Annotated in this window: 79 protein-coding genes and 3 pseudogenes (2 of these 82 running past the window's edge); 70 read left to right on the forward strand and 12 right to left on the reverse strand. The window is 52.0% G+C overall.

Features of this window, described 5'->3' with window-relative positions:
- The 6 genes from H7F31_RS12170 to H7F31_RS34570 form a co-directional block, all read left to right on the forward strand.
- Positions 1–158, forward strand: the 3' end of a protein-coding gene (locus H7F31_RS12170; RefSeq protein WP_187104387.1) for a polysaccharide deacetylase family protein. The gene continues 748 nt to the left of window position 1, outside the view; only the last 158 of its 906 coding nucleotides appear in the window; its start codon lies off the left edge, out of view; it ends in the stop codon at positions 156–158.
- Between the two features lie 42 nt (positions 159–200).
- Positions 201–1,373 carry a M24 family metallopeptidase gene (locus H7F31_RS12175; RefSeq protein ID WP_187104388.1) on the forward strand — a complete coding sequence of 391 codons (1,173 nt, stop codon included), beginning with the start codon at positions 201–203 and terminating at the stop codon, positions 1,371–1,373.
- A 750-nt stretch (positions 1,374–2,123) separates the two neighbouring features.
- On the forward strand, positions 2,124–3,302 hold the full coding sequence (locus H7F31_RS12180; protein WP_261800395.1) for a bis-aminopropyl spermidine synthase family protein: 1,179 nt from the start codon (positions 2,124–2,126) through the stop codon (positions 3,300–3,302).
- 34 nt (positions 3,303–3,336) lie between these two features.
- Entirely contained in the window at positions 3,337–3,732 is a 396-nt protein-coding gene (gene speD / locus H7F31_RS12185; RefSeq protein WP_187104389.1) for an adenosylmethionine decarboxylase, read from the forward strand.
- A gap of 145 nt (positions 3,733–3,877) precedes the next feature.
- On the forward strand, positions 3,878–3,997 hold the full coding sequence (locus H7F31_RS12190) for a MerR family DNA-binding transcriptional regulator (protein WP_187104390.1): 120 nt from the start codon (positions 3,878–3,880) through the stop codon (positions 3,995–3,997).
- Positions 3,998–4,002: 5 nt separating this feature from the next.
- Positions 4,003–4,224, forward strand: a complete 222-nt coding sequence (locus tag H7F31_RS34570; protein WP_187105319.1) for a CPBP family glutamic-type intramembrane protease — start codon at positions 4,003–4,005, stop codon at positions 4,222–4,224.
- 113 nt (positions 4,225–4,337) lie between these two features.
- Here H7F31_RS34570 and H7F31_RS12200 read toward each other — a convergent pair whose 3' ends face one another.
- Positions 4,338–5,438 (reverse strand): SGNH/GDSL hydrolase family protein, encoded by a 1,101-nt coding sequence (locus tag H7F31_RS12200; protein WP_187104391.1) that lies wholly within the window; start codon positions 5,436–5,438, stop codon positions 4,338–4,340.
- A 577-nt stretch (positions 5,439–6,015) separates the two neighbouring features.
- On the opposite strand from H7F31_RS12200, the gene H7F31_RS12205 reads away from it, so the two are divergent.
- Positions 6,016–6,777 (forward strand): sugar phosphate isomerase/epimerase family protein, encoded by a 762-nt coding sequence (locus H7F31_RS12205; protein WP_187104392.1) that lies wholly within the window; start codon positions 6,016–6,018, stop codon positions 6,775–6,777.
- Positions 6,778–6,807: 30 nt separating this feature from the next.
- On the opposite strand, the gene H7F31_RS12210 is transcribed toward H7F31_RS12205, so the two are convergent.
- Positions 6,808–8,238 (reverse strand): extracellular solute-binding protein, encoded by a 1,431-nt coding sequence (locus H7F31_RS12210; RefSeq protein ID WP_187104393.1) that lies wholly within the window; start codon positions 8,236–8,238, stop codon positions 6,808–6,810.
- A 218-nt stretch (positions 8,239–8,456) separates the two neighbouring features.
- Between H7F31_RS12210 and H7F31_RS12215 the strand changes: the two genes are divergently transcribed.
- Together H7F31_RS12215 and H7F31_RS12220 are read left to right on the forward strand one after the other, a co-directional pair.
- Complete coding sequence (locus H7F31_RS12215) at positions 8,457–10,019, forward strand: sensor domain-containing diguanylate cyclase (RefSeq protein ID WP_187104394.1); 1,563 nt, start codon at positions 8,457–8,459, stop codon at positions 10,017–10,019.
- 93 nt (positions 10,020–10,112) lie between these two features.
- Positions 10,113–11,723: an S-layer homology domain-containing protein gene (locus tag H7F31_RS12220; protein WP_187104395.1), complete on the forward strand. Its 1,611-nt coding sequence runs from the start codon at positions 10,113–10,115 to the stop codon at positions 11,721–11,723.
- Between the two features lie 101 nt (positions 11,724–11,824).
- Here H7F31_RS12220 and H7F31_RS12225 read toward each other — a convergent pair whose 3' ends face one another.
- Complete coding sequence (locus H7F31_RS12225) at positions 11,825–13,015, reverse strand: coenzyme F420-0:L-glutamate ligase (protein ID WP_187104396.1); 1,191 nt, start codon at positions 13,013–13,015, stop codon at positions 11,825–11,827.
- 366 nt (positions 13,016–13,381) lie between these two features.
- Here H7F31_RS12225 and H7F31_RS12230 point away from each other — a divergent pair, with 366 nt between their 5' ends.
- From H7F31_RS12230 to H7F31_RS12240, 3 genes are read left to right on the forward strand one after another with little or no spacing between them, the layout of a single operon-like run.
- The gene (locus H7F31_RS12230; protein WP_187104397.1) at positions 13,382–14,386 is read left to right on the forward strand and encodes a Gfo/Idh/MocA family protein; all 1,005 of its coding nucleotides are present in this window, start codon (positions 13,382–13,384) and stop codon (positions 14,384–14,386) included.
- A gap of 46 nt (positions 14,387–14,432) precedes the next feature.
- Positions 14,433–15,746: an enolase-like domain-containing protein gene (locus tag H7F31_RS12235; protein ID WP_187104398.1), complete on the forward strand. Its 1,314-nt coding sequence runs from the start codon at positions 14,433–14,435 to the stop codon at positions 15,744–15,746.
- The gene (locus tag H7F31_RS12240; protein WP_187104399.1) at positions 15,743–16,672 is read left to right on the forward strand and encodes a Gfo/Idh/MocA family protein; all 930 of its coding nucleotides are present in this window, start codon (positions 15,743–15,745) and stop codon (positions 16,670–16,672) included. The genes H7F31_RS12235 and H7F31_RS12240 overlap by 4 nt, the downstream gene beginning before the upstream one ends.
- 122 nt (positions 16,673–16,794) lie before the next feature.
- Here the strand turns inward: H7F31_RS12240 and H7F31_RS12245 are convergent, their stop codons facing one another.
- Entirely contained in the window at positions 16,795–17,652 is an 858-nt protein-coding gene (locus H7F31_RS12245; RefSeq protein WP_187104400.1) for a helix-turn-helix domain-containing protein, read from the reverse strand.
- Positions 17,653–17,868: 216 nt separating this feature from the next.
- Here H7F31_RS12245 and H7F31_RS12250 point away from each other — a divergent pair, with 216 nt between their 5' ends.
- From H7F31_RS12250 to dgoD, 10 genes are all read left to right on the forward strand, one after another.
- Positions 17,869–18,828 (forward strand): DUF1861 family protein, encoded by a 960-nt coding sequence (locus tag H7F31_RS12250; protein WP_187104401.1) that lies wholly within the window; start codon positions 17,869–17,871, stop codon positions 18,826–18,828.
- Positions 18,829–18,918: 90 nt separating this feature from the next.
- Entirely contained in the window at positions 18,919–21,207 is a 2,289-nt protein-coding gene (locus H7F31_RS12255; RefSeq protein ID WP_187104402.1) for a helix-turn-helix domain-containing protein, read from the forward strand.
- Positions 21,208–21,394: 187 nt separating this feature from the next.
- A complete protein-coding gene (locus H7F31_RS12260) occupies positions 21,395–22,324 on the forward strand; it encodes an ABC transporter permease (protein ID WP_187104403.1) in 930 nt (309 codons plus the stop codon).
- Positions 22,325–22,354: 30 nt separating this feature from the next.
- Positions 22,355–23,239, forward strand: a complete 885-nt coding sequence (locus tag H7F31_RS12265) for a carbohydrate ABC transporter permease (RefSeq protein WP_187104404.1) — start codon at positions 22,355–22,357, stop codon at positions 23,237–23,239.
- 76 nt (positions 23,240–23,315) lie between these two features.
- A complete protein-coding gene (locus tag H7F31_RS12270; RefSeq protein WP_187104405.1) occupies positions 23,316–24,830 on the forward strand; it encodes an extracellular solute-binding protein in 1,515 nt (504 codons plus the stop codon).
- 115 nt (positions 24,831–24,945) lie between these two features.
- Positions 24,946–27,645, forward strand: coding sequence for a hypothetical protein (locus tag H7F31_RS12275; protein WP_187104406.1), 2,700 nt, complete (start codon positions 24,946–24,948; stop codon positions 27,643–27,645).
- A gap of 11 nt (positions 27,646–27,656) precedes the next feature.
- A complete protein-coding gene (locus H7F31_RS12280; RefSeq protein ID WP_187104407.1) occupies positions 27,657–30,152 on the forward strand; it encodes a glycoside hydrolase family 38 N-terminal domain-containing protein in 2,496 nt (831 codons plus the stop codon).
- A 214-nt stretch (positions 30,153–30,366) separates the two neighbouring features.
- Positions 30,367–35,052 carry an S-layer homology domain-containing protein gene (locus tag H7F31_RS12285; RefSeq protein WP_187104408.1) on the forward strand — a complete coding sequence of 1,562 codons (4,686 nt, stop codon included), beginning with the start codon at positions 30,367–30,369 and terminating at the stop codon, positions 35,050–35,052.
- Positions 35,053–35,229: 177 nt separating this feature from the next.
- Complete coding sequence (locus H7F31_RS12290; protein WP_187104409.1) at positions 35,230–35,901, forward strand: FadR/GntR family transcriptional regulator; 672 nt, start codon at positions 35,230–35,232, stop codon at positions 35,899–35,901.
- 5 nt (positions 35,902–35,906) lie between these two features.
- Positions 35,907–37,055, forward strand: coding sequence for a galactonate dehydratase (dgoD, locus tag H7F31_RS12295; protein ID WP_187104410.1), 1,149 nt, complete (start codon positions 35,907–35,909; stop codon positions 37,053–37,055).
- Between the two features lie 78 nt (positions 37,056–37,133).
- Here the strand turns inward: dgoD and H7F31_RS12300 are convergent, their stop codons facing one another.
- Together H7F31_RS12300 and H7F31_RS12305 are read right to left on the reverse strand one after the other, a co-directional pair.
- Positions 37,134–38,942 carry a sensor histidine kinase gene (locus H7F31_RS12300; RefSeq protein ID WP_187104411.1) on the reverse strand — a complete coding sequence of 603 codons (1,809 nt, stop codon included), beginning with the start codon at positions 38,940–38,942 and terminating at the stop codon, positions 37,134–37,136.
- Positions 38,939–40,558 carry a response regulator gene (locus H7F31_RS12305; protein ID WP_187104412.1) on the reverse strand — a complete coding sequence of 540 codons (1,620 nt, stop codon included), beginning with the start codon at positions 40,556–40,558 and terminating at the stop codon, positions 38,939–38,941. Before H7F31_RS12305 ends, H7F31_RS12300 begins: the two co-directional genes overlap by 4 nt.
- 175 nt (positions 40,559–40,733) lie before the next feature.
- Between H7F31_RS12305 and H7F31_RS12310 the strand changes: the two genes are divergently transcribed.
- From H7F31_RS12310 to H7F31_RS12410, 23 genes and pseudogenes are all read left to right on the forward strand, one after another.
- On the forward strand, positions 40,734–41,723 hold the full coding sequence (locus H7F31_RS12310) for an ABC transporter permease (RefSeq protein ID WP_261800396.1): 990 nt from the start codon (positions 40,734–40,736) through the stop codon (positions 41,721–41,723).
- A gap of 30 nt (positions 41,724–41,753) precedes the next feature.
- Positions 41,754–42,629, forward strand: a complete 876-nt coding sequence (locus tag H7F31_RS12315; protein ID WP_187104413.1) for a carbohydrate ABC transporter permease — start codon at positions 41,754–41,756, stop codon at positions 42,627–42,629.
- Between the two features lie 62 nt (positions 42,630–42,691).
- On the forward strand, positions 42,692–44,206 hold the full coding sequence (locus tag H7F31_RS12320; protein ID WP_187104414.1) for an extracellular solute-binding protein: 1,515 nt from the start codon (positions 42,692–42,694) through the stop codon (positions 44,204–44,206).
- A gap of 34 nt (positions 44,207–44,240) precedes the next feature.
- Entirely contained in the window at positions 44,241–45,752 is a 1,512-nt protein-coding gene (locus H7F31_RS12325; RefSeq protein WP_222622751.1) for an FAD-dependent oxidoreductase, read from the forward strand.
- Positions 45,753–47,282 carry an alpha-L-arabinofuranosidase C-terminal domain-containing protein gene (locus tag H7F31_RS12330; RefSeq protein WP_187104416.1) on the forward strand — a complete coding sequence of 510 codons (1,530 nt, stop codon included), beginning with the start codon at positions 45,753–45,755 and terminating at the stop codon, positions 47,280–47,282. It begins immediately after the preceding gene.
- A gap of 210 nt (positions 47,283–47,492) precedes the next feature.
- Positions 47,493–49,151, forward strand: a complete 1,659-nt coding sequence (locus H7F31_RS12335) for an AraC family transcriptional regulator (protein ID WP_261800397.1) — start codon at positions 47,493–47,495, stop codon at positions 49,149–49,151.
- Positions 49,152–49,276: 125 nt separating this feature from the next.
- Positions 49,277–50,272 (forward strand): ABC transporter substrate-binding protein, encoded by a 996-nt coding sequence (locus tag H7F31_RS12340; protein WP_187104417.1) that lies wholly within the window; start codon positions 49,277–49,279, stop codon positions 50,270–50,272.
- 1,306 nt (positions 50,273–51,578) lie between these two features.
- Positions 51,579–52,499: an ATP-binding cassette domain-containing protein gene (locus tag H7F31_RS12345; RefSeq protein ID WP_187104418.1), complete on the forward strand. Its 921-nt coding sequence runs from the start codon at positions 51,579–51,581 to the stop codon at positions 52,497–52,499.
- A pseudogene (locus H7F31_RS34170) lies at positions 52,492–52,878 on the forward strand (ABC transporter permease); the annotation flags it as partial. The gene H7F31_RS12345 and the pseudogene H7F31_RS34170, both read left to right, overlap by 8 nt.
- A 40-nt stretch (positions 52,879–52,918) precedes the next feature.
- Positions 52,919–53,128 (forward strand): annotated as a pseudogene (locus tag H7F31_RS12350) (sensor histidine kinase); the annotation flags it as partial.
- Positions 53,129–53,296: 168 nt separating this feature from the next.
- The gene (locus tag H7F31_RS12355; RefSeq protein ID WP_187104419.1) at positions 53,297–54,817 is read left to right on the forward strand and encodes a response regulator transcription factor; all 1,521 of its coding nucleotides are present in this window, start codon (positions 53,297–53,299) and stop codon (positions 54,815–54,817) included.
- A 44-nt stretch (positions 54,818–54,861) separates the two neighbouring features.
- Positions 54,862–56,670: a cache domain-containing sensor histidine kinase gene (locus tag H7F31_RS12360; RefSeq protein WP_187104420.1), complete on the forward strand. Its 1,809-nt coding sequence runs from the start codon at positions 54,862–54,864 to the stop codon at positions 56,668–56,670.
- Between the two features lie 168 nt (positions 56,671–56,838).
- On the forward strand, positions 56,839–57,759 hold the full coding sequence (locus H7F31_RS12365; RefSeq protein WP_187104421.1) for a dihydrodipicolinate synthase family protein: 921 nt from the start codon (positions 56,839–56,841) through the stop codon (positions 57,757–57,759).
- A 43-nt stretch (positions 57,760–57,802) separates the two neighbouring features.
- Positions 57,803–58,615 (forward strand): SDR family NAD(P)-dependent oxidoreductase, encoded by an 813-nt coding sequence (locus tag H7F31_RS12370; protein WP_187104422.1) that lies wholly within the window; start codon positions 57,803–57,805, stop codon positions 58,613–58,615.
- Positions 58,616–58,621: 6 nt separating this feature from the next.
- Positions 58,622–59,605: an aldose 1-epimerase gene (locus tag H7F31_RS12375; RefSeq protein WP_187104423.1), complete on the forward strand. Its 984-nt coding sequence runs from the start codon at positions 58,622–58,624 to the stop codon at positions 59,603–59,605.
- Between the two features lie 45 nt (positions 59,606–59,650).
- Complete coding sequence (locus H7F31_RS12380; RefSeq protein ID WP_187104424.1) at positions 59,651–60,835, forward strand: mandelate racemase/muconate lactonizing enzyme family protein; 1,185 nt, start codon at positions 59,651–59,653, stop codon at positions 60,833–60,835.
- A gap of 182 nt (positions 60,836–61,017) precedes the next feature.
- Entirely contained in the window at positions 61,018–61,986 is a 969-nt protein-coding gene (locus H7F31_RS12385; protein WP_261800398.1) for an ABC transporter permease, read from the forward strand.
- An 11-nt stretch (positions 61,987–61,997) separates the two neighbouring features.
- The gene (locus tag H7F31_RS12390; protein WP_187104425.1) at positions 61,998–62,873 is read left to right on the forward strand and encodes a carbohydrate ABC transporter permease; all 876 of its coding nucleotides are present in this window, start codon (positions 61,998–62,000) and stop codon (positions 62,871–62,873) included.
- A gap of 190 nt (positions 62,874–63,063) precedes the next feature.
- Complete coding sequence (locus H7F31_RS12395; RefSeq protein ID WP_187104426.1) at positions 63,064–64,647, forward strand: type 2 periplasmic-binding domain-containing protein; 1,584 nt, start codon at positions 63,064–63,066, stop codon at positions 64,645–64,647.
- Positions 64,648–64,737: 90 nt separating this feature from the next.
- Complete coding sequence (locus H7F31_RS12400) at positions 64,738–69,468, forward strand: glycoside hydrolase family 88 protein (protein ID WP_187104427.1); 4,731 nt, start codon at positions 64,738–64,740, stop codon at positions 69,466–69,468.
- A gap of 52 nt (positions 69,469–69,520) precedes the next feature.
- A complete protein-coding gene (locus H7F31_RS12405) occupies positions 69,521–74,254 on the forward strand; it encodes an OmpL47-type beta-barrel domain-containing protein (RefSeq protein ID WP_187104428.1) in 4,734 nt (1,577 codons plus the stop codon).
- 165 nt (positions 74,255–74,419) lie between these two features.
- A pseudogene (locus H7F31_RS34575) lies at positions 74,420–74,572 on the forward strand (hypothetical protein); the annotation flags it as partial.
- Positions 74,573–74,627: 55 nt separating this feature from the next.
- On the forward strand, positions 74,628–75,245 hold the full coding sequence (locus H7F31_RS12410; protein ID WP_261800503.1) for a polysaccharide lyase family 8 super-sandwich domain-containing protein: 618 nt from the start codon (positions 74,628–74,630) through the stop codon (positions 75,243–75,245).
- A 503-nt stretch (positions 75,246–75,748) separates the two neighbouring features.
- Here H7F31_RS12410 and H7F31_RS12415 read toward each other — a convergent pair.
- Positions 75,749–76,393, reverse strand: coding sequence for a nucleotidyltransferase domain-containing protein (locus tag H7F31_RS12415; protein WP_187105324.1), 645 nt, complete (start codon positions 76,391–76,393; stop codon positions 75,749–75,751).
- Positions 76,394–76,542: 149 nt separating this feature from the next.
- Here H7F31_RS12415 and H7F31_RS12420 point away from each other — a divergent pair, with 149 nt between their 5' ends.
- The gene (locus H7F31_RS12420; RefSeq protein ID WP_261800399.1) at positions 76,543–77,349 is read left to right on the forward strand and encodes a tyrosine-type recombinase/integrase; all 807 of its coding nucleotides are present in this window, start codon (positions 76,543–76,545) and stop codon (positions 77,347–77,349) included.
- Positions 77,350–77,671: 322 nt separating this feature from the next.
- Here the strand turns inward: H7F31_RS12420 and H7F31_RS12425 are convergent, their stop codons facing one another.
- Positions 77,672–78,997, reverse strand: coding sequence for a serpin family protein (locus H7F31_RS12425; RefSeq protein WP_187104431.1), 1,326 nt, complete (start codon positions 78,995–78,997; stop codon positions 77,672–77,674).
- A 279-nt stretch (positions 78,998–79,276) separates the two neighbouring features.
- Between H7F31_RS12425 and H7F31_RS12430 the strand changes: the two genes are divergently transcribed.
- The 8 genes from H7F31_RS12430 to H7F31_RS12465 all read left to right on the forward strand — a co-directional run bounded on the left by H7F31_RS12430 (position 79,277) and on the right by H7F31_RS12465 (position 93,971).
- Entirely contained in the window at positions 79,277–84,319 is a 5,043-nt protein-coding gene (locus H7F31_RS12430) for a DUF8202 domain-containing protein (protein ID WP_187104432.1), read from the forward strand.
- Positions 84,316–85,026, forward strand: a complete 711-nt coding sequence (locus tag H7F31_RS12435) for a metallophosphoesterase family protein (protein WP_187104433.1) — start codon at positions 84,316–84,318, stop codon at positions 85,024–85,026. Before H7F31_RS12430 ends, H7F31_RS12435 begins: the two co-directional genes overlap by 4 nt.
- A 157-nt stretch (positions 85,027–85,183) precedes the next feature.
- On the forward strand, positions 85,184–86,365 hold the full coding sequence (locus tag H7F31_RS12440; protein ID WP_187104434.1) for a polysaccharide lyase 6 family protein: 1,182 nt from the start codon (positions 85,184–85,186) through the stop codon (positions 86,363–86,365).
- A gap of 103 nt (positions 86,366–86,468) precedes the next feature.
- Positions 86,469–88,823 carry an AraC family transcriptional regulator gene (locus tag H7F31_RS12445; protein WP_187104435.1) on the forward strand — a complete coding sequence of 785 codons (2,355 nt, stop codon included), beginning with the start codon at positions 86,469–86,471 and terminating at the stop codon, positions 88,821–88,823.
- 379 nt (positions 88,824–89,202) lie between these two features.
- Positions 89,203–90,870: a type 2 periplasmic-binding domain-containing protein gene (locus tag H7F31_RS12450; RefSeq protein WP_261800400.1), complete on the forward strand. Its 1,668-nt coding sequence runs from the start codon at positions 89,203–89,205 to the stop codon at positions 90,868–90,870.
- Positions 90,871–90,975: 105 nt separating this feature from the next.
- The gene (locus H7F31_RS12455) at positions 90,976–91,929 is read left to right on the forward strand and encodes an ABC transporter permease (protein WP_087570037.1); all 954 of its coding nucleotides are present in this window, start codon (positions 90,976–90,978) and stop codon (positions 91,927–91,929) included.
- A gap of 12 nt (positions 91,930–91,941) precedes the next feature.
- Positions 91,942–92,817 carry a carbohydrate ABC transporter permease gene (locus tag H7F31_RS12460; protein ID WP_087570038.1) on the forward strand — a complete coding sequence of 292 codons (876 nt, stop codon included), beginning with the start codon at positions 91,942–91,944 and terminating at the stop codon, positions 92,815–92,817.
- Between the two features lie 23 nt (positions 92,818–92,840).
- On the forward strand, positions 92,841–93,971 hold the full coding sequence (locus H7F31_RS12465) for a glycoside hydrolase family 88 protein (protein ID WP_187104436.1): 1,131 nt from the start codon (positions 92,841–92,843) through the stop codon (positions 93,969–93,971).
- 251 nt (positions 93,972–94,222) lie between these two features.
- On the opposite strand, the gene H7F31_RS12470 is transcribed toward H7F31_RS12465, so the two are convergent.
- A complete protein-coding gene (locus tag H7F31_RS12470; protein ID WP_261800465.1) occupies positions 94,223–95,632 on the reverse strand; it encodes an IS1182 family transposase in 1,410 nt (469 codons plus the stop codon).
- A gap of 473 nt (positions 95,633–96,105) precedes the next feature.
- Here H7F31_RS12470 and H7F31_RS12475 point away from each other — a divergent pair, with 473 nt between their 5' ends.
- The 12 genes from H7F31_RS12475 to H7F31_RS12525 all read left to right on the forward strand — a co-directional run bounded on the left by H7F31_RS12475 (position 96,106) and on the right by H7F31_RS12525 (position 109,334).
- Complete coding sequence (locus tag H7F31_RS12475; RefSeq protein WP_187104437.1) at positions 96,106–98,400, forward strand: chondroitinase-B domain-containing protein; 2,295 nt, start codon at positions 96,106–96,108, stop codon at positions 98,398–98,400.
- A 269-nt stretch (positions 98,401–98,669) separates the two neighbouring features.
- On the forward strand, positions 98,670–98,798 hold the full coding sequence (locus tag H7F31_RS34175) for a hypothetical protein (RefSeq protein ID WP_261800401.1): 129 nt from the start codon (positions 98,670–98,672) through the stop codon (positions 98,796–98,798).
- A complete protein-coding gene (locus H7F31_RS12480) occupies positions 98,788–99,804 on the forward strand; it encodes a glycoside hydrolase family protein (RefSeq protein ID WP_261800402.1) in 1,017 nt (338 codons plus the stop codon). Before H7F31_RS34175 ends, H7F31_RS12480 begins: the two co-directional genes overlap by 11 nt.
- Before the next feature lie 21 nt (positions 99,805–99,825).
- The gene (locus H7F31_RS12485) at positions 99,826–100,830 is read left to right on the forward strand and encodes an aldo/keto reductase (RefSeq protein WP_187104438.1); all 1,005 of its coding nucleotides are present in this window, start codon (positions 99,826–99,828) and stop codon (positions 100,828–100,830) included.
- Between the two features lie 36 nt (positions 100,831–100,866).
- The gene (locus H7F31_RS12490; protein WP_187104439.1) at positions 100,867–101,244 is read left to right on the forward strand and encodes a cupin domain-containing protein; all 378 of its coding nucleotides are present in this window, start codon (positions 100,867–100,869) and stop codon (positions 101,242–101,244) included.
- Between the two features lie 149 nt (positions 101,245–101,393).
- A complete protein-coding gene (locus H7F31_RS12495; RefSeq protein WP_187104440.1) occupies positions 101,394–102,374 on the forward strand; it encodes a Gfo/Idh/MocA family protein in 981 nt (326 codons plus the stop codon).
- On the forward strand, positions 102,367–104,520 hold the full coding sequence (locus H7F31_RS12500; protein ID WP_187104441.1) for a TIM-barrel domain-containing protein: 2,154 nt from the start codon (positions 102,367–102,369) through the stop codon (positions 104,518–104,520). The genes H7F31_RS12495 and H7F31_RS12500 overlap by 8 nt, the downstream gene beginning before the upstream one ends.
- Before the next feature lie 91 nt (positions 104,521–104,611).
- Positions 104,612–105,388, forward strand: coding sequence for an AraC family transcriptional regulator (locus H7F31_RS12505; RefSeq protein ID WP_187104442.1), 777 nt, complete (start codon positions 104,612–104,614; stop codon positions 105,386–105,388).
- Between the two features lie 192 nt (positions 105,389–105,580).
- A complete protein-coding gene (locus tag H7F31_RS12510; protein WP_187104443.1) occupies positions 105,581–106,546 on the forward strand; it encodes a Gfo/Idh/MocA family protein in 966 nt (321 codons plus the stop codon).
- A 53-nt stretch (positions 106,547–106,599) separates the two neighbouring features.
- The gene (locus H7F31_RS12515) at positions 106,600–107,430 is read left to right on the forward strand and encodes a sugar phosphate isomerase/epimerase family protein (RefSeq protein ID WP_187104444.1); all 831 of its coding nucleotides are present in this window, start codon (positions 106,600–106,602) and stop codon (positions 107,428–107,430) included.
- A 135-nt stretch (positions 107,431–107,565) separates the two neighbouring features.
- Positions 107,566–108,294, forward strand: a complete 729-nt coding sequence (locus H7F31_RS12520; protein ID WP_187104445.1) for a ThuA domain-containing protein — start codon at positions 107,566–107,568, stop codon at positions 108,292–108,294.
- On the forward strand, positions 108,294–109,334 hold the full coding sequence (locus tag H7F31_RS12525) for a Gfo/Idh/MocA family protein (RefSeq protein ID WP_187104446.1): 1,041 nt from the start codon (positions 108,294–108,296) through the stop codon (positions 109,332–109,334). The genes H7F31_RS12520 and H7F31_RS12525 overlap by 1 nt, the downstream gene beginning before the upstream one ends.
- 45 nt (positions 109,335–109,379) lie before the next feature.
- On the opposite strand, the gene H7F31_RS12530 is transcribed toward H7F31_RS12525, so the two are convergent.
- A complete protein-coding gene (locus H7F31_RS12530) occupies positions 109,380–110,282 on the reverse strand; it encodes an AraC family transcriptional regulator (protein ID WP_187104447.1) in 903 nt (300 codons plus the stop codon).
- A gap of 263 nt (positions 110,283–110,545) precedes the next feature.
- On the opposite strand from H7F31_RS12530, the gene H7F31_RS12535 reads away from it, so the two are divergent.
- Positions 110,546–112,426, forward strand: a complete 1,881-nt coding sequence (locus tag H7F31_RS12535; protein WP_187104448.1) for an ADP-ribosylglycohydrolase family protein — start codon at positions 110,546–110,548, stop codon at positions 112,424–112,426.
- Positions 112,416–113,249, forward strand: coding sequence for an amidohydrolase family protein (locus H7F31_RS12540; protein WP_187104449.1), 834 nt, complete (start codon positions 112,416–112,418; stop codon positions 113,247–113,249). The genes H7F31_RS12535 and H7F31_RS12540 overlap by 11 nt, the downstream gene beginning before the upstream one ends.
- A gap of 262 nt (positions 113,250–113,511) precedes the next feature.
- Here the strand turns inward: H7F31_RS12540 and H7F31_RS12545 are convergent, their stop codons facing one another.
- Both H7F31_RS12545 and H7F31_RS12550 read right to left on the reverse strand, forming a co-directional pair.
- Entirely contained in the window at positions 113,512–114,204 is a 693-nt protein-coding gene (locus tag H7F31_RS12545; RefSeq protein ID WP_187104450.1) for a VanZ family protein, read from the reverse strand.
- Positions 114,201–114,530, reverse strand: coding sequence for a PadR family transcriptional regulator (locus H7F31_RS12550; RefSeq protein ID WP_187104451.1), 330 nt, complete (start codon positions 114,528–114,530; stop codon positions 114,201–114,203). The genes H7F31_RS12545 and H7F31_RS12550 overlap by 4 nt, the downstream gene beginning before the upstream one ends.
- A gap of 207 nt (positions 114,531–114,737) precedes the next feature.
- On the opposite strand from H7F31_RS12550, the gene H7F31_RS12555 reads away from it, so the two are divergent.
- A complete protein-coding gene (locus H7F31_RS12555) occupies positions 114,738–115,190 on the forward strand; it encodes a GNAT family N-acetyltransferase (RefSeq protein ID WP_187104452.1) in 453 nt (150 codons plus the stop codon).
- A gap of 85 nt (positions 115,191–115,275) precedes the next feature.
- Positions 115,276–115,343 carry the 5' end (the start) of a DUF6199 family natural product biosynthesis protein gene (locus H7F31_RS12560; RefSeq protein ID WP_187104453.1) on the forward strand. The gene runs 100 nt beyond the window's last position, so the window shows 68 of its 168 coding nt (coding positions 1–68); it begins with the start codon at positions 115,276–115,278; its stop codon lies off the right edge, out of view.

Consider the following 115,343-nt stretch of genomic DNA (forward strand, 5'->3'; position numbering starts at 1 on the left):
AAGCAACCGTTACGCCGGATCGCTTCCTGACACTTGGTTGCGGGGATAAAGCGATGAAGGAGTTTTCGCTGCTGATCGACCGGCTGAAGGATATGGGCTCGACTTTCCATCGCGCGGATGATTTCGCCAGACTGTGGAACAAGGGTGAAATCCGTTAAAAGCGCACTCAATGAAAAAATAGGATAAGGGAGAGGATTACAATGTCAACGAGGATCTGTATTCCGGACTACGAGTATAAGGAAAGAATTCAACGGGCGGCAAAGCTGGTGCAGCAAAAAGGATTGGACGCGCTTCTTGTCAACTCCAACGAAGCGGACTATGCGAACGCGCGGTATTTTAGCGGCTTCTGGCCGTTGTTCGAGCGGGCTGGCGTCGTTATTACGGCTGCGGGAGACGCCGCGCTCCTCGTTGGACCGGAGAGCACCGTCTATGCTTCGGACTTCGGCAAAATCGATAAAATCTTCACGCTCATGGAATACCGTGAGTCGGCCAACCCTGCGTATCCCGAGCTTAGGCCCAACACGTATCGGGACGTCTTCAAGGCGCTCGGCTTAACGGGCGACAAGCTGAAAATCGGCGTCGCCAGCCTGCTAGACACGACGGTCGTTATGATGGAAGGGCTTAAGAACAACTACCCAGAGGCGGAAATCGTCGGTGCGGACGACATTATGGTCTCTCTGCGCCGGATCAAATCTGTCAACGAGTTGGCGTGTATGCGCGAAGGTTACCGTATTGCCGAGCTTGCGACGGAAGAAGTGATCCGGACGATCCGCCCGGGCGTTACGGAATCACAGATGGTTGGCGTCGCCCAGCGCGTTATTTACGAACATGGCGCCGAATACGAAGGTCTACCGATGTATATATTCAGCGAAAAGTCGACGAGCCATGCGATTTCCCGTTCTTCGCACCGCGTCATTAACGCGGGAGACATCGTGCAATTGAACTTATCCGCAAAAGTCGACGGCTATTCGGCCGCGGTCGGACTGCCGATCAGCCTTGGCAAATTGACTTCGGAGCGCCGCGATGTTATCGAATTTGGCCTCCGTGCGCACGAATGGACGCAAGCTCAGCTCAAAGCGGGCGTCGTCGCGAGCGATGTGGCGAAAGGCTTCATTAAATTTTTTGGCGATAACGGCTATGCGGACAATTACCTGTACGGTCCTTGCCACGGCACGGGAATGATCGAGGTGGAAGCGCCTTGGATGGAGACGTCGTCCGAGTACTTGCTGGAGCCGAACATGACGTTCCAGATCGATACCTTTGTCATGACGCCGACTTTCGGCATCCGCTGGGAGAAAGGCGTCGTCATTACGCCGGGAGGCTGTGAGCTTATGTGCCAGCCGGTAGGCACAGTACACGAATTGGAATTTTAACACAAATACAGGATGGGTAATAGAGTCGCATCTAATGCGGCTCTTATTTTTGGAACAGACAGGAGCGAAGCCTCTGCTTCTTTCTGGCGCTATCAGGAAAAGTTCCCGATGACTGGCTCGGAATGTTCCTGCGCGTTTGTTAGATAAATCTCCACAGATAAAACCGAAACTTTATTACCGGTTCTGGAGCAGTTATGTGAGTGGGGAGTAAAAAACCAAAATATAAAAGACTTCGCTAATCCTTAAACTTGCAGTGTTAAAGCTTTGCTTGTTATCGAAATCGTATGGCAAAAGTGGATATCGGTAACAGCTTGAATGTCGCGTTTGTTTGTTGATTTATGATACTACTAAGCATATAATGATTGTATATTGTTAAAAGGGGATGTCTTGATGTCTGCAGTGGTTCTTAACTAATCAATTCCATACTTGAAGGTTCTGAGTGCTTAGAAATGCCATTTGCTGAATTAGCGTGGTTTTATTTCTTGAGCATATAAGAATGCTTCGGAATTAGTTAAGAACAAACGGATAAAATCAGCCCCAAGACTAATTGTATGATTACCCGCATCCGTGCTGTATTTTAGCGCGATTTTTTTGTGGTTATGACGCAAGTAGGTTTATTTTTGAGGCAGAGATGACGTATGTTCATCTCTGCCTTTTTGCGTTTTCGAAAAGTTTTAGGAAGGCTAAGGTAACGATGCGCCAAGGCTGATCGGAATCAAAACAGAGCCATGATGAACGAGGAGGAATTAGGTGAAAACACTGATCGAACAAGTCAAACAGCAACTCGTATTACAGGAGGGAACGTCTGTCATCGAGCAATTGCTGATCGCATGCTATATGAGTCCTGGAATTTCAACAAAGGAATTGGCGCGCAAAACGTTGCTGCCAACGCCGGTTGCCGCAGCAATAAAGCGGGAACTGGTTAAATCGGGCGCTCTGGTTCAGGATCGCGGCGTTCGTTGTACATCAGAAGGCATACAGCGGATTGAGCAAGGCGGAGGCTATTTGGGATTAAATCGCTCTCTCTATCAAAAGTTGCTTCAAGATAATGTCTGGCTTGAAGGGTTGGAGGAAGAATTGAATCTGTTGGATGAGCTTTTTGCGCATCGGCCTGCCGTTAATGTGCAGATTGATCAATCCAAATGTATACCGGAAACGAGCTTGCGCAGAGCTGTTCTGTGCTTAAAGCAATCCGCATTGATTGGTAAAAGAATGGTCTGTATAGGCGACGATGACTTGGTAAGCGTGTCGATAGGCTTGCTTTTGAAACGCTTGTTTCCAGCAGGCGGCCATGTCGCCACGTCGGTGGATGTTTTGGATATCGACAAGCGTTTTTTGCAATACGTTGATGAGACAGCAAAAGCCCATAATCTTCCCATTCGATGTCATCATGTAGATTTTAGGGAGCCGTTTCCCGAAAATTTGCACGAACGATACGACTGTTTTTTCACGGATCCGCCATATACGTTGCAAGGCATGGGCTTATTTCTATCACGTGGCATTCAAGCCTTGAAACGAGAGACTGGGCTGCCGATATTTCTGTCATTTGCTCATAAATCGCCCTCATTCACCTTGGCCATGCAGCGGGAGCTGGTGCGAATGGGCTTGATTGTCAGTATGAACCTCCCACGATTTAATGCATATGAAGCGGCCGAAATGATTGCGGGTCGCAGTCAGATGTTTGTTTTGCGCACAACCGATCAAACGTATCCGGAATATACAGGCAAGTTCGAGGATGCCTTGTACACGGGAGAAGTAAGGCGAACGATCAGGACGTATCGTTGCAAGCAATGTGCAACAGAAGCAAGTGTAGGTATAACCGGAGAATATGCCACGATTGAGCAGCTTAAAAATGTCGGTTGTCCACATTGCGGACAGGAGATATTTGAGCTCGTATCTAAAATCAGGTTGACTGGGGAGTACTCGTAATCAAAATATAGATCCAAGAAAAGGAGTAAAAAAAGTGAATTTTTCTACATTGGGATATCATATTGTAGCAGATTTTTGGGGAGTTGATTTTCAATTGTTTAATAATGCTGACTGGCTTGAAACACGTTTGGTCGAAGCGGCGGAGATCGCTGGAGCAACAGTTTGTTCGGTACAATCCAAGCAGTTCCAACCTCAAGGAGCAACCGTTCTGGTCCTGCTTTCGGAAAGCCATCTTTCGATTCATACCTATCCAGAGAAGGGATTTGCTGCGTTAGATTGCTACGCCTGTGGAGGGGAAGCGGATACAGAACGAATGATCGAACATTTGCTGGCCGTTTTTATGCCTGAGGAAATTTATGCGCAGAAATTGACAAGAGGTCAGGGAAACATTGCAGTGTACTCTCCTGTTTTTTTGCAAGATAACAATTAACTTCTATGGGGAATAACGGAATATGAATCACGACGCATGTCACATTAAGCTTGCACTTACAGTTAATGTAGGTATTACAATGAAGATAGACGGAAGGGGGAAGTGCGAATGAACAGAACCTATTTGATTGGTGAAATTCTCGGAAATGACGGGTATTCCGGTTAGAACATTACATTATTATGATGAAGCTGATCTTTTAAAACCGAACAGACAGGCTAGCGGGCATCGAATACCGAGCAAACCAGGCAGCAGCTTGGACTTGTAACGCGAATAACCTCGGGTGGAATTACGGAGGAGATTATTTTCCGCTGGGGATTACTCAGCTTGACAATGTGGGCGGTTTTATGGTTGACACCGTCCAATGAGGCTGCATTTTGGATTTCAATTATCGCGACCGGAGTCCTATTTGGTTTGGCTCATTTGCCTGGCTCACGTTTTATGGTATCCGTGGGAAAGCTTCGACAGCAACTGGACAAGAAAAAGAGTATCTGACGGAATCATCGTCTACACAGCAACTTCCCACAAAGCAACGGTGAATCTTACGGTATATTTATAATCAATCAAACAGAAAGGCGATAGAGACAAGTCTCTGTCGCCTTTTATCCCTATAGCAGCAACGATTTAAATATCGGCTCGAGCCTGTCCGCCATCCTGAGAAAACCCAAGTCTGTTGGATGCACGCCATCTACCGTACACTCATTAAAATCGGCGCCAAGCAAGTCAGAGCCATCGATAAAGAAAATATTTTGATCGCCTTTGGATCGAAGCTCATGAACGAGTGACTGCTGAAATTGCTTGCACTCCATTCTTGTCTGATACAGTTCCCTGTGATCCGGGAAGTTTTCTCTGGCGTAACGGATTTTTGAAACGATCAGCACTTTTGTTTGAGGGTGGACGCTTCGATAGATTTGGATAAATTCAGGGAGCGTTTGTTTAAAAAGCTCGGTACTTACACAATTCGCTTCGTAATCTAGAACCAAACAGGCAGGATTAGGAATGCTGGCAATAACCTCAGCTACCTCTGGTTCGCCTTTGCCGCTTCCCGAAAATCCTAAATTCAAAAATTCCATCGGGATTCGGCGGCTCAAAATGTTGGAATACGCCATACCCGGACGCGATGCGCAGCCCCCTTGGGTAATAGAGGTTCCGTATATAATGATTTTTTTGTCCGTCACATAGTCCGGCGGGGGCAATATGGAGGCATTCTCCTCCAAGCCAATCTCTATTTCTTCCACGCCCTGGTACAACGGTAAATAGAGAACGATATTGCGCATTTCGGAATGCCAGTCTTGGAACAAAACGCAATCGTATTCGGTTTGTTCGATATTATATTTGGTTGTATTGCAGTATTGCAGACCATTCGATGTTTCGATATAACAATCCACTCCGCATTGTCCTGTCGCTGGCAAATGTGACATATTCGCCTTGCCTGCAAGCTTTACTCTTACCGACAATGAAGGGGAGTCGGTTTGAAAACGAACTTGCGCACCCGCCGGATGATTGGCCAAATAATCTACCGCGTCAGGCAACACGGCCTTTGGCGCAGTTGGCAGTCTCCGATACGTGCCCTCTTCCGCAAACCAGGCAAGACCTGAAATTCGAAAAGGACTCCTCTTGGGTGAATGCCACTTTATGATGTCTTCATTCACACCGTCGGGCCTCATATTTCGATCATATTGTTCAATTCTGTTCTCCTGATTGCTCATGATCAGTCATGTATCTCCCTTCCATCTATAATTGCTAATGATCCGTCCTCTTAGTGCGCTTTCCTGACGATACCTCAAATACTAACACAGTGAAGCCCTTTGGCATAGTGACCGATAGAGGCCGTCGATTCATTGTGTGCAAAACTGGAAATGAAGCTGCACTCAATCATCGCCAAGCTGTTAACGGAAATGAAGAACCTTATATGGCTCGTTTGGCGTGATTTTAAAATCTAACGGAACTCTGCGACGTTATTCGTGAGAAATCCAGGCAAACCGCGGACTTTTGCCCATCATAAGGGCTGTCAGTTCCATTAGATTTGCGAAGCGAGGCTTTTTACTGAAATAACGCCTCTCATTTCCGTTACAGTTGCTCCCGTTCATTTCTTACCGGACACTTGCCCGCGAATTCACCTTTGCACAATGAATAGACAGCCTTCGATAGGAAGTTAGCACGCCTGTTTTTAGCGGGTCGGGCTGATTATGCGCTTCGGGCGTCGTTGTTTTCTAGACATTTTGGAGCGTGCGGCTTATATTAGGTCTATCGGATTGGAAAAAATGATAGAAGGAGTGAGCTGATATGCTGCAAACTGGCATGCTGTCCATTACGTTTCGCCAATTACAGCCCGAAGAAATCGTTGCGCTGACGGTTCAAGCCGGCCTGGATGCCATCGAATGGGGAGGGGACATCCATGTGCCCCATGGCAATGTGGAGGTTGCGCATCATGTAAAAAGAGTAACGGAAGAAGCGGGACTCATCATCGCATCCTACGGTTCGTACTACAAGGCCGGCGTTCTTGATTCGGATGTACCGTCTTTCGAGGATGTCCTGGCAAGCGCGGTGGCGCTGGGTGCGCCGGCCATACGGATTTGGGCCGGCAACAAAGGCAGCCAAGCGGCGGATCCAGGCTGGCGGGATCAGGTAACCGCAGACATCGTTCGTATTGCCGATCAAGCTCAGAAGGAGAATATTCGCATTCATTTGGAGTACCATGCCAATACGCTGACCGATACCCTTGAATCGACGATCGCACTGCTTGAGGCGGCAGACCATCCTAATGTCAGGACGAACTGGCAGCCCCCAACAACGCTGTCGGTAGAACAGCGGCTCGAATCTCTGGAAGGCGTACTGCCGTATCTTGCAGATGTTCATGTGTATCATTGGCAGCTTGGCGAGCGGCTTCCACTCTCCGATGGCTCGGAGGAGTGGGGAGCGTATGTCCAGCACTTTCGTCCAATAGCGGGGAACCGTCGCTTTGCGATGCTGGAATTTGTGCGAAACGACGATCCCAAGCAGTTCCTTGAGGATGCCGCCGAGTTGCTTCGATTGGTTAAATCGTAGCTTCGTCACCCGCTCCTGGCGATTCCGATTCTACTCCTCCGCATAGACGCCCCCCTTTGCTGACGGCGAATTCAATAACTCTTCGACCTGACGGCATAACGTCTCTTCGTCAATGAACTCGGACCAATATTGCTTAAGAATCGTTTTTAAAGTGAAAAACGAATGTAAAGTCATATTCAAATCCCGATTCATACGAAAAGCGGAGATCGTCTCGCGGAACAAATCGTAGCGCGAAGGTCGATTTAGGCTGGTGGCATCCTCCAAAGGCTCCTCAGCGACCGTCTTCAGCGCGGGCAGGCTGATGGTTTGATTTCGCAAAATACGCTGCGCCCGCGCCGAAGCCAGATAGTCGCTGAAAGCGGCAGCGGCTTGAGGTTGCTTGGAATTCCGGTTTACCGCCACGCCAATGACGTTTAGAAGCGTTCGCGGCTCGAACAAATAAGGGACGGGGGAGATATCATACTGGATATCCAAATCTTTGAAATCGTTTAGCGACGTATAGGTGGTCAAAATCATTGATACCTTTCCTTGGAGGAACAGTTCGTTGACATCGTCGTTGCTTTCGGACAAATAACGAGGGAAAACCGCGCGATTATTAATCAATTCTTTGCAGAGCCGAATACTTTCTAGCAGAGGAGTGCCATGCAGACGGAATGCGCCCTGCTGTTTCATCGCAAAGTCCATGCAGCTTTGCAGCAAAAAGACGGGCCAGCGATTATCCGACAGCAGATAGAAATAAAAACCGTGCCGCTGGCCAGGGACAGCAAGCGTATTGGCATGCTGTATAATATCTTGCCAGGTCCAGCTGCCGTCGGGTTCAGGCACATTCGCTTCCTGGAAGTGCGTGCGATGATAGGCCAGCACTAACGGAGAAAAGACGATAGGCTGAGCCAAAAGCGTTTGCCCCTGGGTGAAGGCCCTCTGTGCAAAACGGTATGTATGGGTTTGCGGAACGAGAGGCTGAAGCATATCGATGTCGTTGTTTTCCTCCAAATGCTGAAAGTCGAGATTGTTAATCGTGCACACATCCAGAAGTCCGCTGTTCATATAATCTTTGACGGTGCCCAAATAATTGGACACCGATTGCAAGGGCAGCGCCTTGACCCGGATTGTCGGATGCAGCTTGCGGAAGTCTTCGATAAGCAAGGGCAGCGCAAAATCCCGCTCGATAGAAGAGCTGTAGCCAAATGATATCGACTGGAAGTAGCCAGGCAATTGCTCCGTAACTCGGCTGCCAACCCGGTCCACTTTGACGATTAAACCTTCCTCAACCAGAGCGTCGAGTCCTTTTCGAGCCGACTTGTTGCTTAACTGAAATAATTTTGTGAGCTTAAGCTCGGAGGGCAGCAAATCGCCGGGCGCGTACACTCCGTTTAATATATCGGAACGCAAATGATCGATCATATTTTGCAGCCGAAGCTGATAATTTTTCCGTCCAGGTTGGGGCTGATCGCGATTCATTTTTCATCATCCTTTAGTTTGTCCTCAATCTCCGTTAATCTACTGTATATCATACAACAAATGTTATTTAATGTGCATCAGCATCGAGTGAACAGGAATGTGTCGGAATGCGATGAATCGGAGAGCCACACCGCGTAATTATACGGGGGAGTGGCTCTTTTTCGTCTGTGAATATGATATATTTGTTCTAGATATGAAAAAGGAGATATGTCACATCCATGAAGCTCTCGTTAAAGTATTTAATTTTATCAGCGGCACTGCTTTCAATGATTTTCACTCTATTTAGCAGCATCTCATCGGGGTATCGGATCAGCCAGCAAACACTTATAGAAAACACTCTGGAAACTAACCGAGTCTACGCACAAAAACTTGCCAATACAACGGATGTTTTTTTTAACATGACTCTACAAACCTTGGAACTAAGCTCCAAGGACATTTCGTCATACATGAAAGGAGATAATTATTCCCAGACAAAGCTTCTTCAAGAGGCTGATCGTTTGAAAAAGCAGACAAACACGTTTAACTCTGTTGTGATTGTAGCTGCCGACGGCGAAATTCTTGCGACGTCACCTCAAACACTGGATGTAGTTGGGAAGCTTCTGGATTCTACAGGCGGACAGGAAGCTTTAAAAGGGAAGCGACCGCTTATATCTAAGCCCTATTTATCCATAACGGGGCGTTTGATTATTTTCATCTCTCATCCGATCGTAGATGAAGATGGGGAATATCTTGGTTTAGTTGGCGGCAGCTTGTATTTAAAAGAAGCCAATATATTGAACATGATATTAGGAGAGCACTTCTACAATGATGGATCTTATGTATACGTTGTAGACGAAGACGGTCGTATTATTTATCATCAAATGCCAAATCGGATCAATGAGCTGGTGTCGCATAACCCAGTCGTGCGGAAACTGATGAACAAAGAAAGCGGAGTTGCCCGCGTCATAAACACACAAGGCGTTGATATGCTTGCAGGATATGCCTATGTTCCTTCTGTTGGATGGGGGATTGTATCTCAGCGGCCAGCGGCAGCTTCATTAGCCCCCACCTCGGACATGATGAACGGAATGATTGTTAAATCACTTCCGTATTTATTGATTTCTTTAATACTTCTTTCATTTATATCCAAGTTGATTGCTCAACCATTACAAAAACTAGCGCATTTTACGGAGTCAAGCACGCAAAATAATCAAGAGAAAAGTATGCAAAAGGTTAGTACTTGGTATTATGAAGCCATACAATTAAAAAAAGCACTTACCTATAGTCTTGGTTTTTTCCATGATAGAGTAGACTATTTTACTTACCAGTCTAAAACAGATCCTTTGACGAAGCTTACAAATCGACGGACGTTAGATGAACAAACTCAGAAGTGGTCGGAGGATGGGGTGGGATTTTCCGTCATTCTATTAGATGTTGATCATTTTAAGAGGGTTAATGATACCTATGGCCATTCTAAAGGTGACGAAGTTTTGATATTTCTAGCCCAAAAAATGAAGGAAGTATCAAGAGAAAAAGATATTTGTTGCCGCTATGGCGGTGAGGAGTTTGTGTTGCTTCTCCATGACAGGAGTGGCGATGAAGCGTATCAAGTTGCTGAGAAGCTACGAAAGCTAGTAGAAAGCACCGTGAGTCCATGTGGTGACTTCATTACTATATCGGCCGGCATTGCAGCTTATCCGGCTAGCGCGACTCATCTTGCTCATTTATTCGAATTGGCTGACCAAAGCTTATATGAAGCGAAAAATACCGGAAGAAACAAAAGTGTTTTCAAACAACCGTAACGCTTGGTTGCCATTATTTTAGCGATGACTACGGTCTTAATATTTGGTATGCTTCGAGAATTGAGATAGAGAGAGGAGTATACCAAAAAATCCATGCTGGGTAGATTAGCAATAACGACATTTATTGTCGTTTTTTTAGCAAGCGGCTCATTTCAGGCAGCAACAGCTAACAAAGTTCTGCCTTTTGATGATATTAGTACTAGCTACGCACAGAATGAAATCATAAATTTATATAACAAAAAGATGATGACAGGTACATCGAAAACTAGCTTTTCGCCTACCAGGTCCATTACTAGAGCTGAATTTATTACCGTATTGGATCGCTTGTTGGGGCTTAATCCAGTTGCAAGTCCCGTAACATCTTTTACTGATGTAGCGCTGGACGATTGGTATTATGGCTGGATACAGGCTGCTGTTCAACTAGAACTAGCTAATGGCATAACTGCTGCATCCTTTGCTCCAAAAAGGGCTGTAACGCGGCAAGAGGCGGCAGTCTGGGTAGCAAGAGCTTTGAAACGGACAGGGGAAAGCTCTATTGGGCTCCTTACAGCTTTTAAGGATGGTAAAGAAATTGCAGACTGGGCAAGCGCCTCCGTTGCCGCGGTCCATAAAGCAGGATTAATGAAAGGCGATAATAAGGGGAAGTTCAGACCTTCGGAGCCCATAACAAGGCAGGAAACAGCCGTGCTTATCGATCGAGTGTTACAAAATAAGAGCTGGGCCGCGGAGCTTAAGGCGTTGCCGGAAAAAAGAATAGTTATCGGATGGCAGTATGGCCAGACAAGGGAACAGTATCAGAGCAATATTTTGAAATCGAATGTAAACACGCTATCACCACGCTGGTATTTCGTAGGGGAAACAGGTGCCGTTTCCGATTCTACAGACACGAAGCTTATTGCATGGGCGAAGCAGAATGACAAGCGGATTTGGGCAATGGTTGGCAATCGATCCGATCAATCAGCTACCCACCTTATGTTGTCTGATTCTACAGTAAGAAATAAAGTCGTTGAGCAATTATCGGAAATCGTGAAGCGTTACGACCTGGAAGGACTTAATATTGATTTCGAGAACGTCGCCCCAAAGGATCGCGCATTGCTTACGACATTCATTACTTCTTTAGCGGAGCAGCTGCATACGCTTGGGGCAGTGCTCTCAATTGATGTGTCTCCCGATCTAGGCACGGATTGGACGGAAGCATTCGACTATGCCGCGCTTGGCAAGCAAGCGGATTATGTCGTGATGATGGGATACGATGAGCATTATGGGGGAAGCTTATATCCAGGCTCGAATGCTTCGTTGCCGTATGACGAACATGCCATTGATACACTCCTTAAGGTCGTACCAAGCGAGAAGGTAATTCTCGCCCTCCCTTTCTATAATCGGGATTGGACATTAAATGAGAATGGCACCGTTTCATCCTCCGAATTTATTACCCTTACCGAACAAAATCGGAAGATCAAAACCTACGCGCTTAAGCCCATGTGGAATGAAGCAATGGGGCAATATGTGGCTAGCTATATAAAGCAGTCTTTGAAGCACACGATCTGGTTTGAGGATGCTCGTTCCCTTATAGCCAAATATCGCCTGGCCGTAGACAAAAAATTAGCCGGGGTAGCTTATTGGTATATTGGCGGCGAAAGTGAGGATATATGGGCAAGCTTAAGCAATGCGGAGACCTATTATGATTATTCGTTCTCCAAGTAGGGGGAGCTCCGCATCAGATTGAAGAATGATAGGGTGCCCTGGCCAAATTAATGGCTTTGGGACACCCTCTTTATTTGGGATTGTTCGGTAACGCAATGTATTTATTTCGTATAGTTATCAAAATAACCTTGAATAAAGACGATAGGCGTACCTTTATCTCCGCTTCCGGAAGTTAAATCGGATAAGGAACCAATTAGATCGGTAAGCTTGCGGGGTGTAGTGCCTTGCGCTTCCATTGAACCTGTAAGATCTGAATTTTTATTGTTAATGTATTGCGATATAGCATCTTTCAGTTCCTGGCCTCTTAGATCAGCAAAATGATTATCGGCAAGATATTTTAACTTCACTTCATTAGGGGTTCCATCCAGTCCTGCTGTGTAGGCGGGCGATACTACAGGGTCAGCAAGTTCCCATATTTTACCTACGGGATCTTTGAAGGCGCCATCTCCATAAACCATGACTTCCAAGTTTTTTCCAGTTACTACTTTGAGCCTCTGTTGTATGGCATCAACTACAGGTTGGCAATTACGCGGGAAAAGCTTCACGCTGCTTGCTGTCGATTTATTTGAGCCCAGCAAACCATAAGCTTCGTTATATCCGCTGCCATCGATAGACTCAGACAGTATATTGTCGAGGCTATAAACGTTGACTCCGCCATTTGCTTTTAGTATTCTCTTTGTCCTGAATCTTGTATGTATATCACAAGCTAGAACATGTTTGGTGTAATTCAAAATGGTCTTTGGATTATTGGAGAAAATAACCTCGCATTCCACGCCATATGCTTCAACTAATGATTTATAATAATCGATATAATCAACACCGGTAAACGTATGCTTATTAAATCCAAAATAATCGCGGAATTGTTTTTCGGTCAAAACATCTGTCCATGGATTAACTCCCTTTTCATCAAGCATGTCAATATCAACTAAGTGATTACCAACCTCATCAGATGGATAGCTTAGCATTAAAACAATTTTATTAGCACCCTTTGCAATCCCACTGAGACAGTTCGCAAATCGATTGCGGCTTAAGATCGGGAATATGACTCCCACAGTCTCTTCTCCAAATTTCGAACGAACATCTTTGGCAATATTGTCGATAGTCGCATAATTACCTTGCGCACGAGCAACAATGGACTCCGTAATGGTAACGATATCTTTATCATTTATTGTGAACCCTTCGGCTTCGGAAGCTTTCACCACACTTTCTACAACGATTTCCTCTATATTGTCCCCCTGATTTATGATAGGGCAACGCAGTCCTCTAACGACGGTTCCAACCATTCTTTCCACATGGATCGCTCCTTACTACAATATAAAGTTTAGTTATGTTGTGCATCTCACTGTACTATACATGTGTTTATTGGTAGAAGTAAAATGAATATTCCTAATACTAGGGATAAGCGGGGATTATATGGTGACAAGCGAATATTAATTTGGTTTCACTCACCATCACTCTGCTGTATAACTAATGAAAATACTATTTAAAGTACATCAACGTTAGTGATGAATATAAAATATACGATCATAGATTGACGAAATAGTTTAAATCCTGTACTTTATTGTTAGATAAATACATCAGTTTATACATCAGTTGTGGAGTTATTTATCTTATTCCAAGGGTATATACGGCAGTTAAAAACGATTGGAGGAGTTACGATGATTAAAGTGGGAATGATCGGATGCGGCAACTTGGGACGAACGCATGCCAAATGTATCGCTGAGCTTGAGGGAATAAAGCTGTCAGGCTGTTTCGACGTTTACAAGCCAAGCGCAGAAAAATTGATGGAGGAATTTGGCGCAGATTATGCGACGGATGATCCCGATCAACTGTTTAATGATCCTGCGATAGACGTTGTGTATGTGTGTACGATGCATGATACACATGCCGAATACTGCATCCGTGCTATGGAGAGCGGCAAACATGTGCTCGTAGAGAAACCTCTGGCGATGACTGTAGAGGAATGCGTGGCTGTGGGAGAAACGGTAAAGCGTACAGGCAAAACGTTATTTACGGCGTTTAAGATGAGATACTACGAGATGTTGTGGAAGGCGAAAGAATTGATCCCTAATCCTATTATGGTGACCATGCAAATGATGGACAGCAGATGGGGGGACGGCATATGGCCCAATGATCCCGTTAAAGGCGGAGGCAACGTCATCAGCCAAGGATGCCACTCCACCGATATTATGCGGTTTATGGCAGGCGGCGATCCGGTAGAGGTATATGCGGCTGGCGGCAACTATTATCAACCAAGCGGCGTTGTTGACAACCTGGTGGCCGTCTATCGATTCGACAACGGCGCGGCGGGCTGTTTGGTCCAGGGCGATAGCGATTGTCCTCCATTAACAAGCAAGTTTTTTATGCAAATGTTTGCAGAAGGCAAGTCGATTACGATATCCGATCGTCTTACTACTTTGACATATACCGAGGCAGGAAAAGAGCCGCAAGTATTCCAAGGCACGGAAAGCGGGTTTATGGAAGAAAATCGAGCGTTTCTAAAATGCTTGCAGGAAAACGCCAAAGCGACAATCGATCATGTGGACGGCTTATACGCCACGCTGATGATCTTGCAAGCGATTGCTTCGCTGGAAAGCGGCAAGCCGGAGCTGATTCAAGCCGTAGTCGAGGAGTCCATAAGCGAGAGGATTAAACAAGGCTAGGGAAGGTCGTATTGACGGGGAGAGCTTATCGATTGGAGGATAAAAAATGATAACAATCGCCGAATCCAAACATCTATCGATCCAAGAACCTTTGCTGGAGCCTTTCGGATTTAAAGGGGACTACTTGACGGAGTTATGGCAATCTGTTGCCGGGCTTCGTTCTCATGACGGCGCCCTCGGCATCGGAGTAGGCGTTCAAAGCGTCTTATGGTCAGACGACCGGGTATTTTCGCAATATGGAGAGCAGACCGGCAACGCTTTGATGGCTAATGCGACCCAATATGCATTGATGCTTGCGGAGCACTCGGAATTTGATACGCCAATCGATTTAATGGATCGATTATTTCCGGAAGTGCATGCATTCGCGCAACGAAGTGTTGGAAGGGAAGATCTTCGTGCGACCTTTGCTCTGAATGCGCTTGTTGCCTTGGATCAAGCGGCGTGGTCATTGTACAGCAAAGGCAAGGGCGCGGGAGGCGGCTTCCAAGAGTTGGTACCTGAGTCATACCGTTCGGCCCTTTCGGCTCGACAGCAACAGCTAGGGTGCATCCCTCTTGTGTCTTACAATCTGTCAGAAGAGAAGATTGAACAGATTATTGGAGAAGGTTATTTTATTTTGAAAATTAAAATTGGCGCCGATCCCGAGCAAAACGGGGATCCTGCCAAAATGCTGGAATGGGATAAGCAGAGGCTGTCACAGATCCACCGTATTGCTTCTCGCTTCGATACGCCATACACGCAGAACGGGAAAATCGTTTATTACTTGGATGCCAATGGCAGGTATGACGGGAAAGGTCGTATGATAAGTTTCCTGGAGCATGCCGATCGGATAGGCGCACTGGAGAGCATAGTGCTGCTTGAGGAACCGTTTAACGAGACGAATGTTATCGATGTGTCGGATTTGCCCGTTCGATTTGCAGCCGACGAAAGCATCCATAACGAAGGTGATGCGCAAGAGAGGATTGAGATGGGATATAAGGCGATCGCGCTTAAGCCGATCGCCAAGACGATGAGCATGAGTTTAAAAATCGCTAAACTAGCTCGCGATAGAGGTATTCATTGTTTCTGTGCCGATCTAACCGCTAATCCCGTATTAGCGGATTGGAACAAAACATTGGCCGCTCAGTTGCCTCCGCTTCCGGAATTAAAGATCGGCGTGTTAGAAGCGAACGGTCAACAGAACTACCGCAATTGGGAACGGATGAAAAGCTGGCATACCTATTCCGATGCGTCATGGATCACACCTAATAAAGGACTTTTTACGTTGGACGATTCATTTTTTAATGTGATGGGAGGGGCGCTTGAAATAGGCTCCGAATACGAAAATCGATTATATGGCAGAGGTGAGCAAACGAAATGAAATCATTAAAAATCGGTTTGGTGGACCTCGATACGTCACATCCTGGCAGCTTTGTTCCCATTGTTCGCGAGATGGGGCATCACGTCACCGGAGTGTTCGATAGCGGAACGATCTATCCTCCTGGATATGCTGCGACATTCGCTCGCGAGCATGGCATTGATCATGTTTGCGAAACGATAGAAGAGCTGGTCGAGCGGGTAGATGCGGTGTTTATTCACAGCTGCGATTGGGATTTGCATGTCCAACACGCAAGGCCTTTTATAGAAGCGGGGAAAGCCGTATTTATCGACAAACCTTTAGCCGGCAACGCCAGGGACCTGCAGCAGCTCATCGATTGGGGCAAGGATGGCGCCATACTTACAGGCGGATCTGCACTCCGCTATTGCAATGAAGTGAAAGAGTGGAAAGAACGAGGATTAGGAACGGAAGAATGGGTGTATGGACTTGTAGGCTGCGCGGTAGATGAATTTAACTACGGTATTCATGCTTATGCCATGCTTCATGGTCTTATGGGAGCGGGGATCGAATCGGCCAGATACGTGGGTGAGACCACACAGCAACAGATCGAGCTGGCTTGGAAAGACGGCAGGCGCGCAATGGTGAGCATCGGGAAGACATCCGGTTACTTGCCTTTTTACGCCTCGATAACGACGCAAAAACAAGTCGAGTTTATAAAGGTGGACAATAATCGCTTATATCAAGCCATATTGGAAAACGTTCTGCCTTACATGGCAGGGGAAGCGCCATCGCCGATCTCGCTCGATGAGCTGGCAGAAGCGGAAATGGCAGCAATTGCTGCCAAGCTGTCTGCGGAACGGGATGGGGCACTTATCCGTATTCAAGATATTCCAATAAGCGAAGTCGGCTATAACGGCGGTTTGTTTGCACAACAGTACAAAGCGATGAAGTTTCCCGATCAGAGGTGAGCTTCGGCGATCTACGAATCCGCTGAGCTCGGACGGGAGATCCGGCGATAGACGCCACGAGGGAGTTTGAACATTAAAAGCTCTTAGGATGAGGTTCCGCCTATCTTAAGAGCTTTTTGTTATTAAAACGCCGATTGGTGAATCCGACGATATTGAAGCGGCGTGTGTCCATAAAGTGCTTTAAAGGATTTGTAGAAGTAGCCCAAATTATGAAAGCCAGCCTCCAGGGAAATGTCGAGAACGCTCCAGTCGGAGCAGAGCAGCAGATTTTCCGCATATTGGAGCTTTACGCGATTCAAGTATTGGAGGGGAGTCAACTGCTCCCATTGCTGGAACACACGGCAAAGATGCGCATGGGATTTGCCGGATAAGCTCAGCATGGCAGCGATTCCCTCGTGGAAGCAAGCGGGATTTTTTATTTGCAAGCAGAGCTGTACGAACCAAGGGGGACGTTCGTCGGGCTTGGCGACAACGTTGGGCATCATATGGCTGACATATACCTCCGACAACAGGGAGCGCAATTCTGTACGAAACCACCGTTTGTCATGCTGAGGGATACGATAGAGCTTTTCCATACGGCGTTGCAACAGCAGCTTGTCCTGTTGGGAAAGCCGAACTGAAGCGGGATAAGGAGCGAATAAAAAAGCATCTTGCGGGAAGCCATCTCCCAGATAGGCGAACAGCTCCATGACCGTCTTGCTGTAATAGGAGAGATTGATGAGCCGGAAATCCTTGCCCGGAAGCTTCTCGTAGAAATGAACATCCTGGGGTCTCATAAACACCAGCGAGCCTTCGTCCAACTGCTCCTTTTTTCCATTGATCCAATGACAGACCGAACCTGACGTAATCAGAAAAAATTCAAAGAAGTCGTGCGTATGCGGTCCAGCCGTATTTCCGATGCCGCTAAGATCGCGATAATGCCCTTCCGCTTCCCTGTCAATTCCACCTTCCGCTCTGAACAGCAGAATAGGGCTCTCCATTGCTCGTCCTCTCCCTTCGATCAATACAGTATAATTGTATCATGAGAGCCGTTGCTTTAAAGTCCTGTTTATAAAGGGATATTCTTAAATCCATAAATGAAAGTTTACACAAATATCAATCTAGCGTAATCGATGAGAAATATCGGCAGGATTTCCCACACGTCGCCATGGTAAGATCATAGCTGATTCTAGCGATGAGACGGAGGACGATGACAGATGCTGCTGCTGCAAAAACGCGAGCAATTTGAACAAAACAAAGTGATCTGTGAAAGCGCAAAGCTAACTTTCCATGGGGTGGAAGGCTTCGATGTTTATAATGTTTCGATTCCATTTGTATGGAGGAGCCGGTCGTATATTTACGGTCGTGTAGAAAGACGGGGCGAATGGGCGCGTTCGTGGGTTCGTCTGTTCGAGCAGATTGGACCGGACGAATGGACGCTGGTGCCTGAAAGCGTGAGCTATCAGCTTGAGGACCCGTATGTAAGCATAATCGACGGCCGGATCGTTATGGGCGGGACGCATGTACGTTATCGGCAAGGCCAGGTCGACACCTATTTCGGATATTTTTATAGAGGCACGGAGTTGGATGACCTGTACTACTTCGCAACCGGCCCCGAATATATGAAGGATATTCGTCTGGTGCAATTGATGGATGGACGAATCGGCGTGTTTTCGCGGCCAAGGAGCGAGGACATCCGGCGGGAATTCGGCAGCGAATCGATGATCGGATTTACGATTATTGACCATCTGGACGAGCTGACGGCGGAGTCGATTGAGCGTGCGCGTTATATTCCAGGGCTGTTCGCCCGGGATGAATGGGGCGGCTGCAATCAGGCCTACAGCCTGGACAGCGGGAAGATTGGCGTAATCGGACATATTTGCTATAAGACATATGCGGCGGACGATCAGATGCAGCAGGTTTACATGAATTTTTCGTTTGTATTCGATGTGGACAATCATGTGGTTCTGGATCAAAAAATTATTGGCACTCGGAGCTGCTATCCCGACGGTCCAAGCAAAAAGCCCGATTTGACCGATTGCACCTTCACATCGGGTATTGTGCTGCGCGAGGACGGCAGATGCGATCTGTATGCGGGAATCGGCGATACGGAGGCCGGCCGCATCGTGATCGATTATCCGTTCGAAGGATATGGGAGAATGATAAGCCCGAGATGACTGTCCGCAAGGATAGTCTTTTTTCTTGTCAATCAGCCATGACGGTGTCATTATGGTGGGTAGTTGCATTGGAAGGCGGGGGAGAAGCAGATGAGACGTATCAGAGAGAAGATAGTGCCCAAATCGATTTTTTTTCGGTTTTTTATTTCATTCGTGGTACTGCTGGTTGTCGTAGCCTTGACGATTGCCGCGTTGCTGTTCCAAGCCTTCTCGAAAGGCTCGGCGGCGCAAATTAATGATATCGCGCAGAAACGGCTGGAGCAAAGCTCCGCCATTCTGGAGCATATATCCGAGCAGGCGCGTCTGATTACGCTGCAGCTGTCATTGGACCCTTACATTATTCAAGTGATAAACGGGAGAGAGGCGGACAGCGATTACTTCCTGAAGGCGGAGGCGATGCGCAGACTTAATGATTTGCTGATTACGAATACCAATCTGTATTCTATCGCCCTGTACAACGGTCAAACCGGTATATGGACAGGGACGGATCGGGATAAAATGTACGCCGAGAAGGATACGATCGCCTGGCTGCGGGAGGAGAATGTGCAAAGTTTGGGGCAACTGCTGCCCCGCATGCTTACGGTCAATCCGGGAGAGGGCGAAGCGGATCATGTCTATACGGTGTTTTATTATGACCGGGACGCAAACAATCGGGACATCTCAAGCGCGATTATTGTCAATGTGACGCTGGACGGATTTGTCCCCGTTCGGGACGAGCAGACCCTGGGTATGAATCTGCTGGTGCTGGATCGGCAGGGGCAGGCGGTGTATGCGCCCTATGAGGGCGGCTTTCTGGAAGACATGTCGGGCAGAAGCGATGTGCGGCGCATCATGACAGAGCAGACCGGCGGCAATTTTATTTCCATGGAGAATAAGCAGAAAATGCTGGTATCCTCGATCTATTCGGAGCCATTGGGCTGGTATTTGGTATCGACGCTTCCTTATGAGACGGCTACGGCCGAAATATCGGATATACGCCGCACGGCCATCACGACCTGCTTACTGTTGCTGCTGCTGGCTCTAGGAGCATCGGCCGTGCTGAGCGGCATGCTGTCTTCGCCATTGTCGAAGCTTGCGCGGAAGGCACAGCGCTTTCAATTGCCGAATGAAGAGACAATGTCGGACGAGAAGTTGGGCGAAATGGAAATATTGACCCGTTTCTACGCCAATGTAACAACAAGGTTCGAACAGTTGGAGGCAACTAACCGATTGTCGCGCGTAACGATGAAAGCAGAATATTTGAAAGAGCTGCTGCAAGGCAATCGGCAGCCCGAGCAGTCCGATTGCGATACCTTCCAGCTGCGTCTGGATATTATGGGCAGCGATCAGTTGCACGTGGTTGTAGTCAGGCCGGACAGTCTGCGAGAGTTGAAGGAGCACCGGGCCGAGATGGATTTGCGTGTAAGCGCTGTTCTGTACAGCTTGACAGAACAGTACATGCATGCCCGAACCCCATGCGAGGTTGTGAAGCTGGAGCAGGAAACGGTGCTTCTATTGGGCGGCGAGGCGAGTGAATGTCCGTCGATGCCGGAGCTGCTGAAGAACCTGCAGCAAGAGATCGCGGATGCTTATGGCATATCGACCACCATTGGCGTCGGCCTCCCTGTTGCCGACGGTTCGGGAATCGGAGAAGCCTATTTAACAGCGAGGGAAGCGGTCCACTATCGTTTGACGCAAGGAACGGGGCATATATTGCTGTACGAGCAGCTGCTAAGAGAGGCGGATGCGGAATTTGAATACCCGCAGTCCAAGCAGAAGCAACTGCTTGAAGTCATCCGGTCGGGCAAGGAAGCAGCTGTCGATGCGGCGGTAACGGACGTATTTGACGTTTTTCGCGTGGCTCCATATTCGATGATTCGCACATCCGTTCACTTTTTGCTGTTTTCGATTGTGAGCGCCAATGCCAATTCCGTCGTTTCCACCGCCTCTGCCGCCTTCATGAATATGCTTGATCGTTTGCAACAAATGGAAACGCTGTCAGAGATAGAGGACTGGTTTGTTCATTTCTGCAAGGATACCATCCATCGGACAAAGGAAAGCAAGCAGCACAGCAGGTCGGATTTGGCGGACAAGATCGCCGAATTTCTAGAGGAGCAATACGGCAATTCAAACCTCTCGATTGAGGTGGTTGCCGAGCGCTTTGGTTATAACGGCATTTATTTCGGCAGATTGTTCAAGGAGCTGTTTAATCAATTGTTTCTGGAATATGTGACGCAGCTGAGAGTCCGCAAGGCGAACGAATTTCTGACGGGATCCAGGCTGGCGGTCAAGGAGATCGGGGAAAAGGTCGGTTTTCTAAACGCCTCCTACTTTGTCACATGGTACAAGAAACAAACGGGATTGGCGCCTACCGAATATCGCAAAAGCCAACCGCACTAACCGAGAGACGCCCACAGGGGCGTTTTTTCGTTTGTTTTGCGACATATCCGCGAAATCTGTGATTTTCTAAAGCGAAAAGCTATAGTTTTCTAAACAATATTTAGTTTGTTAACTTGTTGCCCCGAACTGGAAGCGCTATATTTTAGTCTGTCAGCAGCAAGCAGATACAAAAAATGAGGTGTGCCGGATGGTGAAGTCTGCAAAATGGTTTATGACGGATTTGATAAAAAACAGGTTTTTGTATGTATTGGTTTTGCCGGGAATTGTGTTTTTTCTATTATTCAATTATTTGCCCATGGCCGGAATTATTGTCGCTTTTAAGGAATACCGCATGGATTTGGGCATCTTCGGAAGCCCATTTAACGGCCTCGATAATTTCCGGTTTCTTACGGTGGATACGGCCTCCGTGCTCAAGGTAATCTTCAATACGTTGTTCCTGAACATTCTGTTTATCGGGATTGGCACGTCGCTTGCGGTTATCACGGCTATCCTGATCAATGAGATCCGATTGACCTGGTTCAAAAAAATATCGCAATCGCTGATCATTCTTCCCAACTTTATATCCTGGATAATTGTTGCGGTCTTTGCCTACAATTTCCTGAATACAGACTTCGGCATCTTGAACGAGTGGCTGGGCAGTCTCGGATTGCCCCGTATAAGCTGGTACAGCAGCGCCGAGTGGTGGCCGGCTATTCTTGTGCTTCTGTACGTCTGGAAGTCGGCGGGCTTCAGCAGCATTATTTATTTGGCGGCGATTACGGGCATTGATCAGGAGCAATATGAATCGGCCGAGCTTGACGGGGCGAATAAGCTGCAGCAAATCCGGCATATTACGATTCCCGGCATTTCCAAAACGATTATTATTTTGCTGCTGCTTGCGATCGGACGCATCTTCTACGGCGACTTCGGCATGATATACGGCCTGGTAGGCGATAACAGTCTGCTCTTCTCCACAACGGATGTCATCGATACGTATGTATTCCGGGCGCTGCGCACGCTGAACGATGTGGGAATGTCCTCGGCGATCGGCCTGCTGCAATCGTTTATCGGCTTTCTATTTGTGTTTGCGGCCAATGCCGTCGTGCGAAAATATGATAAAGATTCCGCCTTGTTCTAATAGCTTCCAATCAGACTGGAGTTGTGACCGATGAAAGCGTACACGATAAGCGACAAATTAGTGGCCTGGTTGGCCTATGTGTGTATTGGTTTGTTCGTCATTGCCGCCATTATCCCGTTTATGACGATCGTTTCGACGTCCTTGACGGATGAGCAGTATATTCGCGCCAACGGCTTTGATATTTTCCCCCATGCGATTACGCTGGACGCCTACAAATATGTGCTTGGCCGCGGCTCCTCGATTCTGGGAGCCTATCAGGTTACGCTGTTCGTGACCTTTGCCGGCACAGCCTTCAGCCTGCTTCTTACGACGATGATGGCCTTTGCGCTGTCCAGGCGCGAATGGAGAATGAGCGTGCCGATCTCGTTTTTCGTCTATTTCACGATGCTGTTTAACGGCGGAATTGTGCCCTGGTACATTGTGACCACCAAGTATTTGCATCTGTATGACAGCCTGGCGGCGCTAATCGTGCCGTATACGATCAATGCGTTTAATCTGATTGTGCTCCGCAGCTTTTTCTCGACGATTGACAACGCTATATTTGAGGCGGCGAGAATAGACGGGGCGAATGATATCAAGCTGCTGTTCAACATCGCTTTGCCGCTTGCGATGCCGGGGCTGGCGACGATTGGCCTGTTTTATTCGATCAGCTATTGGAACGACTGGTGGCTTGCCTTGATGCTCGTCAGCGATCGAGAGCTGTACCCGTTGCAGCTTCTCATTCGGGCGATTACGTCCAATATTTCGTATGCCGCATCCAGCGGGGTGAACTCCTCGATTGCCGCCGCAGCAATTCCGAAGGAAGGCGTGAAGATGGCAACGACGGTGCTGACGATTGGTCCCATCATTTTGCTGTATCCGTTCCTGCAGCGCTATTTCGTTAAGGGTTTGACAATCGGCAGCGTGAAGGGCTAGCACAGATTCAATCGAATATGCAATCCGCAAGGATTTGTATAGATTATGCTTTTACAATAATTCGGGAGGTCAAAGGATGAAAAAGTCAGTCAGCAAGAAATGGTTCAGTTTGATGGTTGGATTATCGTTTGCAATTATTTTGGGAGCATGCTCGGGGAACAGCGCTCCGGCGGATAATCCGTCCGGCACCGCTGACAGCGGCCAAGCGACAGGAGGAGAGAAGGAGGAGCTTAAGACCGTTACCTTAAATATTGTATACCCCGGCGATCCACAGCCCGATCAGGACAATGTGACGGCCGAGCTGGAGAAAAAGTTGGCTGAGGACGGTATCCCAGTCAAGCTGAACTATCAATATATTCCTTGGGGCGATTACTTCCAGAAGCTTCCGATTATGCTGTCGACCGGCAATCAGGTTGACATTATGTGGACGGACCCCGCCTTGCTCGGCACGTTCGTCAAGTCCAATTCCATCGCACCGCTGGATGATGCGTTAGCGCAATCCGGCCCGGATATTATGGCTGCGCTGGACTCCAAATATTGGCCGCCCGTTACGGTGAACGGAAAGAAATACGGCGTGCCGGCGGGAGCGCTTGGTACAACTAAGGGTTACTACACCGCTACAATACGCAAGGATCTGCGCGAGAAATACGGGCTGCCAGAAATTCGAACCCTGGACGATCTGGTTGCCTTCGCGGAGGCAGTCAAAACCAACAATCCGGAGATGCTTGTATTCAATGAGCCGCCAGCGGCCTTCCATATAGGAGAAGTGCTGCAAAGCACAAGCCTGGACGGCATTGTCTTCAATTACAAGACCTTGAAGGCCGAAGCCAAGTATGACCGCCCGGACGCGATGAAAGACGCCAGCTTCCTGCGCATGCTGTACGACAAGGGCTATATTGACAAGGACGTGATGGTGGGCCGCGATATCCGCGCCGACTTTAATTCCGGCAAAGCGGCGATTGGCGGCGGCGATGTCTATGAATACAATAACTACTATCGCAATATCGCCGTGGAAGGCGCCGAGGTGGAATTTATCAAACTTTTGCTGACAGAGGAGCCGTACATGCCGACCACGACATGGAACTTCCAAAGCATAGCGGCCACCTCCAAAAATATGGACCGGGCGATTATGTTCTTGAACTGGATACAGCAGAATGAAGAAAACTACGATATGATGACCAACGGTTTGAAAGGCGTTCATTTCGACGTTAAAGATGGAGCCGTTGTGGTGCCCGAAGGCGTGGACGCGTCCTTGATCGGTTATGCGCCGCCGGAGTGGATGTGGCAAAATCCGCAATTTCTTAAGCCAAAAGCCTCCGATGCGCCCGACTTTATGCAGCAGCTGCAAGACTTTGACAAGTCAACTGAACTCATGAGTCCCATTATGGGCTTTAACTTCGATCAGACGCCTGTTAAAACGGAGATTGCCGCGCTCAGCACGATTGAAAACAAATACAAATACGGTATTGCATCGGGCGTGCTTGATCCCGAGGAGGCGATTCCGCAATACAGCGAGGAGCTGAAGAAAGCGGGCCTGTCGAAGGTGATGGAGGAGTTCCAGAAGCAGGTTGACGCCTTTCTTGAATTATAGGAAATGACTTCGCTGCGTCTCTTATCCTTGCACCTCGCGGGACAAGAATAGGAGACGCTGCGCGCTTCAACAGACAAGGAAGAAAACATGACGATACAGTGGGAGGATGAAAATGATGGCTGTATGCAAACGAGCGGCAATAACCGGATTATTGGGCTTGGCGTTGCTGTTGTCCTTTGCCGTAGGGGCTTCCGCAAATAACGGCTTTGCCGCCGAATACGTTGCGGAGAGCGCATCGTCTATTACCCTTCACCCGGGTGAAACAAAAAGCTTCTGGGTCGAACTCAGAAATACGGGCACAGAGACGTGGCTATTCGGATGGCCGAGCCATGAAGTGGTGCTGGCCCATACGGACAGCAGCTATTCCCATGAGACAAGCTCCCTGTACAGCGGCAACAATAGCTGGCTGACGTATAGCAGGCCGGCGGCGCCTAACTATGCGGGCATTCAGAGCGGCGGAATCGGCCGGTTTGAATTTAAGGTGACGGGCCAGGAGGAGATCGGCACAACTCGCATGTATCTGCGTCCGGTCAAGGCGGACGGAACGTTCCTGAACAATCTCGGCATCTGGGTGGATATTACGGTTGTGCCTTATCCGGAACTCTCTGCATCCGTCGGTTCACCTGTCGCTAATCAGGCAGCAGTGAGCTGGGCCAAATCCACGGCGAACAACTTCGGTTCCTACCGCATTTACAAGTTTCCGAAAACGTATCCCGCTCTGAGGTATTACAGCGGCGGCGACTGGAGCAAAAACTTTCAGTATTTGCCGCAGCTGCACCCTTACTATTTGGACCAGACCATTACGAATGTCAATAAGCTGTCTTATCTCAGCTCGATAGAGGCGGAAAAAAGCTATGTGTATATTGTCGATGTCATTGATGTAAGCGGAAACATTATCGCCCGGTCCGAGCAGCTGGAGGCGCGCAATGTGTCCGGTTATACCGTGAAACCCCAGGAAAGGGGGCAAAGGCTTTATTACGATCCGCAATTGGGCGATTACCGCAATACGGAAACCAGAGGGTACATTGAGAGCAACATGCGCTGGAGCACCGACTCCTCGGAAATTCTGCTCGGCCTGAAGGTACTTCCCCAAACCTATGCGCTTGCATCGACGCAGCAGCTGGCCGATTTCGTGAAGGAAAGCATGCCGCGAGGCTTGCCGACGCATCGCTGGGCCGACTTTGTGTACGGACAGGGCGCGAGCGTATATGTCGATCCGCAATTGCGATTTGACAACGGCGTCTATGAGGTGACGGGAGATTTGTCCGTACCTAGGCTAACCTTCTACGAAAGCACATACGGGTCCAAGGAGCTTGGCGCGCTCCGTTTCGCATACGGCTATGACGGTCTTGAACCGATTGAAATCGCGAACCCGGATGTCAGGACTGTGGACTTTGATGAAGAAACCAATACGATGCTCGTCAGCTTCTCCAAACAAGAAAACAATGTGCGCGTTCAGTTTGACGTCAGCATTCATGGGGGAGTGATTGAGGTAGAGGGCCGTCTTACGCCTATTCAAGGCTCCGTTTCCAACCCCCGCCTCATTGTCAAAGCGCGCAATGACGACGGCATCGGCGATGCCGACTATTTTGCATCGGTCAAGCAATGGGGCAGCGATGCGTGGCTGCTGTACGATGACGGCAAAGGTTTTGTTCGGGGCGAGGATTTGGCCAAAAACAACCCGGCCCGTTTCGAAGGCATCTTGCAATCCAACGGCAGCTCTTACTTCAAATACAACGGTACGCTGGCTCAAGGGCAAACCTGGCAGGAATATTTGGAGAAAATCAGATTTGGCTCCCATATGCTGGGCGGAACCGCAAATTATTATGAACCGACGGATTACGATTCCGCGACATACGACAATTATTTGTTCGGACGGCTGATGAATTACGGCTATCCGGTTATGGGATTGGCATCCTGGAGCGTCGGCCATCCGGCGGATACGGAAGCCAAGGCGATTCTGGACAGCTCCATCGGCATTATGTATCAGAATATGTTGAGCTATCCTGCCCATAACTGGTCCTCCTTCGAGGCTAAGGACAACGGCTCTCTGTATTGGGGCGAGCTGGGGCCGCTGCTGTACGGTCTGGCGGTTATGGCCGAGCAGGATTCCGTTACGCTGATCTACGGCAAAACATACGAAGAGCTTGCACAGTTTGTATACGACAGGCTGCCGGCCGCGGCAACGGGGCTGTTCGCAGTCGATAATGACGGTTTGGGCAATGCGATCTACGGCATCCGCAAGTTTAAAGGCATTCTTGATGCCAAAGCTGCCAATTACGAGACGCATTTGCTAACCATTAACGAGGCGAACAATCAAGGATACTACACCACCAAGACGTATTTGGGCTATGCGGACAGGCATAGCGCCGCGGCGTTGAACGCGCTCAGCCACTTCCTGCAGCTGCCGCAGTGGGACACGCAGGACGCCCTGATTATCCGCAATTCGCTGGGTTATGCGGGGATGGGCGAGTCGCAGGCATGGGGCCAAATCGTATTCGACGAGCTGGAGAAACAATACGGAGGGGTGTACCCGATTCTGATCGGCACCGATACGCCGCATGATCATCAGCCCGTCCAATTGACCCAGATCGGCTGGAATGCTGGAACAGCAACGCTGAGCATGAGCTTTAATCGGCCGTTCGAGGAGTTAAGCGTCTACACCGGCAGCGCCGGACTTGCCGAAGTCAGACTGAATGGGCAGCTGCTGACCGCCGGCACGGACTATACCTTCGACGTGCTGACCCATATTCTGAGAATTAAGGCGACGAATGAGGCAGTGGGGGCATTTGCCATTGCCGTAACGGTTGATTAGGAGATTGAAACATGAAGCTTAAGAAGAAATGGACGCTTTGTTTGATTCATCATACGCATACGGATATCGGCTATACGGATCGGCAGGAAAAGATTGAACGTTATCACGACCAGTATATCAATCAGGTTGTCCGCCTGCAGCGGGAGAAAACCGGCTTTAAGTGGGTGTGCGAAACCTTCTGGGCCGTGGAGCAATATCTGGGCAGGGCTGGCAAGGAGCAAATCGAAGCCTTCGAAGCGGCGGTGCGGGCCGGAAGTATCGAGGTGACGGGCAATTATCTCAATCTGACGGAGCTGGTGGATGATCGGATGGTTGGCGAGGCGGTGAAACGGGCTGCCGCTTACGGACATAAGCTTGGCGTCCCGGTCAGGAGCGCCATGACGGCAGATGTGAACGGCTATAGCCGCGATTATGCCCGAGCGCTTGTTGAGCATGGCGTGGGTCAACTGTTCGCTTGCGTTCATACGCATCACGGGATGTATCCCGCCAGAAGAAAGCAGCATCCTTTCTGGTGGGAGGTCGGCGCGGGCGAGCGGCTTCTGGTCTGGAACGGCGAACATTATATGATCGGAAACGATTTGGGGTTGGTCCCCGGCGGGCTGCAATCGTATCTGATCAAGGATGAATTCGGGCCGCCTTGGTCGCTTGTGGACGAGGAGCAATTGCGACTGCGGCGCATCTCGCGTTATTTGAACCAACTGGAGGAGGAGCGGTACCCGTTTGACTTTGTCCCGGTGACATTGGCGGGCAGGGCAACGGACAACGCGCCTCCCAATGGCGCGATTGCCGATATGGCGGCCGACTGGAATGCCCTGTACGGCAATCAGGTGCAATTGGAGATGATGACGCTGAGTTCATTCTTCGATAGGGTGCGCGGCGCGAAGGAGGATTTGCCGGTCTATGAAGGCGAATGGCCGGACTGGTGGTCCGACGGTTACGTCAGCACGCCGGAAGCGACCAGGCTGTTCCGGCAGGGACAGCGAAACCTGTGGCTGGCTGAGCTGCTGCGGCCGGACAGGCCGGCGAATGGCGTATACGACGGGCTGTATCGGAGCGCGGCCTATCCGCTGATGATGTACGCCGAGCACACATGGGGCCATATGGCCTCCGTCAGCGAGCCGTTCAGCCAGTTGGCGACGTCCATGCTGGCGCGCAAGGAAGCTTATGCCGCGGAAGGCTTGCGGCATTCCTTTATCCTGCTGGACCGGGTGCTTGAGGATAAAGGAGAGGCCGAACTATATCCCGGCAGACCCTACCGGTTCAAAGTCGTGAATCCCCATGCGGAAGCGGTCTCCGATTGGGTGCGTCTGGTGCTGGATAATTGGGAAGGAGAGTTACTGGACGGCCCTATCAGGTTAGCAGACGCGGCTACCGGCGAGATTGTGAAGCACCAGCAGTCGGTATGGAACCGCAACCGGACGCTTGTTGTCCCGCTGCAGCTTTCGGCTAAGGAAGAGCGGGTATTGGAAATCCGGCCGTTGCCGATTGAGGAAGAGTGCGCGATGGAAGCTGGGCCAGTGGAGCCGCCATCGGTTTGGGCATGCGTCGAGCTTGGAGGTTGCGACGGCGTGATGGACATCAAGGCTTTTCCCGGCGAGCTATGGTCGCATGTTCCGAAGATCCGGATCTCAGAAAGCAGCCTGGAAACGGATTTTGTGCGTATTCGCTGGAGACCGGACAGGGGGATTACATCTTGGCTGGATAAAGCGACCGGTCAGGAATGGCTGCAGCAGGATGCCGAATATTCGATATTTGCTCCGGTGTATGAGCTGACGGCTGCTCCTAATGATGAATCGCAAGGAGAAATCCGTAGGGCAATGGGCAGGAACAGGAAGGGCATGCATGTGCGGCGGGAGGCCGGACGGCTGGTTCAGGCAAAGCCACTGCAGCAGGGGGATGTGCTGGGCAGCGTCGAGCTGACTTATGATGCTGCAGGTATGCGTCACTATTCGGTTATTTTGACCGCCTATGCAGGTCAGCGTCAGGTCGACGTTTCCGTCAGGGTGCAGAAGGACTGTATCCGGGATGCGGAAAATGTTTATATTTCATTGCCATTTGCGTCTGCTGCGGCAATCGGCACGGACGCTTCGCGCAAGGACGTAACAGACGGACTATGGCTGCTCAAGGGCACACGGCCGATGCGGCCATGGAAGGATCAAATCTGGGGCACATGCGCTGATTTCTACACTGTACAGCATGGCGCGGCCCTGTGCGGCCCGCAATCCGGCGTCGTAATCGCCATGCCCGACACGCCACTGGTCCAGGTAGGGAAGCTTGACTATGAGGATCGCCTGCTGAGCGGTCATCCGGAGCTTGCGCTCCGTCACCCTCAATTGTACACGTGGTTGATGAGCAATTATTGGGAGACCAACTTCAAGGCAAGCGTCGAGGGATTTTACGAATTTGGTTACCGCGTGGCTTGGGGAGAGGCGCTTTCCGACCCGGACAAGGCACTGATTCGATGCGAACAGCTTGCACTGGGGCTGATCGCCTTCCGGGTGGATTAAGCGTAAACAAATTTTAAACCTTAGGATCCTGTGCATCCTAAGGTTTTTTGTTTTGAGCATTTTCCCTCATTTCCATATTCAATTCATAGGATTTATACGCATTACGTCAGGTGCGGCATGAAAGGAGGATAAACCCGCAATAATGCTCATATTACATGCACCCGGACTCTGTTATGCTCAGCGATGATAACAATAACAGGGAGGGGTTATTCGCATGGTTGGTATTAGGTATAGGAAGCAAGCGAAAATGCTGGTCGCTGCAATTCTCGTCTGGACGATGGCGCTTTCCGGGCTGTTGCAAGAGCCGCAGAAGGCAAGCGCGGCGGCGGCAATCACGATTGATTCACCAGAGAACGGAGCAACGGTAAACAGCGGTACGGTTAGAATATCGGGTACTTATGCAGGGCTTTATGATATTAAGCTGTTCATTAATGGTACAAGACAGGTGGACGCTCTTACATACGATCCAACCGGCACCGATTCCGGCACCTGGCATTATGATTTGGATACAACCGGTTATAGCGGAATGGTACAGTTGAGGGCGCGGGGGCTCGATACGTCGACCCGATACGGCATATGGAGTCCGGATATGCACATTAACGTTAGCAATGCCGCATCGGAAGCGCCGCTTGTAACCATTGCAAGCCCGCAGGAAGGGACTTCGCTAAGCGGCGTCGTGCCGATAGAGGTAGAAGTCCAATCGACGGCTGGCATTAGTAGCGTGGAGGTACGCATCAATGGCGGACCGTGGCAGGAGGCGGGGCAGAATAACGGGCATTATACGTTGAACTGGAATACGGACAGCTTATCCGATAGGATCGTGAGCCTAGAGGCTCGGGCTTTTAACGAGCATGGGGCAACGGGCAGAAGCTTAACGACTTATGCGCAGATTGGGTCAGGCATATATGAAACTGTAAGCGTTAACAGTCAGGACAGAGCGATGTGGATTTGGGAAGCCGCGTCGTATAATATGCTGCTGAATCCCGGCTCCAGAAACGTACTGCTGGAGATGGCCAAGGATACGGATACCTTTCAATCCGAGCCCGTGAAGGTGTTGTATTTTGCGGTCGGCCCGTTTGCCGGCATGGATGTGATGGAGGACAGACCGGATTTGCTGCGCGATTTTATCGCATGGGCGCACGAGCATGGCTTTGAGGTTCAGGCCTGCATCGCGGGAGGAACGTCACCGCCTTATATGGGGGCTTATCGAGTGTTCCATGACGTAGCGATCGGGCACTTCGAGCAGGTGTTGAACTATAATTTGTCTTCCGATCCAACCGAACGTTTTGATGGCGTCAATGTAGATATCGAACCTTATATTTCGCCGGATTTTGCGGATGTAAGCAAGTTTTTGCAGGTGGAGTATTTGGAGTTGGTCGAGAAAATGATTGAGAGGCGCGATGCATCCGGATTAAATCTATCGTTCGGACCCGCGATTCCGAGATGGTACGACACATCGGACCGCGCAAAGGATATAACATTCAACGGGGAAACCAAATGGCTCTCCGAGCATATTCAGGATATGGTGGACTATATTTCGATTATGAACTATCGAGACCAGGCGGAAGGCTCCGTCGGGCTGATTGAGCAAGCGCAAGGGGAAATCGATTATGCCAACGCGATCGGCAAGCCGAATTCGGTCGTGATCGGCGTAGAGACGCTCGACATTGCCAATAGCGGAGATCCGGAGACGATCACCTTCCGCGAAGAAGGCAGAGCCTATATGGAGTCCGAGCTCGACAAGGTGCACACGGCCTTTGGCGGCAATCCCGCTTTCGGAGGAATTGCCATGCACCATTATGATTCCATCCGATGGCTGCCTTCGCATTGGGGACCGGACGGAGTGTTATGGATGCCGTCTGACGACTCTGAGCCTCCCTCTGTTGTCAGTCGCCAACCCTCCGCGCAGGCTGTTGATTATCAGACCGTAACGTTGTCCTATGGTCGGGCTTACGATAATTCGGAGATCGAAAATTATGTCATATACCGCAGCACAGTGCCCAATTTCACGGCAAGCGCTGAACATGCGATCGGTACGGCCAGATCGTTGTCCTATAAAGATACGGGCTTACTGCCGGAAACGACCTACTATTATAAAGTGGCTGCCGTAGACTTGCGAGGCAATGTAGGTCCTTCATCGGAGCAAGCGGCGGCAACAACCCGGCATACGGAGCTTAAGCCGATGATCGTGTCCTCGATGAAGGTCGAACGGTCGGGGACTGCGGTGTCAGCCGCTATCGCAATCTCCGATTACGCGACCGGAGCGCCGATCGCGGCCAATGTCGAGGGGAGATTCACGTATGCCGGAGGCCGATATGTATCGGGCCAGACGGGCGGTTCTGCCGTATCCTTCACTTCGGAAACGATTGGCGAAAACCATCTGGCGGGCTTTATGCCAAGACGCGTCACAGCAAGCGGCTATTACTGGGCGCAGGCCTACGACATGCCGCGAGCAGCCAATGTGTATCCGCGCGTTCGCCTTCAGAGCTTGGCCGTAAGCGACGGAGAATTGTCGGAGGGATTCGCGCCGGATCAGTCTCACTACAACTTGCAGGTAGACGCCGAAACGACATCGATTCGTATTACCCCGACCGCGGAGGAAGCGGGCACCGCGATTCTGGTAAACGGGGTTCCGGTTGCAAGCGGCGCCGCATCCCCGCCTATATCGCTGGGAGAAGAAGAAACCATTATCGTTGTGCAAATGACTGCGCCTAATGCGGCTATGGACAGCTATACGATCACCGTACAGCGGTCGGAAACATCGGTGGACAATGTATTCGTTGCCGTCGAGGATGCGCATGTGCATCAAAATCATCCATCAACCAATTATGGCGCTTCGGAATACTTGAACGTTATGGATATCCTGAATGCGGATGGCGGCGGAGATCAGCTTGCCTACTTGAAATTCGATTTGTCCGGATATACGCAGCCCGTACAATCGGCGGACGTGCATGTTTATTTGGCCGAAACGCTTCCCAAAAAAGTGAAAATCGATGTTATCGGCTATCCCAACAGCAGCTGGAATGAAAATACGATTGTGTTCAACAACAGGCCGCTGCAAACGCCACAAGCGCTGGGTACGATGGAGGTGCAGAACGCCGGTTGGTATTCGTTCGACATCGCCTCATTCGTCCAGAGCAGAATGGGGACCGGGGGAGATCAGAAAGTAACCGTTCGTTTCATTATTAACGATATTCCGAATTCCTCCGGGGCTTTGGTCCAGTTTCACTCGCGCGAGCATGCCGACAATCAGCCGTATGTGCTGGTGAATCCATCCTCGGACGCAACGCTCTCTAAGCTTGCGCTAAGCAGCGGCAGCCTTGATTCGCCATTCGATCCCGAGCTGCTGGCATATAAGGCGGTTGTAAGCGGCGTTGATCGGATTGAGGTTACGCCTGTCGCAACGAATAAGCACGCCGTCATCGAGGTTAATGGCGAAACGGTGTTAAGCGGAACCCCATCGCAAGAAATTCCGTTAGAGCTGGGAGAAAATCCGGCGATACGAATAGATGTGACCGCGCAGGACGGCACCGAACAACATTATACCGTCGTGGTTGTACGGCAAAGCGCAGGATCCGATTATTCCGGAGGTAGCGTCGTAATTCCGGTATCATTCGCGGATGTTAAAGTGGCAGAGGGACAAATTCAAGCTACGCCTCATGTGACTTTTACGGAAAAGGATGGAAACGTAATCGGCAAGGTTGACATGAAGGAAGAAGCTGTCCGCCATGCCTTAAACAAAGCGGCCGAGTCTAATTCCGCTCTGCGCGGCATGACAGTTGCTGTAAGCGAGCGGGAGAGCGAAGGGCAAGCCGCTGGATGGGAGCTGCAAATTGCTCCGGGAGCATTAGCGCGGCTGAAAACTGCCGGTTTAACGCTGGAGCTGCTTGGACCGGGCTGGAGCCTGACTATTCCTCTGGAGGAAATGGCAGGTCTGGCAGAGCATAAGGAGCCTTTAGTTATTCATATTGCGGATTTGGATGCTGCCGCGCACGAAGCTGCGATAAGCCGGATGTCCTCCTCGCCGGTAGTCCGTTCTGAATTGGGCGGTAGAGAACCATTGTGGCATTCTGATCCTCTGGTTGTAGAAACCAATTTCAGCGGCGAACCGATCATCCTGACCTTGCTGCCGCGCAACGCCCAGGAACGGCTTCAATATACGAAGCTGGAAGCGGGACTAGGCGTATATATCGAGCACAACGATGGCGACGTTGCGTTCCAGCGGGGCACACTTGTCTATGATGAATCCGGCCAATCGGCTGGCGTGCAAATCACGGTCGACAAATTCAGCACCTTTACGGTCGTTGCTCTTCCGCACAAGCCGGACGCTTATATTAACGGTTACGCAGACGGCACTTTCCGTCCGGATAACAACCTCGCAAGGGCGGAGTTGGCTGTGCTGCTGGACCGCATGGCGGGCCAGGATCCAAAGGGCGATACAACAGAAGGGGATGCTCAAAGTTCGGCGCTGTGGAAGGATGTCGGAAGCCACTGGGCCAAGAGCGCGATCGGGCGTTGGGCTGCCAAAGGATTATTCCATGGTTATCCGGACGACACCTTTAGACCGGATCAAGCTGTAACGAGGGCGGAGCTGGCGACGATCCTGAAGCGCTGGAAGAATCTTTCCCTTCCTGCGACCCCTGTGCAATTGTTCGCGGATACAAATGGACATTGGGCACAATCAGCGATTGAGGCCGGACATGCTGCAGGCTGGTGGAACGGCTACGGCGATGACAGCTTCCGTCCGGACCAATCCATTACGAGAGCCGAGACGATAGCTATACTTAACCGGGTGACGGGACGTGTTCCGGCAGCCGAACCGATTAAGCTGCCTTGGACCGATGTCGCGCCGGAACATCCGTTTGCGGGCGATATCGCTGTTGCGACAGCAACTGAATAAATGAAATTGTAGCGGAAGGGGATTCGTGTCGTTGTGCGACATGGATCCCCTTTTTTGGTGGCTTTTTTGGTGGCTTTTTTTTGTGGCTTTTTTTATCTTTGACAAATCGCCAAATAGATAATATCTTATAAAAAGAAAGATCATATCATTAATGAAAGCTAGGATTGCGAGGCACTTATGAAAAAGCTGGCTCACGAAGAGATACTAGAGCAATTGCAAGAGCGAATCCGCTCCGGAGAATGGAAGCCCGGGGAACGTCTGCCGACGATGCAGGAATTGGCGTCGCAATACAAGCTCAGCCTGACGGCTGTACGCGAGGCGCTGCGCCTTCTTGAGAGTCGCAGGATTGTCAGCATCGAGCATGGAAGAGGGATTTTTGCCTGCAACGATCCTGGACTGCTCGAGGATCCAGTAGCGCCAATCAGAGGAATGGAAACCCGTTCACTGCTTGAGCTGCTGGAAGCTCGTCTCGCGATCGAACCTGAACTGGCGGCGTATTGCGCCAACCGATCGTCCGGGGCCCAGGTCCGGTCCATCCGCGAATTGGCTGATCTGATGGAAGACCAGATCAGGCGGGGAGAGGATCACTTCGCTACGGATGTTCAGTTTCACCAAGAGATCGCGGAAGGCGCCGACAATCCGTTGCTTGCTCAGATGTTGTCCGTCGTGGCAGACCTGTCGGCGCAAGGAAGGAGGGAGACGGACAAGCTGCCCCATATGCGGGATAAAGCCGTCAGCTATCACCGGCTGATCGCGATCGCGATACAGGAGCGGGATGCCGAGCAAGCGCGGGCGTTAATGAAAGCCCATATTCAAGATATGATCAATACCATACAATCGAGAGGATGAGGAGCTTGAAAATCACGGGCATGGAGTTATTCATCGTTCCGCCGAGATGGTTGTTTCTAAAGATCGATACGGATGAAGGGATTGTCGGTTGGGGAGAACCGATCGTGGAAGGCAGAGCCCGCGCGGTAAAAGCAGCGGTCGAAGAATTGAGCGGGTACCTGATCGGCAAGGATCCCCTCGCCATCGAAGATCACTGGCAAGCGATGTACAGAGGCGGATTCTATCGGGGCGGTCCCGTGCTCATGAGCGCCATCGCGGGGATCGACCAAGCGCTGTGGGATATTAAGGGAAAATTCCACCAAGCCCCGATCTATCAGCTGATGGGGGGAGCCTGTCGTGATCGCATGAAGGTCTACTCCTGGATCGGCGGGGATCGTCCTTCCGATGTCGGGCAGGCGGCATTACGCGCGCAGTCCCAAGGTTTTACCGCCGTTAAGATGAACGCGACGGAAGAATTGCAATATGTCGATTCCTATGTCAAGATCGATCAAGTTCTGGAGAGAGTGGCTGCGGTTAGGGAAGCCGTCGGCCCTTATTTGGGAATCGGGATCGATTTCCATGGTCGCGTCCATAAACCGATGGCAAAAATTTTGGCGAAGGAGTTGGAGCCCTTCCGCCCGATGTTCCTCGAAGAGCCCGTGCTTCCAGAAAACAACGAGGCGCTTCGGGACATTGCGGCCGTTACGCATATCCCGATCGCGACCGGCGAGAGGATGTTCTCGCGTTGGGATTTCAAGAAGCTGCTCGCGGACGGCTACGTTGATATTATCCAACCGGACTTGTCGCACGCAGGCGGCATAACAGAATGCAAGAAAATCGCGAGCATGGCCGAGGCTTACGACGTTGCCCTTGCGCCGCATTGTCCGCTCGGACCAATCGCGCTGGCTGCTTGCTTGCAAGTGGACGCGACTAGCCATAACGCGTTTATTCAGGAGCAGAGCTTGGGGATTCATTATAACCAAGGCAATGATTTGCTGGATTATGTCGTCGACTCGTCCGTATTCGAGTATGTGGACGGATGCGTCTCGATCCCGGGCGGTCCGGGGCTTGGCATTGAAATCAACGAGGCGCATGTACGGAAAATGGCGGAAATCGGGCACGACTGGAAAAATCCGATCTGGCGCCATCAAGACGGCAGCGTGGCGGAATGGTAACAGGAACATTAAAAAAAGGGGGAAGCTTGGGAATAACCCGGGCTTCCCCCTGAATTTTTTAAAGGCAACAATTAAAGTCTAGATGGACGAGATTTTTATTTTTAGCAAAACATTCGTCCCGCTACCCGGCTTCGAGGTCAGGGTGACTCCCGCGCCGTTATCGCGGGAAAATAAGCGAAGGCGCTCGTGCACGTTATAGAGTCCGTAGCTTTCGACTTTGTTGTCTGGAGATGGAGGTTCGAGAAGCTGCGCGAGACGTTCGGGAGTCATGCCGACGCCGTCATCCCGTATCTCGATCGTTAGCCAGGGTCCTTCGAGTTTCGCGGATATGTCGATGGTCCCCCGCTTCGGCCGTTTCATATGGATTCCGTGCAGAACCGCGTTCTCTACAATCGGCTGCAAGGTTAGCTTTGGAAGCCGACAGGACAGCAACGTCTCTTCGACTTCGCAGAAGAGCTCAATGCCGCTGTCATCCCGAGTGTTATGAATGTGCATATAGGATCGAATCAATTGAAGCTCTTCCGCAAGCGTAACCACATCGCTGCCCTTGTTAAGGCTTAGCCGGAAGTAGGTGGATAGAGCCTCGATCAAGTCGCTGATCTCATCGGCTCCCCGGCGAATGGCCATCCAGTTCATGCTGTCCAGCGTATTGTACAAAAAATGCGGATCGACTTGCGCCTGAAGCGCCTTTAGCTGGGCATCCCTTTCGTGCAGCTTGGAGCGGTAAGACTCCGCCGTCAGGTCATGCACGGTTTGCGCCATGCGCGAAATCGCGCTTTCGAGCTGCCGCAAATCGCCTTTCGGCTTTGGCAGGCTGCCATCGAAATGCGCGGAGCCTTCGGCTTTGAGGGTACGGTTCATGTCCCGAACCCGCTTGGCCAAACTTTCGGCCGCCGCCGCGAACGCAAGCACCAGGAAAAAGATAAAGACGATGGAGCCGATCCCGAGCAACAAAACCGCTGACACTTTTGTCAGGACGACGCTTTTGCCGGAAAGCTCGGCAGTCGGCAGCTTGGCGACGATCGACCAATCCGTGTTCGGAATCCGGCGATAGAGGAAGGAGGTTGTTCCTTGGTCGTCCCGGAAGCTGCCTTCCTTCGATTTCGCTAACTGTTCCATCTGGGCTGCGGTCAGGTCGGCGGGCTGTCCTAGCCTGGCGGCATCCTGATGCGAGACAAGTCGGCGATCGTCGTCCACGACAAACACTTCTTGAGAGGACGACAAGGACACCCGACTTAAAATCTCCTGAATCATACTCACTTTGACGTCAACCGACAGCACGCCGATAACCGACTCGTAATGAAGCGGATCGTGAAGCATGCGCACAGCTGATATAACTTTGGCATCCGACTCCCCGAGATAAGGTTGAAGATATGTCCCGCGCCAATAATTGCCTCCGTTGCGCGAAATCATGTTTCGGTACCAGGCGGCTTCGCGATCCAGGTCTTGCAACGAAAAGAAATGAATGTCTTCCCTCGAATACGTCAGCTTCGGGTCGACGAATAGGCGAATTCGGTGAATGCCGCGATTTCGTTCCAAGCTGACAAGCAGTTTCTCGAGCTCCTGGAAGTCCTCGAACTGTTCGTATGCCGGTTTTTTGGAACCGCTTAAATACTGAGCGATCCCCTGATTGGCGATTACGCTGTCGGAGACGCTCGCGACATTATCCAGGCCGTTGGAAATATTGTACTCGGCTTGATTTAGCGTCTGCAGCATCGAATCGCTCATTTCCCGTTCGATGATGCCGGAAGTCTGTTGAAAATAGAGAAAAAACAGCAGGCAACCGGGAACCAGGACGACGACGATGTAGATCGCTATCGCTTTTTTTGTGATGCTCGCTCCGGAATAGGCCCGCAAATATCCCTTTAGCCATCTCCAGCCGTTCATAGTCCCCGCTCCCGGAATTCGCCGGGCGTGTAACCGGTTTGCTTCTTGAACAACTTTCCGAAATATCCCGGATCTTTGTAGCCGACCGCATAACAAACATCATACAGTTTGTTGGCCGGATCGGCCAACAGCGCCTTGGCGGCGGCAATCCGCGTCTCGATGATGTATTCGTTAAGCGTTCTCCCCGTCTCCTGTTTAAACAGCAGGCAGACATAGGTCGTGGTCAAGTATACGGAAGCGGCTATTTGGGCGTTCGTCAAGTCTTCCGCATAATGCTCTTCGATATAACGGCAAATTTGCGCCACGACGTTGTGCGTTTTATTTTTGCGCTTGTCCGATATTTCCGCATAGGTCAGATTTAAATGACGAACGGCTTCATCGCGAAGCTCGGCTACCGTCTCCGCCGATACGATCGCCTGCCATAACCGGAGCTCGCCGTCCTCCAGACTTTCGGCGGGCAGGTTCATCTCCCGCCGCAATTCGGCGCACACCGCCAGAAGCTGGGCCCCTGCAATCCGGGTCCGGAAGATGGCGTTTGTTTCCTCGCCGCCTTCGAACGCTTTTTCTGCCGCCAGACGCAGGGCGTCCCGGTCGGATCCCTTTAACAATGCGGCAATTTCTTTCGGTTCGAGCTCCTCGCCTCCCCCATTGGTACGGGTAGAGGGATTGTAGATGAGTCCGTCCATCGAGATAATCTGGTTTTTCCCGACATACCATTTATGCTCCGAAGCCCGTGCGGCCTGACCATAGGCGTTTGGCAGCTCTTCCCAACGTTCCGCCGCCGGTCCTACTCCGATCGTCACTTCAAGCTTTAACAGCCGGTTGATCTGTTCTTTGACTCGCTGTATCAACGCAAAGAAGCCGTCTTCTTCGTCATCCGAGGCGAAGTGGACGATGCCGGCGTACTCCCCGGTCCGTACCTCGAACGCATGTCCTGGATAACGTTCGTTCAACACATCCTCGATGATGTTCAAAAGGGCAAACGCTTGCAACTGTCGTTCTTTCTCCGGCAGCGCTCCGATTACTTTGCCGTAATCGTCTATACGGATGGCAAAGACGCCAAGACGGAATGGAGAAACGGGCAGCCGTATGCCAAGAAACTCGAATTTGTTCCTTAACGCCTCCAAATCCTTGGCACCGTCCAGGACGAGAGCGGCCAGATGCCGTTCCCGCAGAAGCGGGATGCTTTGGTTCAGCTTCATATGCAGCCCGTTCAGCGTCCTGATTTCTTCTTCTTCCGCATCCAGCTTGTCGACGAGTCGCCGAAGCAGCTCGGTCAGCTCGCCCAGACGCACGGGCTTCAATAAATAATCGACGGCCTCAAGCCGTATCGCCTTCTTTAAATAGTCCAGATCGCCGTAACCGCTAATGAATACGAACTTCGCCGGATGGCCTTCTTCAGTGAGCCGTTCGGCCAGCCCGATTCCGTCCAAATGCGGCATCCGCACGTCTGTCAATACGATGCGGACGCCCTTTGTTTCGCGAATCGCCCGCAATGCCATCTCCCCGTCTTCGGCTTCCCCGGCCACTTCCAATCCAAAGGCAGACCAATCGACGCATTCCCGCAGGCCGGAGCGAACGGAGCTTTCATCGTCCACGATAAAGAGCTTGTACATTTCATCATTCCTCCCGAACGAGTTAAAACTATACAGTAGCACCGTAAAATCGTAATCCGCTCCTCTATAACCGATCAAGGGTAGCCGTTACAATTTGTTCAAGGGGAAATCACTCAACCCCATTGTAAGGCGAATCGTAAAATGGTGTAAAGTCTGACGGAGAGGATGGTAGAGGATGAAAGAGTCCGAAGCAGTGACGGAACAGCTGCCGCCTTCGATGGCGGCAGGCCGCCGCAAGCCGGACGGCCAACGATTTTGGCGCTATTTCCGGATGAATTACGATCTTTATCTGATGTGCTTGCCGGGACTGATTTTCCTGGTCGTGTACAAATTTGTTCCATTGCTTGGCTTATCGCTGGCTTTCAAAGATTTTAACCTGTTTGCGGGCAACAACATCATCGATTCGATCATGGCAAGCCCTTGGGTCGGCATGAAACACTTTAACCGCATTTTTGAGGACGAAGCTTTCCTGAGGGTCATCGGCAATACGCTGATCATCAGCTTGTACAAATTAGTGTTCCTGTTTCCGATCCCGATTCTCGTCGCAATCTCGCTAAACGAGCTGAGAATCCGCTGGATGAAACGCTGGGTCCAGACGATCGTGTATTTACCGCATTTCCTGTCGTGGGTCATTATTTTCGGTCTGTTCTATTCTTTGTTCGGCTCCTACGGCATGATCAACAAAGTGATCGAAGCCGTCGGTGGCCAAAGCATCAGCTTTTTCTCCGATTCGTCATGGTTTCGTTCCCTGCTCGTCTTTACAGAAGGGTGGAAGGAAACCGGCTGGAACACCATTCTGTTTCTGGCGGCAATGACGGCCATCGACCCGCAGCAGCAGGAGGCGGCGCTCATAGACGGGGCAGGTCGTTTTAAACGAATCTGGCATATTACGATTCCCGGCATTATGCCTGTTATCATGCTCGTCCTGGTATTGCGGTTGGGACAAATTTTAAACGCCGGCTTCGAGCAGGTTCTGGTCATGTACAATCCTGCGGTGTACGATGTCGCGGATATTATCCAGACGTTTGTTTACCGGATCGGACTCGGGAAGATGGATTTCAGCCTGTCGACGGCTCTTGGCTTATTCGAATCGGTTATCGCATTCATACTGGTGTACTCCAGCAACCAGGCCAGCAAACGGTTTCTTGGAAAAAGCATCTGGTAGCCCGGGGACGGGAGAAGGGAGAACCATTTCATGAATTCTATTCGCAACCGATCGGACCGATGGTTCGATGCCGTCAACAATGTGCTGATCGTCGTAGTTGGGCTCATCTGCCTATTGCCCTTCCTGCACGTGCTTGCGAAGTCGTTCAGTGATCAAGCGTCCGTCATGGGAAATAAAATTACGTTTTACCCGATCGGCATGCATCTCGAAGCGTTTCGTTTCGTGTTTGCGCATACCCGGTTTTTCGAAGCGCTGCAGGTGACTTTGCTTGTAACGATCATTGGCACGGCGCTCAGTCTGACGATTACGATATTGGCAGCCTATCCGCTATCCAAGCCCGAATTCAAGGGACGCAAGCCGATTCTGTTGCTGTACGTATTCAGCATGCTGTTTTATGGCGGCATCATCCCAGGTTACATCCTGATGAAGGAGCTGGGACTGCTCAATACGATCTGGGCCATGATTGTTCCGCTGCTCGTCGTGCCGTTTAACCTGTTCGTCTGCAAAACGTTTTTCGAGGGCATTCCGGAAAGTATCGAAGAATCCGCCAAGATCGATGGAGCGACGAACTTGCGAATCTTGCGATCGATCGTGCTGCCGATATCGTTGCCGGTCATCGCGACTCTAGGCATTTTCTATGCTGTCGGCTACTGGAACAATTATTTTCACCCGCTGATTTATATCAGCTCGGTCGATTTGAAGCCGCTTCAGCTGTTTTTGTACGAAACGATTGCGAACACGGAGGAGCTGCTGCAGGAACAGCCGGACACGGTCAGACTCAGCATGGCGCCCGAAGGCTTTCGCGCGGCGACCGTTATTTCCTCGATAGTACCTATATTATTGGTTTATCCATTCCTGCAACGATATTTCGTAACGGGGATGACGCTCGGATCGGTTAAAGGTTAGGTTTTGAGGCAAAGTGCCTTAATATAAAAAACAGGGGTTACAAAAAGGGAGGCTAATCATCTATGCTATCCAATCGCATGAAATGGATGAAAACAGCAATTGCCGGGATCGCGGCATTAACCGTGCTTGCGGGATGCTCGGGAGGAACGGGGCAGGAAACCGGTCAGGGCGGAACGAGCCCATCGTCTTCGCCATCGGCGGAAACCGGAGGAGCGAAGCCGAAGCTGGAGGTTCTTGCTTTTAACGTCGGTTTCGACCCGAACAACGATCCTGTCGCCAAAGACATCGAAGCAACGACGGGGTATAAGATCAACTATACGCTTTTGCCTAAGGATAATCCGGAGGAAAAGCTTAATATCGAGGTTGCGTCCGGCGCGAACTATGACATTCTCACGTTAAACCCGCCGCAGTTTTATACGCTGGTCGCCCAAGGCGCGCTTCAGCCGATCGGAGATTTGGTAGACCAACACGGAGCGAACCTGAAGGAAGGAATATCGGAATCCTCCTGGGAACTTGGCAGATACAACGGGGAGCTGTACGGCATTCCGCAGAAAAACGAACGCGCTAACATTGAGCAGACGATGATCGTGCGGCAGGATGTGCTGGATGAGCTTGGTTTGAAAACGCCGGAAACGCTTGACGAATTCTACGAGACGCTGAAAACGATCAAAGCAAAGAAGCCGGATATGATTCCGCTTACGGGGAACGGAATGAACGTACCTATGGTCTGGAGCGCGTACGGCATCTATACGGCGTGGTCCGAAGTGGACGGACAATTGCTGCCGCGAATTAAGCACCCGGCAATGGAAGAGTATTTTGCCTTCATGAAGAAATTGTTCGACGAAGGTTTGGTCGATAAAGACTGGCCGATCAATAAATCGGCCCAAGCTCAGGAGAAGTTCATCAGCGGTCAGGCGGCGATGATCTCGGGCGATTGGAATCTGGCTTCAAATATGAACGATGCCTTTAAAACAAACGTGCCAAATGGCAAAATGGGCTACATTTCTCCTCTGCAGGGACCTGACGGATCGGCCGGCGTGGAAATGGCCGACAAGCTGATTTATGTGCATGCGATTCCGAAGTCCTCTAAAAATGCCGAAGAAGCGATCAAGTTTATGGACATGAAGATGGAGAAAAACAATTTCACGTTTCTGACGTTGGGCGAAAAGGGTGTTACGTTTAACGAGGAGAACGAAGTATACAGCCCGATCATGCCGATTTTCACGGAAAAACGAGGCAGCGCGTACTTCTTCCTCAACGGCATTCGTGAAGTCGAGTATGCGGAAATGTGGCTGGCGCGTCTTCGCCGGACGCCGACTTTGTTCGAAGCTTTTAATGCTATAAATAAGGATTTCGACAAATATGCGAAGGTCAATCCGATCGCGTTTATGCCGCCAATCGAAGCCGTCGGCAAAAACTTGCCGAGCCTGACTCAAATGGAAAACGACTTCTTCCTGCAGGTGCTGCTCAGCGGCGAGAAGGTCGAGAACTTCGACAAGTTCCTCGGCAAATGGGATTCGTCCGGAGGCAGCGACGTGATAAAAGCGATCAACGACTGGTACAGCACAAAAAAATAGAGAATACGTTGCACTTGGAAGGAGCGGCATGAAAATGAATTATATTGAAGAAACGGCCCGGCGCATTCCCGTAACGGCGGAACCGGATGTGCTCGTCGTGGGGGGAGGCCCCGCGGGAATCGGCGCCGCGGTAGCAGCCGCCCGCAACGGAGCAAAGGTATTGCTGCTTGAGCGGTACGGATTCGTCGGCGGCAATCTGACAGTAGCGATGGTCAATCCGATGTTTACGTTCCATGACGTTAACGGCAATCAAGTTATCCGGGGCGTAGCCGGCGAACTGGTTGAACGGCTGGTTAAGAAGACGGCTTCTCTGGGCCATGTCACGGATCTGACGTTTGATAATGCTTCGATGTCTCCGTTCGATCCGGAAGGCATGAAGCTCGTGCTGTTCGAAATGCTGAAGGAGGCCGGCGTCGAACTGATGCTGCATACCACATTCGCCGACGCCTACGCGGAAGACGGCAGGATCACCAGCGTTATCGTCGAAAGCAAATCAGGACGGCAGGCGATTCGGGCAAAAACAGTAATCGACTGCTCGGCGGACGCCGACGTCGCCGCGAGAATCGGCGCTCCTTTCGTCAAAGGACGGGAGTCGGACGGAGCGATGCAGCCGGTAACGCTGTTCTACCGGGTGGCCGGCGTCGATGTTGGCCGGTTAAAAGCATGGATGAAAGACAACCGGCAGTTGCTCAAAGATTCGCCGAGCGACGAAGAGATAGACGCGCAAAGCGCGCTGGCGTTTCTCGGGATGAAGGAAATTATTCAAGCGGCGGTCGAGCGCGGGGAGTATCCGAAAGATGCCGCGCCGCGGATTCTGATGTACGAGCTTCCGCGAGAAGGTCAATTCGCGGTGAACTGTACCCGCCTTCAAGGCATCGACGGCACCAATGTCATGGACCTGACGAGGGCCGAGATCGAAACGCGGCATCAGGCGTGGGCCGTGACCGAATTCATGAAGCGGAACATCGGCGGATTCGAGGATGCCTACGTACTCGATACAGGCGTGCAGGTCGGCGTTCGCGAAACGCGGCATATCGTCGGGGATTACACGATGACCGAGGAAGACGTGCTGAACAGCCGGGCGTTCGAGGATGGCATTGCATGCGGCACGTTCGCCATCGACATTCACCCGCCGGAAGGAGAGCAGCAGGTGTTTACCGGTTCGGGCAAAGCGGTCTACGAAATTCCTTACAGCAGTTTGCTTCCCCAAGGCGTCGATAACCTGCTCGTAGCCGGACGCTGCATCTCGGCGACGCATAACGCGTTTGGTTCGGTTCGCGTCATGGCGACGGCAATGGGCATTGGGCAAGGGGCCGGAACCGCGGCGGCTCTGGCTGTTAGCCAGAAGCTTAACACGCGGGAAGTTCCAGTGGCGGATGTTCGGAGGCTGCTGATCGAACAAGGCCAATACCTGCTCGGGGCCGAAGGCGTGGAGGACCGGGTCGACGGCGGCTTGCGCCTGACGAAGACGGAGGGATCGGGCAGCACGGCGAGCCACCATAATCCGTTCGCGAAGAAAAGCGGCGGCCAAAGGGAGGACAGTTAGATGAAGGCTAGTGTTACGGTTAACATGCATGAACGGATAGGCGAGATCAGCCCTTATATATACGGTCAATACTTCGAGCATCTCGGCAATTGCATGTACCCGTCCGTATGGGACGGAGACTCGCCCAAGTCGGACAATCAGGGTTTGCGGCAGGACGTCATCGAGGCAGCCCGGGAATTGGGCGTTCCGGTCATCCGATGGCCGGGAGGGTGTTATGTCGACCTGTACGACTGGAAGGACGGCGTCGGCCCTAGCGGGCAGCGGCCGGTTCGTCCGAATTGGCACTGGGGCGGCCTGGAGTCGAACCGGTTCGGAACGGACGAATTTCTGAGCTGGTGCGAGCAGGTCGGCGCCGATCCCTATGTAAACGTAAATCTGGGAACAGGTACATTGGTCGACGCTTTGCGCTGGATCGACTACTGCAACGGCACCGAAACGGCGGATGCACTGTGGCGCAAGGAGAACGGGCGCGAGGAGCCTTATGGCGTCAAGCTCTGGGGCATTGGCAACGAGACATGGGGGGACTGGGAGGCCGGTAATCTCGGCGCGGATGAATATGCGGCCAAGCTGGCTAACTGGGCGCAGTTCGCCAAGAAGTACGATAGGCAGCTGCAGTTGCTTGGCGTCGGGTCCTACGAAGGAAACGACGAGGAGTGGGACCGGAAGGTCATCGAGGCTGCAGGCAAATATCTGAGCTATTTGACGATTCATATTTATGGCTGCTCCATCGACAGGGAGAGCTCGGACGAATATTATCCGATTGCCTTTACGCCGGTGTACTTCGAGAACCAGTTGCGCAAGATGATCAGCACGCTGGATACGACGCTAAGCAGGATGCACAAGAAACCCGAACACCCGATTCGGCTTTCCTTGGACGAATGGAACATTCGCCATTACGAAGCGAATCCGTCGGGCAAGGAAGGTTATTCGCTCAATCGCAACAGCCCCCGCAATCTTCAAGACTCGATATTCGCGGCGGGAATCTTTCATGCGATGATCCGGCTTAGCCCGCATGTGGGCATGGCGAACTACGTGTTCCTCGTCAACGGAAACGGCATTATGAACGTGACGGAGGACGCCGTCATTAAGACGCCTTTGTACCATCTGTTCAAACAATACAGAGAGTGGATGGTCGGCGAAAGCGTGAGCGTCGATGTACAAGCGCCTTCGCGTCTAACGCCGGTGCCGCAAGTGAGCAATCCGGAATACAGCGCAGAGCTGGAGCGGAAGCATCAACCTGTCTCCTCGCCTTATATCGACGCAGTCGGAGCAATCGGGGAGGATGGAAGCCTTCGCGTGGCGATCGTGAATCGGCATCTGGAGGAGAGCTTCGAGCTTGCGCTGGGCATTCCGGAAGGATTCGAGAGCGTCGCGACCGTATGGTCGCTGCATCATCCAGATATTCACGCTTCCAATACGCCGGAGGCTCCGGAGCAGGTCGTTCCCGTTATGCGCGACGCTGTATCCGTCGAAAACGGGCTTAACGTATCCGCTCATAGCGTGATTCTGCTTCGGTTCGAGAAAATCTAAGTCATTATGTTTGCAAGAAAAAGACGGCAGGCGGACGAGTCCGCTTGCCGTTTTCAAGTTCACATTATTTGTGTTCGGCCACTCGCCACCAAGTAACTGTTCCGGCAAACACCTTCCATCAGTATCGCGGCGGAGCTTGTTTGGATTACATATTGAAAGTGAGAATCGTTATCATATATAATGGGAGCTGTCGTCATACAGGCGAAAGGGGTGATCAGCTTGCACTGGAAGGAGCAATTTGCGTTTTGGAATCATGCTGCGGTCCATATCGTGGACTTTCAATATGTGGAGTTGCAGCCGGGAGAGCGGCTATGTCCGCAGTTGCTGTCGTCCAGCTTTTTTTTATTCAGTATAAAGGGCAGAGCCGAGATTAAGCTGGACGGGCAGTTGCAGCAAGTCGGTCGTTTCTGCGTGCTGCATGGCGGCCGAGAGGGAAGGGTGACTATATCAGCGCCCAAAAAAGGTTTTGTGTGTTATTGGGTCTCATACAGACCTCTGCTGCCCCTGGATGGGGCGTTGGCAGGCTTGGCTGCTGACCCTGCTCGCTCGCATTATACAGTGGTGCCGGACCGACCATTGGTTTTGCTGCGCCTGTTTACAGCTATGCACAAGTGTTGGCAGCAACCAGGACCGTTGCAGCAATTGCATGTAAGAGGGTACTTCTACACTTTTGTCCAACAGCTGCTGCTGCAGCTTCAGGACAGATTGACGTCGGCAAGCAAGGCCGACGTAGTGACCGAGGCGCTTCACTATTTGGAGGAGCATTTTCTGGAACCGATCACGTTGGAGCAACTTTCCGAGCAAATGGACAGCAGCGCGCGGCATCTGGCGCGTCTATTCAAGAACAGAACCGGACTTAGCCCTATTGATTATGTCATTCGCATGCGCATGGATTATGCCAAACAACTGCTGCAGGTGACGGACGCTACGGTTCAGGAAATAGCCAGCGGTATTGGATATGCGGACAGCTATTCTTTTTCGAAGATGTTCAAGAAACATATAGGTATCCCGCCTGTTCGCTACCGTTCGGAGAGTGCGGCTTGCGCGCATTTCCCTGAAGCTTCGGTCGCTGCGGTTCGTCGTGCGCCTTATCGCCCGAAGCGGGTCGTCGTTCTGTATTTGCTTGGCGATGTGCTGTCGTTCGATGTAGCTCCTGTAGGCATTTCGGATATTTATGAAGGCTCGAGCCTTCAGCAGCGCTTGAACGGTTCCGCCTCACTGGGGGAATGGTACAAGCCCAAGGTAAAGCAGATTAAAGCATTGAGACCCGATTTGATTATTGCGCCATCCATCCAGACTTTCGAAATGCTGCAAGGCGTTGCGCCTGTTGTCCATGTTGATTATGAATGGCCGATAGAACAGCGCATGAACCATATTAGCGAATGGTTGGGCTCTTATAACGATTTTTCGCAAAGGATGGAACAGTTCCATGAGAAGATAGACATTAGCAAGCGGAAGCTGCGCGAGGCGGGGCTGCTGGACAAGACGGTAACGATTATGGAAGGCGGCAAGAACGGGGTCGAAGTCGTGGCTAGCAAGTTTTACGGACGGGGCTCGCATATTATTTATCATTATTTGGGCATGAAGGCGCCGGAGAGGCTGCAGAGCTGCATCGACCAGGCTGTCCATGCGAGCGGGTTGCATGTGCCGTTTGATCAGCTTGATGCGTATACAGGCGATTTTGTTTTTCGTTCGACGTATGCAGGGATGCCGAATTTGTCAGAGCAAGAAGCGTGGAACCGCCTGACCGTCGTTCGGGAAGGGCGTTTGCTCGACATCAGCTTCGGCTTGTCGTATTACAACGATTTGTATTCTCTCGATCAACAGTTAACCCATATCGTGGACGGGCTGCTCGCGACAGCTCGCTGATGTTCGTCTATATTTGCCGTGTGATATGTCCAGATGCAACATTGCCGGTGATTGGGCGCCATGATACATTATCGATAACGATTATCGTTACCAATATGAACATGGCTTGAGAGGGGATTTATTTTATGTTTGCTGGTTCTGGAAGAAATGTTTTTACTATTGTTCTGCTTTGTTTCATCATGCTGGCCGCTGCTTGCTCATCTGGCAGCAACGGGGCTGAAAGTGCAGCAACAACTGCACCGCCTAAGGAGACGAGCGAACCGTCGGCTTCGCCTGTCGTGGAATCGGAGCCGGCTACGCGAGTTATATCGACGGCAAAAGGCGAGATAGAGGTTCCGAGCAATCCGCAGCGCGTAGTCGTGTTATATATGCTTGGCGATGTACTTGCATTTGATGTTACGCCAGTGGGCGTGTCCGCAGTCTACAGCGGGGCGGCATTCGAAAAGGCGCTTGCAGATGTTCCCCAGCTTGGAGAGTGGTTCAAACCGAGCCAGGAGGCAGTACTTGCGTTGAATCCCGATTTGATTATCGTTCCATCGGAAGAAACATATGAACTGATGAAAGATATTGCGCCAACCGTACTCTTGAGCTATTTTGACGCTCCGCTGGAGGAGCGAATCCGGCAAGTCGGCGATGTGCTGGGCAAAGAACATGTTGTAAATGAAGTGCTGGAGCAATTCTATGAAAAAGTGGAAGCGAGTAAGCAAAAGCTGGCTGATGCGGGGCTGCTGGATAAGACCGTAACGATCGTAGAGGGCGGAAATGGCTCGATGGGGGTCGTTGCCAGCAAGGATTATGGGCGCGGCTCGCAAATTATTTATGAATACCTCGGAATGAAGGCCCCTGAAAAACTGCAAGCGGAGATCGATATGGCGACGGAGGCTACTGGCATGGAATTGTCCTTCGAGGTGCTTTCGGAGTATATAGGCGATTACGTGTTTCGTTCCTCCTATGAGGGAATGGCTGATCTGTCCGGGAACACAGTCTGGAACAGTATTCCAGCAGTCAAGGAAGGCCGCCTGATTGAAATCGGCTTTGGCTTATCTTATTACAATGATATTTATTCCCTCGATAAGCAGCTCGACTATATTGTGGACAGCCTGCTTGCAACGGTTCAATAGCGCTCTATGCCGCGAAAGGCCTTGATTGTACAAGGCTTTTCGCGGCTTTCTCGACAATATAGACATTATAAGTTCCTGGGTGGAGCGCGAGTTCAGTCGTTGTCGCTACGGCATGCGTAGGTGCTAAGCGACAACGGAACCGAGAGACCTTAATTGAGCGAATGGAGGGGTAAAGGCAGGCCTAGCGGAACTCAGAGACGTTATTGGTTGATAATAAGGGGGATGGAGTGCAATTGTGTTGGCATAAGAGCGCTCCGTTCCGTAAGGGTACCGTAAACCGTTGAATTGGCGAAAATAACGTCGCTCAGTTCCGCACACACCTGTTTAGTTTGTTCAACTAGCCGGTTTTGTTCACGCTTTGTCGCTATGGGGCTTTGCTTAGCAAAGCTGCAGGTCGCTCATCTCCAAGAGGCCCTCGCCATCGTGTATCACATTGGACAATAGAGGTCCAAACCAAGGAAAGGGAAGAAAGGAGAGAATCGCCTACGGCTACCCAGCCTAAGGGGCAATATCATTAAGTTAAGGCACAGGGCCAAAATGAAGTAAAGAGCAGGGTATTGAAATGATAACCCGCTCTTTTTTTTGCGCGAAATGAGAAAAAGGACTCGACAGAGAGATGAAATCGTATAGCGAAGCCCCTTGAAAAACGAGGAAGTTACGCCAATGAATACGTACGCAAATGAACTTAAGGAAACACTGGGCAGCCGCACCAGCGCCTTATATCAAAAAACCTGAAAAAGATGAAACAGCTCTTTTGGCTTTTTGGCCTCAGCACAAAAAGGACCGTCAGGGACAAACCGCCTTGACGGTTTTTCTTGTTATTTAGGAAATGATGAATTTCAGACATTGTGGATAAGTAGAAGTGTAAGGCTAAGGCTGGGAATAGGTATCCTTTGAAGCATCCGAAGCATGGCCTTGTTCTTCTATAGGAAAGGATACAACTCCAAGATTGACGAACAAAAGGTTAAAAAAAATAACAGACACCAGCGACACGATTTCGCTAGTATCCAGCCAAATGGCGCTCGGATGATGCCAATAAGGTTGTCTATGTCTCTTCCATTCCCGAAAACCTGAAACATTGAAGAATAGCGTCATGTATGTCCGATAGGCAGCGAGTGATTGGACGTTTTAGGGTTATTGAATCACCGTCAGGTGATTTTGTTGTCCTCTCCACTGTTTATCAAACGTTAATCATTTCCCCATACTTTGTTTACTTATTGGAAGCTGGCTATTCACAACTGAAGTTTATGATTAGAAAAGTCATAGACAGCCTGTGGCTACAACAATAAGGGGGGATTTCTGCAACGTGGAAGAATATGTTCTGCAAACCCGGCAATTGACCAAACAATATCCGAAACATACCGCGCTGTCACAAGTGGAGCTGTCGATCTGTAAAGGCAGCATTTACGGATTTATCGGACAGAATGGTGCGGGCAAATCCACACTGATGCGAATTATTTCGGGCTTGGCCTTCCCCAGCTCCGGCAGCTTCGAGCTGTTTGGGCAAAGTTCCGCAAGCGGCATTGTTCAGGCGCGCAAGCGCATGGGGATCACGATTGAAAGTCCCGCGCTGCTATCTCATCTGACAGCGAGAGGGAACATGGAGGTCCGCCGGCTTCAGAAGGGCATTTCCGATAGAGCAAGCCTCGATAAGCTGTTGAACAATGTTGGCCTAGACCATACGGGCAGCAAGCCGGTCAAGGAATTCTCACTGGGAATGAAGCAGCGCCTCGGCCTGGCTATTGCATTGCTGGGGGACCCGGAATTTCTTATTCTCGATGAACCGACGAATGGCTTGGATCCTGTTGGCGTGATGGAATTAAGGCAGCTCCTGACAAGGCTTAACCGGGATACCGGCTTGACCATCCTGATCTCCAGCCATATTCTCAGCGAGCTCCATCTGTTGGCTACCCATTACGGTATCATTCATCAAGGGAAGCTGCTGGAGCAATTGACTGCGAGGGAGTTGAATGAGAAATGCCGCCAATACCTTCATATCAAGGTCGATGATTCGGATCGGGCTGTAGAGGTTTTAATGGATCAGGCACCGGCAAAGATCAATAGAATGCCCGACGGATCCATTCGATTATACGAATCCACTGAGCGGCCGGGCGCGATTTCTTCCTTGTTGGCAGCTTCCGGGTTGGAGATTGAGCAATTTATGCCTGTGAGCGAAGAGCTGGAGCGTTTTTTCATCCAGAAGATCGGAGGAAACAGTCATGATTAATCTTATTCGCTCCGAATTGTACAAGCTGCGCCATGATCCGCTGTACCAAGCCTTGCTGATGGTCATGATTTTTGCTCCGATTATGTTATATGTGATGTTCTACTTTGTCGGGAGCAATTCCGGAAAACCGCCAATGACCGGCATTCAATCCTTTGTCGTCGGAGTGCAGGCCAATCAGATCTTATTAAAAATATCGATAGGTATTCTGGCAGGCTTTTTTATCTCCAAGGAGTATGCTTCCGGTGTCATGAAGGTCGTCTGCTCAACCGGCTACTCGCGTACTCAGATTTATTTGGCGAAGCTGGCCGCTTTTATGTTGGGTGCTGTGACATTGTCTCTTCTTTGTCCGTTAATAGCGATGGCGATCGGGAGCATCGTTAATGGCTTCGGCAGCTTAACGGAAATCACCGCTGCTGTTTATAGCGGAGGAAGATCTGCCGCATATTTTCGAGCGCTTTTACCGTGGGGACAAGTCTCGTTCCAGCAAATACGGAGGATCGGGACTGGGCCTCTTTATATGCAAAAAAATCATAGAGGTTCATGGGGGTACGATCTCTGTACGCAGTCGGCTGGGAGCAGGGAGCCTATTCGAAATCAGCCTGCCTGTTGTGGAGACGGTAGGGCGGTAAGAGTGTCCACCCGTGCATAGAGAAAGGGGCTGTCCAGAAAGTCAGTAAAAACTGACTTCTGAACCGCCCCGTCTTCACGTTCACATTATTATCTCACGGTTTACGAATTCTATATTTTGTGTCAATCTAGAATTATCCTAATATTCTAATTAGAATCGGAGGTCTGAAATGAAAGATGCGCCTTATCGAATTTTAATCGTAGATGACGACGAGGTGGTTCGGAACGGGCTGACCGAGATTGTGGACTGGAAGCGATGGGGCTTCCGAGTGGAGGCCGTTCTGAAGGATGGAATGGAAGCGATTCCATACTTGGCGGAGCATCAAGTCGATGTCGTGCTTTCGGATATCCGCATGACGTTTATGTCGGGGCTGGAGCTAGCAAAGCATATATACGATCATCGCATTCCCGTCAAGGTAGTGTTGATCAGCGGTTACCAGGAGTTCGAATTGGCAAAGGAAGCGCTCCGGTATAATGTGCAGGAATATTTGCCCAAACCGACCGATCTGGACGAAGTGTACCGGGTATTCGGCGCTTTGAAGGAGCAGTTGGATCAGGAGCGGGCGGAACGCCAGCGATCGGCGCTGGACAAAGAAATGCAGAATCAGATGATGCGGTATTTGAAAGAGCGCTACTTGCCTCATCTGCTATTCGACACGCTTGCGGACGAAGACGAGATTGCTAGACAGATCGAGATGATCGGGCTTAATATTGATCCGCGGACATGCGCCTGCGCCGCCGTTCGCATTGCCTGGCCGTCGGCTTCCCCGCCGGATGCCGTGCAGCGCACCTTGCTGCATAGCTTGTCGGAGCACGCTTCATCGATTGCGCTGCTGCCGTTCGGGTCGGCCTCGAATCCGCTGATGATGCTGGCGATTTGCGTCGAGCCGGAACAGGGCGGTCTTGCCGGCGAGATTGACCGTCTGCTCGCACAAGCGTCGTCTCGATTGCGCGCCTTGCTGGGGCTTGAGATCGAATGGCAGGGAGATTCGGAACCGCGCGCGCTGAGCGAGTTTCTGGAGGAACATAGAGCTTTGCGACTCCGCCCGAATCGCTCGTCGGACGCGCGGCTGCAGCAGTGGATCGAGGACAAGCGGCGCTGGACCGAGTGTTTGCAGGCGGAACGTTACGAGGAGGCCGAGCGGCTGCTGGAGCAGACGTTGGCGGATTACGGCGGAGAATCGATCGATACGGTCAAGTCCCTGCTCATTCAACTGTTCGGCAGCATGGATGAGGTATATGCGGCGGAAAGCGGCAGCCGCCAGTTGATGCAACTGTGCAAATCGGAAAATATGGAAGAGATTCGGAGCATCGGCATGTCGCTGCTGCAGGAGTTGAGCCGCAGGGACACAAGCGCCAATGCGGAGAAGGAACGAAAGGTTATTACGCAAGTGAAACAATTCGTCAAAGCAAACATTGGCAAAGAGATCTCGCTGCAGGATGTGGCAGATCATGTTTACCTGAACCCGGTTTACTTGAGTCGTCTGTTCAAGATGGAGACGGGGACAAGCTTCTCCGATTACGTGACGGAAATCCGGATGGAGCAGGCAGCGCAGTTTCTACGGAACACAAGTTTGAAAATATACGAGATTTGCGAAAAGTCCGGTTATAAAGATGTACGGCATTTCTACAAACTGTTCAGGCAATATGCGGGATGTTCGCCGAGCGAATATCGGGAACGGTCCGACTGATTAACCGCCGGATGACGGGAACGAAGCTACTCGGGGAGGCGCATATGGGAGAACAAACGACATTATGGACGTATGTCCGGAACTATAAATTCAACAGTATTTTCATTAAAAATTTTATCGTTGTATTTTTTCTGCTTATGGTTCCGTTGGCATGCGTTCATTATCTCGTATTCGATTACAACGCCTCGACGCTGCGAGAGGAGGTGGGCCGCGCGAACGCCAGCGAGCTCACCCGGATTCGGGATACGATGGACCTCATTATGGCCGAGGCGGAGAATCTCGGCATCCGGCTCAGCGTCGACCCGGCCGTCGAGAAGTTTCTGACGGGAAGCGAGATCGAATATCCGCTCAATTATTCCGTGATTTCAAGTTTTCGCAGCATTCAGGACGTTCTCCACACTTCGATTTTAACGAATCCTTATGTGGATTCGATCCAGATATACTCCCGCAACGGGCCGAACGAATATTTGCTTTCTCCGACAAACGCTGGAACGTTGGACAAGTTTGAGCACCGATGGTGGTTCGATGAATACACCGCCAAGAAGGATGAGCGCAACATCTGGATCAGCACATTGCAGAAGCCGGCTGGCAGCACCGCAGAATACAATCTTGTGTTGTTCCGCAAGATTTCGACTGGCGGCGCAAGCGGAGAAAATTTGCTGATCGTAACCATTGGCGCCAAACAACTGGAGCCACTGCTAAAGGAGATTATACCGGAACAGGAAATTTATATTCTGGATCGAACAGGCAACATCGTTTATACGCAAGATCAACAATCCATTACCCAATCAATCGGGTTGTCGCATCCGGAATTGCCGCTCCCTCTGGCGACGGCGCCGTTCTCCGATATTGTCAAGCATGACGGCATGGATCGGATTGTCTCGGCGGTTCCTTCTTCCCGCAGCGAATGGACCTATCTGTCCATCGTACCGTTGGAGCGCGACGAATCGAGACAAAACCAGCTTCATTCGTTTATTTATTTGCTAATCGCGATCGGCATTGGCTCCAGCCTCATCATTGCATTCCTGATTACCGTCAAGACCTATCAACCGATTCGGGGAATTCTGCAATTGCTCGAACGAAGCCATCCGCCGATGAGGGACTTTAAGGGCAAGGCGCCTGCGGCCGCCAATGAAATTAAATATATCGCAGCGACAATTATGGAATCGACGGAGCAGAAGAAAGAGATGGAGGAAGAGTTGAATCGTCGCTACGAAATGATGAGCAAGGCGCAGGGCATCGCGCTGCAGGCGCAAATTAACCCTCATCTCCTGTACAATACGCTCGAAGCGATCAATTGGAAGGTGATGTGGCTGACGCATGGCAAGAACGAAGCTTCGGTCATGATTCAGGCTTTGTCGCGTTTGCTGCGTCTCAGCTTGTCGACAGGCGAAAGTATTATTCCGCTGCGAGCGGAGATGGAACATGCCAGGCTGTATGTGGAGGTGCAGCAGCTTCATTTCAAGGAACAATTGGAGGTTATTTGGAAAATCAACGGCAATATCCTCGACTATTTGACTGTAAAGCTTACCTTGCAGCCAATTATCGAAAATGCGATTTTTCATGGGATTAAACCTTCCGGCAGACCGGGCGTGATCAGCATTATCGGATATGAGGAGCGGACAAGCATCGTGTTGAAAATCAAAGACAACGGGGTCGGCCTCAGCCACGCGATGGCGGACAAAATCAATCAAGGACTTCAATCCAAGGAAATCAAGGAAGACGCCCATATCGGGCTTAGCAACGTCAACCAGAGAATCCGTCTGATCTTCGGCGAGAACTATGGCATTCGCATTTTCGGCAAAGAAGGAGAAGGCACGATCGTCGAGATGCGAATCCCTAAACGTCAGTAGGTTTATAGTGACGCACCAAATGTAAAAACCGCCCTACTGTATGAGAAACTGTACGAATAAAGCGTTTACATCCCCTCACTATTTATAGTCTGAGGGGAATTTTTATTTTCTCCTGCGGAATATATACTGATCGGTGTAATGGGAAATTCCAAAGGGAGTGATCGCGACATGGCACAAACACACAGGGCTTTGAAAGGCGTATATCCGATTCTGGCCACCCCGTTCACCGAAACGGGCGAGGTGGATAAGCAAAGCTTGCGCGAACTCGTCCGCTTCCAACTGGCGGCGAAGGTGGACGGCATCGCCCTGTTTGGCAATGCAAGCGAGATGTATACGCTGCTGGACCGGGAGCGGGAGATGATTGCGGAGATCGTCAGGGACGAGGTGAAGGGGCAAGTACCGCTCGTGTTCGGCAGCGGACACACGGGGCTGGAAGGTGCGGTGCAATTAAGCAAATGGGCGCAGAACGCCGGTGCGGACGCACTGATGGTGCTTCCGCCATACATGGTCAAGCCGGACGGCAAGCGGATGATCGAATATTTCGTCGCGATCGCGAAGGCGGTCGACATCCCGATCATGCTGCAAGACGCGCCTATCGCAAGCGGCGTCGCGATCCCGGTGCCTGTGATGACGAGGCTCGCGAAGGAGTGCGAGAATATCGCGTATGTGAAGGTGGAGGCTCCGCCGACAACGGTGAAAATAACGGAGGTGATCGAACAGTCGGAAGGGCTGCTGACAGTGTTCGGGGGTCTCAACGGCATGTACTATTTCGAGGAACTTTGTCGTGGCGCGGCCGGAACGATGCCGGCGTGCGAATTCCCGGACGCATGCGTGGACATTTATCAGAAATTCATCTCCGGCGATAAAGATGGAGCTAGAGATCTGTTTTACCGCTACTTGCCATTTATCCGCATTGGAACGATTGCGGGCTTCGCGATGGCCGTACACAAGGAAGTGCTGAAGGCGGGCGGCATTATTCGATCTGCTTACGTTCGGAATCCGAATGCTCCTATCGACGATATTTTGCGCAGCGAAGTATTCGAAACTTTGGCTGGATTGGACCCTTTGGCGCTCAAATGGAAAGGTTAACGGCAATATCCTCAACAATCTCAACGGAACGGAGCTGCTGACCATGCTGTTAGCGGGAAAAAAAGCGCTCATTACGGGCGCGGCCGGGAATTTGGGCGGGGAGATCTCCGAACGGCTCGCTTCCGAAGGCTGCACTGTGCTGCTTGCGGATCGGAACGGTCCGGCGGTGGAGGCAGAGGCGGAACGCCTGGTGCAGCGAGGGTATCGGGCGGAAGCCGCCGTCATGGATGTCACGGATGAAACGGCGGTGAAACAGGCGTTCGCGGGGATCGAGGCGTTGGATATATTGATCAACAGCGCCGGTATGACCCGAGGGGGCTTTGTGGAAAATCTTTCGCTCCAGCAATGGAACGACATGCTGAATGTCAATCTGACGTCCGTCTTCCTCTGCAGCAAATACGCGATGCCGCTTTTGAGCAAGTCGGAAGCCCCGGCGATCGTGAATATGTCATCCATTAATGCATTTCGAATGAATCCCGGCTTCCCGGCATATGCGGCGGCGAAGAACGGCATCATCGCCTTGACGGAGCAGCTTGCGATCGAAGGCGCCAAATACCGGATTCGGGCGAACTGCGTCTCCCCGGGAGGGGTATTGAACGAGGCGAAGCAGCGAAATCGCGAGAACGATGCAGAGTTCGATATCCACCGCGACTGCTATCCCCCAGGCCGTCTCGCGTTTCCGGCGGATATAGCGAATGCTGTGCTATTCCTCGCATCCGACTTGTCCGCCTTTGTCAACGGCATCAACCTGGTTGTGGACGGCGGCATGACGCTGCTTGCGGCGACCGCCCTGGTCCGCCCCGACTTGAGGAAGCGCTGGAGGAAGGGCGTATACAAGCTGGAGTCGGAGGAGTAGCTGCCTATGCGCCAATATCGAATAGATTGGAGTCAGCGTGAAGGAGAAACAGTCTGTCGGCTGGTCGAAGGGAATACGGCGGCAGAGGTGTTGCCAGGCTTCGGGATGAATATCATTCGTTTCATCGCGGGCGGAGAGGACGTTGTTCTGCCGCCACCGTCCATATCAGCGCTAAAAGCCGCCCCGTTTCGATACGGCATCGCGGCGCTCAGCCCGCCGGGCAAGACGAGCAACGCGCGTTTTGCATATCGCGGCGTTGAGTATCGGCTACCGAGCCGTAACGGGAAACACAATGTACACGGAGAAATAGGCCGCTGGCCGTGGCGGATCGAATCGTACGGAGCCGATGCAGACAGCGGAGCTTATCTTCAAGCGAGCTTTGCATACCGGCACGATTCCGGGGGATTCGCAGCATATCCGGCAGACCTGGAGTTTTCGGTAACGCTTCGATTGAAGAATGGGGAGCTTGCGCTTGAGGGTTGCGCGCGTAACGCAGGAGATCGGTCTGCCCCCTTCTCGCTGGGCTATCATCCTTATTTCTGTTGCGATCCGAACCATACCATTCTCGAAGTGCCGACATTCGCCCAATGGTCAATCGGAGGCGACGGCAACTTCGACGCACTTCGGGAGGCGACGGATCTTGCACTTCGCCTTCGTGAAGGTATAGCCGTCTCCGATATCCAGGAGAAGCTTCTCTGCGTTCAATGTCGCAGTTTCGACGATTCGGAGCGCAGCTCGCCGTATATATGTGCGCTGACTGACCGCGAGAGCGGTCGGCGGATTTTATTTCAGACGGACGGGTTGTTTGCCGTAATGATTATATTCTTACCGCCCTGGGGGGAAGCCGTATCTTTGGAACCGCATACATGCATTCCGAATGCCTTCAACCTGTCGCGGGATGCGTCTGAAACCGGGGCAAGCGCTATCGCTCCCGGTCAACATATTCAATTTGGATGGCGCATTCGCGTCGAGAGCGACGCATCCGAATAAGCGGGAGTTCAACAATGACCGTTTTCTAGAAGGGGGATTTCCGGCATGAAGATTACGAAGATAGAAGTGTATATCGTGAAGTTGCGGCCGACGGGGCCGATCCAGACCGAGGGCAAGCGGTTTATTACGGCGGATTATTTCGTTGCCGACAGCAACCGCCGATCTTGTGTATACTCCGTCAACGCGGAGACCGTCTTCGTGAAGGTGTCAACCGATGAAGGAATCGCCGGTTGGGGGGAAATATTGGCCCCTACGAATCCGGAAGTCGTGGCGACGATTTTGAAGCATCATCTGGCGCCGATGGCGCTTGGCCAGAACCCGATGCAGAACCAGATGTTATGGGACCGTATGCTGGATACGCTGCGCGAACGCGGTTATACCGGCGGATATTTGGTCGATGCGATGGCCGGGCTCGACATCGCGTTCTGGGACATTAAAGGGAAGGCCCTCGGTCAACCGGTCTATATGCTGCTTGGCGGCAAGTACCGCGATAAGCTGCAGTGTTACTGCTCCAGCGTGCCGGGGGCGGATGCGAAGGAGCGGCTCGAGAATGTCGCCCGGCTGAAGGAGGAGGGTTTCAACGCGATCAAATTCCATACGTTCGGAAGAGGAAAGAAACCCGATCTGGAGGCTCTGTACGCGATCCGCGCAAAGTTCGGTTCCGACGAACTGGAATTCATGTTCGACGCGCACGGGAAGTTCACGCATTCGGAAGCGTATACGGTCGGCCGCGCGCTTGGCGAGTTGGACGCCACTTTCTTCGAAGCGCCAATTACGTTCGAGGACCGGGATGGGCATCGCAAGCTGGCCGAGGCAATCGATACGGCCATCGCCGTCGGCGAACCGCTGCGCACGATTTATACATTCAAAGAGTGGATTGCATCCGGCGCGGTCGAGGTGCTGCAGCCGGACATTGGACGGAACGGAATTACGGAGATGATGCGGATCGCCCATCTGGCGGAAGCGTTTCATCTCACGTTTGCGCCGCATCTGAGCGCTCATCAAGCGGTTGGCCACGCCGCCTCGATTCATGTATCGGCGGCCATCCCGAACTTCTTGACTTATGAATATCAGCCTGCCGCCTTGCGGAGAAGCTCAGAATATACGAACGCTTCCTTCCGTCTCGAGAAGGGGCATATGATCGTTCCGAACGAACCGGGACTCGGCGTCGAGATCGACGAGCAGGCCATGCAAAGGGCGGTTACGGAGCATTTCGAGATTAAAGCATAGAGCAGGTTCATCGCGCCGCACCAAATGTAGAAACCTCCCTGCTGCGTGAGGAACTTCTAGAATAAAGCGTTTACATTTCCTAACTATATGGCTTGAGAGACATTTTTATTTGCTCTGGCAGGTTATATACTGAAAACAATCAAGCCCGGAAGCAAGTTTCCGAAGGAAGGAGAATCGACAACGTGGCGCAACCCAACTCCGAGATGAAAGGCATCATGCCGCCTGAGCGAATCATTACGGTGAAAAAAGAAAGTTTTCTCAAGCACCTTGTCAAAAACAAATGGTTGTATATTTTTCTGATTCCCGGTCTGCTGTATTTCCTCGTCTTCAAATACGTTCCGATGTTCGGAATTGTAATCGCCTTCAAACAATTGAGTATTGTCAAAGGAATTTGGGGCAGCGACTGGGTCGGCCTGGCGAATTTCGAAACATTATTTTCGTCGAGCCACTTCCTGCGGGTGCTTAGAAACTCGATTTTGCTTAGTGTATACCAAATCATTTTCGGTTTTCCGGCTCCGATCATTCTGGCGCTTATGCTGAACGAAATCAGGCAAATCGCGTTCAAACGCATCTCGCAGACGATTCTGTATTTGCCGCACTTTATTTCCTGGGTGGTGCTTGCGGGCATCGTCATCAACTTTCTGTCCCCGACGACAGGGATAGCCAACCAGATTGTGACGGCGTTCGGGCACGAGCCGATCAAGTTTTTGCAGGAACCGGAATATTTCCGAAGCATCATCGTCAGCGCCGAAATCTGGAAAAGCGTCGGGTGGGGGACTATCATTTATTTGGCCGCGATGACGGGCGTCGATCCGACTCTGTACGAATCGGCCAAGATCGACGGCGCTTCGCGGATGCAACGAATTTATTACATTACGATTCCGGGCATTGCCACTACGATTGTCATCCTGCTCTTGTTGAATCTCGGCAATATTCTGGACAACGGCTTCGATCAGGTATTTCTGCTGTATAACCCCGTCACTTACGAAACAGGCGATATTTTCGAGACATATACCTATCGGATTGGTTTGCAAGACGGTCGGATGTCTTACGCTACGGCGGTCGGATTGTTCAAGAGCGCGGTCGGCTTTATTCTGATCATTTCGTCGAATTACGCCGCTCGAGCCATCAGCGGAAAATCTATCTGGTAGGAGGAGAACAAATGCGGTTCAAATTCAGTCTGTTCGATGCCGTCAACAACACGCTCGTCACGCTTATCACGCTGCTGATGCTGTATCCGTTCTTGAACGTATTCGCTGTGTCCATCAGTGAATATACCGCCTTTGTGGAGAATCCGATGCGCATCTGGCCCAAGGATATTTCTTTCGCAGCATATCGGGAAATTCTGCAACACTCGGTGCTGTGGAGCAGCTATCGGAATACGATTATCGTCGCTGTCTCCGGCGTGCTGATCGGCATTGTTCTATATATTCTTACGGCATATCCGCTGTCGAAGAAACATCTCCGGGGCCGCGGTATCATTATGGTAGGGATCGTGTTTACAATGCTTTTCAGCGGCGGACTTATCCCGAACTACTATTTGATGCGCGAACTGGGGTTGATCAATGAACTTGCTGCCCTCGTGCTGCCCGCGCTGCTCACCGGTTTCAGTCTGATTCTGATGAAAACCTTTATGGAGCATATTCCGGAAGAGATGGAGGAGGCTGCCCGCATCGACGGCGCATCAGATCCTTACATCCTGTTCCGCATTGTCGTACCGCTATCGCTTCCGATCATTGCAACGCTTTGCCTGTTCTCGGCCGTCAGCTATTGGAACAACTTCTACAACGCGATCGTGTATATTCGCGACGTCGATAAGTGGCCGCTTATGCTGTTCCTGCGCGAAATTATCCAAGGGTCGAAGCTGAGCATGATTGCAGGAGGAGATAACGCTGCGGAGGCTGCGCAAATTGCCATTACGCCGGTCACTCTCCAGTACGCGACACTGATGATTGTCATGATCCCGATTCTATGCGTGTATCCGTTCCTGCAAAAGTATTTCGTAAAAGGCATTATGCTCGGCTCCGTCAAGGGCTGACATTCCGATTCGGCAGTAAGGGCGACAGCCTTTATTACCACGCCAGAATTTATAAATATCCGAGCTTGTCGGATATGTGAAATTCTTGTTGGCGATAAAACCCACCTCTAAACGCGGTCGATCCTCTTTGAAAGGCTTCGATAGAGGTTTTCTCATAAAAAATAAAATAAAGTTTGAGGGGAGCGCAACAATGAAGCATACATTCAGAAGTGCAGCGAGTATTGCAATTGCTACGACGATGGTGGCGTTGGCAGCTTGTTCCGGCAACAGCCCGGAGCCTAACAATTCGGGTGGAGCAACCGCAACAGGGACGCCTCCGGCAGAGACGGCGGCTGCGACCAAGCCGGCCGAGACAAGGGAGCGGGTCACGATCAAGCTTATGGCCAACTTCAACAACGCCGACATCTTGCCGGGGGATCAGGCGGTTATCGACAAAATGGAGGAGACTTTGAATGTCGATCTGGAATGGATCGTTCCGCCATCAACCGGCTATAAGGAGCAGCTTCAGCTGTCCCTGGTGTCCGGAGACTATGCCGATCTCATTCTCTTCCCGTCCGAGACCGACGATACATTCCTGAATGCGGTAGATGAAGGCATCGTTATTCCGGTCAATTCGTATCTGGATCAATTGCCGAATATCAAGGAGTACACGTACGATATCTCCTGGGAAGCTGTTCAGACAAAGCGCGACGGCAACATCTACGCTGTTCCGCGCACATCGGTTGCCCGCAATGACGGTTTCATCATTCGTGAGGATTGGCTGAAGAACGTCGGTTTCGAGGTGCCGGAGAACCGCGAAGTAACCATTGATCAATTTACGGAAATTTTGCGTAAATTTACGTTTGAGGATCCGGATCAGAATGGCAAAAATGACACGTATGGCTTTGCCGCATTTCTTAACACAAACAAGATGATCGATCCGATCTTGTCCTCACAGTTTGGAAACCTTGGTTGGCAGAAGTCCGGAGGCGGCGAATTCGAATATATGACGCCGATGTACGACAAAAATTCGGCGGTGTATAAAGAAGTGCTCGGCTATACGCAAATGGCGTTCAAGGAGGGTCTTGTCGACCCGGATTCCGCCGTTATCGACCGCGGAGCGTCGAATGAACGACTCGAACGGGGAATTACAGGCATTCGATCCGAGTTCGCGGCCTACATGCCCGGCACGGAGGAAAGGGCTAAAAAAATTGATCCCGACGCGGATATTGAATATCTCTACGTTCAGGATCGCGAGGGTCAATTGAAAGGCGTAGCGTTCGGAACGGCAACGTTTGGCGTATGGGGCCTGACGAACAAAGCGAAAGAGCCGATGCGAGCTTTGGAAGTGCTCGAATGGCTGTTGTCGGATGAAGGCTGGGAGATTGCCAAATACGGCATCGAGGGCGTTGAATACAAGATGGTGAACGGAGTCCGTGAGTACAATCCCGATGTGAAGGCGTCCTGGAGAAAGAGTATCGTTAGAAGAGCGAACGACGGCGATTTCTTCCTCCCCGCCAGTGCGCCGGTAGAGCAGCAGCAATATCTGAAGAAGTGGGTCGATCGGTCGATAGAGACTGTTGCGTTCTCATTGGATCAGGGATTCGTCCCGCCTGCGTCCAAGGAACCGGCATTTATGGACTTTCAACTGATCTGGGACGAGACGATTACGAAAATAATGATCGGCGAGCTGCCAATAGATGAATTCGACAGCCTGCTGGCGCAATGGTACGAGAAGGGCGGTCAGAAATACGTCGAGCAAATGAACGAGTACATCAAGAGCACGCAGCAGTAGCTACGGCGCTTGTTACGTCCGCCGCCGCTTCCGCAAGCGGCGGCGGATCGTATGCCGTTGGATATAATAAACCAATTGAGGAGGCATATGATGAGAAAGTTATTGGCGTTCCTTTTGGCCATGTGTCTGCTTGTTCCTTCATTGCCTGGGACCGTTGTGTCGGCAGCAGATAGCCAGACCTCGGAGGCGCAACATTTCCGTATCCCGCCGTTGTCCTTCAAGTCGTTCGGTTCGTGGACGCTGGACGGGAGCCATGTGACCGGACGCACGGGAGGTACCGGCGGCACGAACGGGACGCCGGCAATCGCCGAGGTCAACATTACAAAGGCGGGGAGTTACAAGCTATGGGTTCGCGACCGGGACTACGCAACCAACCAGCCGGGCAAGCGGTCATTTCATGTAGGCGTTGACGGCGCCATGGCTGCGGAGAAGTTCGGCAGCCACGGGATGGAGGGCTTCCGTTGGTCGGAGGTTGGCGTCTATCATTTGAACGCAGGGGTTCACGAGCTTGCGCTATGGGACACCTCGGGATTCTACGCCAGAAGCCAGGGATTTCTGCTGACGGAGGATTTGGGTCTGATTCCTCCGGAAAATGAGGATGAACTGCTGGAAATTGTCCAGCCGCATCATCCGTTCGACGAGCTGCCGTCCGCCGATTTTCCGGATTGGGCGAAGCAGGATGTCCCTTCGGATGAAACCGTTTCCATAGAAAATGATTCGGTGAAGGTCGTCTTCCATCGCGGCGCAGGCGCGCAGGGTAGTCTCGTGCAGAACGAGATTTTCGTCAAGGATGGCGGAGCGTGGGTGCAGGTGAAAGGGAAGACGGAGGAACTGGGTTTCCTGATGATGTCTGCGCTGGACAGCGAATTCGCCGGCGAGGCCGGCCAATTCGCGCTTGTACGGCAGACGATCGATGCGGGCAGCCGGACGATCGCCGGTTATACGGGAGACTTCTTCAAAACCGGCATGCCGGTATGGTTTATTCCGTCGGACTTCGAGAAGCTGGATGACGACACCGTCGTGCTGACGTTCCCGAATGCAGAAGCGGATCTGCAGGTAACGTTTACGCTGGACGCGCTCTCCGACGATCCGAAGGTGACGCTGAATGCGCAGTTCCCGCAGGCGGGAGCTTACTCCTTTATGCTGTTCAGCGGAGATGGCGTTGACGCCGAGGCGTTCGATACGGTGACCGCGCCGCTCTTGTACGTGAAGAAGACAGTTCCTGATGATTCAAGCATGATTGCGGAGAGCTATCTGTTCACGCCGATGGCGACGCTTCATTTCAAGGAGGGGCAATCGAAGGTTCCCGGCCGGCAACTAACCGCCGGCGTTGCCATGGATCCCACAAGCGTGCCGCAAGGCTTCGCCTATCCGGAAACGTCCTCGTTCGGGTTAGTGCTTCGCGACCAGGAGCGCAATGTAAAGCCGCAACTGATTGCGCCCTTGTTCGGCACGGAGCATAGCTTGTTCGACAGCGGCGACAGCTACGAGGTGAGCTATCGGATCGTCAACCGTTTCAGTTCCTGGTATGACGCGCTGACGCATGTATCGGAGAAGCTGTTCAACTTTACCGATCTGCGAACAAATTATTTCCATTCCGTCAACGAAGCGATCTACAACGCGACAGATTTGATGATGGATGACGACTACGGCGGCTGGTATTCAATTAATATGGCTCATTACAATATGGAGGAGCGACATCTGACGTCGTTGTCGAATGCGATGACGGCGGTGCAGCGTTATTTGCTGACGGAGAATGAAGAAATTTTGGACGAGCGGGCGGCTCCTACCTTGGCGTACATGCTCAGCAGGCTGCGGTATCATTTCAAAACGACGAACAGCTCCGGCGGCGGGAATTATGTGCCGGATAAGCCCTCGAAGATGGGCGGACCCGTCGGGAATTATTCGGCAAGCGTCTATGGCGGGTTGTACGAGATGACGCAAGGGCGCATGCCGTTCCTGATGGATACGGCGGTCCAAACCGCGAAGGAAACCGGGAATTTGACCGGTGTTACGGACCAGGCGGCGCTTTACAAATATACCGGGGATGAGGATTACCTGGTTAAGGTTCGGGCGCTGGCGGATTATTATCTCGAGAATCATCCGAACGCGCCGAGCAAACGCGAGCAACGTTTTGTAAGCGGTTTTATCTATGGCGACCTCATCCCGATGGTGACGACGTTCCTGGCCGCTTATGAGGCGACAGGCGAACAGAAATATCTGGACGCGGCAGAAGAGAACGGGCATTTGCTGGCGACCGGCATCTGGACAACCGGATACCATGATGATTATGCAACGACCAACTATACGATCGATCCGGTTGCGACGGCGGAACGTCGGCTTCATGCGGAACGATTCAATTTCTGGTGGCATGGCGACACGAAGTGGCGGCTCGGCAACCCCGACGGTTCGGCATTGCCGCCGCAGCAGGCCGGGCCGCCGTTGCAGGAAGAGACGGTGCCGGGCTGGGTGATCGCCAAAGCGGGCATGGGCACCGAGCATCCGCAGACACCGGGACATGGCAACGTCATTACGATGAACAACTGGGCGGGCATGCTGGTCAAACTGTCGGAATATACGGGTGATACCTACTTCCAGACGATGGCGCGCAACGCGATGATTGGCCGGTTCGGCAACTATCCGGGCTATTATCAGGATCGGGCGATCGTCCATCAGATGAAGGAGGATTATCCATACACAGGTCCGGACTTTACGTCGATTTATTGGCATCATATTCCGGTCTTTATCTCGATGCTGGAGGATTTCCTGATCAACAGCGCCTGGGCGAAGTCAGAGCGGAATATTGAGTTCCCGTCGATCTATCAATCGGGATACGCGTATTTTAACTCCAACCAGTTCGGCCATGCGCCGGGTCAATTCTATGACGAAGAAGATATGTGGCTGTGGCTCGATCGCGGCATTATCGACCCCGATACGGTAGAGATCGATTATATCGCGGCGCGTAAAGACGGCGTGCTGGGTCTTGCTTTGATGAATGAAGGCAATGCAGTCGTGACAAGCACCATTGAACTGGGCGAGAAAGTTCCGGGCGGCGCAGAGTACAGCGGTACCGCCACCGTCTATGAGGCGGACGGAACCGCATCGACGATTGCCGTGGCGAACGGCAGCTTTACGATCGATATTCCCGCGAAGGGCATTCGTTCGGTTGTGCTGAATATTCCTGGCATTCAAGCGCCTGCCTACGCCAATCCGGATTATGTCGTCTATTCCAATAACGTCCGCGACACCGTATCCGGGCATACAAGGGGCAAAGGCCATGTGATCCAGATTGCGCCGGAAAGCTACCATGCCTATGTATTCATCAGCGATCGGGATGATACAACAAGCAAGCTGACGATGAAATACCGGATCGGGGGCGGAGTGGAGACGACCGTGGAAAATGTCGGCTACCCTTATGAATTCCTTGTGAAGGTGAACAATCCGGCTCAAAGCTTCACGTATACGTTGACGGCGACAAAATCGAACGGTCAGACCGAAAACCTTGGCGGCGGAACGCTGAAGCCCAATGATTTCGTCGATGCGGGCATCAAGACGGCGACCATCGATGATTTCGAACCGTTCGAGACGACCGTCTCGACCAAAGGAACAAGTCCGACGGAGCAGACGCTTCGCTTCGTGACGCCGATGACGGACTTCCCGTTCGCGGTTACCGAAGACTTGCTGATCGGCCATCGCGCGACGGGTACGCTGGTGCACAAAACGAACGGCACGACGCTTGAGCTTGACAGCGTTATCAAACGAAATGAGGTGCGGACAGACGGAACGACGGTGCTTGTCGTCTACCCGACCGCTGAAGTGCCGCTCTTCACGTATACGGACTACAATCTTGTTCTTACGATTCATCCGCCGGCGCCACCGGCTGAATTCACGCCGTTCGACGTCCCGGTCAGCTATCCGGGGACGGGGGAGGCGGAACGCGTCATCCGGCTGGTCGTCCCGGTAGAACCATTCCCGTTCCCGGTGGCGGAGAATACGCTTACGGGTCTGCACATTACGGGCACCTTGACGCATAAGACGAATGGCTCGACGTTGCGGCTGAGCAGCTTTATTAAGCGCAATGAAGCGCGGCCGAACGGCACAACCGTACTCGTCGTTTACCCGACCGCAGACGTTCCGCTCGCCAATTATGAGGATTACAGTCTGACCGTCACGCTTCACCCGCAAGGGGCGTTTGTACCGTTCGATGCTCCTGTGAGCTACCCGGGGACAGGAGAGGCGGAACAAGTCATTCGTCTGGTCGTGCCGGCAGAGTCGTTTCCGTTCTCTGTAGAGGAAAATCTTTTAAAGGGTCTTCGCCTTACAGGAAAGCTGACGCATAAGACCAATGGCACAACCAAATATTTGGATAGCCTGATCAAGCGAAACGAGATGCGGCCCGACGGTAAGACGGTGCTGGTCGTCTATCCGACCGCCGAAGTTCCGCTCGCCAATTATGGGGACTACAGTATAGCCGTCACCATTTTCCCGCCAATTCCTCTGGGCGATTTCGAGCCGTTCAACGTTCAGGTCAGCTATCCCGGGATGAACGCGCAGGAAGGCGTGATCCGTCTGGTTGTCCCGGTGGCGCCGTTCCCTTTCGCTGTGGAGAAGGATGTGCTGAGAGGCATGCGCATCACCGGCACGTTAACGCATAAGACCAATGGCACTACGCTTGCGCTCGACAGTCTGATCAAGCGGAACGAGGTGCGCGAGGACGGAACGACCGTGCTTGTCGTTTATCCGACCGGCAACGTCCCGCTCGCCGATTACAAGGATTATACATTGACAGTGACCATTCATTCGCCGCCGGCATTTGCATAACGGAAAGGCGGCAAGACTTTATTGTAAAAACACAATGAAACGGGGAATGAGTATGAAAAAGCTGTTGGCATTTTTGTTGGCGCTGTGCCTGATCATCCCTTCGTTGCCTGGAGCTGCAGCGATGGCGGAGGAAGCTCCGGAAAACCCGACTTTACCGACGCAGCATTTCTACATTACGCCGAATCTGTTCAAATCGTTTGGATCTTGGACCTTGTCCGGCGACCATGTCACAGGACGCTCAACCGGTTCGACTCCTGAGGAGGCTAACGGCGAAGGCGGCGACCCGGCGATTGCGGAGGTCGACATTGAGAAGACGGCGAACTATCGGCTTTGGGTCCGCGACAGAGACTATGCGACGAATCAGCCGGGAACCCGGACGTTCCACGTGGCGGTAGACGGCGTTATGGCTGAGGAGCGGTTCGGCGACCACGGCATGGAAGGGTTCCGCTGGTCGGAGGTCGGCGTTTATTACTTGGAGGAAGGCGTGCATGAGCTGGCGCTCCTCGACACTTCCGGCTTTTACGCCAGAAGCGAAGGTTTTTTCCTGACGGAAGATCTGAATCTGATTCCTCCGGTAAATAAAGAAGAACTGCTGGAAATCGTGAAGCCGGCCAACCCGTTTGATTCGCTTCCGCCTGCCGATTTCCCGGTTTGGGCCAAGGAGGATGTGGAGGCTCTAGAAACCGATTCTATCGAAAATGATTCGGTAAAGATTGTTTTCCATCGCGGCGAAGGATCGCAAGGGAGCCTTGTGCAAAACGAGATTTTCGTGAAGGACGGCGGAGCGTGGGTGCCGGTGAAGCGGAAGACGGAGGAATTGGGTTTCCTGATGATGTCCGCGCTGAACAGCGAATACGCCGGTGAGAAGGAGCAATTCCTGCTCGCCAAACAAACGGCTATGGTGAACGGCGTGGAGACAAGCCTGGTCGTTGAAGATTATTTCAAATCCGGCTGGCCGGTATGGTTTATTCCGTCGAACTTCCAGAAGGTGGCCGATAACCAAATCGAATTGAGCTTTGCCAATACGCAAGCGCAGCTAACGGTAACCTTCGAGCTGGATGAACTGGCGGACGACCCGAAGGTAACGCTGAACGCAACATTCCCTGAGGCTGGAGCTTATTCCTTCCTGCTATATAGCGGCGACGGCGTGAATTATGAAGATTACGATACGGTAACCGCACCGCTGCTGTATGTGAAGAAGGCCGTTCCGGACGGCGCAAGCATCATCCCGGACAGCTATCTGTTTACACCGATGGCGACGCTTCATTATACGCCGGAACAATCGAAAGCGCCTGGCAAGCAGCTGACGGCCGGCGTCGTGATGGATCCGACGAGCGTGCCGCAAGGGTTCTCGTATCCCGATAAGTCCACGTTCGGACTGGTGCTCCGCGATCAGGAAAGCAACGTCCGACCGCAACTGGTGGCGCCGCTATTCGGCACGGAGAGCAGCCTGTTCGACAGCGGCGAAAGCTACGAGGTGAGCTTTCGCATCGTCAACCGGCTCGGCTCCTGGTATGAAACGCTGACGCATGTGTCGGAGAAGTTGTTCAATTTTACCGATCTGCGGACAAATTATTTTCATTCCGTCAACGAAGCTATCTACAATGCAACGGATTTGATGATGGATGACGATTACGGCGGATGGGATCCCGTCAATATGGCGCATTACAATATGGAAGAGCGGCATTTGACAACGGTTTCGAATGCGATGACGGCGGTCCAGCGTTATTTGCTGACGGAGAACGAAGAGATTCTGGACGAGCGAGCCGCGCCTACGCTGGCGTACCTGCTTAGCAGGCAGCGGTACCATTTCAAGACGACGAACAGTCCCGGCGGCGGGAACTATGTGCCGAATCCGCCTTCCACGATGGGCGGGGCCGTCACCAATTATTCGGCGAGCGTCTACGGCGGCTTGTACGAGATGACGCAAGGACGCATGCCGTTCCTGATGGATACGGCCATCGAATCCGCGAAGGAAACCGCGAATTTGGCCGGCGTCGCCGATCAGGCAGCGCTGCACAAATATATTGGCGATGCGGAATATTTGGCCAAAGTGCGGGCGCTGGCGGATCAGTATTTGGAAACTTATCCGAACGCGCCGTCCAATCGCGAGCGACGTTTCGTAAGCGGCTTTATATACGGCGATTACATTCCGATGGTGACGACATTCCTGGCTGCTTACGAGGCGACCGGCGAGCAGAAGTATCTGGACGCTGCGGAGGAATGCGCGCGGCTGCTGGCGACCGGTGTATGGACAACCGGATACCATAATGATTATGCGACGACCGATTATACGGTCGATCCGGTTGCAACGGCGGAACGGCCGCTTGTCGCAGACCGCTTTACGTTCTGGTGGCATGGCGATGAGCAGTGGCGGCTCGGCAACCCCGACGGTTCGGCATTGCCGCCGCAGGAGGCGGGACCGCCTCTGCAGGCAGAGACAGCGCCTGGCTGGCTGATCGCCAAAGCGGGGATGGGTACCGAACATCCGCGAACGCCTGGACACGGCAACGTCATTACGATGAACAACTGGGCGGGCATGCTGGTCAAACTGTCGGAATATACGGGCGACCCTTATTTCGAGACGATGGCGCGCAACGCGATGATTGGCCGGTTCGGCAATTACCCGGGCTATTATCAGGACCGGGCGATCTTCCATCAGATGAAAGCGGATTATCCGTATGTCGGTCCGGACTACACATCGATCTACTGGCATCATATTCCGGTCTTTATCTCGATGCTGGAGGATTTCCTGATCAACAGCGCCTGGTCGAAGTCCGAGCGGAATATTGAGTTCCCGTCGATCTATCAGTCGGGGTACGCTTACTTTGCTTCCAATCAGTTCGGCCATGCGCCGGGCAAGTTTTATAACGAAGACGATATGTGGCTGTGGCTGGATCGCGGCATTATCGATCCCGACACGGTAGAGATCGATTATATCGCAGCGCGCAAAGACGGCGTGTTGGGGCTGGCCCTGATGAACGAAGGCAATGTGTCGGTGACAAGTACAATTGCCTTGGGCGAGAAAGTCCCAGGCGGGGCGGGATACAGCGGTACTGCCACCGTCCATGAGGCGGACGGCGCTGTATCGACGATTGCCGTAACGAACGGCAGCTTTACCATCGAAATTCCTGCAAAAGGGATTCGTTCAGTCATGCTGGACATTCCGGGCGTTCAGGCGCCGGCCTACGCCAATCCGGACTATGTTTATTCCAATAACGCTCGCGGCACCGTATCCGAGCATACGAGGGGCAAAGGCCATGTGATCCAGATTACGCCGGAAAGCTACCATTCCTATGTCTACATCAGCGATCGGGACGATTCAACAAGCAAGCTGACGATGAAATACCGGATCGGGAATGGGCCGGAGATGACTGTGGAAAATTCCGGATACCCTTACGAGTTCCTGATAAAGGTGGATGACCCGGCTCAAAGCTTTACGTATACGTTGTCGGCGACAAAAACAAACGGCCAGACCGAAAACCTTGGCGGCGGAACGTTGAAGCCGAATGATTTCGTCGATGCGGGAATCAAGCTGCCGCAGACGATTTACGACTTTGAGCCGTTCGAGACGACCGTCTCGACCAAAGGAACAAGTCCGACGGAGCAGACGCTTCGCTTCGTGGTGCGAATGGCGGACTTCCCGTTCCCGGTTACGGAAAATCTGCTGGGCGGTCTGCGAGTGACGGGTACTCTGGTGCATAAGACGGACGGCACCACGCTTGAGCTTGACAGCATCATCAAGCGGAACGAGGTGCGGACGAACGGCACCACCGTCCTGGTCGTCAACCCTACCGATGATGTGCCGCTCTTCACGTATACGAATTACAATCTGACGCTTACAATCCATCCGCCGGAGAAGCCGGTGGACTTCAACCCGATCGATATTCGGGTAAGCTTTGCGGGCATGAATCCGTCTGAGGGCGTTATGCGGTGGATCGTCCCCCTCGCGGCATTCCCATTCCCTGTGCTGGAGAACACCTTGTCCGGGCTTCGGATTACGGGCACATTGACGCACAAGACGAATGGCTCGACGTTGACGCTCGACAGCGTCATCAAGCGGAATGAAGCGCGCACGGATGGAACGACCGTTCTGGTCGTGCTGCCGGCCGGCGAGGTTCCGCTGGCGGATTACAACAAAGATTATTTTATTGATGTGACGATTCATCCAATCGATGAAGCGCCGCCGGAGACAACCGCTATTATTGTGCAAGATGGCGGCGGAACGGAAGTCAATGGCTGGCATACGGCTCCGGTTCGCGTGGAGCTGACGGCAACGGATGAAATCTCCAGCGTAACCGAGACGGTATATCGGGTGAACGGCGGGGCATGGACATCGTATGACGAGCCGGTCTTGCTCGCTGATGATGGTGCTCATACGTTGGAGTTCTACAGCAAGGATGGAGCCGGAAATGTCGAAAGCGCAAAGGCGTTGACCGTTCGTATCGATACGGCGGCGCCGGAAGCAACGTTGGTGGCCAATCCCGAATCGATCTGGCCGCCGAACGGCAAGCTGCACGACATTCAGGTCACGGTTGATGCGTCCGATGCCGGGTCCGGGGTAGCGTCGGTAACCCTTGTCTCCATCGTCAGCAATGAACAGGTTGCCATCGGCACCGATATTGTCGACGCGGACTTCGGGACCGACGACCGGGAGTTCCGGCTTCGGGCGAATCGGGCAGGCGGCGGCAACGGCAGAGTTTATACGATTACGTATGTCATTACAGACATTGCGGGCCATACGGCTACGGAAACTGTCGAAGTCCGCGTGCCGCATAATCAATAACTGAGGGAGATGGAAGAAGCGTTAATTCGCGGCCGGTGTGTTGTCACCGGCCGCTTTTAAGTGCCGGGTCCCCCTTAAGCAAACATCAGGCTCCAAATAAGCGAGGTATCCGTTATGAATAATAATTTTGATGATTATGATGTTCTGCGCAGCAAATGGAAGGAGATGCTGACCGGAGGCACAACGTACGATCCGGGCGATCCGGCTATTGCCAATCAGATTGCCGTTATAACGAATACAGCCGAGTCCAACCGGGCTTCTCTGGATAAGGATGCAGGGCGGCGAACTTGCCTGTGGAGCGACCTGGCCAGCACGGCGAATTCCAGCCATGTTACTTCCAACTACCGTCGTCTGAAAGAGATGGCGCTTGCGTATGAACCAAGGGTTCTGCCAATTAACAAGCGAACAAATTGCCAATTATATGACGGCTGTCGAACGTTTTCAGCCAACGGTGGACATGAACGGAGCAAATCGAGTATGGGAATGTACGGTTATTGCCGCACGCGGCATGATTGTGAAGAACAATGCGAAGCTGGAGCAAGCGATAAACGGCCTTACTGCGGTATTCGACTATGTTTCGGATGGAGGCGGCTTCTATACGGACGGATCGTTTTTACAGCATTCGAAGCATCCTTACACGGGCGGATATGGCAAAGCGCTGCTGTCTGAGCTAACCAGTCTGCTCTATGTGCTGGGCGGATCGAAGTGTTCTGTGACCGCTCCGGGAGTCAGGAATGTTTACAACTGGATATACGATTCATTCGAAACGGTAGACGGAGTTGAGAAGTCCTCCGCATCCGGCTGGTCGGAGACGATGCCGGGCGTGCACTGGGCTCATATAGCCGGAGATAACAGCGGAAGGGATATTGGATACTATTTTCCCGGGGGATGGATGATCAAGGGATTGCGCGAGACGCGAACGGGCTCATGGAATGAAATTCAAAGAACGGGATCTGCTGAACCGTTGACAAGAACATACCAGAATCTGTGATCATGGCTGCAACCCGTATCAGGCGCAATACGCTTATGTGCTGCTGCCGGGCAAGTCGTGCACGGCGACAAGAGAATATGCAACGCTTGGGAGGACTTGTGGAGCAAGAAGCCCGTGGAGGACGGGGCTTGAGCGGCAATCCGGTTTGAGCCGAGGGAAGTCATCCACCTGTAGCTGGGTCAAGTCGAACGGATCGCCACCAAAAGGCCAGGTGAAGCAAGGTAGTTCCCGGAGGGCGGATGGACTGGAACACTGCTGTTTGCAGAGTGTTGAATGATTGTTTACAGGCCCATTATCGTTATCCGTTACTTAATGGCCTAATGTAGAGAATGTTAACGATCGGACAATGGCGGTTCATCCTCTAGCCAATTCCACTCATTATTTTGGACGAACCGACTCACTGCTTCGTGTGGAGCTATTCCCCACTCGTGGAAAGAGCGAATACAGTCCACGAACGCTTGTATCGTCTCTCTCTTGGGATTAAGTAACATATTTTCCTGTAATTAAAAATAGCGCTCAGGTATATGGGGGAGTGTCCTTAAAACGCTCGTCATAGACTTGTGGCACGGAAATAACACTCGGTTGTAGGCGAGCACTAGTCGACCAGAGAACAAAGCGACCTGACCAATAGCATGGATCAGTAAATAAATGTTTCCCTGCTCGATAGCCCGATCTGCAAAGTAGCCGCCATACAGTTCTACTTGTGCAAAGAAATCTTGAAGATTCCTTTCTCTGTTATGTTCAGGATAGACGGGGATTTTTGCGATTAAATCATCCATTCCAGAAATCCGTGAGAATGCAACGAACGCCTTATCGAACGAAGCTCTGGTCGGCTCGCTACCTCTGACCACAGCCGCTTCAAGAAAGCGATAGGGTATGATTTTACCATCGTAATAGCCGCCTGGATAGTCGCATCCGTCTCTCTCAAAATAAAACAATTGATCTCTTTGTTTTTTCTCTTCAAATAAATCATCGCTCACGACCAGATAGCAATCAATATCAGAGTCCTCGCGTGCAACCCCTTTAGCGACAGAACCGGAGATAATAATAGCTAAAATCGAAGGATCTGTACTTAACCTGCCAACTAGATAATCAATCGAGTCCTTATGATGAGGTCGTAAGTTAACACCTTTAAAATGGTAATATATGGTAAAAACCTCCTTATTACATTAGAGAGGTATTCATGACATTCAAGACATACAACTTGAAATTTATTAAACTGGCCGTTAGCGTGGATACCTTGTCCGCTTGGATTTCCACATTTTACAATGATTATATATGAAAATTTTGTTGCCGCTTGCACCACCCACTCGATTATTACTTCAGCCTGTTTCTCCGCGCCAAGAAGACAGAGGGCTTGAAGCCTCGGACACTGAACGACCACGAAAGTCACTATCGCTACCTGCAACGCTGGCTGACTGAACATCACCCGACGCTCAAACTGGAAGAACTGACCACCGATCACGTTCGAAAGTATGTGCAACACATGCTGACCGAACAAACGCTGTACGACGGACACCCGACGTTGCAGAGTGATAACACCGCCAAAGGCTTGTCTCCTGCGACCGTAAACATACACACCCGGACGCTCAAGTGCTTCCTTCGGTTTCTCCACGACGAAGGACACCTGCAAACCGACCTTGCCGCCCGCATCAAGCTGCAAAAGGTTGCAGAGGACACCATCGGCGCTTTCAAGAATGAGCAAGTGCTACAACTGCTTGCCGCACCGAACCAACGGGAGTATACAGGCTTCCGGGACTATGTGTTGCACACCATGCTTTTCGACACCGGGCTTCGAATCAATGAGGCGCTGAACCTGACCGACAGAACGACCACCGTTCGCGCCAGCGTTGCCAAGAACGGCAAGTCGCGGGTTGTGCCGATGAGTAAACGTACTGCGGAGCTTCTTGATGCGTTGAGCGAAGAGAACCGGAAGCAGTTTGCTAACCGCAGTCCCTCCGAGGTATTCCTTTTGAACAACGGAAAGCCTCTGACGTACAACCAAGCCTATGAACGAATCCGTCTGCACGGCGAAAAGGCAGGCATCACATTACAAAAGATTCTCGGTCACCATAATATCTCTATGGTTCGGAAGTACGTCTAGATGGAACAATCCGATTTGCAAGAGCAACATGCGCAATGCTGTCCGCTCGTCGGCGTGTAACCAGAGCAACCGCCGGAGCCGGACAAGCAAGCCGAATAATCTCACTGCCAACCTATACTCGAACCATAAATAATCGCAATACTTTGTATGGTGTCTGGAGGGCTTTCGTAAAATTGCTTTTTCGGTCGTGTTCCTAGTAGCTTCAGAGAGTATGATGTGAGGCCGAAAGCCGATCTATTTGCATAGCTGATCCAATCGCTCCAACTACCCGAACACTGCCGCCTTCCACCCTGCCTGGCTTCAGTGCAGGGCTGGACTGGGATCAATCCATCTGCCGGACTGTCCCCATAAACAATATCGCATCTGTACGCTCATCGTGGATGGCGAAAAAGAAAGGACGATCGACTTCCATTTCGAACGTATTGGAGGGGGCGGACGTCGCTTCCATGCCGATACTTGTCACCGCTCCAGCCTCCGTGCCCTGTTCATTTACCTCAATGAAGGTCTTGTGTTTGACTTCTCCGATGTAAACATTGTTGTCGTGCGTGATCATCGGCGAGAAATCTGCCCGATTCGGATCAAATGCCGTCTCCATTCCCAGTGCCTTCAAGGTATCATTCAAGGTGATTTCGTATTCCATCTTGAATCGCGGCAGCCGCAGCTGGCCTATAGCAGGCTTGAATTGGTCCAGCCACTTCTTCCACTGTGCTGCAGACAAACCATCCAGGAAGGCATCAAGGTTGTTGTCCTCATCCGGGAGAAAAACAACCATGCTCATGCTTCCGCCATTATAAGGAATACGGACGGCCTGGAAGCCTTCTCCACTGAGATGGCTCAGCTTGCCGTCTTTGAGCATCATTGGCACATCCTGCTGCGATCCATCGGCATTCGTAAACGGGCGGGCTTCTGTAAGGTCCTCATTGAACTCGCTTGCCCAGTTGGCCTTGAAGTAGATGGTATTGAGCAGGAAAAGGATGGCGTTTTCCTTAATCGGCGCTTTGATTATTTCGTTTATCTTGCCAGCAGTTTGCTCACGCACCCATTTGTTGATCTTATCCGCCGATTGCGCATCCTGAAAGTCGAGCGACTCCATCTCTGCATTAAAATGGTCTTTGTTCGTCTGGATGAATTGTTTATTAAAGTTCAAGTCATCTCTTGCCCAGAGCGAGTTGGCAACGGAGAGCTTGATTTCTTCCCCGCTATGGGAGAGCAGATCCAGCAGGACTTGATAGCCGCGGTTGCGTTCCTCGGCATCCATGCCTTTCAGATGCAAAACCTGGTTCATCGCGTTGAGCGTGTCCCCGCCCGCCCCATTGAGGGTCATCGCCAGTGCTGTAGCAATGCTTGCGGGAGAGAGAAAGTCATTGCTTTCCGCGTCCGTGTCTGCCTTGCGGACTTCATCGTACAGGTCGAAGGCGAAGGCAAGCTGGGCTTTCGCTACCGCCGCATCATAGTCGTCTATCGTATAGGTTGCCTGTTCAATGCCGGAGTCCTCGTTAGACACTTCATACGAGGCATTGCTGTTACTCGGTTTATTGGATTGAATCGCACCGGTTGGGCTATTGGCGCCTCCGCACCCGCTGAGCAACAATAAGGCGGATAACCCGACTATGGTCCAAGCCGAGCCCCTTTTTCTATTTCGTCTCATCGGTTAAACCTCCTTGCGTCTTCTTCCATTATAGACGGCATGCAAGGAGGAGAGGTTGCGATGGGAGAACACTGCGGCGAAGCCGAGGTTTTAAGAATTGATGTCCATTCCAGAAATTGCAGATAGAAATCGGGACTTTTGAGGGCGGTTTCAGCTTTTGACGATTTAACCTGGTTCCATCTTTGTATATAAAAGAGGGAGAGTTCGCTCAACAAAGCGGGTACTCTTAAATCCGAAATGCCGGAGCGGGTCCGCCCCGGGAGACGAGGGGGAGTAAAATTGACTTTAACCAAGTTGTTCGGAACGAAAGCGGCAGGCCGAGGCCGCACATCCAGAAAAGCTGTACATATTATGCTGGCGGCGATGCTGGCAGTCGGATCAGTCGCCGCCTTGCCGGCGGATACGACGCAGGCTGCGCCGCTGGCAGGAACACCGGGAGGCGTAGACGCAGCCGCGCTTCGACTGTGGCTGGAGGCTGACCCGGGCAGTGTAACACGTGTCGGCAACGATGTAACGGTATGGAAGGACAGCAGCGGCAACGCTCACGATCTCGTAAATGACGGCAGTATTGAGGCGATTAGCAGCCGTACCAAGCCAAGCTACGTGCCTGAACATCGCGATTTGAACAATCAGCCGGCAGTGAAATTTATCCGTTCGGGATCAGGCAGCATCCTGCAGGATGCGGACGGCTTGTTTGCAAATGGCGAAGAAGTTGACGGCGCAAGCGTCTATACGGTAACCGGAGGTTTGGGCGCGATCGACAACTCGCTGATTTTCAATCACGTCTTGTCGCGAGGGGGATTCGGCGCGCATATTCCGCATAAAAACGGTTCGACAAGCGCAACCTTGGGGTCTGTTCTTTGGGATTCCGGCAGCAGAATGACAGACAGCTCGCATCAGCGGTTAACGGCGGGCGATCAGGTGCATTTGTCCCAATATAATATATGGGGACTGCATCACAATGCCAATTCGGAGGTCAACGGCTCCGTCTACCAGTCTGTTGCCCGTGACGGCGTGACAATCGGCCAATCGAATACGCCTCTGCGTCCGTTCGTCGGCTCCGGCGGCACTATGTCGCTTGGCGCGGCCGCATCGAACGGCTCGGGCTTTAACGGCTACATGGGTGAGTTTATCGTATTTACGGAAGCGCTTACGGATGCGCAGAAACGCCAAGTGGAGACGTATCTGGCGATCAAATACGGCTTGACTCTGCCTGAGGGAAATTACTTAAGCGCAGGATCGGCGCCGCAGGTTGTATGGGACTCCGCTTCTCATACGGGGTATAGTCACAACATAGCCGGTATCGGACGTGATGAGATCGGCGCCCTGGATCAACGGGAGAGCCGCAGCGGCGCGGGCGGAGCAACCGCTGTGCAGGTGCTGATCGGTACGCCGGACGGGGAGGCGCTCGCGGACAAGCAGTATCTGCTATGGGGCGACGATGGCCATGCGGCTGATCCGACGCCTTACGGTTCCGGCCACATGCGCCTCAGCCGCACATGGAAAGCCCAGAATACAGGGGAGGTCGGCCATGTGCGGATCGCGATTCCCATCAGTGCCATGCCGCTTGGCGGCTTGCTGCTTACGAGCGCTTCGAGCGACTGGAGCGATGCGACGGAAATCCCGCTGACGAAAGTAACGCTTCGCGGCGAGTCCTATTATGCGGGGGAAGCGACGTTGGAGGACGGCAGTTACTTTACGTTTGCCGAACAGATGCCGCAGCTTCAACTATCCGGATTGACCGTTAAGGACGGTACGCAAGCCGTTCCTCTGAATACGGCCTTCGATCCGAACAAGACGGACGGTTATGAGGCGCTTGTACCTTCGACGACGGAGAGCGTCGCTGTGGAAGCGCAATTGCCTGCCGCCACGCCGGAAGCGACGTCGGCCGCCCTTATCGAAATTTATTTGAGCAACTATGAGTCGGAGCATGTGCTGCAGTCTGCTGCAGACAGCATACCGCTTGTGCCGGGGGTGAACAAAGTGAGCATTGAGTTGAAGGACGAGGAGAACGGCCCTGTGCGCAATGCTTACAGTCTTACTATTATTCGCCGACTGCCGGTTGACGGAAATGGTCAAATCGGGCTGCACGCGGGCTCTGTTACGGCCAGTTCGTCACAGCCGGGCACCCATTATGTTCCGGCCAATGTTGTGGATGGCGTCTGGGGCGAGGATGCGGCAGACATGGAGAGCCGCTGGTCGGCCTCGGGACACGGTCAGTGGCTTCAGTTCGATCTTGGGGAGAAGCAGCGCGTTACTTATATGAATCTGGCGTTCCTTAACGCAAGGGAACGGCTGTCCAGCTTCGAGGTATTGGCATCGAACGATGTCTCATTCGAGAGCCATGTCGTGGCGCTGCCGAAACGAAGCGCCCGGGCATTGCAGGCGGAAGATTCCGTGCTGCAGCCTTACGTTATCGCGAGTCCGATCGAAGCTCGTTATTGGAGGCTCGTCGGTTACGGCAATAGCGCCAGCGGAAGTTCCGGCAACTGGAACAGCTTGATGGAAGCGCAGCTGTTTATCGGCGAGGCGCCAGTTATCGAGGAGCCGCAAGGACCGGGGAAGCCGCCGTCCGCTGGCGATGTGGATGAGGATGATCTGCCGCCGCCTGCGCTGACAACGGTACAGGTAAGTTCTGCGGAGCAACTGCAGCAGGCGCTTGATACTGTTGCGCCAGGCACGATTATCGAGGTTCAGAACGGCATGTATGAGCAGAATGGGCCGTTCGTCATTCTTAATAAGACAGCCTCGCCGGCTTATCCGATCCGGATTACGGCAGCAGAGCAAGGAAAGGCCGTCATATCCGGCAACAGCTATTTCCATATTGAAAATTCCGCTTATGTGGAAGTGTCCGGCTTCGCCTTCCGCAACGGAATCGGCGCGGAGGGAAGCAACGAAACGCTGATAGATCGCGGCCTTGAGCACCGTACGCTGACAGGCGTCCATCCGGGAGTGCAACTGCAAAGCTCAAGCCATATCTCGATCATGCGCAACAGCTTTGCTCTAAACGAGACCGGACAACCGTACAGCTTCACCGCTCCGCTCGTTGGGACCGTAACCTGCTTGATCGACGTTCCGGGAAGCTGCAGGACCGGCGGTCTGGACAGCACGGGCGGAGACGCCTACGAAGGGCCGACTCCGTATGACGACCAGTCTCTGCTGACGGCTAACGGCACTCATCGCCATTACATCCGGGTTGAGGGAGAGAGCAGCCATAACCGCTTGTCCTACAATGACATCGGACCCAAGAAGGGCTTCGGCGCGGTAGTCATTTACGACGGCGCAGGCCATTCCGGGCAAAATATTTCCCAATACGACGTCATCGAATATAATCGCTTCCACGGCATAGGACCGCGCGTCAGCAACGGTCTGGAGGCCATCCGTCTGGGGCTGTCCAGCTTGTCGCTGTCGTCCGGCTTCGTGACGATCCAATACAATTTGTTCGACGGTCTTAACGGCGAAGATGAAATTATTTCCGTCAAAAGCAGCGACAACATTATCCGTTACAATACGATCCGCAATTCTTACGGCGGCATCGTTGCCCGGCACGGACATCGCAACAGCTTCTACGGGAATTATATGATTGGCGATGGCGAGACTCCGGGATTAAGCGGATTCCGCATTTACGGCAATGATCACAAAATTTATAATAACTACATGGAAGGGTTGACCGACCGCGTTATCCGCCTCGATGGCGGCACGCATGATGCGGGCTCGGACGGCAGCACGAATCCGACGGTGCGCTGGGGATCGCCGGAGCAGACGGCCGAGCTAAACAGCCTTTCGGCGGAGACTAGGACGGAGCTGCTGCGCGGCCACTGGCGGCAGTACAACGTACAAATATTCAACAATACGATTGTCAATGTCGGCAATAATACGACAGCGATCAGTCTGGGCGGCAGAACGTATCAGCCGGTCGCAACGAAGGTGTACAACAATCTCATATTCAGCAATGCGGGCACGATCTTTAACGAGACGGGTCCCGTGCAGAGCGCCCCGCCGAGCGAACGACCGGTCTATTCCGGCAATTTAATTGAAGGAATTGCAAATCCGGCAAATAATAACGCGATAGCGGGCGGGTTTGAGAAAAAGGAATTAAAGCTGGTGCGCAGCGCAGACCGTATGATCCGTCTGTCAGCCATCAGTCCGGCTGTCGATGCGGCCAAGCCGCCCTATGTTGCGTCTGAGGATATGGACGGGCAGCCGCGTGTCGGCGGCGCCGATGTTGGAGCGGATGAATACAATCCGGGAGCCCCTGTAAGCAGGCGGCCGCTGACGACAGCCGATGTTGGCCCGAATGCCGGGATCGGGACGAATCCGCCCGATGGCGAAGGCGCTCCGGGACTGAGCGCAATGCAACTGAAGTCCGGAAGCGAAGAACTGCTGAGCGGTTTCGCACAAGATGTGAGATTTTATTCGATAACGGCGCCTTCTTCGATAAGCAGTGTGACCCTTGTGCCGACAGCGCTCAGCGACGGATCTTTGATCGAGGTCAGCGTGGATGGCGGGCAGCGCCGAACAGTTGCGAGCGGCCAGCCGAGCGAGGCGCTGGCGATTGCTTCGGATGGAAGCCACATTCTGGTCGAAGTGACGATGCCATCCGGTAAAAGCAAATCGTATACGATCGCTGTCAAACGTCCCGTTGCAAGCGGAGGAGGCTGGTACCCGATTCCGACGCCAACCCTGTCGGCAAGTCCGGCTCCATCGCCGACGGCAACGCCGGCGCCGAGCGAGTCGCCAAAACCAGGTCAGACGCCGGAGCCGCCTCGTCTGCCGGATTTCCCGGACACCGGAAATCACTGGGGCCGGAAAAACATTGCCCAAGCGGTCGAGCAGGGCATCGTGAGCGGCTATCCGGATGGCAGCTTCCGACCTGACATGCCGCTCACCCGCATGCAATTTGCCATTATGCTAGCGCGGTCGCTGAAGCTGGATGCCGCGTTGACGGACTTGCCGTTTGCCGACGGGGCGGATGTTCCGGCATGGGCTGCCGGCGAGCTTGGGGCAGCGCTGCAGGCAGGCATTCTGCAAGGATATGATGACGGCACATTGCAGCCTAATCGCGCCATTAATCGAGCCGAGATGGTTGCCATGCTGCTAAGGGCTTATCCGCTGGAGGACGGCGGGACCGCGCCGCGGAGCTTCGCGGATAGCGCAGACATCCCCGACTGGGCAAGCGAAGCCGTATCCCTGGCATCTGCAGCGGGAATCATTGAAGGACGGAAGGCGGACCATTTTATGCCAGGCGGCACAGCTACGCGGGCAGAAGCGGTGACGGTACTGTTGAGAATGTTGGAATTATGGGAGTTGAATCAATCGTGAAAGCATTAATTATTTCGGATATCCACAGCAACGTTTATTCGCTCGAAGCAATCCGAAAGGCGGAACAAGACTGCGATCTGATTTATTGCGCGGGAGATCTCGTAGACTACGGGCCTTTCCCGCGGGAAGTTATCGAATGGGTGCACAAAAACGATGTGATTTGCGTTCGCGGCAACCACGACGACACTATTATCGATCTGTACCGAAACGGCAACGGCGGTCATGATGTGGCGGAGGATGCGATCAAGTGGGCGCATTACAATGCCAGGCTGCTCGGCGAAGCGGAAATTTCGTTTCTCGAAAGCATGCCGGTCTACCGGACATTCGAGATGGACGGCTATAGCTACACGATGCAGCATTTGTACGACAACTATTTGACGATCGACAGCTTGCCCAAGTACGACGCATTCTGGGCGGAACGCAACAACGGGACGACCGAAGCCGCCGGAGATCGCCGCATTATTTTTGGACATACGCATCGCAGATGCATTCATTATTTGAGCGACACCAGTCTGTGGCTGAATCCGGGGAGCGTGTCTTACCGCCGTCGCGACGATGCGTCGAAAGAAGCGCATTACTTTACGATAACCGATGGCGAAATAGCGATGAAAAGTCTTGTCTACGACCGCACGCCTCTGCTCGAGGCGGCACAAAAAATGCAGTTGAAGGAAGACGATATGCGAGTTGCGTATTTCTTTTTCGGGTAAAAAGGGCGCTCCAGTTTACATTTTTATGATTGCTTCATTTTTTCACACTATGGTATAGGTGACTTATCTTTCATAATAGGTGTTGCAAAGTTGCGGATATGGTCCTGCGGAGGCTGCGGGAACATATCCGCCTATTCTTTAGGGAGCAGGTGGGAAGATGACTTCTATTTATCGGGTTTCGAATAGCGACGAGTTGGCGGCAGCCATTGGCCGGGCGGAGCCTGGTTCCACGATCTTGTTGGCAGACGGCGTTTACGATCGAAATGAAGACTATATCATTAAAGGCAAAGCGGGATCTGACACCGCCATACTAAGTATCCGCGCAGAAAACAAAGGAAAAGCGTCGATAGTTGGCGAATCTAGTATACACATTTTGAACTCTGCTTACGTAGAGATATGGGGTCTGCATTTGCAGGTCGAGCGGCGAGAATCCATCATTTTGGACGGTTCGCGGCATGTGAGAATTGCGCGGAACAGATTTGAGCCGCGACAGGTTGGGGCGGAGTACAGCTTGCTGTCTGTAGTGGGGAGCGGCAGCGGCTGGAACCGGATCGAACGCAACGAGTTCGGGCCGAAGGCCGACCCTGGACCGCTCGTCATTTTTGATGGCGACGGGGAACAAATATCGCAGCATGACGTCATCGAATATAATTATTTCCATCATATAAGCCCGCGCGTCGTCAATGGGCTCGAAGCGATCCGGCTCGGCTTGTCCGGCATCTCTTTATCGAACGGCTATATTACAATTCAACACAACTTGTTTGAAGAATGCGACGGAGAACCCGAGATTATTTCGGTAAAAAGCTGTTATAATACAATTCGGTACAATACATTTCTTAACTCCGCCGGCCAGGTGACTGCGCGTCACGGTCATGGAAACCGCTTTCATCATAATGTGTTTATCGGCGATGGCGTGAAGGAGGAGATGGGCGGGTTTCGCATTTACGGCAACGACCATCACCTGTTCGATAATTATATGGAAAACTTGACGTTGGATGCGCTGCTTATCGACGGCGGCAACTACGATGGGGGGCCGGACGGTTATCCCGGGTCGCCGACGCAAGAGGAATTGAGAAAACATTGGCGCGTCTATCGCGCCCATGTGACCAATAATACGATTGTCAATTGTCGGCATGGCATTACGCTCGGGAAGCGGATTCCGTATGCGCCGGAGCAATGCGTTGTCGCTTACAATCTTGTATGCGGCAAGGATCAGCCGGCCATCTACGAATACCGGCCGTCTCCGGCGGTTTGCATCAACAATCAGAAAGCGGATGCCGAGGCTATTCGCCGTCCGGCTATTTTGACAAGAACGGACGTCGGCCCCGACTCTGATTAAAATGGGTGTTCAAAAAGTTCGGTTTTCAGTACCATACGCTACCTGACATACATCGCAATCAAAAGTGGACTTTTTGAACTACATCTTATGGGAGGCAGAGCCTGTGGCCAAGACCCGAAACCGTTGGACAAACTATCTGAAACAGCTCCGGCACAAAAATCGCAGCGTAATCCTGACCTGGATGCTTTCCTACGTCTCGGTGCTGCTCGTGCCTATTTTGATCAGCGGCGTTATATACGGCGCGACGCTGAGCGTTGTAAAGGCCGAAATTAATCGTGCCAACCAATCTATCCTTCTGCAAATGGAGCAAGCTATAGATAATCAGTTCAAAGGAATCGAGAGTCTGAGCCTCGAGGTGAGCCTCAACAGGCGGATTGCGGCATTCATTTCGGCCGATGCCGACCTGTCCGATTCGGATCATTACGAAATATACCAGATCGCCAATGATTTGCGCGTATACGAAATTGCCAACGATTTCCTAGAAGGCATTTATATTTACTACAAAAGCAGCGATACGGTCATCGCGCGCAACAACCGTATGAACAGCGAAACGTTGTACGACCATATCCGCTTCGAAGAGCATATGCCTTTCCAGTCATTCCGGGAATTTTTTGATCAGTGGTACATTAAAGGCTACCACACGGTTGTCGTTTCCGAAGAGAATGAGTGGAGGCCTACGGTTATGTATGCCCAAAATGTGATGTCTAACGTTATCAATCAGCCGGGCGCGGTCCTGCTGTTCATGATCGACCGGAGCAAGCTGCTGGAGCAAGCGTCGGCGCCGGACGAAGGCACCATCCTTATTTTGGATGAGGACGATCGGGTCATTGCGTCTACGGGCGATCCGCTGGCGGAGCCTGCCGTGCAATACGGCGATATGCCGGAGGAATCGGGGCAACTGGAGTTCCAAACTGCCGATGGCCGGCTTGTCGCTTCTTACACAACCTCATCCATTACGGGATGGAAATATGTGATGACGCTGCCGGCGGCCGTATACCATCAGAAGATGAACGTGGTGGAGCAATTGACGATCGTCAGCATCTTGCTGTGCCTCGTTGTTGGCGGGGGCGTGACATATTGGCTGCTCAAGCGGAACTACCTGCCGATCCATGCGCTGATTCAGAGCTTGTCGTTCAAGGCGGGCGTTACCTTCGATCGCGGCTCCAATGAGTATTCGTTCTTGGAGCAGGCGCTGAGCAGCACCTACCATGAGAAGGAGGAGCTTCATTACAAGCTGAACCAGCATAACAATACGCTCAGGTCGCATTTCCTGCAGCGGTTGCTGAAGGGACAGCTCGACAGCCATATCCCGCTGCACGAATCGTTTTCGGCCTATGACCTACGCTTTCCGCAGGAAGGCTTTTCTGTCATCTTGCTGCGCATCGAGCATTTCGGCAAGTTCCATCGGGAAGATGAGGAGCAGGTGCGTAACAAGCGGTTGCTGCACTTTCTGATCGCCAACGTGGTCGAGGAGGTCGCGCGCAAGTCCGCCCATGCCTACGCGGTAGAGCTGGACCAGGAGCTGCTCGCTTGCATCGTCAACCATCAGCTAGCATCGACGGCGGAGCAGCGGGCGGAGCTCGGGCGCATCGCGGAAGAAACCATGTCGTTTATTTCCGATCATGCCCACGTGCAACTGACCGCAGCCATCAGCGTGCAGCAAGAAGGCGAAGATGGCATCTTCCAGGCGTTCCAGGAAGCGGTCGAGGCGATGGAATACCGTATTGTTGCGGGCAGCGGGGGTATTATTCATTATGGAGACTTAAACGGCGGCGACAGCCAAGGGGCCTCACCAGGCGGCTATTTCTATCCGCTCAAGGCCGAGCAGCAATTGATAGCCATCGTGCGCGAGGGCCAACTCGATAAGGCGAAAGCGTTAGCCCATGAGATCATTCAAAAAAATGTGACGACGGAACCCTTTTCCTTTCATACGGCCAAATGTCTGATGTTCGACCTGATGGCGACGCTGCAAAAAGTAATCGGTGAAATCCGCATCGCGGGCAAGCCCGATGTGCCGGACGGCGTGCGCGCCATCGAACGTCTGCTGCAATGCCAGACGGTAGGGGAGATGCGCAGCCAGCTTTACGATATGCTGGAGCTTCTTTGCGGCTACGTTAACAATAACCGCGAATACAGCAGCAATCCGCTGATCGATAAGGTCATGAAATACGTCAACGATTATTACCATGACGAGAACCTTAACATATCGATGATCGGGGAAGCTTTCTCCATGACCCCGTCGTATATTTCCAAACTGTTCAAGGAACATGCCGGCGAATCTCTGCTCGACTATATTAACAAGACGCGTCTGGCGCAAGCCAAGCTGCTGCTTACCGGCGAGAAATATACGGTCAGCGAAATATCGCTGATGGTCGGTTACAATGATGTGAATACTTTCCACCGCATATTCAAAAAATTTGAAGGGATAACGCCCGGGCGCTACAGGGAAGTCAAGTAGCCCCCGGGCTTTCCTTTTTTAGAGGTAGTTCAAAAAGTCCGCTTTCCATCACGAAGCAGGCCAAGAAGCGTACTCGACATCGAATATGGAACGCAAGCGAAACTTCCGGTGCTCACGTAGCGCTGCTACGCTCCGCTCCTCAGTTTCTACTTGCATTCCATCTTCTCGGTGCTGAAAAGCGAACTTTTTGAACTTTCATTTTAAGAGGTTGAACCCGCACTTCAAGAAAAAGCGGTAAACTCGCGGTTTTGCTACCCTCATTTTTGAGGAATTGCCGTATATTTTAGGTTTTGACAATGGCTTGCGACACTGAATTGGCGTTACGATGATAGCGGATTCACATCAACAAATTCGAGGGCGAATAGAACGGAGGGGCACAATGGCAAATAATCGAAACAGCAAGAAGCGCAAGTGGCAGCTCATACTGGGGATCACAATGGTACTTTCATTGTTGTTAACCGCATGCTCTGGTAATGGGGGGAGCGGCAACAAGGACAAGGCGGAGCCGACCCAAAGCGCCGTAAGCAATACGGACGGCAATGGAGAAAGCAAGGGCAACGAGGGAGAGGATAAGCCGGTTTATCCGATGGATACCAAAGATACTTTCTCGTACTGGGCTCCAATTAACGGCAATCTGATTACATTTGCAACGAATCTTGCGGAAGCGCCAATCGGAAAGGAAATCGCGAAAGCAACCGGCGTGAAAGTAAACTACATCCACCCGACCGACGGGCAAGCGGAAGAGCAGTTTAATTTGTTGTTGGCTTCTACCAAGCTGCCAGATGTGCTGGAGTACGACTGGAGCATCTATCCGGGAGGACCGGAGAAGGCGATAGCAGACGGGGTTATCGTACCGCTTAACGATTTGATCGACCAATATGCGCCTAACCTGAAGAAGATGCTGGAAGCCGATCCGGAGCTGGATAAGATGGTGAAAACCGACAGCGGCCAATATTATGCTTTCCCGATGGTGCGCAACTCGGAAGGCGTAGTCTTCCGCGGACCCATGCTGCGCAAAGACTGGCTGGATGAGCTGGGGCTGCAATTGCCAGTAACGGTAGACGATTGGCATACGGTACTGACGGCGTTCAAAGAGAAAAAAGGCGCCGTAGCGCCGCTGACAGCGCAATATGCGGGCAAAATGAACTTGCAGGACGCGTTCTTTGGCGCATACAAAACGTCGCACGGCTTCTACATCGACGACGAGGGCAAAGTGAAATACGGCCCGCTTGATCCGCAATACAAGGATGTTATCACGTTGTTCCGCAAGTGGTATTCCGAAGGCCTGATCGACAAAGACTTCCCGATCATCGAACGCAACACGCTGGATAAGCGGCTTCTTAACGGCGAGTCCGGAGCGACTGTCTACCTGCTGGGCGGCGGCATGGGCAAATGGCTGGAGTCCGGCAAAGCCCAAAATCCGACATTTGATCTGGTAGCGGCTCCTTATCCGGTATTAAACGCAGGCGAAAAACCGTTTACCGGACAGCGCGATTTCAAATATAACCCGAAAGCAAGCGCGGCAGTGACGACATCGGCGAAAAACCTGGAAACGATCGTAAAATGGCTGGACTACGCATTTAGCGAGCAAGGAACCTTGACTTACAACTTCGGCGTCGAAGGCGAAAGCTACACGATGGATAACGGTGTTCCGAAATTTACCGATATGATCGTGAAAAACGACAAGTACACGTCGCAGCAGATGCTGGCGCAATATACGATTCCGAACGGTCCGTTCCCGATGCATGAGCAAAAATCGACCAACACGTTCCCTCAACAGGATGAGGCGGTCAAAATTTGGTCGGAGACCGATGCGGCGAAACATATTTTGCCCGCATTCATAACGCCTACCGTAGATGAGAGCAAAAAGGTAGCGCAGTCGATGACGGCCATCAACACCTATCTGGAAGAAATGTTTATCAAATTTATTATGGGCAACGAGCCGATCGACAAGTTCGACGGCTTCGTGAAGCAGCTTGAGGATATGGGTATTCGCGATGTAATCGACATCTATCAAGGTGCCTTGGATCGCTACAACAACAGATAACTCCATGCATCGTCTCGCGACAGGCTCCAGGCCGTCGCGGGGGCAGGGGAATGGTGCAGCCCATCCCCTGCCGATGATGCTGCATGTAGACAGGAGGAGTAGGAGATGGCTCAGTTGAAGCTGGGACGGGGCAAAGTCGCGCATGCCGGGAGTCTGCCGCTTAATATCGCGAAAGATATCGTCAAAAACAAATATTTATACATTATGCTTTCTCCTGTTTTGGCTTATTTCATTATTTTTCAATATTTTCCGATGTACGGCGCGATTATCGCGTTCAAGGATTTTAATCCCCGACTTGGAATTGGGGGCAGCGCGTGGGCAGGACTGGAGCATTTCAAAGACTTTTTTGGCGGAATGTATTTTTGGCGGGTGTTTAAAAACACTCTGATGATTAGCTTTTATGATCTCGTTTTCGGTTTTCCCGCACCGCTTATTCTTGCCTTGTTGCTTAATGAGGTCAAAAATGCGTTGTTCAAACGTTCGGTCCAGACGATCACTTATTTGCCGCATTTTATTTCGCTTGTCATTATTGCCGGCATGATCAAGGATTTCACGAGCAGTGACGGCGTCATCAACGATATTATCGCATTTTTCGGCGGCGAGCGGGTTACGATGTTGCTGGAGCCGTCCTATTTCCGGACGATCTTCGTTTCGTCGAATATATGGCAGCATGTAGGCTGGGGGACCATTATTTATTTGGCCGCGCTGTCTGCGATCGATCAAGAGCAATATGAAGCTTGCAAGATCGACGGGGGTGGACGCTGGAAGCAGATGCTTCATGTTACTCTGCCTGGGCTGCTGCCCGTCTTCGTTATATTGCTCATCCTGGACATTGGCCGGATTATGAGCGTTGGCTTCGAGAAAGTTATTCTGCTGTACAACCCGACCACTTATGTGACAGCGGATGTCATTTCCTCCTATGTGTACCGGATCGGGCTTCAAGATTTTCAATTCAGTTTCAGCTCCGCTGTCGGATTGTTCAACTCCGTGATTAACTTCGCGCTTGTTATCGGCTCCAACTGGATAAGCCGGAAGTTGAACAATACGGGTCTGTGGTAGAGGAGGGTTCGCATGCGAGTAAGCTTGGGTGAACATATATTCCGGGTTTGCAATACGCTGTTTTTGTCCACGCTCATGATTGCAACAATGTACCCGATTCTTTACGTGGCATTTGCATCATTTAGCGAACCGGCGCTGATGATGGCGCATAAAGGCATTTTATGGAAGCCGCTGGGCTTTTCGTTTGAGACATACGCGGCGGTATTCAGCAATCCGATGATCCTGCTTGGCTACCGCAACACGTTATTTATTGTCATTATAGGCGTGGCTCTCAATTTGCTGCTCACATCTTTTGCAGCATACGCCTTGTCCAGAAAAACGTTGCAATATCGCAAGCCGCTTACATTGTTTATCGTGTTCACCATGTTTTTCAGCGGCGGCTTGATTCCGTTCTACTTGCTTGTCAGAGGGCTGGGCATTACGGACACGTTATGGGCGCTGATCCTGCCTACCGCAATAAGCGCGTTTAACCTCATTATTATGCGGACATCGTTCGAAGCGGTGCCGGATGCGCTGGAGGAATCGGCCAAGATCGACGGCGCCAACGACTTCGGCATTCTGTTCCGCATCTTCCTGCCGCTTTGCAAGCCGGTGCTTGCTGTGGTAGGCCTGTATTACGGGGTAAGCCACTGGAACTCCTGGTTTAACGCCATGATCTTCCTTCAGGATCGGTCGCTGTATCCGTTGCAGTTGATCCTGCGTGAAATTTTAATTATCGGCGAAGCGAACTCGATGGCGGAGGGAGCGTCCCAAGACGAGATCATCATATTGGGCGAGACGTTGAAATACGCCACGATTATGGTAGCGACGCTTCCGGTTTTTCTGGTATATCCGTTCTTGCAAAAGTATTTCGTAAAAGGCGCCTTGATCGGTGCCATTAAAGGTTAGCAGAGAAGGAGTGGACTTCGGGGATGAGCAATGAAAAAGTGAAGCTGCAACAGTCCGAGCTGTCGGCATGGTGGGAAAAAGCGAGGATAAAAGTCGATCATATGATCGAAGCGGGCTGGACAGAGGCGCCGCATGTTTCGGCAGCGGGCAAATATGACCAGATCAAAGTGGATCAATGGATTTCGGGCTTTTGGCCGGGCATGCTGTGGATTCTGTATGATATGACCGGCGAGACCCGTTACCGGGAGGCGGCGGAGCCTTGGGACGAACGCATGGAGCAATGTTACTTGCGTGACAACCATTTTCACCACGATGTCGGCTTTCAGTTCCTGCCGACATCGGTTATCCGTTACAAGCTTACAGGCGACCCTGACGCGCGGAGGCGCGGACTGTTCGCCGCCAACTATCTGGCGGGTCGGTACAACCCGGCCGGACAGTTCATTCGAGCTTGGCCTCGCAACCAGACAGGGTGGTCGATCATCGACTCGATGATGAATCTGCCGCTGCTGTTCTGGGCGAGCGAAGAAAGCGGTGATCCGCGTTTCAAGCATATTGCGCTCGCCCATGCGGATATGGTGCTGCGCACGTTTATCCGCGACGACAGCTCGGTGCATCATATCGTTATCTTTGATCCGGAGACGGGCGAAGTGGAGCGTTATGACGGCGGACAGGGTTTCGCGCCGCAATCGTCCTGGTCGCGAGGCCAAGCTTGGGCGCTCTATGGAATGAGCTGCGCTTATCGCTATACGGGCGAAGCGCGTTACTTAAACGCGGCGAAGCGGGTGGCTCATTACTTTATCAGCGCGCTGGCGGAAGACGATGTGCCGCATTGGGATTTCCGCGCGGCGACCGACCTGACGGACGAGCCGCGCGACACCTCGGCGGCGAGCTGCGCGGCATCCGGCTTGATCGACATCGCGTCGCAGGTTACGCCCGAGGAAGCCGCTTTATACCAGCGTGCGGCCACGCGCATTATGCGTTCGTTGTCGAACAACTACAGTACGCTCGACCAGCCGGAGTATGAAGGCATCCTGCTCGGAGCAACCGGACATAAGCCGGTTAACAGCAACATTAACGTATCGCTGATTTACGGCGATTACTATTATATTGAAGCTTTGGCGAAGAGCAAAGGCTGGAGCCGGCACATTTTTTAAAGTATAGGAAAGTATATGATTTCACAATGCTTTCTATATATTTCTCGAATGAAGCGCGCCACGACGCCGAAGGACGGCGATAGGTGTTAAGGAAGAAGCGCGATTGCTCCTCTACAAGAGAGTTCGATCGAGGTATCTTCACCGTAGCAGCAAGTGCGTGGAGTGGGGAGAGGCCAATCGTATACCCCATCGGAGAATATATACCGTATAGGAGAATAGAGGGAAAAGCTCAGACTGTTGAATAACCTCATTTATGCGGCCTGGGTTTGAGTCATAGAGCGGTATTTGGTGTTAATTGGTAGAAACAGTATCTGTACATGCTGTAGACCGCCAACGAACATCTCCTTCCAAGCCAGATGCCGCGCAATTTTCTTCAGATTTTGGGAAATTGCCGTCATCAAAGACTGCTCCCGCATTTTGTTTATTCCGCGGAGCTTGCTTCGACGATAACCATGAAGATTTTTGGCATCTGCAAAGCTTCGTTCAATCGTTTGGGCGCGAAGTTTATACAGAGCTTCACCTTCTGGGCTTATACGGTTAAGCATCACTTGTTCTTTATGCGCTTCCCAAATATGACGCTGAATCTTACGTTGCTTATTTTCGGCCTGCGTGCACTGTGACAGCATTGGACATGAAGCGCAGCTACTAGGGGCAGAAACGTATTCCCGGTAACCTGCACGATTGGTGGTGTAGTAGCTCAATTGTTGGCCAGCGGGACAAATGTAAACATCTTTTTCCGTATCATAGATAAAGTCACTCTTTGCCAATAGGCCCGGTGTTCTGCTTGCCTGTCGATAGTTGATGACGGGGAAAATATTCATCTCTAATGTTTTTTTGCAAATGTAGGGCGTCATATAGCCGGAGTCCAGTAGCACGGCCTCTAATGTGGCATCAAAACCAAAGGTTTGGATTTGGCGTTGCAAGCGCTCGAGATAGACGGTGGCGTCGTTTACATTGCCAGGTGTCACATGAACGTCTGTGATGATATTGAATTTGTGATCCACGGTGCGATGATCGAGATAATGGAATCCTTCTGGCTTATTGCGGCGATTCATATAACCACAATCCGGGTCTGTGGCACTGACTTTATGTTTGGTGACTTCCACCTCCTCTTTCGGAGCTAAAGGCTTTTTTTCGTGAAGATCTCGATCCTCGTTCACGGCTTGGTGAAGTTCTTCCAGATATTCGTGAGGCGTCTTCCCGATGACTTGAACGGTATAGGCATTATTGTTGGCATCGGCTCGAACATGCGTCGAATCGGTAATGAGTACGCGGCCTGCCACCATGTGGTGTTCCATCGCCAAACGCACAACTTTCTCAAAAATCTCCTGAAACAGGTTCGTTCCCGCAAAGCGGTTGTTTCGGTTAAAACTAATCGTCGAATGGTCGGGCACCTTGTCTACGAAACGCAGTCCCAAAAACCAACGGTACGCCGCATTAGGAAAGATCTCTTTTTCTAACTGGCGCTCCGAACGAATGTTGAAGAGGTAACCAATGAGCATCATTTTGAATAATACGATGGGGTCGATAGGTGGTCTACCCGTCGTTGCTGTGTAATAGGGACGCGTTAACTCGGTAATAAAGGAGAAATCGACATGGTCGTGAATGACTCGAAGAAGATGATCTTGAGGCACCAATTGTTCCACACAAACCAGTTCCATTTGATAATCGGTCGAAGCGTCTGACTTATTGGTGTTCCACACGATAACCACGCCTTTCGAGTACAATTTATTACCTTTATTATACCTAAATTAACGCGTTAATTTGGTGAATTATTTAAAGATTGGTGAGTTTTTCAACAGTCTGAAAAGCTCCCTATAATCTGGATGAAACGGGTTATCTGCCCGATTTAGAGGGAAAAACGCCCTTTCTTCGAGGTTATTCTGCCCGAATCCAGCATTTTGACCTGGATTAGTGGGAGGATTTCCCTCTAAAGCGCAAGGAAGGGCGAAGACGGGGGAACTAGAGGGCATTTTTCCTCTTGTTCGAGAGAAGGATCGAACAGACCGAAATTACGAAGCCGGGAGGGCAGACAGATCCTCCCGGCTTCCATACTCTTGAGAGGAGGTGCTGACGGAACGAAGGCAATGATTCAATAACCATCAATTCACTATGAAAGGATGAAAAATGAATCATGAGAACCAAAAGTATGACGTGCGTTATTTTGTTCTGTATGCTGTTTGCGTTAATGCCGGGAGCGGCAGGGGCGGCCGATGCGAAATTCGCAATTGGCAGCTCCAGCGTGACGGCGAGCGGGCATGACGGCAACGTTCCGGCCAACACGGTGGACGGCGATTTCGGCACACGTTGGTCGAGTCAAGGCGTCGGGGAATGGATTCAGTACGATTTGGGCGTAAACAGTAAACTGTCTTACATCAAAATTGCTTTTCTAAATGGATCAAGCCGCACCTCTACTTTTGATATTTTAACGTCTACGGACGGTTCCGCCTTCACGACCGTCAGCAGCGGAGTTGTAAGCAGCCTTGTGGATGGTCTGCAAACATTCGACTTTCCGGATGTCGATCCTGTCCGCTATGTGCGGATTGTCGGATACGGCAACTCCTCCAACCTTTGGAACAGCTATACCGAAGTTGAACTGTACGGCACCGCAAGCGGCCCTCCTCCGGGCGCAAGCAAGCTGACGGTTACCTTGCCGCAGCTTATGGCCAGCGGAGATGACGGCAATATCGTCGCACATACAATCGACGGTGATCTTGGCACCCGATGGTCGGCGAGCGGCGACGGGGAGTGGGTCCAATACGGCTTGGGATCAAGCAAGCGAGTGGAATACGTGAAGATCGCCTTTTTTAACGGAGCATCGCGAACTTTCACCTTTGATATCCAAACTTCTTATGACGGCTACAACTTCAGCACGGCGCTTTCGGGAGCGGTGAGCAGTTTGAGCAACAGCTTGCAGACATTTGATTTTGCCGATGTTGCCCCCGTCCGTTACGTTCGAATTGTTGGCCACGGCAACTCGGTAAACGCCTGGAACAGCATAACCGAGGTCGAAATTTATGGCAGCGCTTCAAGTGGCAGCGGCAGCGAAGGAACGGTAGTCGAAGTAAGCAACTCCACGCAGTTGGCTGCCGAGCTTGCAACTGCTTCGGCGGGCAAAACGATCGTGCTGGCAAACGGTACGTATTCGCGTACTAGCCCGTTTACTGTTCTAAATAAAAACGGCACTGCCAATGCGCCAATCGTCATTAAAGCAAAAAACCGCGGTCAGGCCATTATCTCTGGAGCGTCGGGCTTCCGCGTCGAGAACTCCTCGCATGTGGTGCTGGACGGGTTAAAGTTTACGAACACAATCAATGGCGCAGTCGTGTTGGAAGGTTCGAACCATGTGCGGGTGACCCGCAATGCGTTTGCGCTCCCAAGCTCCGGCGGAGACCTGATGTGGCTGCAAGTGCGGGGCGCAAACAGCCATCATAACCGCATCGACCGCAACGACTTCGGGCCAAAGAGCGACACAAACCCTCTGATCGCTTATGAGGGGCAGAGCGGATCGGGTCAAATTTCGCAATACGATATAATCGAATACAACTATTTCCACGATGTCGGCCCATGGGTAACCAACGGCAAAGAGACGATCCGGCTCGGTTTGTCCGGCTTAACACTGTCCCACGGCTATAACACGATTCAATACAATGTATTTGAAAATTGCGATGGCGAGCCGGAAATCGTTTCGGTCAAGAGCAGCAGCAATACGATTCGCTTTAATACGTTCCGCACGTCCAAGGGCAGCCTGACGTTGCGGCATGGTCATAACAACAGCGTATACGGCAACTTCTTTCTCGGGGACGGAGCGGAGTCGGATCAGGAAGGTATCCGGTTGTTCGGCAATGACCACAAAATTTATAACAACTACTTCGAAAATTTGACAGGCGAAGCGATCTACTTGCCGAATGGCGACTTCGACGGAGGTACTGCAGGCTCCCCTCCAAGTCCGACGGTGGAAGAATTGCGCAAGCAATGGAAGGTGTACCGGGCGATTATCGTCAATAATACGATTGTCAACAGCACTACCGGTATCGTGGTCGGCTCGGGTAAAGCGTATGCGCCGCAAGATTCCGTCGTTGCGAACAATATCGTGCGCAACAGCACCGGCACGCTTTATTACGAGGCGGCGACAACGAATACGCTATTTCAGGGCAACATCGGGTATGGCAGCACCATTAGCAACGTATCGCGCAGCTCGGGGCAGATCCGAAATATCAATCCGCTGTTGACTACGGTGGGCGGCATCCAGAAGCTGTCCGCGAGCAGCCCGGCAATTGACGCCGCTGTGGGAACATACACGTTCGTGCAGCAGGATATGGATGGTCAAGCGCGGGCGACAGCGGATGTGGGAGCTGACGAATATTCCGGCGCGCCTCTGCTAAATCGCCCGCTGGTAGCCGGCGATGTGGGACTGAATACGCCTTAGCGGCGATGGATGCGCAAGCTTTGCCGAGGCTGGGTGCTGTTGGCACGGTGCTGCCATGCTAGGTGCTACCGACGTTGGGCGCTGCCGGCGGCTGGTCCGCCGGCAGCGCTATGTCGACCGGTGACCACCACGCAGAATGATAAACGGTCGATCGAAGGCCGTATTTTCGTATGAATGTTCAGCCGGCTGCCCGAATTATCGTATCGACACCATAAGTTAGGAGTCGTTGTGGAGCAGTCTAGTTATTGATGCAGCGGGAGGGGAAAAACATGATTCTCGGCAGTAGCGATTATACATGGGCAAAACAAGGCGGGAAAATTGGATTTCAGGCAGCGGTGCGCGGCAGGCGACCGTCGCGGCATGATATCGGTTATGGAGGAACGTTCCATGCATACTAGCGCAATGCTGCCGGCTCCGCGTGACGGCGGCTTCCGGATGGAAGGTTATTGGGTATGGTGCGGCTCCGTCGTGAAGGGCGAGGACGGCAAGTTTCATATGTTCGCCTCGCGTTGGCCAAAGACGCTGCCGATGCATCCCGGCTGGATGACGGCTTCCGAGATTGTCAGGGCGGACTCGGATACGCCCGAGGGGCCTTATCGATTTCGCGAGGTGGTGCTTTCGGCGAGGGGAGCGGAATATTGGGACGGGCGCAGCACGCACAACCCCCATATCGTCAAGCACAACAACAAATATTTGCTTTATTATACGGGCTCGACCCACCCGCTTGGCGATCCGGATCCGCCCGGGAATTTTGGCTTAACCGATCCGCAATGTATCGTGGCGCGGGCGAACAAACGGGTAGGGCTGGCTATCGCGGACAGCGTACTGGGTCCGTGGCGTAGAGCGGACGAACCGATATTGCCGACGCGTCCCGGTCGATTCGACAGCTTTTTGACTTCCAATCCGGCTCCGTGCGTTCGGGAGGACGGTTCCGTGCTGCTGATCTACAAGGCTCGCCGCTACGAAGGCAATCTGCATGGCGGCATGACGATTGGCGTCGCGCATGCGGATCATTACGAGGGGCCGTACCGAGTGCTGAGCGACAAGCCGGTGTTTCCGCCGGAGTCATTCCATATCGAGGACCCGTTCATCTGGCAAACAGCCGAAGGATACAGCTTGATCGCCAAAGATATGGAAGGTCATCTATGCGGAGAAACATACGGCGGCATCTACGCCGGGTCGCCGGACGGGCTGCAATGGAGCTTGCATGAGCAGCCGCAAAGCTATTCCCGCACGGTGCGTTTCGATGACGGCACGGTGCGGACGCTGGGCAATCTGGAGCGGCCGTTCCTGTTGTTCCAGAACGGCAAGCCGACTCATTTGTTCGCTGCCGTCTCGGACGGCAGCGACGGTTTTATGGACGCTTCCGACACATGGAACATGGTTATACCTTTAAAGCAGTGATACGCGGAGGGGGAGCTTGAGATGAACAACTACGCAGCGTCAAGCGAGCGTTACACGACGATGAAGTATAACCGCTGCGGCAGAAGCGGGCTGAAGCTGCCGGCGATAACGCTGGGGCTGTGGCATAATTTTGGCGGCGTGGATGCGGTGGAGAATGGCAGAATCATGCTGCGCCGCGCCTTCGACCTCGGCATTATGCACTTTGACCTGGCGAACAATTACGGGCCGCCGCCGGGATCAGCCGAGGAGACGTTCGGACAATTGTGGCGTCAGGATTTTGCCGTTTACCGGGACGAAATGATCGTTGCTACCAAAGCCGGCTATCGGATGTGGCCGGGGCCTTACGGCGAGCGAGGATCGCGCAAGAGCATGTTGGCAAGCCTCGACCAGAGCCTGAAGCGGCTCCATATGGATTATGTCGATATTTTTTATTCGCACAGATACGACTCGGAGACGCCGCTGGAGGAAACGATGCTGGCGCTGGACCAGGCAGTGCGCCAGGGCAAAGCGCTGTATGTCGGCATCTCCAATTACGGACCCGTGCAAGCGCGGGAAGCCATCGCTATTTTGCGCGAGCTGGGGACACCTTGCCTGATCCATCAATGCCACTATTCCATGTACGAACGGACGCTGGAGGAGGGCTTGCAGGATGTGCTGGAGGAGGCTGGCGTTGGCACGATCGCTTACAGTCCACTGGCTCGCGGGCTGCTGACGGATCGTTACCTGGACGGCGTTCCGGCGGACTCGCGGGCGGCGGGCGCCAGCGTGTTCCTGGGCCGCGAGGATATTACCGAGGCGAAGCTTGCGAAGTCGCGCAAGCTGCAGGAGCTTGCCCATCAGCGAGGACAAAGTCTGGCGCAGATGGCGGTGGCCTGGGTGTTGCGGCGGGGACGCGTCGCCTCCGCGCTGATCGGAGCGAGCAAGGCGGAGCAGATTGACGATATTGCGAAGTTTCTGAGCCAGGCCTCGTTTACGGACGAGGAGCTTGGGGCAATCGATCATATTTTGAGCGGCGGCGCAGGATAGCGGCGGCAAGCCGGTAATGAAAGGAGAAGGCGGCGAATGATCAGGCTTTCGTTGAATGATTTGCGGACAGAGGAAACGGGACATTTTCTTAATGGCCTGCTGCCCGGGCGTTATCTTTATTCGGGAGGGCTCGCGTTCGCCGCGCCAGGGGAGCGGAGCCATACAAGCGACGGTCCAGACGGCAAGGATATCCATGTCCATGCCGACAGGGAGGCGTTTGTCATTTTGCAGGGGCGCGGCGTGATGGAAGTCGATGGGGAGCGACATGAGGTCCGGATGGGAGATATCGTTATCATTGAGCCCGGCGAAGATCACCATCTCTGCTCGAGCGAGACGGAGCCTATTGTGACGTTGTGGTGCCATGCCGGTTCCGAACGCCACCCAAGCCAGCACGAGACGGCGAATATTTCCTGATACCCACGAAAGTGAAGGGAAGCTTCGATGTCAATTCCGATTACTTTCTCGGGGCCCGAGGTTGCCGAACCTAAGCGAAAGGGAGGCGGGGCTGCATGCGTGGGCGGATAGAGCGGCATAACGCTTTGCGCAAAGGAGGATGGACAAATATGAAGGCTATTTTGGCAGGGCTAGGGGAAGCGGGATTGGGCTGGTATAAGCGATTGAGCGGCAGGGGACTTCTGCTGGCCGTCGTCGAAAAGGACCCTGCGCGACAGGCGAAGCTTGGAGACGATCCCGTCCCTTTTTATACGTCGCTGGAGGAGGCGCTTAAGAGCGAACGGCCGGATTTTGTTGTTAATGTTACTCCGCCCGCCGCGCATACGGCGGTCAACAACGCGGCCTTCGACCAGGGGCTGCCGGTCCTTTGCGAGAAGCCGATTTCGTTCGATTATGCGGAATCGATGGAAATCGTGGCAAGGGCGGAACGCGAGGGGATTCCGTTTATGATTGCGGAGAATTATCGGCATTTCCCATACATCCGCAAGCTGAAGGCGTTGCTGGAAGAAGGCGCGATCGGGGAAATTTCGACGGTCGATATTGCATTTCGGCGATATCATCGGGTTAAGCGCGATTACGCGGTATCGGTGCTTGACGATATTGGCGTCCACCATCTGGATCTGCTGCGGTATTTGACGGGACGCGAAGGCGTCGCTGTCCAGGCGGGCATGTTCAATCCATCCGGCGGATGGCATGAGGAAGGCGCCGTGCTTCAGACGATGGCGATTATCGAGCTGGAGGGGGGCATACCGGTCCATTATTCCGCGACAATCGCGTCCCGAGGGCCGATGTCTCCGTGGAGCGGAGTTTGGCGTATAGAAGGAACGAAGGGAGCGCTATTGCTCGACAATGACATCATTTCCGTATATTCGGACGATGAGGTCAGGATGATCACGGATTTTGACGATATGCCGCAGAGCGACGCCTTGGGCGAATTTCTTGCCTCTCTCGCAGAGGGCAGGGAAGCGGAGACAAACGCCGGCGACTACTTGCGGACGCAGGCGCTTGTCTATTTTACGAATATGGCTGCCAAAAGAGGAACGAGGACGGCAATAGAGCTTCCGGCAAAGGAGGGATTGCGCCATGCCTAACGAGAATGACGCGTACGAATACCAAACCTCTGGCGCCGCGACGAGTTGGGAGGAGGTCGCGCCAGGCGTATGGCGGATCCGTATCGGCAGCCCGGAGGGGCTTGCGCCGCTGGCGTTAATAGGAGCCGAGCCGGATATAGCGGCGCTCGGCCTTATGGAGGCGGCCCCTCCGCCGTTTCGGTGGAGCGATATTACCGTGGAGGAATGCGGCAATAACGCCAAGCTGCTGGTTCTGCCGCTTGATGGACAAGAGCGGTTGTATGGCACAGGCTTGCAGTTTATGCGTTCCAATCAACGGGGGAGGACTCGCTATCTTCGCGTTAACAGCGACCCCAAACAAGATACGGGCGAAACGCATGCACCCGTCCCTTTTTATGTTAGCGATAAGGGGTACGGCGTGCTGGTGGATACGTCCCGAATTGTGACGATGCATCTCGGTTCGACGCTGCTGACATCGGATACAGATACGGAGTGGATACGGGATCGCAATCTTGACCCGGAGTGGAGGGCGACGATGCCGTCTCCGCGCGTGGAAATCAAGCTGCCGTCTGATGGCGCATTCCTCTATGTATTCGGAGGGCCGAAATTGCGTGACGCAGTGGCCCGCTACAATTTGTATTGCGGCGGCGGAGCGCTGCCTCCCAAGTGGGGGCTTGGATTCTGGCATCGCGTGCCGACGCTCCATACCGACGAGGAGGCGCTGCGGGAGGCGCTGGAATATCGGGAGCGGGATGTCCCTTGCGATGTGATCGGGCTGGAGCCGGGCTGGCATAGCCGCAGTTATCCTGTTACAGGCGACTGGGACGGCGGGCGTTTTCCCGATCCGCCATCATTCGTGCGGCGGATGGGAGAGGCGGGCTTCCGCATCAATCTGTGGGAGCATCCCTACTTGTCGCCGGACAGCGGCATGTACTCGAAGCTTCGTCCAATGTCCGGCTCTCATACGGTATGGGGCGGCATTGCTCCCGACTATGCGCTGACCGAAGCAAGGGAGGTGTATAAGGAACATCATCTGCGGGAACATGTCTCGCTTGGCGTAGCCGGCTACAAGCTGGACGAGTGCGACGGCAGCGAGCTTACGAACAATGCCTGGATGTTCCCGGACCACGCGCGCTTCCCGTCGGGGCTTGACGGCGAGAGCATGCGCCAGCTCTACGGCCTGATGTTCCAGAAAATGACCTATGACCTTTACCGCGCCGAAAATCGAAGGACTTACGGGCTTGTCCGGGCGTCCAGCGCCGGCGCTTCATCGCTGCCTTATGCGCTTTATTCCGACCTGTATGATCACAAGCAGTTCATCCGGGCGCTCTGCAACGCCTCTTATTGCGGGCTACTCTGGACGCCGGAAGTGCGGAAGGCGCGCAATGCCGAGGATTGGGCGAGGCGAATGCAGACCGTATGTTTCTCGCCGCTTGCGATGCTTAACGCATGGGGAGATGGCACGAAGCCGTGGAGCTTCCCCGAAGTTGAAGGCGTCGTGCGGCATTATATCCGGCTTCGGATGCGGTTGCTTCCCTATCTTTACACCGCTTTCGCGGAATATCGGGAGAAGGGAATTCCGCCGATTCGCGCGATGAGCTTCGAAATACCTTCCGAGCGACTCGCCGCCGCGAGTGGAGAAGGTGCCGGAGCGCTGGACACGACTGCAGGAGCATATGGCAAACGCAGGGCGAAGGAATGGGACGATCAATATATGTATGGCAACGATATGGTTGTTGCTCCGCTTGTCGAGGGAGAGTCGGAGCGGGAAGTGCTGCTGCCGGATGGCGTATGGTACGGATTGGAGTCCGGCATACGTTATATCGGCGGAGGAATTATTCGAGTCGCGTCCGGTGTGGAGCATATTCCGGTGTTTGTCAGGGAAGGTGCGATCATTCCGATGATGCCGCCGTTGTCGCATGTGCCGGCGAACGGCGCGAAGACGGAGCTGCATTTGGTCCATTTTGGCGATTCGCCGGGAATGTGCATGCTCTGCGATGACGATGGCGAAACATTTGATTATGAGAGAGGCGGTGGAAGCTGGCATCGCGTCTCTGTTGTTCCCGACGGAGCCGGGGTACTGTGCGGCCGGCTGGAAGGCGAAGGGGAGCTTCCTCCCTCTTATAGCCACATAATCTGGCATCTGCGCCAAACCTCGCTTGTCTGATTCGAAAAGCATTTACCGCTTGACCGCAAAATCGGGGCGTCATAACATGTATATAGTTGTGGAGATCGAATTAGCGGCAGGAGGGTAAGCGATGAAGGAGAAAGATATGCAGGTCCGCAGCTTTATCGGCAATGCTGATCGAAGTTGGGCGGATGAAGGCTTTCACGTTCATCCTTCCCTGGAGATCACTATCCTGTTGGAAGGTAGCGGAGCGGTGGAATGGCTGCAGGGCAGAAGCGTTCTGGAGACGGGCCATATCACCATCGTGCCGCCCGATCTCCCGCATCGCTTCGAAGGAATGGGCCGCAATCGCTTTGGCCTAATTCAACTGGAGCATTGCCCGCCTGCGGTCGTCGAGCTGTTAAATCGATTCCGGATCAACGGAGAGCCGCAAATCTTCCGGTTGTCCCGTCTGGACAAAGAGCGCTTTGAGGCGCTGTTCCGCGAATGGCTGCGCTTGTTCTCCACACCGCTCAAGGAGATGGCCCGCGCTTATCGGGCCTGGATCGAAGTGCTGCTCTTGTTTCTGCTTGAGCATTCGCAAACCGGGCAACAGCCGATCTCGATTGCCAAAGCCGCCGATTTTATTCGCGAGAATCTGGACAAGGGACTGCAGATTTCTGATCTGGCGCAGCTGGCGGGAATGGCCGAGAGCGGATTCCGGCGTTTATTCGAGCAGGTCTACCATATGAGCCCGAAGCGCTATCAGCAGCAATGCCGTATGGCCGAAGCCAAATGGCTGCTAAATTCCTCGGACAAGGAGCTTAATGAGATCGCCCGTCAGATCGGCTTCGAGCGGCTGCATTCTTTTTCGCAATGGTTTCGTAAGCTGGAGGGCATGTCCCCGTCTCAATGGCGCAAAACCTAGCAGATCAATTTCGGTTGAAATCCCCTCAAAGCAGGCATCCTTCCCTAATTTCGGGAGGGGGATGCCTGTTTTTTTGTGTAAATAATTGAGCGTTTTCGATAACTACAGCCTGATTCATATATTCTATGCTGATCAATAGAGACGGTTAGCAGGTGCCCGTCGAAGGATGATAACCAGGAGGAGAGTTTACACATGACAGTTAGAATCGGTTTTATCGGTGCAGGAGGTATCGCCGAGCACCATATGAACACACTTCAACGCATCCATACGGCCAAGATTACCGCAATCTTTGATGTCAATCAGAATAGAGCGGCGGAGATCGCAGACAAGTATGAGGCGGCGTCGTACGCAAGCGTGGAGCAACTGCTCGATTCTGGCCAGGTAGATGCCGTATTTGTCTGCTCGCCGCCTTTTGCACGCGACGGGGCGGAAGTATTGGCCGCGCAAAAAGGAATCGCCGTGCTGGCCGAAAAACCGGTAGCGCTAAACATGGAGCAGGCGAAGGACTGGGAGGCGCAGATCCTTGGCTCCGGTGTCGTTCATTCCTCTGGTTATTGCCTGCGTTACCTGGATATTGTGCAGAAGGCCAAAGCTTATTTGCAGGATAAAAAAATATCTCTCGTGCAAGCCTATCGGATCGGCGGAAAGCCGCCGATGGCATGGTGGACGCGCATGGAGATGTCCGGCGGCCAGCTTGTCGAGCAGTCGACGCATCAACTTGATTTGATTCGCTATTTGGCGGGAGAAATTACATCTGTTCACGCTTTCCATGCGCAAACTCATATTAAGCAGACCGATCCTGAGGCAACCGCTTATGATGTGGGGGCAGTATCGTTCGTCCTGGCATCCGGTGGGGTGGGCAATATTACGAGCACCTGCTTGTCCGATCATTTCAATCGAGGCGAGGTAGAGTTTTTTGGACCGGATTTCTACCTGTCGATTAACGGCAATACTTTAAAAATTATCGACGCCGAACAGCACATCACGGAGGTTTCGCGCGAAGACTTCTATTATTTGCAGAATAAGGCATTCGTCGAGGCGGTTGCGGCCAATCGTCAGGATCTGGTGTTGGGCGACTATGCCGAGGCGGTAGAGACGCTGCGCGTCACGCTCGCTGCCAACGAATCGGCGGATTCGGGAAAAGCAGTCGCTCTGTAAGTGGCGGTATTCGAAAAGACAATGCAGATTTAAAAAAGGAGCGATGACTGCGTATGTTGAAGGGCGTCAATCAATGGTGTTTTCCGAACCAGACACCGCTGGAGGAAGTATTTGCCGTCAGCCGGAAGGCGGGCTTTGACACGGTGGAGCTTAACGTATATGAGCCAGGCAATGTCGGTTTGACGACAGACACGACTCCGGAAGAAGCAAAGGCAATCAGGCGTCAGGCGGAAGCGCACGGCATCAAGCTGCGCAGCCTATCCACCGGATTGTTATGGGGCTGTCCGTTGTCGTCGGCGGACGCCGAGGTGCGGGCACAGGGCCGCGAAGTCATCTCCAAACAGCTGGAGCTGGCCGAGGCGCTGGAGATTGATACGGTGCTGGTCGTACCCGGCAAGGTGGATCCGGAAACGAGTTATGACGCTTGTTACGAACGAAGTCAGGCTGAGCTGAATCTGTTGTCCAAGGCAGCCGAGGCGCGCGGCGTGCGGATAGGCGTGGAAAACGTCTGGAATAATTTCCTGCTGTCGCCGCTGGAGATGGCCCGTTATGTGGATGAGGTGCAATCGTCCCATATTGGCGTTTATTTCGATGTGGGCAACGTATTGAAATATGGCTATCCCGAGCAGTGGATTCGCATTCTCGGTCAGCGCATTTTCCGTGTGCATGTCAAGGACTTCAGACCTGCCGTCGGCACGTTTGGCGGTTTCGTGCCGCTTCTGGCCGGCGATGTCAATTGGTCTGCCGTGCGCACCGCGCTGCAGGAGATTGGCTACAGCGAGTCGCTGACCGCGGAGATCAGTCCCTATGCCGTCAACGGTCTGCAGGCCGTGTATGATACTGCGCGGCAGATCGCTTGCATCATTGACGGGGAAGCCCGATAGGCATCGTAATTTAGCCCCGAAATTTGATAAAGACCATGACAGAATACCGTATAAATTAAATAGATTCGGTAATCGAACGGAGATCGTTCCTCTATTAAAATGGAGAGGAAGTTGATCAAAGGGGAGATTAGACGAATGAGCCAGCATATTCATGTAACCGTATGGAACGAATACCGTCATGAGAAAAAAAGTGAGAAGGTAGCTTCTGTTTATCCAGAGGGCATGCATACTGCAATTGCCCAGGGCTTGGACGTGGCAGGCGAGATTACAATCGCTACATTGGACGACGAGGAACATGGTTTGACTCATGAAGTGCTGGACCGGACGGATGTGCTAATTTGGTGGGCGCACACGGCGCACGGCGAGGTGCAGGACGAAATTGTCAATAGAGTGTATGACCGCGTACTCAAGGGAATGGGACTGATTGTTTTGCATTCGGGCCATTTCTCCAAAATATTCAAAAAGCTTATGGGTACCTCCTGCGATTTGAAGTGGAGGGAAGCGGACGAGAAGGAACGAATCTGGGTTGTTAAGCCTGGCCACCCGATCGTGGAGGGAATCGGCGAATACATTGAACTTCCGCAGGAAGAGATGTATGGCGAACACTTTGATATACCGGAGCCGGACGAGCTTGTTTTAGTGAGCTGGTTCGAAGGCGGAGAAGTGTTCCGCAGCGGCTGCTGCTATACGCGCGGGGCGGGCAAGGTGTTTTACTTCCGGCCGGGGCATGAGACGTACCCGACTTACTACAACCCGCAGGTACGCAGGGTAATCTCCAATGCCGTTAAGTGGGCGGCGCCCGTGCAGCGCGACTATCCGGTCTATGGCAATGCCAAGCCGCTAGAGAGCATTAAGGGGCAATAATGACGGCGCTAAAAGTAGGCGTGGTCGGCACTGGCGGAATTTATAAGTGGGCGCATCTTCCGGGATGGTTGTCGCATAAGGAAGTTGAAATTGTCGCTTTCTGCGACTCGTTGCGCGCTTCGGCCGAAGCGGCGGCAAAGGACTTTCCCGATGCGAGGGTCTACGATGATTTCCGGGAACTCCTGGCCGATCCTTCCATTGATGTCGTCGGGATCAGCACTCCTAACTTGTATCATTCGGAGATTGCCATCGCAGCGTTGCAGAGGGGCAAGCATGTATTTTGCGAGAAACCGGATGCGGTAAATCCGGTCGAAGCGCAAAAGATGGCGGACGCCGCCAAAGCTTCGGGCAAGCTGTTGATGACGATGCGCAACAACCGATTCAGCGAGGAAGCGCAGTTCGCGAAGAGGATCATCGAGCAAGGCGAGCTCGGAGAGCTCTACACGGGGCGTTGCGGCTGGATTCGACGCCGAGGTATCCCAGGGCGCGGCGGCTGGTTCACAACAAAGGAGCTGTCCGGCGGAGGTCCGTTGATCGACCTTGGCGTGCATATGATTGATCTCGCGATATGGCTGAGCGGCAATCCTAAGCCTGTCGCGGTATCGGGTGCGACGTACCGCAAGTTCGCGGATCAGCCGGACGCGTCGGGTCAAATCCCGGAAGGTACATTCGACGTCGAAGATTTGGCCGCTGGCTTCATCCGCTTCGATAACGGGGCAACGCTTCAGATCGAATTCAGCTGGGCATCCCATATTGCGGAAGAACAGAAGTTTCTCGAGTGGAGAGGCACCAAGGGCGGTCTCAATCTCACTAATGACAAGCTGACTCTCTTTACGGAATCCGCGGGCGCTCTTATCGATCAGAAGCCGGCATTCCCGGGTTCGGCCATTCCTCAACATACGGCGAACATTCGTCACTTCGTTGAATGCGTGCTCGGCCGCGAGACGCCGATTTTTGTGCCGGAGCAAGGCGTCGATATGATCAAGATTTTATCGGCGATCTACGAATCCGCCGAACTCGGGCGGGAGATCCGGCTGTAGAGCCGGAGTTGGATACGCAATACTATAAAAAACAAGCTCAACCGGTCATCGGTTGGGCTTGTTCTGTTCGATATCCCGATAATGCTGAGGGGCAACGCCTTCAAATTTTTTAAATAAACGGCTGAAATAAAAGGGATCCGAATACCCGACTTCAAGTGAAATCTCTTGAATGCTTTTACCTGTATGGTCAAGCAGATGTTTGGCTCTTTGAATTCTAAGAAGTTGGATATAACGTGTCATCGAGATCCCTGTGTATTTTTTGAATATCTGGCATAGATACTCGTATTTGTAATCGAGCGTTCGTTCGAGGCTTTCCCCGTTAAGCTCGGATACGTAATCGTTATTTAAATGGTTGGCCAGTTTGCGAAACGTAAAATAGGAAACCGGAAAGCTGGTGTCCAAGTGGCTTTGTTCCAGAAAATCAGTTGCGATGGAGGCAATCATTTCGGAAAGGATTAATGTGCTTTGAAATCGAAAGTAACCCCGAGGATGCTTCATGGTATCCGCCAGGTCTTCGAAGCGGCTTAACAGCTTATAACATTGTTTGTTGCGGTATAGACGCGGGAGAATCAGCAGATCTTCATGACTCATTTCGACGGTCTGAAGCTCGGTACGTTCTGCATGGACAAAGTCGAGATCAGATAAGCGGTTAACATTAAAATTGTTCATTCCGGGCGTACAGGAAAATTGAGCCCAATAAAACTTCCCCTGTTTAAATTCCGAGACGATCCCCTTATGTTGCTCCCAAGGACAAAGCAACAGCGAATCCCCGGGCTGCAAGACCGTTTGGATGCCTCCAGCCTCGAGATTTACAATTCCATCAGCAACTACGATTAACTCATAATACGGATTATAATGTTGATCGAAGAATGTGGTGTTTGTACCCGCATCAAACAGATCCGCCCATCTCACGTCCAAGGTGGAAAGTCGCGACATCGAATAATACATAATGGCTCCTATCGATATATAAAGTAGAAACAACTTAGTTTTGATATGGTCACAATATGAAAGCGTTTTAATAATGAGGTTGCTTTATTATATCATACTATAGTAGGTGCTCAAAAAGTTCGGTTTTCAGTATAGAAAGCAAGATTTAAAATTCACAATTTCTCATCAAACATCTCAATCTAGTTCATGGCTTCCATCAAACCATATTCTTATAATCAAGCTAATTCGTTTACAACAATTAAAGCGGCAATGGAGGAATTGGCATGGGATTGAGTATATTGAATGAACAAGAGTATTATCGAATCGTTTATGGCGGTTGGTTGGGAAAAAATATAGGAGGTACTTTGGGGGCGCCGGTAGAGGGCGTAAAGGAGCTGTTAACTCTAACCTTTTATCCGGAATTGCCGGACGGCCCGCTCGAAAATGATGATCTTGATCTTCAACTCGTATGGCTGCATGCGCTCGAACAGTATGGTCCCGGATTAACGGCTCGAGAGCTGGGACAGGAGTGGGTGGACCATATCTTTTTTCCTTTCGATGAATATGGCTACGCATTAACCAATTTACGCAGAGGGCTTATTCCACCCGTTGCCGGCTCCTTTAATAATCCATTTACTAACTGCATGGGTTCGCCGATCCGATCAGAAATATGGGCGATGGTTGCCCCCGGATTACCGGAAGTAGCTGCGTCATATGCCTACCAGGATGCAATCGTAGACCACGCGGGAGGCGAAGGGGTATATGGGGAAATGTTTTTTGCGGCTATTGAAAGCGCCATTTTCTTCGAAAAGGACCGCGACCGACTGATCGACATCGGCATGAAGTTTATACCTCCAAATAGCCGCACCTGCAAGGCACTACAAGATTTGATTCGTTGGCATCAAGAGGGCAAGAGCTGGACGGAAACGCGTTCGCTTATTCTTGAGCATCACGGCAGCGACAATTTTACAGATGCTCCTCAAAATATTGCATTTACGATTCTTGGCTGGTTGTATGGCGAGGATTTCGAAGATTCGATATTAAAAGCAGTTAACTGCGGATATGATACCGACTGTACGGCTGCAACGCTGGGGGCTATATTGGGGATGCTGCTTGGACCGGAGGGACTCCCTGACAAATGGGTGAAGCCGGTAGGCGACCGCGTCGTTGTCAGTCCGCCGATTAACGGATTTCCAGCGCCAAAAAATTTGGATGAGTTGACTTTACGAACGATTCGTATGGGGAAACAAATTTTGGCTGCTGCTGATGCCGATATCATTGTACATCCCAATGAGCCAAGTTGCTGGAACATAAAGGATGTTGCGCTTCGAGAGGTTCAGGAGCTTTGGAAAAGGTCGGCGACATCCAATCATTACTTGCTGCCGCGGGGGACCTTGCAAAACCCTGCTCTTGAACTGATCATGGAGTATGGTGCCGAAGGACCGGCGATTGGAGCCAATCAAAAGAAAACCATACATGTTACATTAATAAATCGTTCATTGACCACGATAACAGGAAAACTTTCAATGGACTTGCCTGAGAGCTGGGCGGGACCGGATACGCTCGAAACGGTGTTGCACCCGAACCAGTCTATAGAATGGGCTGCGGACATAACGGCTCCGGCATTCGTGGGGGCCAGCCAAGAACTTGGTTTGCTCTGGACAAGGCTTCACGACAATTCGGTGTGGGCAACGGAGAAGGTGATGTTTACACTGATTGGGGCCTCATGTTGGACGGTATGGGGACCTGATAGCAACGAAGGCGTTGAAGCCATGTTCCCCGGAAATCGATTGGAGTGGGACAAGGCAATAAATACAGACGCGGATGGGTGTTACAAAGCCTCGACGACGCTTTGTATCCCGTCGGGGCGCCAGTTTAGCCTTATTGCTGCCGCAGACGGTCCTGTTTCGCTTAAGCTCAATGGGAAAATCGTGATCGACTGCCAGCATACGCTGGAATTTATGCCTGCCTATCATCGCGCTCCCAAGGAACAGCGGGCCCAGTTGACGCTTGAGGCCGGAACTTATAAAGTGGAGGTAGAGGCTATTCAGAAGGGGGCTCCCATCCAGGTGTATGTTTTGCCAGTTGCTACCGCCAATACGGCTGATCCAGGTCCGTATTATTATTACACGGATATGCTCTTCGGTTTAAGAAATGAGGATTGACGCCCACCAGCATTACTGGAAACCAGGGCGTGGGGATTATGGCTGGTTAACTCCGGAACAGGGTATTTTGTATGCGGATTATTTGCCCTCTCATCTGCATCGTACACTGCAACAACACGGCATGGATCGAACCGTCGTTGTACAGGCCGCGCCGACGATGAAAGAGACGGAATTTATGCTTTCCTTGTACGAGGAAGAGGAGTCAATTGCCGGCGTGGTCGGGTGGCTTGATCTGGATTCCGAGGAGTTTGAGCAACATTATTCGACATTCCGTGGGCATAAAGGGTTTGTTGGATTTCGTCCGATGCTGCAGGATTTGCCGGACGGCTGGATCCTCCAGCGCAGAGTCATGCGTAACTTGAGGTTAATCGCAGATGATGGTTTCCCCATCGATTTGCAGTTGAGGCCAAGACATCTGCCTGATATGCATAAGGTTCTTCAGTCCATTCCTTCGCTCCGGGCAGTGATCGATCACGCGGCAAAACCGTTTATTGCCGAGAAAGCGATAGAACCATGGAAGGAGCAGTTGTCCGAGCTGGCTCGTTTCCCTGGCATCATGTGCAAGTTGTCGGGTTTAGTTACGGAAGCGGATCAGCAACAATGGAGTCGGCTTGACTTCGTTCCTTACGTGCATCATGTTGTAGAGACATTCGGAACGGACCGAATTATGTTCGGCAGCGATTGGCCGGTCTGCTTGACGACTTGTGAATATGCAGAGGTTCTGGAGGTTTTATTGGAGTCGTTGCCATCAGGTTTGTCGGAGGCAGAATATGAGGCGATATTCGGAGGCAATGCCGCACGGTTTTATAGATTGAGTATGTGAATGAGAGATTACATTATAATCAATGACCTGTTTTAGAAAAGCTCTTGGGATCACAATCTCCCAAGAGCTTTTTCTGTACAGAATTTTACCCCATTTGATCAAAAAAATCAGCTTCGTTATTATTGCCTTCGATGGGCTGACTCCTTGTTGCTTGCCGCCAAGAACTTAGCCCGCCAACCTTAGAGGTCGGCGAGGATTGCCACGCCCCATTATGCTAACGGGCAGTTTAGTGTGGGTGGTGACGGCGAATCGTACGTCGCATTTACTTTATCGCTGGGCGAAGCTTCTGCAACGTAATTCGCCAACCCATGTCAGCCATTATCCATACCGCGTATCCGATTGCTCCACCGAGTACGTTCAAAATGAGATCGTCTACGTCGAAGGAGCCGAGTCGCGTACCTAGCTGGGTAAGTTCGATGGCAAGGCTGGCCAGCATCGTCCAGACGATGGTCGTCGAGAAACGCCGCGCCTTAGCGAAAAGGATCGGCAGCAGGAATCCAAGTGGAACGAAAAGCAGCACGTTGCCGAAGAGATTAAAGAACCAAGTATCAAAATTGTAATTCTGATAACCGTTGGCGTATAGCAGAATGCTTTGGAACGGAATTAAGTTGGGATGAGGTTGTTCCATGCTGCGTTGTATAAGTCGCGTTTCGGTCAAGAATAGTTGGTAAACAACGATCAGCGCATAAGACGTGAAGACGAACCACGACAAGGCTTGCAACCATTTTCGATACGGTGATACCACCTTGTTAATCAAGCCTCCCACAAGCTCCGATCCGCCGAAATCGGCAATAGACAACTTAATCGCATCCGCATCTTGCACACCATAGGCGACATAGCTCCTCCGCAATTGCTCCAGATGATCAAGAAACTCTTCGTACAACTCCCTCTTGGTTTCAGCCGAGGCGTTGATGTTTTGCAGTATTTGGTTTAAATACTCTTCAAAGGAATTCATGCGAAACCAGCCTTTCTGCACGATTGAATCAGTGCGTGTACTTGGTCCCAAGCGGCTAGCTTGTCAGTCAACTTCTCACGCCCGGTCTCTGTGAGCGCGTAGAATTTTCTCCGACCGCTTGCTTCGGTTTCAATCCAGTAAGAACGAAGTAGCTCCTTGTTTTCGAGCCGTTTCAGCGCGGGATAGAGCGTCCCTTGGCTCATTTGGTACGAATCCCGACTCAACTCCTTCAACTGTTGAACAATCTCGTAGCCATAAGTATCCTTGCGCGCGATTATAGAGAGCAGAAGGATATCGATACTGCCTTTCAAAATTTCTTTGTCCATACCGTTCACCTCTTATTATATTGTATAGCGACATATGTCGCTATACAAGTCTGTTGTCTGATTTGGTTTGCGAAATAAGGTCGTTACACTAACGGAAATTAGTGCACTCTCACCTTTATTGGGTGTATTATGATTGGTATATTCTATATCTCTGTCAATGGTAATCCTTTCGTGAACAGGGGAACAATGAAAAACGAGGTGTAATAAATGCAAATACGTAAGTTACATACGCACGAAATCCCACCATTTGAACTATTATTATTAGCGGATCCTTCACAGAAGCTTGTTGAGGAATATCTTCGAAGAGGACATTGTTATATCGCCTCACTGAATGCTCAAATAATAGGAGTCTATGTTTTACTGCCAACAAGACCCGATACAGTTGAATTAGTAAATGTAGCGATTGATGTAAAGAATCAAGGCAGAGGGTTCGGAAAACAGTTAGTGAAACATGCAATACAAGTTGCGAGGGAATTAGGATTCAAAACGATTGAAGTCGGTACTGGAAATTCAGGTGTTGGGCAACTTGCCCTTTATCAGAAATGCGGCTTTAGAATAACCGGAGTAGACAGAGACTTTTTTGTTAGACATTACGATGAAGAAATATTTGAAAATGGTATACAAGTTGTAGACATGATACGACTATCACAAGATTTATAATGGAACGATTGTTTTAGAACGTAAGGGGATAAAGCAGAAGCAGAAAGGATGAGCGAATATTTCTACCCGAGCCTTATTCCGAAAAATGAAAACGCCTAGTTTTATTTTCTTCGTCTCCGTTGTCTTCGTGTCCGTCTTGACTGGCTTCATGTA

It is taken from the genome of Paenibacillus sp. PAMC21692, from assembly GCF_014303795.1.
Classification (GTDB): Bacteria; Bacillota; Bacilli; order Paenibacillales; family Paenibacillaceae; genus Pristimantibacillus; species Pristimantibacillus agaridevorans.

Coding starts and splice junctions, on each gene's coding strand:
- H7F31_RS12220 (WP_187104395.1), top strand. CDS start 10,113: ATGCTGGGTAGATTAGCAATAACGACATTTATTGTCGTTTTTTTAGCA.
- H7F31_RS12390 (WP_187104425.1), top strand. CDS start 61,998: ATGCGGTTCAAATTCAGTCTGTTCGATGCCGTCAACAACACGCTCGTC.
- H7F31_RS12370 (WP_187104422.1), top strand. CDS start 57,803: ATGCTGTTAGCGGGAAAAAAAGCGCTCATTACGGGCGCGGCCGGGAAT.
- H7F31_RS12395 (WP_187104426.1), top strand. CDS start 63,064: ATGAAGCATACATTCAGAAGTGCAGCGAGTATTGCAATTGCTACGACG.
- H7F31_RS12460 (WP_087570038.1), top strand. CDS start 91,942: ATGCGAGTAAGCTTGGGTGAACATATATTCCGGGTTTGCAATACGCTG.
- H7F31_RS12280 (WP_187104407.1), top strand. CDS start 27,657: ATGAAGCTTAAGAAGAAATGGACGCTTTGTTTGATTCATCATACGCAT.
- H7F31_RS12265 (WP_187104404.1), top strand. CDS start 22,355: ATGAAAGCGTACACGATAAGCGACAAATTAGTGGCCTGGTTGGCCTAT.
- H7F31_RS12535 (WP_187104448.1), top strand. CDS start 110,546: ATGGGATTGAGTATATTGAATGAACAAGAGTATTATCGAATCGTTTAT.
- H7F31_RS12325 (WP_222622751.1), top strand. CDS start 44,241: ATGAATTATATTGAAGAAACGGCCCGGCGCATTCCCGTAACGGCGGAA.
- H7F31_RS12260 (WP_187104403.1), top strand. CDS start 21,395: ATGGTGAAGTCTGCAAAATGGTTTATGACGGATTTGATAAAAAACAGG.
- H7F31_RS12450 (WP_261800400.1), top strand. CDS start 89,203: ATGGCAAATAATCGAAACAGCAAGAAGCGCAAGTGGCAGCTCATACTG.
- H7F31_RS12355 (WP_187104419.1), top strand. CDS start 53,297: ATGAAAGATGCGCCTTATCGAATTTTAATCGTAGATGACGACGAGGTG.
- H7F31_RS12530 (WP_187104447.1), bottom strand. CDS start 110,282: ATGTATTATTCGATGTCGCGACTTTCCACCTTGGACGTGAGATGGGCG.
- H7F31_RS12200 (WP_187104391.1), bottom strand. CDS start 5,438: ATGAGCAATCAGGAGAACAGAATTGAACAATATGATCGAAATATGAGG.
- H7F31_RS12315 (WP_187104413.1), top strand. CDS start 41,754: ATGAATTCTATTCGCAACCGATCGGACCGATGGTTCGATGCCGTCAAC.
- H7F31_RS12440 (WP_187104434.1), top strand. CDS start 85,184: ATGACTTCTATTTATCGGGTTTCGAATAGCGACGAGTTGGCGGCAGCC.
- H7F31_RS12505 (WP_187104442.1), top strand. CDS start 104,612: ATGAAGGAGAAAGATATGCAGGTCCGCAGCTTTATCGGCAATGCTGAT.
- H7F31_RS12470 (WP_261800465.1), bottom strand. CDS start 95,632: ATGGAACTGGTTTGTGTGGAACAATTGGTGCCTCAAGATCATCTTCTT.
- H7F31_RS12365 (WP_187104421.1), top strand. CDS start 56,839: ATGGCACAAACACACAGGGCTTTGAAAGGCGTATATCCGATTCTGGCC.
- H7F31_RS12550 (WP_187104451.1), bottom strand. CDS start 114,530: ATGGACAAAGAAATTTTGAAAGGCAGTATCGATATCCTTCTGCTCTCT.
- H7F31_RS12205 (WP_187104392.1), top strand. CDS start 6,016: ATGCTGCAAACTGGCATGCTGTCCATTACGTTTCGCCAATTACAGCCC.
- H7F31_RS12540 (WP_187104449.1), top strand. CDS start 112,416: ATGAGGATTGACGCCCACCAGCATTACTGGAAACCAGGGCGTGGGGAT.
- H7F31_RS12495 (WP_187104440.1), top strand. CDS start 101,394: ATGAAGGCTATTTTGGCAGGGCTAGGGGAAGCGGGATTGGGCTGGTAT.
- H7F31_RS12400 (WP_187104427.1), top strand. CDS start 64,738: ATGAGAAAGTTATTGGCGTTCCTTTTGGCCATGTGTCTGCTTGTTCCT.
- H7F31_RS12425 (WP_187104431.1), bottom strand. CDS start 78,997: ATGAGACGAAATAGAAAAAGGGGCTCGGCTTGGACCATAGTCGGGTTA.
- H7F31_RS12545 (WP_187104450.1), bottom strand. CDS start 114,204: ATGAATTCCTTTGAAGAGTATTTAAACCAAATACTGCAAAACATCAAC.
- H7F31_RS12360 (WP_187104420.1), top strand. CDS start 54,862: ATGGGAGAACAAACGACATTATGGACGTATGTCCGGAACTATAAATTC.
- H7F31_RS12230 (WP_187104397.1), top strand. CDS start 13,382: ATGATTAAAGTGGGAATGATCGGATGCGGCAACTTGGGACGAACGCAT.
- H7F31_RS12475 (WP_187104437.1), top strand. CDS start 96,106: ATGAGAACCAAAAGTATGACGTGCGTTATTTTGTTCTGTATGCTGTTT.
- H7F31_RS12455 (WP_087570037.1), top strand. CDS start 90,976: ATGGCTCAGTTGAAGCTGGGACGGGGCAAAGTCGCGCATGCCGGGAGT.
- H7F31_RS12380 (WP_187104424.1), top strand. CDS start 59,651: ATGAAGATTACGAAGATAGAAGTGTATATCGTGAAGTTGCGGCCGACG.
- H7F31_RS12405 (WP_187104428.1), top strand. CDS start 69,521: ATGAAAAAGCTGTTGGCATTTTTGTTGGCGCTGTGCCTGATCATCCCT.
- H7F31_RS12510 (WP_187104443.1), top strand. CDS start 105,581: ATGACAGTTAGAATCGGTTTTATCGGTGCAGGAGGTATCGCCGAGCAC.
- H7F31_RS12285 (WP_187104408.1), top strand. CDS start 30,367: ATGGTTGGTATTAGGTATAGGAAGCAAGCGAAAATGCTGGTCGCTGCA.
- H7F31_RS12465 (WP_187104436.1), top strand. CDS start 92,841: ATGAGCAATGAAAAAGTGAAGCTGCAACAGTCCGAGCTGTCGGCATGG.
- H7F31_RS12305 (WP_187104412.1), bottom strand. CDS start 40,558: ATGTACAAGCTCTTTATCGTGGACGATGAAAGCTCCGTTCGCTCCGGC.
- H7F31_RS12245 (WP_187104400.1), bottom strand. CDS start 17,652: ATGGAGAGCCCTATTCTGCTGTTCAGAGCGGAAGGTGGAATTGACAGG.
- H7F31_RS12300 (WP_187104411.1), bottom strand. CDS start 38,942: ATGAACGGCTGGAGATGGCTAAAGGGATATTTGCGGGCCTATTCCGGA.
- H7F31_RS12330 (WP_187104416.1), top strand. CDS start 45,753: ATGAAGGCTAGTGTTACGGTTAACATGCATGAACGGATAGGCGAGATC.
- H7F31_RS12520 (WP_187104445.1), top strand. CDS start 107,566: ATGAGCCAGCATATTCATGTAACCGTATGGAACGAATACCGTCATGAG.
- H7F31_RS12275 (WP_187104406.1), top strand. CDS start 24,946: ATGGCTGTATGCAAACGAGCGGCAATAACCGGATTATTGGGCTTGGCG.
- H7F31_RS12270 (WP_187104405.1), top strand. CDS start 23,316: ATGAAAAAGTCAGTCAGCAAGAAATGGTTCAGTTTGATGGTTGGATTA.
- H7F31_RS12500 (WP_187104441.1), top strand. CDS start 102,367: ATGCCTAACGAGAATGACGCGTACGAATACCAAACCTCTGGCGCCGCG.
- H7F31_RS12375 (WP_187104423.1), top strand. CDS start 58,622: ATGCGCCAATATCGAATAGATTGGAGTCAGCGTGAAGGAGAAACAGTC.
- H7F31_RS34175 (WP_261800401.1), top strand. CDS start 98,670: ATGATTCTCGGCAGTAGCGATTATACATGGGCAAAACAAGGCGGGAAA.
- H7F31_RS12480 (WP_261800402.1), top strand. CDS start 98,788: ATGCATACTAGCGCAATGCTGCCGGCTCCGCGTGACGGCGGCTTCCGG.
- H7F31_RS12250 (WP_187104401.1), top strand. CDS start 17,869: ATGCTGCTGCTGCAAAAACGCGAGCAATTTGAACAAAACAAAGTGATC.
- H7F31_RS12340 (WP_187104417.1), top strand. CDS start 49,277: ATGTTTGCTGGTTCTGGAAGAAATGTTTTTACTATTGTTCTGCTTTGT.
- H7F31_RS12290 (WP_187104409.1), top strand. CDS start 35,230: ATGAAAAAGCTGGCTCACGAAGAGATACTAGAGCAATTGCAAGAGCGA.
- H7F31_RS12235 (WP_187104398.1), top strand. CDS start 14,433: ATGATAACAATCGCCGAATCCAAACATCTATCGATCCAAGAACCTTTG.
- H7F31_RS12515 (WP_187104444.1), top strand. CDS start 106,600: ATGTTGAAGGGCGTCAATCAATGGTGTTTTCCGAACCAGACACCGCTG.
- H7F31_RS12210 (WP_187104393.1), bottom strand. CDS start 8,238: ATGAATCGCGATCAGCCCCAACCTGGACGGAAAAATTATCAGCTTCGG.
- H7F31_RS12320 (WP_187104414.1), top strand. CDS start 42,692: ATGCTATCCAATCGCATGAAATGGATGAAAACAGCAATTGCCGGGATC.
- H7F31_RS12215 (WP_187104394.1), top strand. CDS start 8,457: ATGAAGCTCTCGTTAAAGTATTTAATTTTATCAGCGGCACTGCTTTCA.
- H7F31_RS12555 (WP_187104452.1), top strand. CDS start 114,738: ATGCAAATACGTAAGTTACATACGCACGAAATCCCACCATTTGAACTA.
- H7F31_RS12240 (WP_187104399.1), top strand. CDS start 15,743: ATGAAATCATTAAAAATCGGTTTGGTGGACCTCGATACGTCACATCCT.
- H7F31_RS12485 (WP_187104438.1), top strand. CDS start 99,826: ATGAACAACTACGCAGCGTCAAGCGAGCGTTACACGACGATGAAGTAT.
- H7F31_RS12490 (WP_187104439.1), top strand. CDS start 100,867: ATGATCAGGCTTTCGTTGAATGATTTGCGGACAGAGGAAACGGGACAT.
- H7F31_RS12255 (WP_187104402.1), top strand. CDS start 18,919: ATGAGACGTATCAGAGAGAAGATAGTGCCCAAATCGATTTTTTTTCGG.
- H7F31_RS12190 (WP_187104390.1), top strand. CDS start 3,878: ATGACGGGTATTCCGGTTAGAACATTACATTATTATGATGAAGCTGAT.
- H7F31_RS12525 (WP_187104446.1), top strand. CDS start 108,294: ATGACGGCGCTAAAAGTAGGCGTGGTCGGCACTGGCGGAATTTATAAG.
- H7F31_RS12410 (WP_261800503.1), top strand. CDS start 74,628: ATGAACCAAGGGTTCTGCCAATTAACAAGCGAACAAATTGCCAATTAT.
- H7F31_RS12175 (WP_187104388.1), top strand. CDS start 201: ATGTCAACGAGGATCTGTATTCCGGACTACGAGTATAAGGAAAGAATT.
- H7F31_RS12310 (WP_261800396.1), top strand. CDS start 40,734: ATGAAAGAGTCCGAAGCAGTGACGGAACAGCTGCCGCCTTCGATGGCG.